Consider the following 87,672-nt stretch of genomic DNA (forward strand, 5'->3'; position numbering starts at 1 on the left):
CTAAACCTAATTTATAAGCAAGATGATTCTTTATTCTTTCTTTAGCGGAATGGGGATTAAACATTGTGTTGGAAGTGCAATACATTAGGGATTCCTTTGAAATTTAATGTGGAATTATAGCAGAAAAAAAAAGGGGGGGGGGGGTAAAATTATCCAGCACAAGCGATTCTTAAAGACCGCTAAAATCTGCAAACTCCAATGCCTTGCCCCGATACAAATCACGACTTGCGCGTTTGCCTATGACTTGTTTTAAATATTTTGGTGCGATTCCATATCCTGGGCGAATAGAACGCACAGACTTTGCGGTAATTCTCTCGCCTTTTTTAATATTTTCTACCACATACAAGGAGCGCATAAACGCTCTGCCCTCTTTAGATTTTTGACTTAATTCATAAGTTGGAATTCCAAGCAACTCCTCTACCTCTCGCACCGCCTTTGCCATTTGCGCAAACTCTTCAGGCTCAAGACTAAACGCGCTATCCACACCTCCAAGCTTGCGATTCAGCATAAAATGCTTTTCAATTACTTTTGCGCCAATCGTTGCAGCAGCAATCGGTGCGGTGATTCCTAAAGTATGGTCGGATAACCCGACTTCCACCCCAAAATCCTTCTTCAAATGTGGAATCAGGCTCAAGTTCGCACTATGCAAAGGAGCGGGATAAGAGCTTGTGCATTGTAAAAGCGTAATATCTGTATTACCCGTTTGTTTGCACGCATTAATAGCATCTTGAATCTCCTCTTTGTTTGCGATTCCTTTAGAGAGAATCATTGGCTTACCCAAACGCGCCATATAGGCAATCAGTTCCAAATCTACAATTTCAAAAGATGCTACCTTGTAAATAGGATTCCCCAAACTTTCCAAAAAATCCACACCCTCTTTACTAAAAGGGCTAGAAAAGCATACAAGCCCGAGATTCTGTGCGTATTCAAATAGCTCCGCGTGCCACTCCCACGGAGTCATTGCCTCTTGATACAAATCATAAAATTTCTTTCCACCCCACAATGTCCCCTTAATCCTAAAATCCTCTAAATCACAATCAATACTCATACAATCTGGCGTATAAGTCTGCAACTTAATTGCATCTGCACCAGAATCTTTCGCCGCTTTAATCGTCTTTAAAGCTAAATTTTTATCTTGATTGTGGTTTGCCGAAAGCTCCGCAACTAAAAAGATTTTATTATTTTGCATATCCATAACCCTCAAAAATCAACAAATTTTGCTAAGATTATATCAGAAAAAATATTTTAAATTAAAGGTTTAATTGAATGAAAAATATTAAAAGTTTTGGAGTCCTTGCTTTAGTTTTGACCCCTATATTTTTCTTACAGGGTTGTGATGAAAAAAATGCGAGAGAGCTTGAGGCAAAAGGAACGCAAACTTTTCAAAATGCACTACAAGATTCAGGCTTGCAAGAAACACTGCAATCGCATAAAGAAAAAATCCAAGAGTTTTTAGATAGCAATCAAACACAACAATTTTTAGATAATCAAACACAAATCTTACAACAAGGCATCAACCAACTTGGCAAAGTGCTAGAATCTAACGAAACAAAAGCCATTCTGCAACAGCAAATGGAAAACTTAAATGAAATCTTGGGTGGCAAGAAAGAATCGGTCCAATGAACATTATTTGATTCAACAAACAATCGTTTAAATTTGTTTTTGCAGTTGTTGCTAGATCTTTTAAGGTTTTGAAAACGCAATACACACAAATAATGCAAAAATGTTGAGGATAAAAAACATTAAAAATTTTTGGAAAATTTAAGAAATGATAAAGTGGCTCCGGATGTAGGATTCGAACCTACGACCAAGCGGTTAACAGCCGCCTACTCTACCGCTGAGCTAATCCGGAATAAAAGCTCATAAAAAATGAGGTAAAATTATATAGCAATTTTATTTTAATGTCAAGAAATTTGCAATATTCTTGCTAAATATCTTGCAACTTTAAACTTAAAAATACTACAATTTACTTTCAAAATATTCTAAAAATATTGAGGTTTTTATGGGACGAGCATTTGAATATCGCAGGGCGAGCAAAGAAAAACGATGGGACAAAATGTCCAAACTTTTTCCCAAATTAGGAAAGGCGATTAGTATTGCTGTTAAGGAGGGTGGCAGCGGAGACCCTGATATGAATTCCAAGCTCCGCACTGCGATTCTAGCAGCAAAAGCGCAAAATATGCCAAAAGACAATATTGAAGCAGCTATTAAGCGAGCTTTAGGAAAAGACGGAATCCAAATCACAGAAGTCAATTACGAAATCAAAGCTCCGCACGGCGCATTATTCTTTGTAGAATGTGCAACAGACAATACCACACGCACTGTGGCAAATCTCAAAAGCTATGTCAATAAACTTGGCGGACAAATGCTAACAAATAATTCTTTGGAATTTATGTTCGCACGCAAGGCACATTTTGAAATCAACAAATCAACTGCTGGGGATTTAGAAGAACTAGAACTCACATTAATTGACGCAGGTTTAGATTCTATGGAAATAGAAGAAGAAATTATCCATATTTATGGAGATTATACAAGTTTTGGCACACTTGCCAATGCACTAGAGGAACTCAAGCTTGAGGTCAAAAAAGCGGCATTAGAGCGAATCGCAACGAATCCTGTGGAGTTTAGCGAAGAGCAATTAATAGATATTGAGAAATTGCTAGATAGGATTGAAGAGGACGATGATGTTCAAGCGGTTTTTACCAACATTGCCTAAAAGATTCTAAAAATGCTTTTCAACCAACATTATAAAGAGAAATGTAACAAAATCACGGACACAATTAATATTTTGTATTTTTTAAGCAAAATTGATTCAAAATTCTTTTCATAAACTTTAACAATAAGGAATTTAAATGTTGGAAAAATTAACAAAAGCTACTTTTGAAAATGCTGTCAAAGAGGGAGTTTGCCTTGTTGCAATTGGAGCTCCTTGGTGTCCAGATTGTCGTAAAATTGAGCCAATTATCGGAATGCTTATGCAAGAATATGGCGCACAAGTTAAGTTTTTTGCTATTATGGCAGATGAAGAAGAGGCACTTAAGGATTCTTTGAATGTGCGTAGAATCCCAACGCTTATTTTTTACAAAAATGGTGCAGAAGTAGGCGAAAGACTCGTTGAACCAAATTCTAAATCACTGATTGAAGAAGCAATTAAATCTGCCATAAATGCTTAACTTAACGCTATTTTGCAAGGATACAAGGGGCGTAGGAATTTGCTTTTTGTCCTTGCAAATAAACCTCAACTTGCATAACAATCTATCTTCATATCATACTTTCAATTTTGCGCTAAAATCACAAAGTTTAAGATAAGATTCTTTTTTGATTGCTTTTAGATAAACTCTCACGATAACCTACAAAATATTTCTTATTCTAAAATCTCTTATTTACTTACAAATTAAGCACTTTTTAGCTAAAATAAAAGATTCTTTCTTAAAGAAATAATTTTTTAAGGAATATTATGCAAAATCCTCACACCAAAAGTGGCTTTATTAAAATTGCCGGACTTATTGCGCTCGTGGTTGTTATTCTGTTGGGAATGTTTATGTTAAGCTCTGATTCTTTTGAAAAAGAATCCCCCACAATTCACCTAAAAAGCACTTCTTGGAATCTCAAAGGCACATTTCCTATTGAAGTTAGCGATAATGCAGGAATCAAAAGCTATCAAGTCTCACTGATAGAAAACGGACAAAAGATTTCACTTGATGCACAAAAACTCACCAAACAAAATGAAATCTGTGCAGCCAAAAGTGCAAATATTGCTCCTTTGACACAAAATATCACTACGCAATCCCCAATTAAGAGTTTCTGTATCGGCATACAAAAGCCTCAAAATCTCAAGAATAATATCCAATCTTTCCTTCTTGAAGTAAGTGTAACCGATACAAGCAAATGGAACTTTTTTAGAGGCAATACAACCACCAAACAATTCCATATTCAAGTAGATACCAAAAAGCCGCAAATCGCTATTGTTGCAAATTCTTATAAAATTACACAAGGCGGAAGTGCTTTAATCATCTTTAAAGCAGAAGACGAAAATCTAAAAAATATAAAAATTAACAATGGTAATTTAGATTTTACTCCACAACCTTTTTATAAAGAGGGATTTTATATTTCCTTGCTTGCGTGGTCTAAACTCCACGAGGATTTTAATGCTAAAATTATCGCCGAAGATAGTGCAGGCAATGTCAGCGTTGCACCCATTAACTATTTCAAACAAAAAAAACAATATCGCGATTCCACGATTCCGCTAACAGAGAATTTTATTGATGGTAAAATTTCTAGCCTTGTGCAAGAAATTGGAGAAAGAAATTTAGAGGATTTTGCAGACAAGATTGCAATCTTTCGCTACATTAATGAAGAAGTGCGCGAAAATACTTTCCAGCGCGTTTTAAATGCCTCTTCTTTTGTGGATACAGAATCTCTAGTAGAAAATTTTTCCATTCAAGCCTTTGCACCCTTAAAAAATGGCGCAGTTATGGCTAGTTTTGGCGACCACCGCACCTTTACTTATCAAGGAGAAAATGTTAGCGAATCCAATCATATGGGATTAGACCTTGCAAGCATCAAACAAGCACCTGTAATTTTAAATAATGCTGGCATTGTTACACTCAACGAATTTGTAGGGATTGACGGCAATGCACTTGTTATTTATCACGGACTTGGACTTTCCACCTTATATGCGCATTTAACAAGCACAAATGTTCAAATTGGGGATTCTTTGGAAAAAGACACGATTATTGCAAATACGGGCAACACGGGACTAGCATTGGGCGACCATTTGCACTTTAGCGTGCTAGTGCAAGGCTATGAAGTATGGAATGCAGAATGGATGGATTCCTCTTGGATAAAGACGAATATTACAAATGTGATTGCACAAGCCAAAGATATTATCAACAAACTTTAAAGGTAGATTATGGTTAAGGCAAGGCAGAAAAACTTTCGCGCTTTTATTTTCACACAAGGAGAGGAGCAAGAAACGATTGCCTATATTGAAAAAAACTTTATCTTACTCAAAGACTTTTTAATGATTTTTACCTATCCTATCAAAACAATAGATTCTACTGCACTTTACGATTATCTCATCTCTAAAAATCTCAATTTCATAGAATCTTTAAATACAAAAAAGGGTGAAACTTGCGGACAAATTCAGCTAAGCTTAGAAAATACAATCCATTCTATGATTCCACCCAATACCGCAAAAAACATAGAATCTGGTGTAAAATCTCAAGAAACAGAAGTCAAAAATGCACCGAAACCTACACTCGTTTTTCATCGCACTATTCGTAGCGGTGAAGAAATCATCACGCAAGGAGATTTAACGATTTTTGGGCGCATTAATAGTGGCGCGCATATCCAAAGCGAGGGAAATGTGCAGATTTTTGGAAAAATTAGCGGAAATATATTTTGCAACGGAGATTATATGATATTAGGCAAGGTAGGAGAGGGAAATGTTCTTTTTCACGGAGAAATTTTAGATAAGGAATTATTACAATACAATCAAAATAAAATTTACAAGAAACAAGATGAAATTATGATAGAGGAACTACGATGAAACAACAAACAATTGCAAAAAAAGTAGAATTAGTTGGAATCGGGCTGCACAAGGGAGTGCCTGTCAAAATGACTCTAGAACCCTTAGATGAAAACTGCGGGATTCATTTCTATCGTAGCGATGTGGGAGTAAGCATTCCATTAAATCCAGAAAATGTAGTAGATACGACAATGGCAACTGTGATTGCAAAAGAGCAATACAAAATCTCCACGATTGAACATTTACTCTCCGCAATTCACGCGTATGGGATTGATAACCTAAAAATCACATTGGACAATGAGGAAGTGCCGATTATGGACGGAAGCAGTATTGGATATTGTATGCTTTTAGAGGAAGCGGGAATCCTCAAACAATCCTCACCTAAAAAAATCTTGAAAATCAAAACCCCTATTGAAGTCAAAGAGGGGGATAAATTTGTGCGTTTTGAGCCAAATGACGCGTGTATTTTTGACTTTTCTATTCATTTTCCTCACCCTGCCATTGGCACACAATCCTACAAATTTAAATTTTCCACCAAAAATTACAAAGAAGAAATTGCGCGCGCTAGGACTTTTGGGTTTTTAAGCGAAGTACAATATTTACGCTCTATCGGGCTTGCACTAGGCGGTTCTTTGGATAATGCCATTGTGCTAGATGATACTACGATTCTAAACAAAGAGGGTTTGCGCTACAAAGAAGAATTTGTCCGACATAAAATCCTTGATGCCATTGGAGATATGTCTTTGCTTGGGATTCCATTGCTCGGCGCGTATGTCTCCTATGCAGGTAGTCATAAACTCAACCATTTGCTGACTAAAAAACTTTTTGAAAACAGCAATGCTTTTGAGATTTTAGAAAGTGAAGAATCCCAAAAGATTTATGAATACGCTTTACAAAATGCATAAAATCTTGATTTTACCCAATCTTGCGGGAGAACCAACACTTGTAGGTATTTATTCTTGTATCCAAAAAATATGGAAACTGACACAATCCCACCTCATCACTCAACCTTTAAGTGAGGGTTTAGTGCCATTGTTTATGGATTTACGCGCACAAGGAATCACATTTGAGAGTTTGTATTTCGTGCGCGGTCCGGGAAGCTTTATGGCTTTGAAACTCATTTATCTGTTTGCAAAAACTTTAGAAATCACACAAAATGTGAAACTCTACGCTACACACGCCTTTCACTTTAATGAAAATTTCCCTATCAAAGCCTATGGAAATTGCTATTTTATTCAAGCAGATTCTACAAATCAAAGCAACACACACGAATCCAAAACTCTAGACAAAGAGGCAAAAGAGCTGAACATTCACTTGCAATCCTTTCATACACCACCCCAAAGGAAGCCCTTTGTTTTGCCTGATATTTTGGACTTAACCCTTTTTAACACACAGCTCAAACCTCTTTATTTGCTCCCTCCCATTTAAGGATTCTAATGTCTGTTTCACAAAATAATATTCCCAATAATTGCGCAGTAGATTTTACAACAAAGCCAAAAATCAGTATCCAACGTCAAGCCACCATTGTTTCAAGCTTAACGGCTTGCATTCTCATTAGTGTAAAATTTATTATCGGGATTCTTAGTGGCTCGGTGGCGATATTAGCAAGCGCAATTGATTCTTTGCTAGATTTATCTGCCTCACTTTTTAACCTCTACGCACTAACCAAAGCCGAAAAACCTGCGAATTTTGAGTTTAATTATGGTATGGGCAAAATAGAATCACTTGCTGCTGTAATTGAAGGAAGCGTAATTTTAGTCTCTGGAATCTTTATTCTCTACCAATCCTTTAAAAAGCTTTTCTTTGGTGGAGAGTTAGTTTATTTGGATTATTCGCTTTATGTAATGCTTTTTTCTCTGATTCTAACCACAATGCTTGTAATTTATCTTAACTATATCGCAAAAAAGAGTAATAATCTTGTCATCAAAGCAGACGCATTGCACTACAAAACCGATATTTTAAGCAATGGCGCAGTGCTAATTGCCCTTGTCCTTGTGCATTGGACACATCTTCATATTATTGATGCGATTTTTGGAATAGGGATTGGAATCTATGTCGCCTATTCTGCCTTTGGAATCTTAAAAGAGGGCGTGCTTATCCTACTTGACAAAGCCCTAGAGGAACAAAAGATTGAATCTATCAAACAAATCATAGCCTCTGCTCCGCAAGTGCAAAGCTACCACGATTTGAAAACACGCCAAAGCGGTGAAACAAACTTTGTAGAAGTTCATCTTGTCTTTGACCCCAATATTTCTTTACTAGACGCGCACAAAGTTGCAGATTCTATTGAATGTGCTATCCAAAACTTAGAAGGAAAATGGGAAATCATCACCCATCTTGACCCTTACGATGATGAAGGAGCTGTATGCAATATTTACTAGATTTTTTGCAAACTAATCCCATTAACAAAACAAAAATTTATCCTTTTTTGAAATGCAATTATGAGGAAGCACTTATTTTGCGTCATTTATGCACCGAAATCCTAAAAGGCAACGATGAGAATGTTTGCTTGGATATTATCAACACTCTTTTTATTCCGCAAGATGAAGTTGCGATTCTTAAGCACTTACCTTACTTCAAAAACCTCTTAGAATTAGGCTGGATTAATCAGCAAAGTTTTCTAAAAAATCTTAGCCAAGAAGTTATTTTACTAGAATTGTTAAATACTTCTTTTAGTCTTAGCTCTAGCTTTTTAAAGCTTCTTGAAGAGGGGGGCATTAATCCTAAACTCCCAAAAGTTGCTCCTTATAATAACCATTTAGAATATCTTAAAGACCAATTTCTATCCATTGAGCTATTGCACAGCTTAAGTCCGCACAAAAAAGACCATTACACCTCCCCTCTTTTAAATAAAGGTATGCAAAAATTCAAGCTCCTACAACAAAGAATTGACGAGCGTTTAGAATTGACAAAAGAAAAATTAAGTTTGGAAATTTTGTTTAAAGAATATAGCCTCAATGCACAAGAAAAAATCATTTTCATTGCTCTTTTACGTGAAGAATATTTGGGCAAAGAAAGTGAGGGGAGAGAGCTAAACACCCTTATTAATCTCATCAGTATGAACGACTACGAAAGAATGAAGAATCGCACATTTTTGGACGATAGAAGTCGTTTGGTAGAAAAAGGATTGGTAGATTATGATGAAATTTTAAGCCCTTTTGGAGGGATTAACCGCACCTTTTTTATCCCCGATGCGATTCTAAAACGAATTACGCACCCACAAAATTACGACAAAAAGGAGCGCATTAGCCTAAAATCACTCGTCTTGGAGCAAGAAATCTTTGAATTTTTACACCCAAAAATTCCATTAAGCGAAGTAGTCTTAAGCCCAAGCACGCAATCTACCCTTGAAACCCTGCTCAAACAAATGGATTCCAAAGTTTTGCAATATCTCAAAGATTGGGGAATCAAAGACAAAAAGCGCGGAATTGACGCAAAGATTATCTTTTATGGTGCAGCAGGCACAGGCAAAACACTGACCGCTTTAGCCCTCGCCAAATCTCTTAAAAAACCTATTTTGAGCTTTGATTGTTCTAAGATTCTTTCTATGTATGTAGGTGAGAGTGAAAAAAATGTGCGCAAAATCTTTGAATCCTATAAAGAACTTTGTTCCAAAAGCAAACAAACACCTATTTTGTTATTAGATGAAGCAGACCAATTCCTAAGCACACGCACGACCAATGGAAGCGGGGCAGACAAAATGCACAATCAAATGCAAAATATTTTCCTAGAACAGATTGAACGATTTGACGGAATCTTAATTGCGACAACCAATCTGCTAGAAACGCTTGATACTGCCTTTTCAAGACGTTTTAATTATAAGATTGAATTTAAAAAACCAAATTTTGAGGAACGTATCAGACTTTGGGAAAAACTACTACCAAAAAATGCTCCCTTTGAAGAGAATTTTAATCTTAAAAAGTTAGCTGAATTTAATCTAAGTGGCGGACAAATTGCGTTGATTGTCAAAAACACCGCTTACAATATCGCAAGCCTCTCTAAACCACAATTTAGCACACAAAGCTTTTTAGATGAAATCAAGAGAGAACTAAACTCCAATTTTGATGGAGGACGCGAAATGGGATTCCACACTTAATTCTTGCTATTGCAAATTAATAAAAATCCGTTTCAATAAGCAAATCAAAGAAAAATCTCTTGATTAATTTTTCAAAAAGTCTTTATTTTAATATTTGATTCTGCTAAGATATATCCAAAGATTAAAAGGGGATTTGATGACAAGATTTTCCAAAACAGGATATATATTATCCACAGCGGGCAGCGCAATTGGACTAGGTGGAATTTGGGGGTTTCCTTATTTGGTAGGACAAAACGGGGGATTTGCTTTTGTTCTTGTGTTTGTGCTAGCTTTTTTGGTTTTTGGAGTCAGTGTTTTTATCGTGGAAATGCTTTTTGGGAGGGCGAGCGGACAAAATAGTGTCAGCACCTTTGAAAATTTCGCCCCAAAACATCTGAAGTTTTTGAAATATGGTGGTTTTATGGTAATTTCTGGTGTTTTGATTTTTGCCTTTTATGTCGTTGTTTTAGGCTGGCTTGTGCATTATATGTTTTTAAGCATTATAGGATTGCCCAAGACTTTAGAAACCACACAAAATTTATGGGGGGGGTTTATAAGCAATCAAATTGGCTGGCAAATGTTGTGGCATTTTACGATAGTAGCACTTTGTGCGTATGTCCTCAATCGTGGTGTAAAAGCAGGAATTGAAAAATTAAATCTTATTCTTATGCCCTTGCTTTTATTCATTTTCTTGGGATTGCTTGCCTATTCTATGACACAAGATGCTTTTGTAGAATCTTTCAAATTTCTCTTCCACCCAAACTTTGAAAAAATCAACGCAGAAGTGATTGTGCGTGCGATTGGACAAGCCTTTTTTTCTCTTTCATTGGGCGTAGGAGTAATTCTAGTTTATTCTAATTCTATGCCAAAACACGGAAATTTCGTTCGTTTTGCTATTGTCATTGCCTTGTTAAACTTTTTCTTTTGTCTTGTGGCGGGCTTGGTTATTTTTACCTTTATTTTTGGTTACGGAGCAGAACCAACAGAAGGCGTTGGATTGGTTTTTATCTCCTTGCCACTTATTTTTGCCAATATGGGTGTGGTAGGACAAGTCATTGCATTTTTATTCTTTGTTTCCCTCATTTTTGCTGGAGTTACCTCTGCTGTTTCTATGCTAGAGCCTCTCAATAGTTATTTAATTGAACGTTTTTCTATGAAGCGACACAAAGCGAATCTCATTAGTATTTTAAGTGCTTATGCTTTAGGTATTATTGCCCTGCTTAGCAACACTGCTACCTTTTCAGCAGATTTAACTTTCTTTGATAAAAATCTTTTTGATTGGTTTGTTTATCTCACTAGCTCTTTTATGCTTCCATTAGCGGGAGTGTTTATGTGTCTTTATATGGGCTGGATTTTACCAAAAGAACAAGTCTATGCTATGCTTGAAGGAAAACTAGGTGGAATCTTTTTCAAAAGCTGGTATTTTGTGATTCGTTTTATCGCACCGCTTGGAATTCTTGCGGCAATGGTGAATCTCATTTAATCCACAATGAGTTAGAATCTAAAATTTGTATTTTAAGTAAAATTTCTTTATAATTCAAAATTGGCTTAAGGATTAAGCAAACAGCTCTTCTACTTTACTCACTTTCTAACAGCTGTCATTTATATTTTTAGGAGTTTTTATGAGATTGGCAATTTGGCCTATTTTAGCGGGCATTGCACTTGGAATTCTCGCGCCTGTTTTGGTGTATTTTGGAAATCCGGGCAATATGGGTATGTGTGCAGCGTGCTTTACACGTGATATTGCAGGGGCATTAAACTTACATCAAGCGGGTATTGTGCAATATATTCGCCCTGAAGTAATTGGATTAATTTTGGGTGCATTGCTTGCTTCTTTCTTATTCCGAGAATTTCGCCCACGCGTCGGGAGCGCACCGATTGTGCGATTTGGGCTTGGAATCTTTGCGATGATTGGCGCACTCGTGTTTTTGGGTTGTCCTTGGAGAATGTGGTTAAGACTTAGTGCAGGGGATTGGACTGCGATTGCGGGTGTTTTTGGATTAATTTTTGGAATCCTTATTGGAATCTTTTTCCTCAAACGCGGTTTTTCACTTGGACGCAATCGTCCTGCAAGCAAGATTGTAGGGTTTGTATTTCCACTTTTTGCCTTAGGATTGCTCGGGCTTCTCTTTTGGGGGCTTACAGGGGAAAATACTCCGATTAAATTTTCTACTAAGGGTCCTGGTTCTATGCACGCACCTCTTATTATTTCACTCGTTGCTGGATTGTTTTTGGGTATTATCTTCCAAAAAAGCCGTTTTTGTATGATTGCTGCGGTGCGTGATACGATTCTAATGCGCGACACGCACATTTTACAAGGCGTCATTGCATTAGTCGTTGCTGCATTTATTACCAATCTTGCATTAGGATTCTTTAATCCCGGATTTAGCGGACAACCCATTGCGCACAATGATACGCTTTGGAATTTTCTTGGTATGGCACTAGCTGGAATCGCATTTACTCTAGCGGGGGGTTGCCCAGGCAGACAAATTATCCTTAGCGGCGAGGGAGATGGCGACGCTGCAGTTTTTGTGCTTGGGCTTCTTGTGGGTGCAGCATTTGCGCACAACTTCGGGCTTGCAAGCTCTCCTGCTGGAATCGGGGCAAATGCACCTATGGCAGTTCTAGTGGGATTTATTTTTTGTCTATTAGTTGCAGTTTTTGCAAGAGAAAAAAGGAGTTAAAATGGTAGAACTTGATGTGCGAGGGCTTAGTTGCCCTGAACCTGTGCTAAACCTCAAACCTCTTTTGGATAGAGGCGAAAGCGAAATCAAAGTGCTTTGTAGTTGTGGTGCAAGCAGTGATAATATCCGCCGTCTTGCTAAAAATAGCGGATACAATGTAGAAAGCGAATCGCAAAATGGTGAGGATTTGGAGTTTATATTAAAAAAAGCTTAAAATCTATTCCCTTGCATTCTTTGCAAGGGGCATTTACTAATTCTTGTAAGATTCTGCATTAATCCAAGCAAATTGCTATCATAATGCATACTCCAACTTCACCCTACAAAGATAAAATCTTAATGCAACAAAGAAAGGAATCTTAATGCAAAATCAAAATATTTCAAAACCCACTCATTTAAACAACTTTATCTACCTAGACAATGCGGCAACAACTTTTCCTAAAGCTCCGGGTGTAAAAGAAGCAGTGAGTGGATTTTTGGAAAATATCGGTGCAAGTGCTGGACGCAGCGGACATTCTCTCTCCATAAAATCAGGTAGAATCCTTTACCAAACACGCAAGGCTCTAGCAAGCCTCATAGGTTTAAAAGATTGCAAACGCATTCTCTTTACCCTTAATGCAACAATGGCAATTAATACCCTTTTGCAAGGCTTTTTAAAAGAAAGAGACATCGTGGTTGTTACACAAATGGAACATAATGCGATTAAACGCCCTCTCAACGCGCTAAAAGAGCGTTTAAACTTAGAAGTGCGTGAGATTCCGTGCAGCTCTATGCACGCAGTGGATTTAAAAAGTGCAGAATCTATGTTAAAAGGTGCGAAACTCTTAGCTTGCGCGCATATCAATAATGTCAGCGGGGCGATGATTCCGCTAGAATATTTAAGCACACTTGCAAAAGCGCACAATGTAGCATTCTTGCTAGATGGCGCGCAAAGTGTTGGCTGTGTGGAAATGAACGAGGTGATGAGCCAAGTAGATTTTCTCGCTCTTAGTGCGCACAAGGGCTTATTGTCTCCTATGGGCGTGGGTGCGCTTATCGTGGCAGATAACTTTGCGATAGAGAGAATAGAGCCGCTTGTTTTTGGAGGCACAGGGAGTTTGAGCGAAGCAGAGATTCAGCCTGAATTTTTGCCCGATAGGTTTGAGAGTGGCACACCCAATATGCACGGAATCGCAGGGCTTCAAGCGGGTTTAGAATGGATTAAAAACAAGGGAGTAAAAAATATCCACAAACACGAATTGCTCCTGCGCGAACAACTCATCAGCGGACTAAGCGGAATCCCAAATATTAAAATCTACAACACACAGGGGCAAAGTGGCGGAACATTGTCCCTTGATGTGCGAAACCATACTCTTTCCAAAGTAGCAGAAATCCTAGATAGAGAGTTTGGAGTCTGCGTGCGGGTAGGATTGCACTGCTCACCCTCAAGCCACAAAAGCCTTGGGAGCTTTGAGCGCGGAGGCACGATTCGCCTAAGTCCGGGTATTTTTAATACAAGCGCGGAAATAGAATCCACAATGGACGCATTACGCAACATTGCCACAAGGTGCGCGCAATGATAAAGGGTTACATTCTTGTATTTACGACTTCAAGTGCATTTGAGAGTGAGACAATCTTGAAAGATTTAGGAATCACGATTAAGCTTGTGCCAACACCACGCGAATTTTCAAGTGATTGCGGAATCGCAGTGTATTTTGAAGTAGAAAACGAAAAATTTGATATAATTTCCAATGCACTTAAGAAACAAAAGATTGAATTTGATATAAAATACATTTAAAATTTAATGTAATGTCGCATTAATAACACAAAAGGACAACCAATAAAAAAATACATTTTTAGCTTTCTTATATTATTGGCTATTGCGCTTTGGATAAAAAGTGATGATTTAACTAAACAAATTAACGACTTTCTTAATAGACAAAGAATTAATGAGTATGAAGCATTCAAACAAAATACTTTATCTTGCACGAAAACACATAATAAAGAATCGTGTAAAAAACTCATAGCAATGGCACAATCCATTAATGATGGAGGGGGAACAGTTGAGGACTTTTGGCTTAAAAATCATTATGCTGGAATAGCAAGTAGGGAGCTTAAGGACTACACCAATGCGATAAAATACTTTCAACAAGCCTGTGAATTTGGATATGCAGCAAGTTGCAACTTATTAGGGAGTATGTATAGCAATGGCAAAGAAACAAAAAAGGACATCAAAAAGGCAAACAAATATTTTCAGTTAGCTTGCGACGGGAAAGATGCCTATGGTTGTTTAAATCTAGGCACTAGCTACTATTATGGCGAAAGCATTGAACAAAGTTACTCTCAAGCGTTTAAACATTTCCAACAAGCAAAAGAGAGCAAGATAGCAGAATCACATTTGTATTTTATGTTAGGGATTATGTATTTAGAAGGACAAGGTTGCCGATTAGACAAAGATAAGGCTCTTGAACACTTTGGAATTGCTTGTGATATGGGCAATGATACAGCTTGTAAAAACTATGCAATCATAAAACAATAACGCTAAGCGACTTTACCTCTTTATCATAGCAAGAGCTTCGTTGGAATCTTACCCTTGTGGAATCCAAACTTTACACAAAATAATAGATTTGCAAATATTAAGCCGTGATTCCACAAATAAAATTCACAATAATGAAGGTAGAATCACAAAGATTTTTGTCGTCATTGCGAGAAAATTTGAAAAATTTTCGTGGCAATCTATAATTCCGCACAAAGAGGATTCTATAATGAAATCGTAAATGAAATACAAAATTAAAGATACATTCTCTTAAGGGGGATGGGCTTAAATTGCGAAGTCGCTCCCTCCCCCTTAAAATTCCCCACCCCGACAACGCTTTTATTAAGGTGGTGCTTACGCACGATTTTGATTTATGGATTGCTTCGGCGTTGCAGTCCTCGCAATAACAGAAAATTTGCTACCTTGTCATTGTAAAATTCTTTACTCCACCGTTACACTTTTTGCCAAATTTCTTGGCATATCCACATCATTTCCCAATCTCACTGCAACTTCTAGCGCAAAAATCTGCAAAACCACCATCATCGCAAAAAACTCCACCATATAATGCGAATATTTCGGAATCGCAATCCAATCATCACAACCCTCATAATATTCCGCACTTAGAGCGCAAATCATCGCATCACGCGCACTTAACTCTTCCACATTGCTTTTGATTTTGTCATACAAAAGATTCTGTGGCATTAGCGCGACACAAAATAGTCCCAAATCCGCTAAAGCAATCGGTCCGTGTTTCATTTCACCGCTTGGATAGCCCTCTGCGTGCAGATAACTAATCTCTTTTAGTTTCAATGCGCCCTCTAATGCAAGGGGATAGAAAATATCCCGCCCAATGAAAAAGAATCCGTGTCCGTGTAAATATCTACGCGAAAGTCGTTTGATGTGTTCGTGCGCTTTTTTATCCACTTCTGTTGCGCGCACTGCCTCTAGCATTGTCTTGATTTCTTGTTTCATTGCTGCCTTGCTTAGGATTCCACATTTTTGTGCTATAAAATTTGCTAAAATCCACAGCACCATTACCTGTGTTGCAAAAGCCTTTGTGCTTGCCACACCTTTTTCAATCCCTGCACGTGTCAGTAGGCTAAAATCACTTTCGCGCACAATAGAGCTATTATCCACATTGCAAATTCCAAGCGTTTTTAGTCCATTTCTTTTTGCCAATTTTAAAGCTTCCAAAGTGTCCGCAGTCTCTCCACTTTGAGAAATCACGACAAACAGCTCATTCGCTTGCAAAATAGGATTCCGATAGCGAAACTCACTCGCAATTTCTACTTTCACCTTAAGTCTCGCAATGCGTTCAATCAAATAACTTCCCGCAATAGCCGCGTGATAGCTCGTGCCACAAGCACAAAGCGTGATAGAATCCACACTGCTTAAATCCAATTCACTTAGTTCCTCTAAGCTAAAATTATCCTCACTCACACGCCCCATCATTGTTTCCAACAAAACCTTATGTTGTTCGTAAATCTCTTTTTCCATAAAGAAAGTAAAGCCGTCTTTTTGCGCAGAAAGCTTATCTCCACTCAAAAGCTTTGGATTTGGCAAAGTGTGGAATCCTCCCGCTTTTATCGCCCCTAGCGTGCCATCTTCTAAGTAACACACTTCACTTGCAAGCCCAATGAGAGGCGCGTCAGAGGAGGCAAAATAAATCGCCTCTGCATCTTTGCTATCCTTTCCTCTGCCAATAATCAAAGGAGAGCCATTTTTGGCATAATAAATCGTATCGGGTGATTTTTGTGTAATTAATAGAATCGCATAAGCACCTTTTAGCTCGGAAATTGTGTGCTTAAAAGCTTCAAATGGATTTTTGAGATTCTCCAAATGCGATTCAAATAGATGCACAATCACTTCGGTGTCCGTCTGCGAGATGAAGCTTCTGCCTTGCTGTTGTAGAGATTCCTTAATACTATGATAATTTTCAATGATTCCATTATGCACGACATTACTAAACTTACCAAAATGCGGGTGCGCATTCACTTCTGTTGGCTTGCCGTGTGTTGCCCAACGCGTATGCCCGATTCCCAAACCAAATCCGCTAGAATGGAATCCCTCACATTTGCGTTCTAAATTTATCAACTTGCCTACCGACTTAAATGTGCTTAACTCACCCTCACTTAACACAGAGATTCCAGAGGAATCATAGCCACGATATTCTAATTCTTTTAAGCCGTTTAATAAAATGGATTTTTTTTCGTCATTGCCAATATAACCGATGATTCCACACATTGTTCGCTCCTAAAATGATTTTTTATTGTGGCATAAAATATGTAAAGAAATAGTAAATGAATCAAATTTTTAGCAACTTAATGATAGAATTTATAAGGTTATTTTTTAAGGTTTATGAATGCAAATTTATTTTTTTACCGGCGCAGCAGGTTATATTGGCTCACATACAGCATATTATTTTTTGAAAAATAGTGATTGCAAAATCGTGATTTTTGATAATTTAAGTAGTGGTTTTAGAGAAAATGTAGAATTTCTAATGCAAACCTTTCCTCAAAGAGTGGAATTTGTACAAGGGGATTTGGGCGATTCTATGGCTTTAGAAAATGTCCTCAAATCTTGCTGCTTTGACGCAATCATTCATTTTGCTGCAAGCCTCATTGTGCAAGAATCTGTGCAAAATCCGCTAAAATATTTTCAAAACAATGTTACTAATACAACCAATCTTTTGCAAATTACACAAAAATTTGCTATCAACAAATTTCTCTTTAGCTCTACCGCCGCAGTCTATGGTGAGCCAAAAGAACACTCTCCAATTCAAGAAAGTGCGATTCCAAATCCCATCAATCCTTATGGAGAATCCAAACTAATGATTGAGAAAATTTTGTATGCTTTACAAGTTGCAAATCCAAATTTCAAAAGCGTGATTCTGCGCTATTTCAATGTCGCAGGTGCATTAATGGACAAACAAGGAGCTTTGGGACAAAGAACAAAAAATGCAACACATCTTATTAAAGTCGCTTGTGAATGTGCAACAAATAAACGCGCAAAAATGCAGATTTTTGGGAGTGATTATGAGACGAGGGACGGCACTTGCATTCGGGATTATATTCATATTGATGACTTGGCAAGCGCACATTTCTTTGCCTTGCAATCTCTGCTAGAATCGCAAACCTCTGAAATTTATAATGTAGGCTATGGAAAAGGCTTTAGCGTAAAAGAAGTGATTGATTGTGTCAAAAAAGTAAGCGGTAAAGATTTTGTTGTAGAATCCGCAAAGAGACGCGAGGGAGACCCTAGTGTGCTCGTAAGCGATAATCACAAGATTTTATCCAAAACCAAATGGCAACCCCAATTCAATCAACTAGAAATGATTTGCAGGAGTGCGTATCTTTGGGAGGAAAAGTTACAAACTTGAAAACTACTTCACAAGTCGTGCGCTACGACTTAATAAACCAAGTCTTGCCATAACATATCAATTTATCCTTTTCAATTCGCTCTTGCAAAGCTTTAGCCAAAGCAATCCATAATCTTGTAAATCTACAATCTAAATTCTATTTTAAATCTTTATAGATTCTATAATAAATTTTATTTATGCAAAATTATAGATTTACACTGAAGCTGGTGAGCTACTGACACAACGCACGCCATGAGGTAAATCTCTTACAATGACGAATTCCGTGCTGTTATTAATTCAAGATTGTTGATTGCCACGATTCCTTTTGGAATCTCGCAATAACAAAAAATCGCCCTCCTCCTTGCGAACACCAATAAGACACCATATCCTCTGATGATAAAAATTATCATACAACAAGATTTGGATTTTTCCACAACATCACTGCAATGTTTGGCTCTCTTGGTTGTCGGATAAATTCAAAGACGACTTCCAAAGGGAGATTAAAAGGCTCACTCCTCAAATCTAAACTTCTATACGCATAAACATCTAGCAAAATATCATTATTTTCACCCGCAAGCCCAATGTCGTTTGCAATAAGAACATATTTGTATTTGGAGAGATTATCAATAAATTGTCTAATGTTATGATTTGGTAAATGCTGTAAAACATCTTTGCAGATTGCCAAATCCGCTTTAGGTAATACGGAAAAATCTCCATTGTAATGGATAAAGTCAATATTAGATTTCTTATATTTTGAGAGATTCCTATCCACAACAAAACTTGCAACATCATAGCCCTTATAAAGAATACCATCAAAGTTGATATTTTTAGAAAATTGCCAATCCCCACAACCAATATCTACAATACTTTTGATATTATTTCTTTGAAAAAATTGTTGCAAAAACTGCACATAACCTTTACAAAGGTTTTCATTAGAACCACTGCCACTACCATAGCCCCAAGCGTTTGTTTCATAGATTGTATTAAAAACTTGTGTGAGTTTATTGTTGCTTTGGTCTAGCAGGATATTTTTCAAAAGGACAATGTCTTTTTCAAGTGTGGTAAATTTTTTATGATTTTTCGCAATCTCGCCTTTGAGTAAGGCAATCTCACGTATTAAATTTTGATTTTGAAATTCTATTGTATCTAGTTTAGAAGAGATTTTATCTAAATAAAAGCCCCCCCCCCCGCAGTCTTTTTTTAGCAATTTTCCAAAATCTTAACAAATTCATTCTTTTCCTTATTGTCGGCTTATCCAACTTTAGAGTTGGAATCACAAGTTTAGCCGTTTCTTTTCTCCATAATTTCTTTGGAAATGTTGTTTGGCACTTCACCATAATGGTCAAACTCCATTGTATAAGTCCCGCGTCCTTGAGTTGCTGAACGCAAATCCGTAGAATAACCAAACATTTCTGCTAGAGGAACGAACGCATTCACGATTTTTAAACCCATTCTATCGTCCATAGAATTAATTTGCCCTCGTCTGCGATTCAAGTCCCCAATCACATCACCCATATATTCTTCAGGTACTTCCACTTCTACTTTCATCATCGGCTCCAACAAAACTGCACCCGCTTTGCGGCAAGCGTCTTTAAAAGCCATAGAACCTGCGATTTTAAATGCCATTTCAGAAGAATCCACATCGTGGTAACTACCATCAAAGAGCGTAACTTTGAAATCTACCACAGGATAACCTGCCAAAACACCATTTTGCATAGATTCCTGAATCCCTTTATCTACCGCTGGGATATATTCTTTTGGAATCACACCCCCACTAATGTTATTGACAAACTCATAACCTTTGCCCGGCTCTTGAGGTTCAAGCTTGATAAAGACATGTCCATATTGTCCGCGCCCACCGGATTGTTTTGCGTATTTGCACTCTTGTTCCACGCTTTGGCGAATTGTTTCGCGGAATGCAACTTGCGGTTGTCCCACTTCTGCTTCTACTTTAAATTCTCTTTTGAGCCTATCCACAATAATTTCTAAGTGCAATTCACCCATTCCCGAAATAATTGTTTGTCCAGATTCCTCATCTGTATGTACTTTAAAGCTTGGGTCTTCTTCAGCAAGTTTTGCAAGAGCCAAAGCCATTTTTTCTTGGTCTGCTTTTGTTTTTGGTTCTACTGCAATAGAAATAACAGGGTCTGGGAATTCCATTCTCTCCAATACAACCGGTTCTTTTTCTGAACAGAGTGTATCTCCTGTCAAGGTTTCTTTCAATCCCACAAAAGCACAAATTTCGCCTGCATAGACTTCTTTGATGTCCTCACGTTTGTTGGAGTGCATTTTGAGCAATCTTCCTACACGTTCTTTTTTGCCTTTAGTAGAGTTTAGAACATAGCTTCCAGATTCTAAACTACCGCGATAAACGCGCACAAATGTTAATTGTCCTACAAAAGGGTCTGTCATAATTTTGAATGCCAAACCTGCAAACTCTCCATCATCTGTGGATTTAACAAACAATTCTTTTTCTTCATCTTTTGGGTCTACGCCACGAATGTCTGCAACTTCTGTTGGGGCAGGTAAATATTCTACGACAGCGTCAAGAAGGGTTTGAACGCCTTTATTTTTGAAGCTTGAGCCACAGAGCATTGGAACGATTTCCATTGCAAGACAACCTTTTTTAATTCCTGCTTTGATTTCCTCCACACTCAAGGTTTCCCCACCTAGATATTTTTCCATTGTTGCTTCGTCTTGTTCTGCGACAGATTCTAGTAATTTTTCGCGGTATTCCTCTGCTTTTGCTACTAATTCTGCTGGAATCTCTTCAATATCATATTTAGCACCCATAGATTCATCATTCCAAACAATAGCTTTCATTGTGATTAAATCTACAACTCCTTTGAAATTATCCTCTGCTCCAATTGGAATCACAAGTGGCACAGGCTTTGCCTTTAATCTTGTTGCAATTTGAGATTCTACATTGTAGAAATTTGCACCAATTCTATCCATTTTATTAACAAAAACAATTCTAGGAACACCATATTTATTTGCTTGACGCCAAACGGTTTCACTTTGAGGTTGCACGCCACCCACAGAACAAAAAACTGCAACTGCACCATCAAGAACGCGCATAGAGCGTTCAACTTCAATCGTAAAATCCACGTGTCCGGGAGTGTCAATTAAGTTGATTTGATAATCTTTCCAAAAACAAGTGGTTGCGGCGGAAGTAATCGTAATTCCACGTTCTCTTTCTTGTTCCATCCAGTCCATTGTCGCTGCACCATCATGCACTTCACCAATTTTGTGGCTTACACCTGTATAGAATAAGATTCTTTCTGAAGTCGTTGTTTTACCCGCATCAATGTGCGCTGCAATTCCAATATTTCTAATTTTATTTAACGGGGTTTTTCTTGCCATTGTTAATCCTTATACAAAGAAAATTTGAGTTTGAGATTTAGTAGAATTTTTAAGGAATCTTGGAAAAACCCCTTAAAAACATAATTTATTTTACCAGCGATAATGCGCAAAAGCTTTGTTCGCTTCAGCCATTTTATGCACATCTTCTTTTTTCTTAAATGCTGCACCGCGCTCATTTGCAGCATCAATAAGTTCATTTGCCAATCTATCAATCATCGTGCGTTCATTTCTTTTTCTAGCAGAATCCAATAACCAGCGAATAGACAAGGATTGTTGCCTTGCAGGACGAACTTCCACAGGTACTTGATAAGTCGCGCCTCCTACGCGTCGGCTTCGCACTTCTACAAGTGGCTTAACTTTTTCTAATGCTTTTTCAAAGGTTTCAATCCCTTTTTCTTTTGTTTTTTCTTCAATCTTTGCAAAGGTTGCATAAATGATTTTTTCTGCAACACTTTTCTTGCCATCATACATCATTTTATTGATGAATTTTGTTACAATAATATTATTATAGATTGGATCTCCCAATACTTCTCGTTGTGGTGCCTTTCTTCTTCTCATTATTTTTTACCTCCTGCATCACCCTTTGCTTTTTTTGCCCCATACTTACTACGCGAAACTGTGCGTTTTGCTACTCCTGCAGTATCCAATGCGCCACGGATAATATGATATTTTACGCCCGGTAAGTCTTTTACCCTACCCCCACGAATCAATACAATGGAGTGTTCTTGCAAATTATGCCCCTCACCGGGAATGTAGCTAATCACTTCAAAGCCACTTGTCAATCTAACTTTTGCAACTTTTCTTAACGCAGAGTTAGGTTTTTTAGGTGTTGTTGTATAAACACGAGTACAAACTCCTCTTCTTTGAGGGCAAACTACCAAAGCTGGAGACTTTGATTTCTTGATAACTTTTTTTCGTTCTTTTCTAATCAACTGATTAATAGTTGGCACTTGTCTTTCCTTCCTAAAATGGTTTTAATAGAGAAAATGAAGCGGATTATAAGCAAATCACACTTTATTCTTACTTAAATTAAGGTTGAAATAACCTTAATTCGCCTTTAGCTTTCTTTAATTTTAACTTTTTTACCTTTGTAAATTCCTGTTCCGACCGGAATCATACGACCCAATACAATATTTTCTTTTAAATCCTCTAAATGGTCAATTTTTGCCGCAATGCTTGCTTCTGTGAGGACTTTTGTTGTTTCTTGGAATGATGCTGCTGAAATCACAGAATCACTACCAATTGCGGCACGCGTGATTCCCAACAACACTGGTTCAGCAATTGCTGGGATTCCTCCCATTCTAATAATGCGAGCATTTTCTTCTCTGAAATGTCGCTTACTTACCAAATCTCCCTCAATGAATTTTGTGTTACCACTATCATAAATCTTGACTTGTCTTAACATTTGAGACACGATAATTTCAATATGTTTATCTGCAATACTAACCCCTTGTCGCCGATAGACTTGCTGCACCTCACTCACAATGTATTTATACAACTCTTTCTCTCCGCCGATACGCAAAATATCCTGACTTGCAACAATTCCCTCTGTTATAGCTTCACCCGCATGGACAAATTCTCCCTCATAAACAAGAATCTGCTTAGATTTATCAATCAAATACTCTGCGATTCTGCCGTCATTTGCTGTGATAATAATTCTTTCTTTACCACGAATAGGCTTACCATAGCTTACGATTCCGTCAATCTCCGCTAATACCGCAGGGTCTTTTGGTTTTCTTGCTTCAAACAATTCAGAAACTCTCGGCAAACCTCCTGTAATATCTTTAGATTTTACAAGGGCTTTTGGCGTTTTAGCTAGAATATCTGCCATTTCTACTTTTGCACCATCAGAAATGAAAATCGCAGTTTTCGGGTCTAAGGCATAACGAATCAACCCACCATTTGCAGTGGATAAAACAAGAGTTGGCTTATGCGCACTTGCAATGTATTCATTTACTACCAATCGTGTTTGACCCGTAAGCTCATCAGTTTGTTCTGACACCGTAAGTCCGGGAATAATATCTTCAAACTTAATCGTTCCCGCTTCCTCTGCAATAATTGGATTAGAATAAGGGTCCCAATCCGCGACAACGATATGTTCATCACTTTTTGGCTTAGCAATTAATGTATTTTTCTCCACACTTTGGTTATCTTGAACTTCAATAATAGAACCCCTTGCAATATAATGACGCGCTGCTTCTTGGTCATACTCATCAGCAATTACAGCAAAAACACCTTTTTCAGTGATTTCTTCACCTTTTTCTAGTGCGCGGTATCTCTCCAAATGGTCGCCCTGCAAATAATAATATTTTACAATTCCTTCTTCCCTTGCATAGATTTTTTGTGTAATAGGTGCATTGTCCTCTACTTTTAAATCACTTGCATAAGAGATTCGGTTGGGAATATTCCAACTATCTTTGATAATATCTACGATACTTCCCTCATCACGCACATAATGCCCGCTGGAATAAGGAATATAGAATTTCCCTTCAATCTTGCCTGTAACCCCTGCTAACTCACTTGGTTTTGCAACATCGGATTTTCTAAGCGTAAATTTTGCAGTTTCTTTCTCACCAATAACTGAAACAATCACCTCATCATGCACAACATCTACTTTTAATTCTCCCTCAAATGGAGCTTTGATTTTCGGCTCTACAAGCAAAATCGCGGCATTTCTTCTATTGGAAACAATCGTTTTACCCTCACGATTCTTATAGGTTTTGACATTATAATAACGAATAAAACCCTCTTTATCCGCAATAACTTGATGTTCTTCTTGGCTTCTGCTTGCTGTTCCACCGATATGGAAAGTTCTTAGCGTCAGCTGCGTTCCGGGCTCACCAATAGATTGTGCAGCAACTACGCCCACCGCCTCGCCGATTTTAGAAATCTTAGATTCTCCAAGATTCAAACCATAGCATTTTGCACACACACCCTTTTCAGCTTTACAAGTAACAGGCGTGCGAATAATTACAGATTTCACTCCTGCTTCTTTAACCTTGCGCGCTTTTTCCTCATCAATCATTGTGCCTTCGCCGATTAATACCTCATTTGTGATAGGGTCAATGATATTTTCTGCGATGACGCGCCCAAAAATTCTTTCCTCTAGCGGTTCAATCAATTCACTACCGACGGTAATATCAGTAATCTCAATCCCCTCATTGGTGCCACAATCATCTGCTACAACTTTAACATTCTGACTTACATCAATGAGTTTTCTCGTCAAATACCCCGCATTTGCAGTTTTCAAAGCGGTATCCGCTAAACCTTTACGCGCCCCGTGTGTAGAAATAAAGTATTCTAGCACATTCAAACCCTCTTTGAAGTTTGAGGTAATGGGCGTTTCAATGATTGTTCCATCGGGTTTTGCCATCAATCCCCGCATTGCAGAAAGCTGTCTAATCTGCCCTGCACTACCTCTCGCACCAGAATCTGCCATCATATAAATAGAGTTAAAGCCTGCTTTATCGTTTTCAATTAGCTTCATCATTTCATTGCCTAGCGCATTATTGGTATCCGTCCAAACATCAATAATTTTATTATAACGTTCTTGTTCGGTTAATAAACCTGCTCCAAATTGCGCTTGAATATCTTTGACTTTTTTCTTCGCCCCCTCTACGACTTTATTCTTATTGTCTGGCACGATAATATCATCTGCCGAAATCGAGATTCCAGCCTTAGTTGCGTATTTGAATCCTAAATTTTTAAGATTATCCAAGAAACTTGCGGTAATCCCTACACCACCCTCTTTATACACATAATCAATCAAAGCTGCAATGTCTTTTTTCTTAAGAACCTTATTCCACAAATGTACAGGCACAAAATCAGGCAAAATAGATTTTAAAATCATTCTACCAATCGTTGTATTAATGATTCTATCCTCTACAAATGCACGTACTTTAGAACCAACTTCCACTACACCTGCTTCTAAAGCAATATGGATTTGGTCAATATTGGAGAACAACTTATGCTCACCTTTGGAATCTTCTTTCGCTAAAGAGAGATAATAAAGCCCTAAAACCATATCTTGGCTAGGCACGGTAACTGCTTTACCGCTTGCAGGTAACAAAATATTCATAGAGCTTAACATCAAAAGCTTACATTCTGTAATTGCCTCTTGAGAAAGTGGCACATGCACTGCCATTTGGTCGCCATCAAAGTCCGCATTAAATGCTGCACACACTAATGGGTGAAGCTGAATCGCCTTTCCATCAATGAGTTTTGGGTGGAATGCTTGAATAGATTGCTTATGCAAGGTTGGCGCACGATTCAACATAATTGGGTAATTCATAACAATTTCTTGCAAGCTTTCCCATACTTCATTGGTTTTTTGTTCAATCATTTTCTTAGCTTGCTTTAAAGTTGTTGCATAACCCTTTTCCTCTAATTTTGCCAAAATATGTGGTTTAAAGAGTTCTAATGCCATATTTTTAGGCAATCCACACTGATCCATTCGTAAATTTGGTCCTACAACAATAACGGAACGTCCGGAGAAATCTACACGTTTTCCAAGTAGATTTTGGCGGAATCGCCCTTGCTTGCCTTTAATAATTTCTGAAAGCGATTTCAATGGGCGTTTATTCGCGCCTTTAACAGCATTTGCATTTCTACCATTATCAAAAAGCGCATCAACAGATTCTTGCAACATTCTTTTTTCGTTGCGCACAATAATTTCTGGTGCGTCTAATTCAATGAGGCGTTTCAACCTCTGATTGCGGTTAATCACGCGACGATAAAGGTCATTAACATCGCTTACTGCAAATTTCCCTCCATCTAACGCAACCAATGGACGCAAATCTGGCGGCAACACAGGCAAAACAGTGAGCATCATCCATTCGGGACGATTCTGTCCACCGGAGACTACGAAACTTTCTACCACTTTGAGACGCTTGATGATTGTTTTCTTTTTCGCTTCGGAATTCGTCGCCTTAATGGCTTCTTTTAATTCGGCAATCAAATCTACCAAATCAATACCCTCAAGCAAATCTTTCACTGCTTCGCCGCCCATTTGTGCAACGAATCCCGTATGCTCAAATCTCTGTGATAAGCTTTGGTATTGTTCCTCGTTTAATACATCGTATTTAGCAACAGGCTTTGTTCCCTCATTGTCATAATAGGCTTCACCTGACTCTTTCACAATATAAGCCTCATAATACAAAACACGTTCTAAGTCTTTCATTTTCACACCAAGTAGAGTTCCGATTCTACTAGGAAGCGAATTAACATACCAAATATGCGCAACAGGCGTTACAAGCTCAATGTGTCCCATTCTTGAGCGGCGCACTTTAGAGCTTGTTACTTCCACGCCACACTTCTCACATACAATTCCTTTATAGCGCATTTTCTTGTATTTTCCACATAAACACTCATAGTCTCTAACAGGTCCAAAGATTTTGGCGCAGAACAATCCATCACGTTCAGGTTTTAAGGTGCGGTAATTAATCGTCTCCGGTTTTTTCACTTCACCATTACTCCAACTACGAATCTTTTCTGGGCTTGCAAGCAAGAGTTGAAAAGCATTAAAATCACTTGGTCGGTTATCCTCTTTGATAGTTACAACTTCATCAATACCCTCTTTATTCTTTGCAAATACATTCACATCTAATGCCAAACTTTGAAGTTCTTTTGTCAAGACATAGAAAGTTTCTGGAATCTCTGATTCTTTGACCGCCTCTCCTCTTGTGATTGCTTTATAGGCTTTCACTCGCCCTTCTACATCATCAGATTTAATCGTAAGCATTTCTTTAAGAGTATGAGCCGCACCATAAGCTTCTAATGCCCAAACTTCCATTTCGCCGAACCTTTGTCCTCCAAAGAGTGCTTTTCCTCCGACTGGTTGTTGCGTTACAAGACTATAAGGTCCTGTGCTTCTTGCATGGACTTTTTCATCTACTAGATGGTGGAGTTTGAGCATATACATATATCCCACATTCACGCGTTCCATCATTTTCTCACCTGTGCGCCCATCGTAAAGCTCTGTTTTGCCATCACTATCAATTTTTGCAAGAGCGAAGAGCTTTTCAAACTCTTGTGCATTTACGCCCTCAAAAACAGGTGTTGCAAACTTCACACCTTTGCTCCAATCTCTCGCGAAACTCAATAACTCCTCATCACTTAATTTTTCCAAAAATGCTTTAGGACTTTTCATATCTGAATTTTCAGCAATTTCTTGCATTTTGGCTCTTAGCTCACTTACCCATTTGCTTTTTTCGCCTTCAAAAACATTTGTGATTTGCTCACCTAGTTGTTTGCCTACTAGTCCCAAATGCACTTCTAGGATTTGTCCGATATTCATACGACTAGGCACACCAAGAGGATTAAGCACGATTTCCACAGGACGACCATCTTTAGTATAGGGCATATCTACTTCTGGAACAATATTAGAAACAATCCCTTTGTTACCATGTCTTCCCGCCATTTTATCACCCACTTTTAATTTGCGTTTGGTTGCGACATAGATTTTTACAAGCTTGACAACTCCACTTGGCAAAATATCATCTTTTTCAATGATAGAAAGTTTTTCTTCATGCTCCTCACTCAAGCTTTTTTTCTGCTCTAAGAAATTGCTTTTGAGTGCATCATATTTGTTTTGAATTTCTTTGGAATAACTTTTAATTAATGTCCCCATAGCAAAACGATTGACATTTTCTAAATCAGCCTTTGGAATCACTCCACCTTTTTTATATTCTTTATCTCCTATTTTCGCTGCACTAATTAATTTTTCTTTTGAAAGAATAGAGCCAATGCGCAAAGATTCCTCTCTATCAAGCATCAATAGCTTATCGTGATGCTCCAAATCTAAACGCGCTTTTTCTTCCTCATAGGCAACGACTGCACGGCGGTCTTTGTCATAGCCTTTTTTTGTGAAAATCTTAACATCAACTACCGTTCCCTCTAAACTTGGGGGACAATAAAGAGATTTATTGACAACATGTCCGGCTTTTTCACCAAAAATTGCCCGCAATAAACGCTCTTCAGGAGTTGGCTTCACTTCGCCTTTAGGAGATGCTTTACCAACTAGAATCATTCCGCCGCTAACATAAGTTCCAATTTTTACGATTCCACTTTCATCTAGGTGTGCAAGCTCTTCTTCGCGAATATTTGGAATATCTCTTGTGATTTCCTCTACCCCGTGCTTTAATTCTCTTGCTTCAATTTCTTTTTCATAAATATGAATAGAAGTAAATGCATCGTTACGAATCAATTTCTCACTTACTACGATTGCATCTTCAAAGTTATATCCATTCCACGGCATAAAGGCAACACGAATATTTTTTCCCAACGCTAACTCACCTTGGTCCATATTTGGACCATCTGCAATGACTTGCCCAACTTCTACACAATCGCCTGCTTTGACGATTGGACGTTGGGAAAAAGAGGTATTTTGGTTTGTGCGCAAGTTTTTTTGCAAGGAATAATGGTCAATAAACGCACCATTTTCGTCCTCGCCTAAAACATAAATATTTTTGGCATCTACTTTTTCTACAATTCCTGCTCTCGTAGCTTTTGTTGCCTCCCAAGAATCTCTTGAGACAATTTTTTCAATCCCTGTGCCAACCACTGGAGCATCTGGGCACAAAAGAGGCACCGCTTGACGTTGCATATTTGAACCCATTAACGCGCGGTTTGCGTCATCGTGTTCTAAGAATGGAATCAAGCTTGCAGCTACCCCAACTACCATTCTAGGACTTAAGTCAATCAAATCCACTTTTTTGGATTCCATTAACACAATTTCGCCATCTTTTCTGACTTCAATCATTTCTTCTTTAATTGTTTGATTATTTGTCAATATTGTGCTTGCAGGCGCAATTACCGCACCCTCTTCTTGTGTAGCAGTAAGATAAACAATCTCATCAGTTACCTTGCCATCTACCACTTTACGATAAGGTGCTTCAATGAATCCTAGCTCATTGACTTTGGCATAGGTTGAAAGTGTATTAATCAAACCGATATTCTGCCCTTCTGGAGTTTCAATTGGGCAGATTCTACCATAATGTGTTGGATGCACATCTCGCACTTCAAATCCTGCTCTTTCTTTTACTAAACCACCCTCACCTAAAGCAGAAAGTCTCCTTTTGTGTGTTACTTCAGAAAGAGGATTAGTTTGATCCATAAATTGTGAAAGTTGTCCTCCGGTGAAAAACTCTAAAATTGTGCTAGTTATCATTTTGGAATTCACTAAATCGTGCGGCATAAGATCTTCCAATCCTGTGCTGATTGTAGAGAGCTTATCACGAATTGCTTTTTGCATTTTAACCAAACCTGTGTGCAATTCATTTGCCAATAATTCACCAATTGCGCGGATTCTACGATTTCCTAAATGGTCCCTATCGTCAATGCGTCCGCGTCCATTTTTGACATGAATCAAATAGCGCACAGTTTTGATAATATCTTCGTGCGTAAGAACCGTTACATAATCTGGCACACCAATGTCTAGTTTATGATTCATTTTCATTCGCCCAACACGCGTCAAATCATAACGTTCAGGGTCAAAAAATAATTGTTGCACAAACTGCTTTGCCGCTTCTTTGGTAACAGGCTCACCCGGACGCATTACTTTGTAGATACGAATCGTAGCTAAGTCGTTTTCATTGTCAATCTTTTCAGTTTGTTTCAAAAGCTTTAAAGATTCCGCATCAGCAATGAATGCGTTAATAATAGAAGCATCTACTCCTGCTGCTAAGTCATTTGCAATCACAAAATCACTAATATTCAATTCCGCTAATTTTTTTAGCTTGCTTTCATCTAGCAATGTCAAAGCGTCAAATAAAATCTCTCCACTCTCTTTGTCAATGATTGGCTCTGCTAGATAACGCTCCATAAGAATCTCTGTTGGATACTCAATCATATTGAGTTTTTCTTCTTTGAGTGCTTTTGCTTTTTTGGCAGTTAATCGCTTGCCCGCTGCAATAATTAAATTGCCTTTAGGGTCTTTAATATCAAATTCTACGCGCCCCACAAATTCCTCTGGGTCAAATGCAATGAGATATTTACCCGCTTTAGATTTGATATTTAAAAGCGGATAAAACATCTTTAAAATATCTTGGCGTGAATATCCCAATGCGCGAAATAGAATAGTAACAGGTACTTTTCTACGCTTATTTACACGCACGAACAATGTGTCTTTTGCATCATATTCAAAATAGAGCCAAGAGCCTCTATCTGGGATAATTTGCCCTGTATAGACTAATTTGTTTGAAGTGCTTGTGGATTCTTCTTCTTTAAAGATAACACCGGGGCTTCTATGCAGCTGATTAACTACTACGCGTTCTACCCCATTAATAATAAAGCTCGTCCTATCCGTCATCAATGGAATCTCACGCACAAAAATGCTTTGCTCTTTAATGTCTTTAACACCTAATTTCTCACCTGTCTTTTCATCTCTCTCCCAAAGCACCAATCGGATTTTTATTTTCAAGGGAATTGAGTAAGTCAAACCTCTCTCCATAGCCTCTCTAACGGTGTAACGTGGCTTACCATATTCACAACCCGCATATTCAAGGCTAATTCTATTTTGTGCATCGTGTATTGGGAAAATAGATTTAAACACCTTTTCAATCCCAGATTCACCATTATCTTGCGCCATTAAAAAAGTGTCATAACTATTCCTTTGTAATTGGAGCAAATTAGGAACCGCAATGTTTTGAGGGATTTTAGTAAAATCAACTCTTAATCTATTTCCGGATTTTAAACTTACTGGCATATTTATTACCTCATATATCAATGTAGAATTTTGGAAGAAAAATGAAAGGGAGATAGAATCTCCCTAAAATTATTTAATTTCGACTTTAGCACCTGCTTCTTCAAATTTAGCTTTGATTGCGTCAGCATCTTCTTTCTTAACGCCTTCTTTAACGGTAAATGGAGTTTTTTCCACTGCGTCTTTTGCTTCTTTAAGTCCAAGACCTGTTACTTCACGGACAACTTTGATAACATTGATTTTTTTATCACCGCTGTCAGTTAAGATGATATCAAATTCAGTTTTTTCTTCAGCAGCAGCTGCTCCACCACCTGCAACTGCACCAGCTACAACGGTTGGTGCGGCAGATACACCAAATTTTTCTTCAAATGCTTTCACAAGTTCTGAAAGCTCCATAACAGAAAGATTTCCGATATAATCTAATACATCTTCTTTTGAAATTGCCATAATTTTCTCCTAAAATTTTATTATGCTTCTTTTTGTTTGCGTAAATTATCCAACCCTGTAACAAAGTAACGAGCAGGAGCAGTCCAAACGGACAACAACATACCAATAAGTTCTTCTTTAGATGGTAGTTTTGAAACGGCTTCAATGTGTTTTGCATCTACGATTTCACCTTCAAAGTAACCTGATTTTACTACAAGCTTACCACCCACAGAATCTGAGAATTTGCAAATTGTTTTGGCTAAAGAAATTTGATCTTCTCCCCAAACAAAAATATTATTCTCTTTTAGCTCTAATCCTTCTACTCCGAAATTTTTAAGCGCAATCAATGCAAGCGTATTTTTGATAACATGAACTTTTACATTTTGTTCTCTTGCATTTGCTCTTAAAACTTCTAATTGCTTAACAGTCAATCCTTTATAATCACAAACTGCAATCGCATTAGATGCTTTAAATTCAGCTGTAAGATTCTCAATTAGAGCAGTTTTTTCTGCTTTTGTCATTTTAACCTCCTTTCAGACGAAAGACTTATATAGGGTTAGATTTTAAGCGTTTGCCCCCATAGTCATTAGTCTAAGATAAAAAACAAGAATAAATTATTTTAAATCCATTAATGCTTGGGCATCTAATGTTAAAGATGGACTCATTGTTAAAGACAATGTTGCATTTTTTATATATTTGCCTTTTGCACTTGCAGGTTTTTGTTTGTTGATGTTTTTTACCAATGCAACAATATTTTCTTCAAGTTTTTTTGCATCAAAACTTGCTTTACCAACAGGAGCATGCACAATACCCTTTTTATCCACACGATAATTCACTTGCCCACTTTTTGCATTGCTAACTGCTTTGGAAATTTCCATAGTAACAGTGCCTGTTTTGGGGTTTGGCATCAAACCTTTTGGTCCTAGGATTCTACCTACTTTACCCACAAGTGCCATCATATCTGGTGTCGCAATGACCATATCAAAATTCAAATCCCCATTTTTGATTTGATCTGCCAAATCCTCATCTCCTACTACATCCGCACCTGCCGCCTTTGCCTCATCTGCTTTAGCACCTTTTGCAAAAACTGCTACACGCACACTTTTACCTGTGCCATTAGGCAAAACAACCGCACCACGAATCATTTGATCTGCGTGTCTTGGATCAACACCTAAACTCAACGCAACCTCAACTGTTTCATCAAATTTAGCCGATGCTAAAGATTTAACTGTTGCAGAAGCGGTTGTAATATCGTATATTTTTTTGCAATCTACTTTATTAATGAGATTTTGCATTCTTTTTGTTAATTTTTTTGCCATATTTTATACTCCAACGCGTCTATTTAATCTACAACTTCAATGCCCATACTGCGAGCACTTCCCTCAACAATTTTAATTGCCGCTTCTTCTGTGTTTGCATTTAAATCGTCCATTTTAGTTTTAACAATATCTAAAACTTGTGCTTTTGTAAGTTTTCCTACTTTGTTTTTCAGAGGATTGTCAGAACCTTTTTGGATTCCTGCTGCTTTTTTAATTAAATCCGTAACAGGAGGTTTTTTTGTGATAAATGTAAAACTTTTATCTTGATAAACCGTGATGATTACAGGAATATTAAAATTTCCCATATCTTTTGTTTTTTCATTAAATGCTTTACAGAATTCCATAATATTCACACCGCGTTGACCTAGAGCTGGACCTACGGGTGGAGATGGATTTGCTTTACCAGCAGGGATTTGAAGCTTAAGTTCGCCAATGATTTTTTTTGCCATAACTTATCCTTGTTTTTTAGTTATTAAACTATTTTTTCCACTTGTGAATAAAGTATTTCAATAGGTGTGCTACGACCAAAGATGGAAACATTGAGTTTTAATTTTCTATGTTCCATATCATATTCTTCCACTGTGCCTGTGAAATTCGCAAAAGGACCTTCAATAATGCGGACAACCTCTCCTGCTTCAAAAATGATTTTTGGTTTGGGAGCTGCGCGATTCTGCACTTTTTCAATAATATGATTAATGTCTGCTTCACTTAAAGGCGTGGGTTTCTTTGCCTCACCGATGAAACGACTAACTTTCGGTAAAGATTGAATGGTATGCCATAAGGCAGTATCAAGATCTACTTTAATAAAAACATATCCCGGATAAAGACTTCGCTCACTAATTTTTTTCTTATTGTTCTTTACTTCAATAATATCTTCCGTAGGGACAACAATATCTGTAAGTCTCTCTTCTAAATGATGTTCTTTAACGAGATTCTCTATTCCGCGTTTTACAGCTTGTTCACTACCAAAATATGTTTGAATCGCATACCAATACAATGCCATAAACAAATCCTAAATAATTATAAAATACTTGAAACAAAACTACCAAGAATGAAATCAACTAATGCCAAAAATAGAGCAATAACCGTTACAACAACAATCACAGAAATAAAAGCATTTCTCACTTGTTCTTTTGTAGGAAAGATGACTTTGGATAGTTCTTCTTTGGATAATCTATAATAGGTAATTAGTTTTTTCATAACTTTATTTGTCTCTCTTTATTCCAAAAATGGCAGGCCAGGAGGGACTCGAACCCCCAACATTCGGTTTTGGAGACCGACGCTCTACCATTGGAGCTACTGACCTATGCTGTTTGAAATAGCCAAGGGAGAAACCCCTTAGCTTTTCAATTTCACTTCTTTGTGAATTGTATGTTTGTTTAATCTTGGGCAGAACTTTTTAAGCTCCAGTTTTTCTGTTGTGGTTTTTGCATTTTTTACAGTGCTGTAATTAATGTCCCCGCATTCAGAGCATTTGAGTCCGATTTTTACACGATTACCTTTAGCCATAATTTAGCCTATTCAATAATTTTTGTAACAACACCTGCACCCACAGTTCTACCACCTTCACGAATCGCAAAACGTGTTCCATCTTCAAGTGCAATCGGATTGATTAACTCAACAGTGATTTTAATGTTATCACCCGGCATTACCATTTCTACACCCTCTGGTAATGCAATAGAACCTGTAATATCTGTTGTTCTCACATAAAATTGTGGTCTATAACCATTAAAGAATGGTGTATGCCTTCCGCCCTCATCTTTAGAGAGAACATAGATTTCACCCTCAAATTTTTTATGTGGAGTAATAGAAGATGGCTTACATAGAACCATACCTCTTTCAACTTCTTCTTTTTTAGTCCCTCTTAACAAGACTCCAACATTATCTCCAGCTTCACCTTGGTCAAGCTCTTTTCTAAACATTTCAACACCGGTTACGGTTGTTTTTTGTGTTGGACGAATCCCTACGATTTCAATTTCATCACCAACTTTTACAATACCTCTTTCGATTCTTCCTGTAACAACAGTTCCACGACCTGCAATAGAGAATACATCTTCAATTGGCATCAAGAAAGTTTTATCTGTTTCACGGACAGGAGTTGGGATATATTCATCTACCGCGTCCATAAGTTTCATAATTTTTTCACTCCATTCACCTAGAGTGCCTGATTTTGCTTCTTCTAGTGCTTTAAGTGCTGAACCTGCTACGATAGGTGTATCATCGCCGGGAAACTCATAACTTGAAAGAAGTTCTCTGATTTCCATTTCTACTAGCTCCAACAACTCTTCATCATCTACCATATCTTGTTTATTCATAAAAACAACAATATAAGGAACACCAACTTGACGAGACAATAAGATATGCTCTCTTGTTTGTGGCATAGGACCATCTGCAGCAGAAACTACTAGAATTGCGCCGTCCATCTGCGCTGCACCTGTAATCATGTTTTTAACATAGTCCGCGTGTCCGGGACAATCTACGTGTGCATAGTGTCTTTTTTCTGTTTCATACTCAATATGTGAAGTTGCAATGGTAATACCGCGCTCTTTTTCCTCTGGAGCGTTATCAATATTATCATAATCTTTCATTTCTGCTAGACCTTTTGTGGATAGAACAGCAGAAATCGCAGCACTTAAAGTTGTTTTGCCGTGGTCAACATGCCCAATTGTTCCAATATTTACATGAGGTTTAGACTTAACGTATTTTTCCTTAGCCATAAGCTTCTCCTAAATTTAAGTTAAATAGCGGTAATTCTACACTATTTTTACCAATTTTAAAATTAAGAATCGTAACATTTTCTACAATTCTATCACTAATGTTTGAAAAACTGGAGCCCATAAGCGGGATTGAACCGCCGACCTCTTCCTTACCAAGGAAGTGCTCTGCCACTGAGCTATATGGGCATAATAATTAAAAAGTGTCTTGCTGATTAAAAAAGATTTCGCAGAATCAGCTCCCAGTATGGAGCGGGAAACGGGGCTCGAACCCGCGACCCTCAGCTTGGAAGGCTGATGCTCTAGCCAACTGAGCTACTCCCGCACGGCTATGGTGGTGAGACGTGGATTCGAACCACGGAAGTCATAAACAGCAGATTTACAGTCTGCCCTCGTTGGCCACTTGAGTATCTCACCCCAATTTTAAATATTCATAAAAACTGGTCAAACACTGAAAAATTATATAAATTTATGGAGCTGGCAAAGGGACTCGAACCCCCGGCCTGCTGCTTACAAGGCAGCTGCTCTACCAACTGAGCTACGCCAGCACTCTACATTTTAAAAATAAAAATGAGATGAGATTCTACTACTTTTTATTTTAATTGTCAATACTTTTGTTTTAAATTTATGTATAATTGCGCCGCTTCAACTTAAGCAAAAATGAAGTTGAAGTTAAGTCTTTTAAAGGAATTTCTACATTTATGAAACTAAAACACAAAAATCTTCACCCAAGAGGGTTTAGAAAGAAGTATTTTTCACTTGCGGCGATTTTAGCACTCAATAGCGCACTACTAGCACAGAGTCAAAATATCGCCCTAGCTGAAAAATCTCAAGAGGCAGAATCTCAAAGCCTTAAGCTTTCTATCACCCACACAGAAGAGTTTGTGGAGAATGAGGATTTTAAAGAAGAATTCAGCGCAGAGGAGATTCAACAATCCAATGCTCAAAATATCTACAACTTTTTAAATCAACATTCTCTACTTAAAATTACAGCAAATTATGGTAATCCCTATACTGCAAACATTGATTTGCGCGGCTTTGGACAGAATGCGCATAAGAATCTTGCTATTATCGTAGATGGAATGCGTTTAAATAATATTGATTCCACTCCTGTGTCCTTGAGTGCTATCCCGCTAGATTCTATCCAAAAAATAGAAATTATTAGAGGCAAAGGCACGACAAAATACGGAAATGGCGCGGTAAGCGGAATCCTAAAAATCACTACCACCCGCAAGGCAGGCGGTGCATTGAATATGGGTTATGCGAGTTATGAGACATTGGGTTCTCAAATTTTTTCACGTTATGTGGGAGATACTTTGAATATTGGAGTGTATGGGCAATACCAACACAACGAGGGTGCAAGAAAAATTACACAAGGGAGCGAAGAAAAAGACGGAAGCTATAATAAAAATGGTGGAATCACAGCCTTTTACTACCCTAATGATTCTACACTTTTAAAATCAAACCTCAATTATTCCAAATATGCTATCAAATACGCAAGCCCTTTGACAAAACAACAATTTGATTCAAATCCTACACAAGCACCGCTTCCAAGTGAGTTGGGTGGAGATACTTTCACGCACCAAAAGCGTTGGGATTTGGGTTATAGTTTAGGCTTCACGCACTTTGGAGATTCTGGAATCATAACTGATATTAATTTCGGAGGAAATAGAAATGAGAGTGAATATGTGAATTATAACAATAACAACGATGGCAAAGGAATCTTTGGAGATTTTAACTTTCAATTTAAAAACTATTCTTTTATGGCAGAAATTGGCGGGGGGCTAAATACCAACGAGCGAGTGCAAAACCGCTCCACAAAGGCGCAAGTAGATGAAATGCTACTTTATTTAAATGGTGAAAAATACTTTAGCAATTCTAGTTTTAATGGAGGAATCTCCGCACAAAGAGTGATTTCCAAACTACAAGAAAGCAATGCAGAAAATCTACTAGGAGGAGAGATTGGAATCACTCATAATCTAACGCCTTTAACCTCGCTTTTTGCCTCTTATTCTCGCAGTTTCATAGTGCCTAATGTGGATTATATATTTGATTGGCAGGGACATATTAATCATCTCATAGACACAGCGACTTTTGACACTTATCAAATCGGCACAAAAAGTGTATTTGGAATCCACGAGTTAAGCGGGAATCTCTTTTATATTTTAGGTAGAGATGAAGCCTACTTTGAGCCGATAACTTATAGCAATCAAACTCTTGATAAGACGCGCAGAATCGGAGGAGAAGCGAAATTTACCACGCATTTTAATGCGCAAATCTATTCTAGCCTAGCCTATGCCTATGTTGATGCGACAATGCGTGGCAATGGGGGGTATAAGGGCAATACGATTCCGGGCGTCTCCAAGCATACGCTAAGCACAAGTCTCAACTACTTACCTATCACGCAATTAAATCTTGGAATCTCTTATAAATATGGCTCTAGGGCGTATGATTACAACGACTTTGATAATGTTTTAACCAAATCCCCTAATTATCAAAGCCTCAATTTAACCGCAAGTTACAAACTCAAAGACTTTGAAATTTATGGCTTTGTGCAGAATCTTACCAACCATAAAAATGCGATTGTTGTGGGTGGTAAATATTACCCTTATGAGTTTGAGCGCACTTTTGGTGGCGGTATAAAATACACTTGGTAAGATGATGATTGCTTTACGACTCTATCTTGCTTATAAGCTTTTAAACTCCATATTCTTGGGGGTTTCTTTGGGGACTATTTTCACAATTTACGCGCCTTTAAACCCCAAAATTTATTCGCTAGGCGGAATCGCACTTGCATTAGGGGCATTTATTTTAAGCCTTTTTTATAGCAAGTTACTCAATCTAAAGCCTTATAAAAAAATTCTTTTAGGGTTAGAGATTCTGCCTTTTTTCTATCTTTTTGCTTATTTGCTTTTTCCTAATACCTTTTTTGGCGCACTGATTGTTTATACGCTCTATCAAATAGGCTTTATTTTTGGGGATTATTTAGGACGCACAGAGACGCTACTACTGCCACGCAAAACGATTCTTTCACATCTAGACAAGCGCAAACAAATTGGCTATCTTTTGGGGCTTGTAATTGCATTTATTTTTTACACTATTTTAGAATTTTTTGGAATCTTGCAAAAGGAATCCCAAATTTATGCGATACATTTTTTACTACTTTTGCTACAATGCGCTGTGTTTTTAACACTTTTTTCCGCCTTTAGGCAAACAAGGACAAACAAATGGAATCCCAAGACTTAAAAGCCACTTATCGCGAGATTTTCAAAACAAATTTAATCCGAATTTGCCATTCAAACCAAGCCTATATTAAGGACTACAAATTACAAAAGAAACTCAAAGTGCAATTAGATTCCACTCTACGATTCCATAAACTCCACTCCAAACGCCCTATAAACTTGCTTTTTTATTCTCCGCTTACCCTAGAGTTTGACATAAGGAAACTTTTAAGATTCTATCGCAAAAAAAGAAATGTAAGGATTTTTTTACCAAAAATGGGTGGAGAGAGCTTTAAGGCGGTGCGATATAGACTTCCTTTGCAAAAACAATCTTTTGGCGTGTATGAACCTAGTGATTCTGCACTTTGGGCTAAAATGGATTGCGCTATCGTTCCTGTGCTTGGCGTGGATAAAGAGTTGCGGCGCATAGGATTTGGCAAAGGAATGTATGATAGATTCTTTGGCAAGAATCCCAAAAAAATTCCAAAGATAATTTTCGTTTCGCGCAATTTCAATTTCGTTCCACAAACCATCACAGAATCCCACGACATTAGAGGAGATTGTTATCTCACCCCACACCAAACGATTTATAAGCGTGGCTTTGCGTCCTTTTGGATTCATCATTTTTCATAGCACAGCAACTTAAGAGAAATTTAAAGAATTTGTAATGTATATTTGTGTGAGTATTCACACCCACTAAAGCACAAATTCAAAATGTTGAATCCAGCGACTCTCAAACCACTTAAACTTTTTATTAACAAAAAAGAGTAAAATTAAACTCTAAAAATTTGGATTATCCAAAGCAAATTGACACAATATCATCAACCACTAGGGCAATAAATTATAAAATTAAATCAAGTTTCTTTAAATCATAATAAAAATTTATTTAAATTCTTGTTTTCCTAGTGAGTTTCAAGGACATAAAATGGTTATATGGGTTATTACAAGTTCCGTTATTTCAGCTTTGCTTGCAGGAGGTGGTAGCTATCTCATCTCTCGCAAACTCTCGCGTGCAGATTCTAAAGTGCTACTAGAACAAGCAAAGGCAAAAGCAAAGGTGATAGAATATGAGGCAGAAAAATTCCTCCAAGAATCTAAAATCAAAGCAAAAGATATTGAGATAGAAGCAAAAGAAAAATGCGACAAAGAGAGTGCAAGAATCCTCAAAGAATATGAGTTAAATTTATTGAATTTTGAGAAAGAAAAACTAAGAGAATCGCAACTTATTGAAAAAGAACTTTGTAAGCTAGACAATGAAAAACAAAATCTTAGCAGAGACCGCAACGCATTTTTTGAGGAACAAAATGCGCTAAAAAAACTCAAAAATACCTATCAGCAAAAGCTAGAAGAACTCACAAAAAATCTATCCAAAGTTGCTTATCTCACCAAAAATGAAGCAAAAAATATGCTCTTAGAACGTATCAAAGAAGAAGCGAAACGCGAATGCGCCAAAATCATTAGAGAAGAGGAACTCCACGCTAAAGAAGAAGCAAAGGCAAAAGCAAACTATATCTTAGCAGTTGCAACTTCACGTTTTGCAGGAGAGTTTGCTGCAGAGCGTCTAATCCATACAATCGTCTTGCCAAGTGATGATATGAAAGCTAGAATTATCGGTAAGGAGGGGCGCAACATCAAATGCCTAGAAATGATTTGTGGGGTGGATATTATCATTGATGACACGCCCAATGTGATTATCGTAAGCTCTCACAACCTCTACCGACGCGCGATTGCAGTAGAGACTATCAATCGCTTAGTAGAAGACGGGCGAATTCAACCTGCAAGGATTGAAGAAATCTATCAAAAATGCTTTAACGATTTTGAAGAAAATGTCTATCAAGAGGGCGAACGCGTTGTGTTGGACTTGGGCTTAAATGGAATCCACCCAGAGATTAAAAGGCTCATTGGTAAGTTGCGCTATCGTGCAAGCTATGGGCAAAATGCTCTTACACATAGCTTGGAAGTTGCGAATCTAGCGGGAATTATTGCAGCGGAATTGGGCGGAGATTGTATGCTTGCCACACGCGCAGGGTTATTGCACGATATTGGCAAAGCCCGCACACACGACTTTAAAGGCACGCATGTGGAATTAGGGGCGGAGATTGCAAGGAGATATAACGAGCATCCTGTGGTGCTTAATACGATTCTTTCTCATCACGGCGACGAGGAGATTAAAAGCATAGAAGCTGCAGCTGTCTGTGCAGCAGACGCTCTCTCTGCTGGGCGTCCGGGAGCTAGACGCGAAGTGCTAGAAAACTATCTAAGGCGTGTCAGCGAGATAGAAAAAATCGCCACTTCCAAAATGGGAGTTTTGCACGCTTATGCAATCAATGCGGGACGCGAAGTGCGCGTGATTGTCAAATCAGACGATATTAGTGATGAGGAATCCTATCTCCTTGCCAAAGAAATCGCCAAAGAAATAGAATCACAAGTGCAGTATCCGGGCGAAGTCAAAGTCAGTGTGATACGCGAAACAAGAGCTTATGCGGTAGCGGGGTAAGAATATCAAGCCAAACAAATGAAGCAATCCAAAAGTTCAGTTCAGCCCTATTCAAAAAATCAATCCTCTATTTTTGCTCTTAAATATCTTTTCTTAATTTACTATACACTCAATATTCCATTCTCGTAATAACCTATCATACTTACGATTTTAATTGCATTTTATCTCCTTAGATTCTATTCTTTAAAGGCATTCACAGCGTCTATCACTATGCCTACTTGCTCATCACTCATCACAGGACTTATAGGCAAGGATAGCACTTCTTTGTGAATACGCTCGGTAATGGGCAGATTCAAATGATTATATTGCTTGTAAGCCTGCTGCTTGTGCGGTGGGATAGGATAATGGATAAGCGTTTGGATTCCACTCTGACTCAAATGCTCTTGCAAACGCGCGCGATTTTTTGTGCGCACGACAAAGAGATGCCACACCGCCCCCTCCTCGCTTTGAACCTGCGGGAGGATAATACGCTCGTTTTGAATCTGCTCTCTATAAACTCTCGCAATCTCTTGTCGCCGCTTATTATCCTCATCAAGGATTTTAAGTTTGAGGCGCAAAAATGCCGCTTGGACTTCATCAAGCCTAGAATTTAGCCCTGCATAGAGGTTTTCATATTTGATATGTGAGCCATAATTCCCTAATGCGCGGATTCTCTGTGCCAAAGCTTCATCATTTGTAACCACACAGCCACCATCGCCTAATGCACCTAAATTCTTACCCGGAAAAAATGAGAATCCACTCACATCGCCCAAACTCCCTACTCTCTTGCCTTGATAGATTGCGCCATGCGCTTGTGCAGAATCTTCTATAATTTTTAAATCATATTTTTGCGCTAAATCCCAAACTTTCTGCATTTCCACCGCCTGTCCATACAAATGCACGACAAGAATTGCTTTAGTTTTTGGTGTGATACGCTCCTCAATCAAATCCACATCAATATTATAAGTCTTTAAGCTTGGTTCTACAAGCACAGGTGTGCAGCCATTATCAGTGATTGCCAAAATGGAAGCGATATAGGTATTTGCAGGGACGATAATCTCATCGCCCACGCCAAATCCAAATGCTTTAATACTAAGTCGCAAAGCGTCCAAACCATTTGCACAACCTACACAATAATTTGTCCCACAATACGCGCTAAACTCACGCTCAAAGGCTTTGCCTTGCTCGCCCAAAACATACCAACCACTCTCTAGCACTTCGCAAAAAGCAGATTCCATCTCTGCACTCAATCTTTGATTTATTGCTTTGACATCAAGAAAGGGAACCATTTGCAAACCTTTTTACCTTAAACTTTTCAAGCACTTGCATTATCTTTCTCCTTATATAAGCGCGAATTAAGCGGTGCATTTCTTTTGAGCTGGGAGACAAGTGGGGGGGGGCAGAATATACTAAAGGTGAGTGTTGCACACTCTCTCCCCAATTCACGCACATTACATTTTCTACCTCTTTAAAAATATTACGATAGCGAGGGGTAATCAAAAGCGGATTGTGAGGGGAAAGAATCTTCGCATATCCTCCCATACCTCCGTGTGAGCCGATGATATTGCGACACCGACTTAAAAGATACAAATCCAAATAGCCCTGACTTGGGTTATTCACATCGCAGATTCTATAAGTTTTGCCCTTAAGCAGTGGGACAATCTGCTCTTTGACAAAAGCTAAATCATCGCTGAAGAGATAAAAGCTACTTTGTGGGTGCAAAAGACATATTAGCTCTATGCTTTTGGCAAAATACTCATTGCTCGTAGGATTGCCATAAGCAATATGAGGCTGGGATAAATCCCCTCGCCTGATATGCACCCCACAAGGAGAGGGAGAAGATTCTATCTCTTGGAGCAATGCGGCAAAAGGTGTATTGCCCTCTTGTAATTCTTGTGGCTTAAAATGCTCCCTTAAAAGCCCAGCATAACGTGTATCAAACACTCTGCCTAAATATCCTCCAACATAAAGCGGGGGCTGACACATAATCACATCATTGTCATCTACAAAATAATGTTTCCTATAATGAGCCACTTCTTCTTTGCTTGCAATTTTTAGAGACAACGCAGGAAAGGCTTTAGGAATATCAAAGCTCACATCATAAACTTTATCATAACTTTTACTTGGATTGAAGAACCCTTTGCCACTTTCCTCAAACCAGCTTAAATCATATTTGACTTTTATGCCTTTTTCCTCAAACGCAAGCCCAAGCGTAATAAAAGCAATTTGACTTGCTATCCCGCCATCTACTCCAATAATCACTAAATTATCTTTCATTATTATCCTTTTATCATCAATGTAATTAAAAGTATGCAAAGCACAAGAGATAGAGCAAAGGTAGCATTAAAGGCTCTTTTGTATTTCTTATATTTACGATAAATTTTAGTATGTGCTTCATCAAGGATTTCAAGAGATTCTATAAGCTTCAAATAATCCTTAAACTCAAAGTTGTAGAGTTCTTTTAACTTCTGCGCACCCTCTTTGCTTGCATAAGATTCCATAATTTGATGATAACCCCACATTCTGTTTAACTCTATGGGCGAGAGAAGTGCGACTCTCCCTAAGAAATACTCCAAAATTGACGCATTGGGGGTAATATTGAGTATTTTAATTTCCCTAGAAAAAACACTTTTGCATAATTCCTCCGCTCCAGCGATATTTTTAAGCTCTAAAAAAGTATCCATTAGTTTAGATTTCTCCATATTTTCGCGTTTAAATGTATTTCCGTTGAGTGCGCTAATATTGTTCGTGCGTTCGTCAAAACGATAAAGCACAAGAATTTCATCAAGAAGCACGACCCCCCCCCGTAGAAGTAATTTTATGTGCATTTGCACATCTTGGTGGTTACACATTGCCCTATCTAATGGATAGAGAATCTCTGCAAAATCTGACTTTCTTAGAGCCATACCCGGTGAAGTCAGAGCATTACCTACCATAAACAAATGATGTAAAAGCTCGTATCTGCTTCTTCGTGCTACCTCAAGGATTTCTAACTTTTGATTATCCTTATCTATTTTCATTAGCTGTGGATAAATCGCTTTTGCATTAGGATTTTGTTCTAAGCTTTGGTGCAAGATTTCTAGCGCATTTGGCTCTAGCATATCATCAGTAGCTAAAAATACGAGATATTCTCCGCTTGCATTTTCAAAGGCAGTATTTAAACTTGCATTAATACCTTGATTATAAGGGTGTTGGACTAGCTTTATACGCGCATCTTTGCACTTTAAAATCTCCTGCACATTTCTATCAGTAGAGCAATCATCTACGATGATACATTCAAAATCACTAAAACTCTGCGCTAGAATGGATTGTATAAAGAATCCAACAAACTTCTCGTGATTAAAACTCGGGGCTAAAATAGAGATTTTAGGAGACATTAAGGCTCTTTCCTTTTAATTTGCAAATAAAGGAGGAATTATACAGAAAATAAGATTATATATCTATTTTTTGTGCGATAATCTTAAAGCCATCAATGCCCGATAGAATAAACTCATTCTCACTTTCCTCAAAGACATTTGCTCCGATAAATTCCTCGCTTAAAATGCTTTTTGCCACCCTCACACCCTTTAAACTCGGGAGCTGATATTCTCTAAAGATAAAGGCTCTTAATTGATTATGGATTTGAAAACTTGTTTTTTTAAGATTTATGTTGATATTTTTCACATCAATCTCTGTGCGTGAAAAATAGCACGATTGCGTAAAATCTTGCTTGGTGCGCTTAAAGCCACCTGTAAGCAAAGAATCCACATTTTCTTTAAGTAATAAAAAGCCTTGCGCCAAATATTTAAAATACAAATCCCGCGCACTCTCTTGCAAGCCTAGTTCAAAAATTCTTTGCGCGATAATATCTCCTGTGTCAATGCCATTATCAATACAATGCAAAGTAACACCGCTTGTGCGCTCACCATTTAAAATCGGTGTGATAGAAGTATAAACGCCCTTATATTTAGGCAAGGCGGAGAAGTGGATATTATAAAGCCTCTTGCTAGCAAATTGCTCTACTTTAAGCAGTCTATCAAATTCTAAAGAGAGGAAAAGCACATTTGGGATTTGCTGCACTTGCTCTAATGTGCAGACAGGGATACTTGTTTGTAAAGCATATTTTAAAAGCGAGGGTTGCCAAGTGTCTATGCCCACATCATCACGATTTGGGATTATACAAATCTCATCGTGAGCAAATTTTGAGCGCAAAAGTTTAAGCGCATTAAGCGCAATCGCATTTTTGCCTGCAATACACACTTTGAGATGATTGAAATTATTTGGGAATCTTACGCGCATAGCTTAAGCTCCCCACGCACAAGATTTGCCCTTTTAAGAGAGCAAATAGAGAAAAATATTACTCTATTATCCCCCCCCCCCCCGATAAGTCGTAGTTTTTTGAATCTCTCACTCATTGCTAAAGATTCTACAATTTCTACTTTTGTAGGGATTTTGAAAGCTGCAAGTTTATCTTTACAATACATTCTAATGATTTTTTTTAATTGGATATTATTTAAAAGAGCATTAGTTTGACTAAGCACTATTTTCACACTCACACTTTGCCCTGTAATCGCATTAGATTCTCCATAAACAAGACAATCTTGAATATAGGGCATTTTTAGCAATATTCCCTCTATTTCTTGAGGCAGCACTTTTTCGCCCCCAACATTTATGACTTCTTTAGCTCGTCCTATAATCTTTATATACTTTTGCCCCTCTTCCTCTCTCACTTCTACTAAATCCCCCGTAGCAAAATATCCTTGCTCATCAAAGACACTATTATCCGCGTTAAGATAGCCAAGTGCTTGTGTGGGGGATTTGATAAAAAGCTCATTATTGACAATCTTATAAGAAGCATTGACAATTTTAAAAAACTCTTGCATATTTTTTGTTTTCATTGCATTGGTTTCGCTTGTGCCAAAGCCTTGTTTAAAGTTCGTATGGGGCAATGCTTGGTGCAAAGATGCTAAGAGTGCTTCACTCATTGGCTCACTACCATAAATAACTAACTTTAAGGAATCTAAATCATACTTGGTTATATCTGATAAAAGCAAAAGCCTAAGCAATGTCGGTGAAGCGGGTAAAATCTCAATCTCATATTGCTTTAGAGCACTTAAAATAAATTGTGGCTGCCTTTGCTTAGGGATTACCAAAGTCCCACCTCCACCTAGAGTATTGCACACCACGTCAATACCTGCAATATGGTCAGGTAAATACACGCTTAGCACCCTTAGAGGGTTTGCTTTTTTTGCACTATATGCTGCAAGGAAAGTATCTAAACTATGCACGATAGCCTTTGGTTTGCCTGTGCTGCCACTTGAAAAGAGAATTAACCCGCTTTGCTTAGAATCTTTCAAAGATTGGAGTAATTCATATTTTTGAGAATCTACGCGCTTAATTGCTCCATTATGGACTTGTAATATAAATTCAATACCAAATTCACCCACATCAAAATCCATATTTCTAGGAAGAATGGGCACAATAATACATTTTTTGCGATAAAGAGCAAAAAAATAAGTGATTTGCGCAAAGCTATAATCTCCCACTATTGCCACAATACTACCTTGTGGTATCTGCAAGGATTGTCTTTTAGATTCTATACTTTGAAGTAAAGCTGCATAGGTATAAGATTTATCATCGCAAATAAAAGCAATATTTTCTTTAAAATAGGATATTCGCTGCAAAAAATCAGGCATTTACCCCTCCTAGATAGATTACCTGCCCTGTAATAAAATGACTTTTTTCATCACAAAAAAATTCAATCACATTTAAAACATCTTCAAAGCTTCCAAATCGCTTGATAGCCTGTTGATTTAAAAGAGAATCCATTTTTGCCTTTGGCACATTTTTGATTAAATCTGTTGGCACAGGCGTAGGACCCACAGCATTAAGCGTAATACCAAACTCGCTTAATTCTTTTGCCACAACTTGCGTGAGATTGACTAAAGCCGCCTTCGAGGCAGCATAAATCGCCTCTCCCTCTAATCTTAGGGGCGTTGCTATGGTAGCAAAATTGACAATCCTATAAGGCATAGTGCGCTTAAAATCTGCATTGTGTTTTTTAGAATCTTGCACCATTACCTTAGCCACTTCGCGTAAAAACAAAAAACTCCCAAAAACATTGGTATTAAAAATATTTTGCATTGTGCTAAAAGGTGTAGTAAGAATATGATTCATAGAGGCAATGCCAGCATTATTAAGCAAAACATCAATTTTTCCAAATTCTTTTTTTACTTCTCTAATCATTGCTACTACTGCCTTTTCATCACTCACATCAAGCTCAAAATGCCTATAATTGTGAGATTCTATACTTCCTTTTCCACGAGAGCAACCGCACACGATATGCCCTTGTTGCAAATAATATTCACTTAAATCCTTACCGATGCCCTTTCTAGTGCCTGTTATAACAATAACTTTATTCATTAACTTGAACTTTTGTGAGGATATAAGAAGTGAGTGTTGCCACATCTTTAAAAGGTGAGTTTCTCGCACTCATCGTTTTTTCATCAGCTAAGACAATATGGATATTTAAAGCACTTAGCATTTCTTCTAAATCTGCGATAAAACTCACAAGTGCCAAAGAATCTAAATGTCCATCTATGCCATAAATTTTTGTTTCTAATGTAGGCGTTTTAAGCTCATCGTGCTGTATTTCATCAGCGAGATTTCTTAAGGCTTCAAAAATCACATTTTGTATTTTTTCTTTCATTTATTCTCCTTTTGATAAATTTGATAAATGTGGGGGCAGAAATGCCACAAATGCCTTAGGTATAGCCTTAAAATCCTCTTTAGAGAGACTAAAGTAAAAATTGAGTGCATCTTGGGCAATAATTGTTGCTCCAAATCGTTTATGAAATGCTACGACTTGCGTATTTGCCTTTCTCACATCAAAACGCGCATTAGCAAATCCAAGTGTATAAAACCCAAAAGCATATAAGCAAAGTGCGGATTCTATGGCAGTGTAGCTTGGTGCGTCATCTTTGATAATCCAACTTCCCCAACAAAAACTATCTTCTTTAAAGTCATAGATTCGTATCGCTCCAAAAGATTGCTCTTCTAAGGATTGGATAATAAAGTAAAACTCTTTGCCTAAAGCCTCACGTTTTTTATACTCTGCTATCCATTGCTCTTGTGATGAGATTCCACCTGTGGTTTGCGTTAAAAATTGTGCCTTTTTATCACTCCGTAGAGAATAAATAAAACCCGCATCACTTAAACAAACTAAGCGCAGGGAAATATGTTTGCCTATGAGCGGAAAGGTATATGTGTTCATCACATCGCCTTCCCATGGTTATTTACTCTGTTATTTATAGCTTGATATGAGTTTTTGGGATTTTTAGATTTTATTTTAATATTTGAAAGAGTAGCAAATAAGGGATTATTTATAACGCCCCCCCCCCGCAAGGTAATTTGAGGGATAATCGTACAGTCATCGCCCACATCTTTAGTTACAACTGCACCTGCGGCAATAGTAGCACGCTCGCCAATGATGATTCCGGGCAATATCACCGCTCCCGCCCCGATACTCGCGCCCTTTTTGATAAGCGTTTTTGCAAAAGTGCTAGGATATTGCTTAGAGCGGGGATATTTATCATTAGTAAAGCTTACATTTGCGCCGATAAAAACATCATCTTCAATTGTGATTCCGTCCCATACCTGCACACCGCATTTTATCGTTACATTATTGCCGATTTTCACATCATTTTCAATGAAGCAATGCGAACAAATATTGCAATTCTCGCCGATTATGGCATTTGGTAGCACTACGCAAAACTGCCAAATTTTTGTATTCTCACCTATATTTTTACTTTGCACATCAGAGAGAGGGTGTATCATTGCTATCCCTTCCAGCAATTTTACTCAATTGTTTTAGCAGAGATTCACTCAATCTACTCCCAATTCCACTTGCCAAAATAATCATATAAGTTTTCATTATCTTTGCCTTATTGCTCCAAACTTTTTAGAATTTGTATTTGAGATATTATCATAAAATTTTAATAATTTAAATATAACTAGAAGTGTTTTGTCTTGTGAGAAAATGCGGATAATTTCATAAAAGTTTTTGTATAATGTGATTTGATAAATGCAAATTAGGAAAAATGATGAATTATGAATTGATAGACTTTGTTGATTTTAGCGATGAAAAAGGTTCTTTGGTTGCGTGTGAGTATCAAAAAAACTGCCCTTTTGATATTAAAAGAGTGTTTTATATCTTTGATGTGAATCCTAATGCGATTAGAGGGCGACACGCCAATAGAGATTCTGAATTTTTATTTGTTGCTCTTAATGGTAGTTGTAAAATAAAAATTGATAATGGCAAGATTCAAGAAACGCTTATACTTAATAACCCAAAACAAGGCTTATATGTAGGTAAAATGCTATGGAAAGAAATGTTTGATTTCTCCAAAGGTTGCGTGTTGCTTGTGATGAGCAATACACCTTATAATAAAGGCGAGTATATTAATGATTATATGATGTATGCTCATAAAGTATCGGGGGGGGGGCATAAGATAAACCTTGTTGTTCCCTTAAGTTTCAATGTGGCTTAAGGTTACAAGATGAATTATAAACTTCTCTCACTCCAAACCATAGGCGATGAAAGAGGCAAATTAGTATCCTTAGAATCTCTTAAAAACTTGCCCTTTGCTATAAAAAGAGTGTATTATATGTTTGATACATCGCCTGATGAGCCGCGAGGATTCCACGCTCACAAAGAACTAGAACAACTTGTCATTGCCATAGATGGCGCGTGTGAGTTTGTGCTTGATGATGGTAAAAGCAAAGAATCTGTATGGCTTAATCGCCCTGATTTTGGGTTGTATATTGGCAAAAATATGTGGCGAGAAATGCGGAACTTCTCTTATGGGTGCAAACTAATGATATTGGCAAGTGATTATTATGATGAGAGTGAGTATATTAGAGATTATGCAGAGTTTTTAGAAATAATAAAAAGGGTATAAGAGCAAATCATAGACATTTTTTGAGATAAACGCTTTGGAGCTTTATTTTCTTTTCTTCATTCTGTCTATGAAGCAAAATCTGCGGTAGGCTCATTTTTAAAATATTATGATATTTTATATAATGTAATGGCAAAAAAATACAGATATAGACTTTATTTTTCGTCCTCACCCATTGCTTTTTGCGCAATTATCTAAAGAAGATTGTTGGGGAGAGACAAAAATACAAGTATATTTTGATAAAGTCTGTGCTTTAAATAATGTTGCTTACTCTACACACAGAGCAATGTTGGACAGAGTTTGGGAAAAAATGTGTCGGGGTGCATTATGGAATCTATAATGCAAAAGATTTAGATACATTTATAGAATCTGTGAGAAATGGACAAGATGCACTCAAAGAGCATAGAATAGCTTTTGCCAAAAATGAAGTGATGATAAACTATCCCCACACCACGCAAAAAATCTATGAAAATTTAGTGCAATCTATTTTTGACAAGAAAGAATAAATAACTACTGCTCAATTCTCCTAACCAATCTCGCGGGATTTCCTGCGATAAGAGAATCTGCCTCAAAAGATTGTGTTACCACACTTCCAGCTGCTACTACACAACCTCTGCCAAGTTTTACGCCTTTAAGAATAATGACATTATTACCAATGAAACAATCATCGCCTATATCAATATCTGCGCTTTTTATCGCATCGTAATTACTTCTCTCTTTTATTCTAATGCCGTGAAAATCAGCATTTAGAGCTTGAAAATTTACTCCAATAAAGCAGTTTTCACCTATTGTAATCTTATGTCTTAAAGCAGTGAGGGCAAAATTATTATTAATATATGTTCGTTTTTTAACAATTATATACCCCCCCCCCGCACATCAATATAATTATGACAAGTATAAAAATAAGCGGAAGGAAAGTATCCTAAATGCACCTCACTATCAATATGAATTTGCCCATCACTTTGATGATTGCCCAAACGATGAAATAAAGTTGGAGAGAGAATCTTAAAATCTCCCTGCACCTTAACATTAGATAAGATATACCTATAATACCAAATCTTTAATCTCTGAATAGGCTTTAGTTGCCTTAATCTCCGTGCCAATTTAGCAATACTCATTTTTTCCCCTTAAACTTTTGTGGCATAAAATTATAGAATCTAAGCTTAAGATTCTATAAAAATTCGCTGTTAATTACTTCAAGCTGGAGTTTATCTAAAGTTTTATTAAAATTATCATTTCGGCATAAAATTGGGCAGTTCTTACAATCAATACTCTCATACACTTCTCTTATCCTGCTTCCTCGCCAAATCTCCTCCAAACTCTGCTCTCTTAAATCTCCGAGCAAATGTGCAGGGCTTTGACGGAAGTGCAAACAAGCCCAAACTTTGAAATCCGCACTGATACAAGTGCTAAAAAACATTCCGTGGCATTTCTCATAGCCACGATTAGCCGCATTGTGCATTTGATTATATTTTTGATAACTTGCTAGGATTTTAAAATCCGCTTCTTCGTATTTATTTTGCAGTTCCAAAAGGATTGGGGCAATATCAAAAGTATCGCCGGTAAATGGGCGAAACTGCACAAAATCAATGCCTTTTTGTCTTTTGGTAATATCTTTTATAAGCTTCACAAAGCTTTCCATATCCTCTCGCGTCTCTTGGCTTGTTAAAAATCCTATCCCAAAGCTAATTTTAGAATCCATTTGTGTTTTTATCCTTGCAAACATCTCAATATTCTCTAAAGTTTTAGCGAAATGATGAGGTTTCATTCCGTGTATTTTCTCATACATTGGCACACTTCCCGCATCAAGGGAGATTCTAAAATACTCCAAATTCTGTGCAATCACACGACACTTTTGCTCATCAAGCAATCCACCATTAGAATTGCACCCGATATTCATTCCTGCGCGTTTTATCTCCTCTATCGCATAACTAAAATGTGGGCTTAGAGTCGGCTCGCCTCCGCCAGATAGAATCACGCCCTTATTCTCAAGACTTTTTAGTCCTGCAATAATCACATCAATTTGCTCCTTGCTTAACTCTGCATTGTTTTCATTATGCCCACAGCAACCCGGACAGCGGTGATTGCATTTATTTGTCAAATCTAACTCGGTAACAACAAGTGTTTTATGCGCATTCATAAAATAATCAATCTTGTCGGTATAACGCAAAATTTTTTCGTGTGAATTGAAGTGATTTACTTTCATCTAAACTCCCTTTTTCGTAAGATAAAGGAGTGCATAAAAAGCAATAAAAGAGGCAAAAAAGTAAGAATTAAGAGTTTATTAACCCCCCCCCCCGCAAGAGGAATTGAAGTATATTTATAAATATAAAAATCTATTGTTTGAGAAAGATTGGTATAAAAATCACTTGGTTTGAACCCAAATAAACGCGTCATTTTACTAGAATCTATCGCATATCGTCTATCGTGTCCTGCTCTATCTTGGACAAATGTAATTTGCTCTTTGTAACTGCGCTCTTTGGGGCATTTTTTATCCAACATCTCACAAATAATTTGTGCAAGCTCTATATTGCTTTGCTCATTTTCTCCACCGATATTAAAACTCTGCCCAAAATAAGAGGAATGAAACACCTTATCAATCGCTTTGCAATGATCTTGCACAAAAAGCCAATCACGGATATTTTGTCCATCACCATAAATAGGAATCTCACTGCCAGCCAAAGCATTACGGATAATCGTAGGAATAAGCTTTTCATCGTGCTGCTTTGGTCCATAGTTGTTAGAACAATTTGTGATAAAAGTTTTCAACCCATAGGTATGATGATAACTCCTAACCAACATATCGCTTGAAGCTTTGGAAGCAGAATAAGGCGAATTGGGTGCATAAGGCGTGGATTCACTAAAATATCCGCTTTCTCCTAATGAGCCAAATACCTCATCAGTGCTAATATGATGAAAAATACAATGCTCTTTGTTTGTCTTAGGGCGACTTGGCGCATCAAACCAGTTTAAATACGCATTATGCAGTAAATTAAAAGTGCCATTGACATTTGTTTCTACAAAGGCACTTGGATTTTTTATAGAATTATCCACGTGAGATTCTGCGGCAAAATGAATCACACCCTCAATATCATAATGCGCAAAAAGTTCCTTAATAAAGTCTTTATCGCAAATATCGCCTTGTCTAAACTCATAATTTGGCGTATTCTCTGCACCTTGGAGATTGCGCAAATCTCCTGCATAAGTTAAAGAATCCACATTGATAAGGCGATACTGCGGGTATTTATGCAAAAAATAGAGAATAAAATTACTCCCGATAAACCCTGCTCCACCTGTGATAAGGAGATTTTTCATTATTTTTCCTCTAAAAGTTGGCGAAGATACTGCCCATAGCCACTTTTACTTAAGCTTTCAGCCCTTTGTAAAAGCTGCCCTTTATCTATCCAGCCATTATGATAAGCAATTTCCTCTAAACACGCGATTTTATAGCCTTGTCTTAATTCAATAGTTTGCACAAAACTTGAAGCTTCCACAAGACTATCGTGTGTGCCCGTATCAAGCCACGCAAAGCCACGCCCTAAACTTTGAGAACGAAGTTTGCCCGCTTTAAAATAAGCAATATTGACATCAGTAATTTCTAATTCCCCTCGTGGGCTTGGTTTAAGCGATTTTGCTATCTCTATGGCAGTATTATCATAAAAATATAATCCTGTGGCAGCAAGATTGCTCTTTGGCTTGCAAGGCTTTTCTTCTAAACTCACAACCGCTCCATTGGCGTCCATTTCTACTACACCAAAACGTTCTGGGTCTTTGACACGATAAGAAAATATAGTTGCTTTGCCTTTGTTAGCTTCCTCTTTTGCCTCTAAAAGCATTAGCGAGAATCCTTGCCCGTAAAAAACATTATCCCCTAAAATCAAAGCAAGATTCTCATCTTTCACAAAATTCTCTGCCAAAATCAACCCTTGAGCCAATCCATCAGGAGAGGGCTGCACACAATATTGAATCTCCATACCTAGCCAATCTCCATTCCCAAAAATCTCTTGGAATCTCGGCGTATCTTTGGGGGTAGAGATAATTAAAACCTCACGAATTTGTGCAAGCATTAACACAGAAAACGGATAATAAATCATTGGTTTGTCATAAATAGGCAAAAGTTGCTTTGAGAGCATCAAAGTAGTAGGATACAATCTTGTTCCACTTCCACCCGCTAATATAATGCCTTTCATAGAAATTCCTTAAATAAATATCACTAAAATAGATTATCAAAAATTTATATTAACATATTATTTATAAATTTTATCAAACACTCAAATTTAACTTGCTATCCCCATATATTATCTATTTACAGTCTCTTAATATATCCTATACATCACCCGAATGCGAATCTTAGTTTTCACACTTGGATAAGGATAGTCCTTATAGGCGATTTTGATTGTATGCACGCTATTATCATCTAGCAGGGTAAAGCCACTTGGCGTAAGGAGTTTAAGGTCAGAAATATCTCCATTAGGATACAAATAAAATTCCACGATATTGTCCCCTTGTTGTCCCATCTTACCCGCGATTGTTGGATATTTCAAATACCTTTGTGTAATGCGTCCGATTCCACTTAAATTATCCTTGATAAACTTCCTTTGCTCCGTATCAAGCGAACCAAACTCCTCGCCATAGAGGTCTTTTACCTCCTGATTGGACATATCTTTGCCAAAATCATAAATAGAGGGGGAATGCGGCGCACCAACCGCACCCGAAGCATTTTGGTGATTCTGGGTGGATTGCGTCTGTGGTCTTGCTAGGCTTTGCGCTAAAGACTCGCTCAAGGCTTTTGAGATTTGCTTCGTTGCAGGCTTAGATTGTGCGGATTTTGATTGATTTGTTTGAGGCTTTGGCTTCTTAGGTTTTTCTACTTTTGCTTTTGGGGATTCTTGCATACGCGGTGTAGATTCCGATCTCGCCTGTGGTGCAGGAGCTTGCTCTCTACTCTGCCCCTCTCCACCTTGTGAAAATCTAAAATGCTTCAAACTCACGCGTTCTCCCTCTTGCGTCCCCAAACGCGGAGGGTGATACAAATCACTTAAGTGCGACTCCCACAAAAAAAGCAAAAGCAACAATGCGTGAATTGCTAAAGATAGAAAAAGTGCGAGAAAATTATTTCGCTTCACTTGGCAACTCTTGCTCTAATAATTCCTTAAATGATTCTTGCGTGGCACTCTCCGATTCTATGGAATAAGAATCCACCAATTTTGCATAACTATTACCCAAAATAACTAAATACCGCTTTTGATAAGCTTCAAACACAATCAACTTGCTATTTAACCCCAAAGTTGTAATAGATTGCACTTGCACGGCACTTGTTGAATTTTTTGCGTCAAACAATGCACCCAATACATTAGGTTTGGTAGCCTTGATTTGTGGGGAATTGAGGCGATTTTTCACATACCATAAAAAAATTAAAAGCCCAACTAAAATTAAAATCACACCAAAATATTGCAACATATTAATGCTTTCAAGCGGAGATTTTCCCATTTCAAAAGCGAATTCTGAAATCTTAGAATCCGACGACATTCCTTGCAATGAAGATTCTGCGTTCGCACTCTCTTCGCGCATTTGGCTTGCGTTTAGAATCACACCAAAAAAACATATTCCACACAAAAGTGCAAGCACTGCTCTCATACCGTGCCGATACTCTCTCGTGTTAGATAATAAACAATCGCATTAGAATCAAGAATTTCATTTACGCGAATCGCGAGGTTTTTTTCATAAACCATTACTTCGCCCTTGCCGATGATTCGCCCATTAATATAAATCTCTACACTCTCTCCAGCAGGTTTTTGCAAGTCAATAATAGAGCCTTTCTCAAAGCGTAAAATATCCAACAGCGGCACTTTGGTAGAACCAAGCTCGGATTTAAAAATCACTCCCATATCCAAAAGCCCGCTATAATTGTTTATAATCCCGTCTAAATACCGCACTAAATCTTCTTGTTTAGGGGCTTGGATTTTGGCTAATGTAAATTCATCTGCTGGCATAACTTCCCTTTATCTATGCAAAAATAATGAGCATGGTGCGCCTTCAAGCGTAAAATCCAAATGATTATATTGTCTGTCTTGAAATTCACCATAACCAAACACGCGCGGAGTTTTGATATTAAAACTTTTTCCCTCTTTAACTGCAAGCACTTTCCCAAGCCCAATCGTCAAGTTTGCCAACTCTTGTGAGAGGTCTTGCAAAGTCAAATCGTCTTTTGCATTTTCTCCAAATAATCCAAAAGATAGAATATTCAAAAACTCTTTAGAACTTACAAAAGTAACCGTTCCTTTGGTATCATCTCCAAAGATAAGATCAATGCTAGAGAGATAACCGCATAAAAGCTTATTATCACAACGTGTGGGGGTTTTCTCAAGCGTATCTTCTATGGCTTGGATAAATGCCTTTTCAATGATTCCTTTCATAAAAATGACCTTAATTTTAAGTTAAACAAAAATTATTAAAAATCATTATAGCTAAATTTTATTTATCTTTGCTGTAATTCTAATGGATTTAATAAGGATTTTTATTTAAAATTTTTTAAGATTATATAGCATATCACAGCCACTTTGGATTTGCGGTGAAACTAACAAGTAGCCAAATCTTATAACTTGGAATCTCTAAAGATTGTTCAATTTTGTTACGAATCACATCTATTTCACCTGCACTCAATTTTGCATTTGCGTCTGTTACCAAAAGATTCACTTCAATCATAAAAAACCTTCCACTTTTTGCGACATGTGTATCATAATCCTCAAATCCATATTCTGCACTTAAATTTTCCATAACTTCTGTAATTTTATCATCTAATTCTTGAGGAGCAATCATCATCAAATCTTTAAGATTTGCAATAAAAATCTTAACAGGTGTGAAAGCCAAAAACACACTTAATAGCACAAGCAAAATCGGGTCAATATAACGCGTCAAAGATTCTTGTTGTTCTGGGTCAAACAGCACAATCGCCCCAAAAGCAAACAACGCTCCAAGATATAAAACACAATCAATTTTCCACTCTACATTATCCACACCAATAAGTTCAGAATCTAGTCGTTTAGCATAAAATCGCGTAAAAACAAAAATAATCAAGCAAAGCACAAAAGCACAAAATGTGTAAATTGCCGCTCCATTAATTTGTAAAGTATATCCCCCACTCAAAATATCCTCTATTCCGCCTATTAGAGCATAAATACAAACGATGATGAGAATCAAACTCTTAAAAAGATTCACCATAGGTTCAAAACGAACATAACCATATTGAAACACATCATCATCTTCACGATAAATAAAGCGTGAGGTAATCACACTCAAAAGTCCCAATCCTACTGAAACAAGCGCGATGATTCCATCAAATACGATTGCCGAGCTTTTAAATCCGAGCCCAAAGGCGATTCCCAAAATTGCCAACAATAAGGCACTATACATAGAAACTTTTAAGACAAATTGTTCTTGTTGATTGTTTGCTAGCAAAGATTGCTGTGTTTGTAAAGGCTGCAAAAATTTTTGACGCACTTTTCTACCATAATTACTCGTTGGGATTCTCAATTTCATCAGCAAAACCTCTGTAAATTTGGCAAAATTATAACGCATTTTAAGATTCTACAACAAAATCCCTCTTTTTAAATTCTAAGGAATGTTTTTGGCTTGTCAAAATTACAGATTTTCAAGTGTAAGCAAATCACTTCGCGGAATGCGCTTTAGCTTCGCCTCGCAAGGACGAGAAATTAAAATTTATTTAACCAAAAATAGTAATCTTTAAAGATAATTTTGCTAGGATTGCGACTTTAAATCTCACAATAAGGAATCAATTATGCTAAAAGTCTCTACACTTTTATCTGCTTCAGTTTTGTTGCTCACATTTGGTGCATTTACCGGTTGTGGGTCTAATTCTAAAGATTCTTCGGAATCTAGCGCGACAAATGCTTCAAGCGAAAGCTTAGCCGTCTTTGCCAAAGAGCAAGGCAAGATAGATATTGCAGGAGGCACTGCGCATATCCCAGTAATGAAAAAGGCGGCAGAAGCAATTATGTCGTTTAACCCTAACATCGCCATTAGCATTACAGGGGGTGGCACAGGTGCTGGAATCACAAAAGTTGGCGAGGGCTTGGTTCAGATTGGTAATACCGGACGCGCACTAAAACCCCAAGAAATTGAAAAATATCAGTTGGTTTCTTTTCCTTTTGCAGTAGATGGAGTTGCCATTGCGGTGCATAAAGAAAACCCTCTCTCTAATCTCACCAAAGAGCAAGTAAGCCGAATTTTCAGCGGGGAAGTCAAAAATTGGAATGAGCTAGGAGGCAATGAGGGCGTAATTAACCTCTATGTGCGTGAAGATGGAAGCGGCACACGCGATACTTTTGAATCCAAAGGCTTAAACAAAGGTATAGAGATTCCACAAACTGCAAATGTCGTCAGCTCCAATGGTGCGATGAAAATTGCTCTTGCACAAGATAAAAATGCGATTGGTTATGTCGGAATCGGACATTTGGATTCAAGCATTAAAGGAATCGCATTTGAAAATATTGAACCCACTCAAGAAAAGACAAAAGAAGGTTCTTATCAAATCAGCCGCCTTCTCTATATGAATACAAAAGGTGAACCACAAGGACTAACTAAGCTTTTTGTGGATTATATTTATTCTAGTGATGGCGCAAAGTTTATTGAACAATCCGGCTATATCCCGCTTCCAAAATGAAACTTGTCGCAATATTTGCGACAATCATAGCATTAAGCGGAATCTGCCTACTTTTTCTTGTGATTGGTGGGTTTGGACTACAAACACTTGCTTCCAATCCTAGCTTGACACTTCACTTTAGTTGGAATCCCAAAGCCAATGAATTTGGGGTTTTGACAATGTTTGTTAATTCACTGATTCTAAGCTTTAGCACATTGCTTGTTGCATTTCCTTGTAGTTTAGCCATCGTCTGCGTTCTCATCTTGCCGATGAAATCCAAAGCAACCAAGCTTTTGCAGAGTATTTTAAACTTTCTTGTGCGTTTTATGGGTTCTATTCCCACCGTGCTTTACGCCTTTGGTGCATTGTTTTTACTCGTTCCACTCTTAAGAGAGGCTTTTAGCGGAAGCGGGAGAAATCTGTTAGCCTGTATTTGTGTCTTGAGTCTCGTGATTCTACCCACAATGGTTTTGCTTTTAGAATCTGGACTTAAAAAACCTTTTTCAAATCAGTATTTAAACGCTCTCTCGCTTGGATTGCACAACTTTGAAACTTTTTATTTTATCGTGATTCCAAAGGCTAAAGGTGTGCTTATAGGTGCATTTTTACTAGGCTTTGGAAGAGCCTTTGGTGATACAATGATTGCGCTAATGCTTTCCTCTAATGCCTTGAATTTTGCCACTTCACTTTTTGACCCTTTGCGTGTTTTGAGTGCGCATATCGCACTTATCACCGCGAATGAGAGTATCGGGGAGGCGTATAATGCACTTTTTGTTTCTGGATTTTTGCTGATTGTTTCCAATGCACTTTTAGCCCTTTTTGCACGTGGCATTTTGCATAAATCCAACTCACTTTAGGATTCTACAATGAAACGTAAAATCGCAAATGTCTTTTATCTCTTAAGTCTCTTGAGTTCTACTTGCGTTGTCTTGGTTGTTTGCTCTCTTTTGCTTTGGGTATTTTGGCGTGGAATCTCTGTGTTAGATTTACAACTCTTTTTTGGCAATACCGCACCTCTTAGTGCGATTTTGGGTAAAGCAGCAGTGTTTAATGGAATCTTTCCTGCAATTCTTGGGACTTTATGGCTTGTGATTTTAAGCCTCTTATTTGCGATTATTCCCGGAATTGGCTGTGGAATCTATCTTGCCTATTATGCCAATGCTTTTGAAAAGTGGTTTTTAAACACAATGGTAGATATTCTTGCAGGGATTCCATCGGTGATTATGGGGCTATTTGGATTCTTAAGCATTTTGTGGCTTAAAAATCACTTGCTACCAGAGGCAAACAGCTGCCTACTCCTTGCAGCTTGTTGTCTTGCTTTGCTTGTTTTGCCTACACTCATTGCTACAACCAAAGAAGCTCTTTTATCTGTGCCGCAAGACTTAATGCTCAATGCTTTGGGCTTAGGTTTGCCTAAAGGCAAGATTCTGTGGTATTTTTTGCTCCCTGAAGCAAGAAATGGAATCCTAAGCGGTGCAATCTTAGCACTTGGTAGAGTAGCAGAAGACACCGCTGTGGTGATGTTTGTCGGTGCAGTGGCAAATGCAGGATTGCCCAATGGGCTTTTAGGCAAATTTGAATCCTTGTCGTTTTATATCTATTACAACTCTCAAAACTATCAGACACAAGGAGAGCTACAAAACGCAATGGGAGCAAGCCTAGTGCTACTTTTCCTATGCGGATTTTTGTTGCTTCTAGGTGGAATCTTAAAAGGAATTGCAAAAAGGAACTCTAATGATTCTTGAAATGAAAAATTTAGGTGTGCGCTTTGGGGAGAAGCAGATTTTCTCTAACCTCAACTTGCAAATCAAACCTTATGGAATTTTTACGCTTTTAGGTGCTTCAGGTTGCGGTAAAAGCACTTTTTTACGCTGCATTAATCGGCTTTGTGAAGAAATGGGTGGGGAGATTATGGGCGAAATTTTACTAGATTTGGATTCTACTTCTATGCAAAACATTCAGAGGATTCCACTAGAGATTTTGCGCAAAAATGTCGGTATGCTTTTTCAAACACCCCAACCTTTTAATCTAAGTATTGAAAAAAACTTGAGTTTGCCCCTCTCCTTATTGACAAACCTAGATAAACACGCAATTCAAGCTAAGATTTGCGAATCTTTGCAACAAGTAGGTCTTTGGAATAATCTGAAAAATCGTTTGCGAGAAAATGCTTTGCGACTTTCTGGGGGTGAACAACAAAGACTACTTTTAGCTAGAGTCCTAAGCCTAGAGCCAAAAATCTTGCTTTTAGATGAACCCACAAGTGCGCTAGATTTATATTCCCAAAATATCATTGAAGAATTATTGATTGAAATTGCTCACACGCATACCTTAATAATGGTTTCACATAATATTGACCAAGCATTAAGAATCGCGGATTCTCTAGCGGTAATGCAAACACAAAAAGGAAATAGCAACTTCTTAAAAGTTCCCAAAGATAAAGCAGCACTAGAAACTGCTTTGAAAATATAAAATTATTTAGAAAATGGTATAGAAACAAAATTTTTGAACTTTATTAAATTTCTAAAATATTTTTGGTATAATTCCAATCTTTCAAAAAACTTAAATATTCAATTCTAAAAGGAGGTTAGGTATATGGATTTTTTCAGAAACCTTAAACTGCAAACTAAGCTTAATAGCGTAATTGCCATAATTTTTATTGTTGGTATCATTATTTTAAGTTTAATTGTTACAAATCGCGTCAGTGAAAATATGCAACGCAATGCAAAAGACATTGTTGAGAAGTCCTCTCAAAGTTATGCCGACCATATCAAGGGAATTTCAGAAGAATTAATTACCATCACGCGGGGGAGTTCTTCAATCCTCAATCACATTTTTGAAACTGCAGAAATTAGAGATTTAAGCTTTCAGAGGATTTATAATGTTGTAGAGGGAGTTTTTGATAGTTCCTCTAATGCAAATTATGGATTTCTCTATCTCAAAAACGCCCCTGCTCACTTCAGAGAGAATCCTTTACACATTACTCCAAGTGGTGAGTTTTTTATGATGCTTTATGACGAAGACACTTCCAAAAAGGGGGGGATTACCTCTAAGCAAGCAAGAGACACTTTCCCACAACTCGCAAGTATTCAAGATGCATTACGAGAGGGTAAATATGGTAGCAATCGGGTATTTTTTGGTAAAACAAGAAAATTCCAAATCGGCGAAGATAATTTTATTGGAACAGGGCTAGTTATGCCCCTATTTGATAGTAGAAAACAAATTATAGGTGCAATAGGCTTTATCTTCAATTTTGAAACAATAGCAGCATATCTAAATGACCCAGACCAAAGCGTATTTGAACAAGATATAAGACTACTCCTAGATAATGATGGGTTAATTATTTCATTTCCGGATTCCAATCAACTCTTAAAACAAATTCAAGATGTGAATCCTACTCCCGGTGCGCAAAGCCTCATTAACGCAATCAAGGATCATCAAGATGGCATCTACGACTACACAGACACTCACGGCAATTCCAGCTTTGCAAGTTTAGAAAACTTCTCCGTTGCAGATAATGAAGCAAGTTTTGCCGTAGTAACAACCGCACCCAAAAATTCCGTATTAGCCCCTCTTTATCATTTGCAATACACGATTGGCATCGCTTCATTAATCTTTATTGTTGTAGCAATGGGATTAATCTATTGGTATATTAAAGTCAATTTGGGGAATCGTCTGCCTATGTTGGTAAAAACTCTTGTTGCTTTCTTCCGATTCATCAACCACGAAAGCAAGGAGACTCAATTCATCAAAATCAATGCGAATGATGAGTTAGGAATTATGGGCAAACTTATCAATGACAACATTAAGAGAACACAAGATTCTTTAAGAATTGACGAAGAAGCAATTGAGCAATCTGCTCAAACCGCTAAAGCCATTGAAAATGGAGATTTAACGGCAAGAATCGTCAAGCAACCTGCCAATCCGCAATTAGTAGAGCTTAAAAATGTGCTAAATAATATGTTAGATGTTTTACAAAACAAAGTGGGAAGTGATATGAATGAAATCCATCGTGTCTTTGAATCCTATAAAACCCTTGATTTTACAACAGAAGTAAAAGATGCAAAAGGTAGTGTAGAAATCACAACTAATACTTTAGGAGAGGAAATCCGCCAAATGCTAACGGCTAGTGCAGGGTTCGCACAAAATCTCTCTGCACAATCTTCCGAGCTAGAGAAATTTATGACCAGACTAACCGAAGGCTCACAAACTCAAGCAAGCTCTCTCCAACAATCTGCTGCAGCCGTAGAAGAGATTAACCAATCTATGGAAAATGTTAGCAACAAGACAAGTGATGCAACAAGACAAGCTGAAGATATTAAAGGAATCGTAGGCGTGATTAAAGACATTGCAGACCAAACCAATCTTTTAGCCCTTAATGCAGCCATTGAAGCAGCAAGAGCAGGAGAACACGGAAGAGGATTTGCTGTTGTCGCCGATGAAGTGCGAAAACTAGCAGAAAGAACAGGAAAATCACTTGGCGAAATTGAAGCAAATGTGAATGTGCTAGTGCAAAATGTAAGCGAAATGAGTGAATCCATTAAAGAGCAAAGTTTAGGGATTTCACAAATCAATGAAGCGATTGTCCAACTAGAGACCGTTACAAATGAAAATGTTGAAGTCGCCAATATGACGAATGATATAACCAAAAATGTTAATGATATTGCACAAAACATCTTAAACGATGTGCATAAAAAGAAATTTTAATCCTCTTAATGAATCTCTGGAATCGCACCCGCGATTCTACGATTCTATTTCGTTATTTTAACCCAAAATAAACAGCAGATTCTATTCCTTTGTCCTTGCGAGAAAATTGCAAGATTTTTGCAACAATGCAAACTTGCTACTTCGTTTTTACCCATAAGAATAAATCCCAAACGACTCATTATTGGCTATAATTGCAAAATTTAAACTTCAAGGAAGAGAATGGAATATGATGTTATCGTAGTGGGCGGGGGACACGCAGGAATTGAATCTAGCTTAATTGCTGCAAAAATGGGTTGTAAAACTTTGCTAATTACTATGCTAGTAGAGCAAATCGGTGCAGCAAGCTGTAATCCAGCCATTGGCGGACTTGGCAAAGGGCATTTAGTTAAAGAAATTGATGCGCTTGGTGGTATAATGGGTTACCTTACGGATAAAAGTGGCATACAATTCCGCACTCTTAACGCTTCTAAAGGTCCAGCGGTGCGCGGAACGCGTGCGCAAATTGATATGGATAGATATAAAATCCTTGCACGAGACATTTGCTACCACGCCCAAAACCTAGAAGTAACTCAACAGCTTGTGGAATCTCTTGTGTTAAATGAAAACAAAAATGCAGTGATTGGACTAAAAACCTCTATTGGCAAAACTTATTATGCAAAAAAGATTATTTTAACCACTGGCACATTTTTACGAGGCAAAATCCACATTGGAGAGAGCACTTCTAGTAATGGACGAGCGGGGGAGCCTCCTGCGTCTGCTTTAGGAGAAGATTTGCGCTCACTTGGACTTGAAGTTGGTAGGTTGAAAACCGGTACTTGTGCAAGGATTAAAGCGAGTAGCATTTGCTTTGATAACCTAGAAAAACATTGCGGAGATACTCCTGCACCCTTTTTTAGCCAAAAAACAAAAAAAGAGCTAGAGAATGACACATTTAATCCCACACAACTTCCCTGCTATGTAACCTATACTAATGCCAAAACCCACGCAATCATTCGTGCAAACTTTCATCGCGCACCCCTATTTACAGGACAAATTGAGGGCATAGGTCCGCGCTATTGCCCAAGCATTGAAGATAAAGTACATCGTTTCAGCGATAAAGAGAGACATCAACTTTTCTTAGAACCTCAAACACTAGAAGCAAATGAATACTATATCAATGGCTTAACTAGCTCCCTACCTTTTGATGTCCAAGAAGCAATGATTCACAGCATTGAAGGCTTAGAAAATGCAGAGATTGTGCGCTATGGCTATGCGATTGAATACGACTATATCAATCCAACCGAATTAAAGCACACATTGGAGACAAAAAAACTTAAGAATCTCTATTGCGCAGGACAAATCAATGGAACAACAGGATATGAGGAAGCTGGCGCACAAGGCATTTTTGCTGGAATCAATGCGGCTTTAAGTGCGCAAGGCAAGGAGGAAATCACTTTAAAACGCAATGAGGCTTATATCGCCGTTATGATAGATGATTTGGTTACTAAAGGCACAAAAGAACCTTATCGTATGTTTAGCTCGCGCGCAGAATATCGCTTACTCTTGCGAGAGGGAAACGCAATTTTCAGGCTTGGGGAGCTAGCCTATTCGCTAGGACTAATGGAATCTCAAGATTTCGCGCAACTAATGCAAGATAAAGCCGATATTCAAGAGGGTCTCCAATGGCTCAACAATACCCCCATTACACCCACCTTAGAGATGTTGCGATTCTTGGATTCTATTGGCGAGGAAAGAATTAGCGACAAGACGACCTTTGGCACAATTGTAAGCCGCCGTAGCTTTGATTTGCACAAGCTACTTAGAATCCAAGAAATCATAGAAGCACCCTTTTTGCGATTCTCTCCACGCGCACTAGAGGAAATTTTGGTAGAGGCAAAATATGCAAGTTATATCCAAAAGCAACAAAACCTTATTAACAATATGGACAAAATGTTAAGCATAACGATTCCTCAAGATTTCATTTTTGATGGGATTCCGGGCTTAAGTTTGGAAGTGATTGAAAAACTGAAAAAGTTTAATCCTAAAAGCCTTTTTGAGGCAAGCGAAATCAGCGGCGTAACACCCGCGAGCTTGGAAGTTTTGCAACTTTATATTCACCTACACAACAAAAGCTAATTTGCGTTCTTGCAAGCAAACACAGACAACAAAATAATCTATAATATGGAATCTCTCATAATTATAGATTACCACGACCTACGAAATCTCGCAAGGACAAAATCTAGCATTTTTATTTTAGTTTTAATGCGAATGTGCTAAAATTGCACACTTAAAACTTTATTTTAGGTTGCTTTATGAAACAATTTGAATTTAAAAGAATTTTTTATGCACTTCTTATGAGCTTATTCCTCGTAATAGGTTTTCAAAATGCAGCATTCGCGGAAGACGAATCACGACTAGACGCTTATAATAAATTGCGTAAAGTCATTGGCACAGTAGAAAAATATTATGTAGATGAATTAAGCCTGAACGAAATCGTAGATAAAGCGATTGATGGGCTTCTTTCAAACCTTGATGCACATTCTGCCTACTTGGACGAAAAGAAATTTGAAGATTTAAAAATCCAAACAGATGGACAATTTGGCGGAATCGGAATCACGATTGGCTTGCGTGATAATGCACTGACAATTATCGCTCCCATTGAAGGCACACCAGGCGACAAAGCGGGCTTAAAAAGCGGAGATATTATCCTAAAAATCAATGAGGAAAGCACATTAAATATGAGCATTGATGATGCAGTCAATAGAATGCGTGGCAAACCAAACACAAAAGTGCAGCTCACTATTGTGCGCAAAAATGAGTCAAAACCCTTGATTTTTGACATTGTGCGTGATAATATCAAAGTGGAATCCGTTTATGCAAAAGGAATTGAGGAAAGCAATTATGTTTATTTGCGCGTAACTTCCTTTGACAAAAATGTTAGCAAACGCGTAGAAGAAGAATTAAAAAAATTCAAGACGATTGATGGAATCGTGCTAGATTTGCGCAACAATCCGGGCGGATTACTCAATCAAGCCGTAGAATTAAGTGATTTGTTTATCAAAAAAGGCATTATCGTTTCCCAAAAAGGCAGAATCAAAGATGAAAACATTGTCTATAATGCAAGCAATCGCACGCCTTATGCAACCACTCCCCTTGTGGTATTAGTCAATAATGGAAGTGCGAGTGCAAGCGAGATTGTCGCGGGAGCGATTCAAGACAATAAACGCGGCGTATTAGTGGGAGAGGGAACATTTGGCAAGGGAAGTGTGCAAGTGATTCTCCCCACAGAAAAAAAGGAGGCTTTACGCCTCACGATTGCGCGTTATTATTTGCCAAGCGGACGCACAATTCAAGCTGTGGGTGTAACACCCGATATTGAAGTAGCTCCCGGAATCGTACCCGATGAAAATAGTGGCTTTAGCATTAAAGAAGCAGATTTGCAAAAACACTTAGAGGGAGAATTAGCAAAAGTAGAATCTAGCAAAGATAAAAAAGCAAAAGACGCCAAAAATTCTATTACACACCAACAAGTATTGCAAGACATTCAACTAAAAAGTGCAATTGATGTGTTGAAAATCTTTAAAGTTCTATAAAGGAGTCAAAATGCAGGCAACACAAAAAGAAATGATGTATGAGGGCAAAGGCAAAAAACTCTACAAAACAGAGGACAATGGATTAATCATCTCACAATTCAAAGACGATTTAACCGCCTTTAATGCCGAAAAAAAGGGTAGCGAGCAAGGCAAAGGGATTCTAAATTGCAAAATCTCAACTGAAATTTTTAAATTACTAGAAAAAAACGGCGTCAAAACACATTATGTAGAAACCATAGGTGAGGATTTAATGCTCTGCAAACTTGTTCAGATTATCCCCATTGAAGTAGTTGTACGCAATGTTGCAACAGGTTCTTTAACGAAGAGATTAGGTATCAAAGAGGGAGAATCTCTTCCTTTTACGCTTGTAGAGTTTTATTACAAAGACGATGCACTAGGCGACCCTCTCATCAATGATGAACACGCACTAATTTTAAAATGCGTTCAATCCATAGAAGCATTAGATGAATTGCGCAAAATTGGGCGAAAAGTCAATGAAGTGTTAAGAGAATTTTTTGACAAAAAGAATCTTATTTTGGTAGATTTTAAACTAGAATTTGGGGTGGATAGCACGGGTGCGATTCTGCTTGCAGATGAAATCACGCCCGATTCTTGCAGATTCTGGGATAAAAATACAAAAGAAAAATTAGATAAAGACCGCTTTAGACAAGATTTAGGCAATGTTAAAATGGCGTATGAAGAGATTTTGAAAAGAATTTTAAGCTAGGGAGATTTATGAAAGTAGAAGTCATTGTAGGACTAAAAGAAGGTGTATTAGACCCACAAGGCAAAGCCATACACCACGCATTAGAATCTTTAGGCTATCAAGGCGTAGAAAATGTCAAAGTTGGCAAAGTGATTACATTAGAAATTGCAGGAGATAAGACAAATATCCAAAAAGAAGTGGAATCTATGTGCGAAACTTTGCTTGCTAACACGGTGATTGAAAACTACGCAATAAAGATATAGCAATGGTTGCGATTCTACAATTCTTAGGAACAAATTGCGAATATGATATGGAATACGCTTTTTCGCTTTTAAATGCACCTACACAAATCGTATGGCACAAAGAAACCTCCTTACCACAAGGCACAAAACTCGTCGTGATTCCCGGAGGATTCAGCTATGGCGACTACTTACGCAGTGGGGCAATTGCGCGTTTTTCTCCTATTATGAAAGCTGTCATAGACTTTGCAAAACAGGGTGGTTATGTACTTGGAGTCTGTAATGGATTCCAAATTTTACTTGAAAGCGGATTGTTGCCCGGGGCAATGAAGCATAATGAAAATTTACATTTTATCTCAAAAGATTCTGACCTGAAAATCATTTGCAATGACAATGTTTTTTTGAGCAAATTCCAACCTAATGAGATTATTAAGATTCCAATTGCACACGCAGACGGCAATTATTATATTGATGAAGCAGAACTAAAAGACCTTAAAGCCAATCATCAAATTTTGTTAGAATATGTCTGTAATCCTAATGGTTCGGTGTGCAACATCGCAGGAATCTGCAACAAAGAAAAAAATGTTTTTGGGCTTATGCCTCACCCTGAACGCGCAATAGAAAAACTGCTAGGACAAGACATTGGCTTAAAAATGCTAGAAGGATTTTTAGAAGCTTTATGAGAATTTTCGCGCGATTATTAGTATTTGTTTTGGGTTTGTGCGTCTATGGAATTGCACAGAACATGGAGATAGGGGACTTCAATGAAAATGGCGAAACAAGAATGTTTCCACAAAGCACTCCTGAAACTTCCGCAGAGACTTCTAATCCGCAAACTTCCTCTAACACACCAAAACAAACCTTACCCAACGCAATCTTAGAGGAAAACCTACAAGAGCAACCTACTCCGATAGAATCCGAAACTTCCCAAAATAGTCCAAATCTTAATGAACATTCTAGCACCAATCCATTCCTTGCTCCGCAAGATTCCTTAGAGCCACAAGAAATTTTGAAATCACAAAATGTAGAATCCCCCAATCTACCAGTAACAGAGGATTCTTACCCTACAAGCCTTGTTGCCAAAAATGTTTATTTAGAAATGCTCAATCCTCCTTTGGATCTTTTATATGTCCATCAAATCATTCCTTTAGAATTAAAACTACTTGTATTATCCGATTATTCCACGATTAAAACGGAATTTATGTTTGAAAACAACATTCAAGCAACAAGCGTAGAGATTCTTAACGCCAATGAAAATTGGACTCTTAATGCAGAGGATTCTAGCTTAAGAAATACCTTTTATCTCAAAATCAAACAGCCAAACTACACAATTCCAGAAATTAGAGTAATCGTCAATACTAGCGAGGGAGAAGCGAATGAGCGCACACAAAGCCTTAGTGGCAAAGCGATTAAACTAGAACGCAAAGGAAATTTTTCTCAAGTACTTGCACAAGATTTAAAAATTTTAGACACCAAAATTACAAACTATGACACAAATCACAATCTTGCCGTACTTCAGCTTCAAAGCCTAATGGGGAATTTATTTGACTTCCATTTAGAAGCTTACACGCAACAAGGCATTGAAAGCAAAAGCGGGGATTATAAGCAGGCAGTTGCATTTTATTATGCAATTGTGCCAAAAGATTTAAATGCGATTCGCTTTGATTATTTCAATACAACAACCTCCAAATACACAGAATTGCACGTAGAAAATATTGCCATTGAAGATAGGGTCAGCACACAAAGTGATATTAGACCCAAGAATAACTATCAATTCTTCAAAATCACTGCAATGGTATTCCTCATCATTGTATTTTTTGGTTTGTATCTTTATAAAAGAAAAAAGATTTTCATTTTGCTCGGCGTGGTTGCACTTGGAATCTTGCTTTATCTCTTGACACTGAAAACCTCCGCTACGCTTAAAGCAAATGTTCCTCTTAGAATCCAGCCAACTTTCAACTCTACAATTATTCTTACAACACAAGAGCCTATGGAAGTTGAAATTTTAGGGCAACGAAGTCATTATTACAAAGTCATCTTACAAGACGATAGCATTGGATGGGTAAAACGCAATGATATCCAAAATTAGAGCTCTTAGCGCAGTCTTTTATACATTGCTTGCAATTCCTTTTGCGATTCTTTTGATGTATCTTTTCAAAAATGTTCAACGCAAAATACGACAAATCACTGCCAAAATTTTCATTATCCTTTTTGGAGTGCGTGCAGAGATTAAAGGCGAATTAGACCCAAGCGCACAGATTCTTCTTATCAATCATCAAAGTTTTATGGACGTCATTTACCTAGAAGCAATCCACCCCAACAATCTTTGTTGGATTGCAAAAAAAGAGCTCGGTAAGCCCTTTTTATATGGACACGCGCTAAAAGCCCCCAAAATGATTCTAATCAATCGCGAAAGCAAAAGGGAAATTGTGTTTTTACTCAAAGAAGCGAAGGATAGATTGGAGCAAGGGCGCACTTTGTGTATTTTTCCAGAGGGCACACGAAGCAAGGGCGAGGAGAAACTTCTACCCTTTAAAAATGGAGCAAAACTTTTAGTGGAGCATTTCAATCTCAAAGTCCAACCCATCGTGATTTGTGGCACACGCAAATGTCTTGATATTGGAGCATTAAAGTTTCCAAACACAACTTTTACCCTCCAATATCTTCCCGCTTTCACACCGCAAGATACACAATGGTTTGAAGCACTCAAAACACAAATGCAAGAGACCTATTCTCAAATGTATTTAGAATCTCAAAATACACAATCCAAAGGTTAGTAATGCACGGAAAAATCGTTCGTTATTTAAGTAGCAATGGCAAAGGAGCTGTGATTAATCTATCAAGGAAGCTTTTTGAATTTACCAAAGAGACTTGGCACGATAAAAAGGTAATTCCAGCCGTAGATATGTTTGTAGAATTTCGTTGCAATGAAGCAGGACAAATTACGGATTGTAAAGCCTCCAAATTTCAAGATTTCAGTGGCAATTCTATGATTTCTGAATCAGAATTTTGGCATCACGAAACAGACGAACAGCTAGAAACCCTCTTAAGCAATAAACGCGATGCAATCGTTCAAAAGATTTACAAAGAAACAAATTATCAAAAAATCAAAGAAATTACTCTTGACATCAAACCAATGGAATCACTTAAAAGATATTTCTATCAAGAGTTTTCCGCCATTGCATTTTTAAACGATTTATATTTGCCAAAAAACAAATATTTATACGACTATACACATCTCAAACGTTTTAGCGCCAAAACATTGGATAATTTACTTTATAGCGACAAAACTATTCCCAAAGATGATTTTATTGAAGAGATTGGCATTATGACGCGTTTAGAATCCGCCTATTCCGATTTTACGCGTTATCAAAAAGTCAATGTTGAAAATGTTTTTAAAGACCATTTTTTGTCCCAACAATGCCATTACCAAGCCCTCATAGTCGCAATCAATAATGCAAAAGACACAAGCAATCTCTGTCAAAAAAGAATCAATGCTTTTAACAGCGATATTCTTTTGCTGGAGCGCAGAATCCAAGCAAAAGTAGATTTGGAAAAAAATCAGCAAAAATTGCAAAAAGTGCGACTAGAGCTTAAAAAAATGATAGAAATGGAAAGCTACAATAGCAATCTTTGCAAGTATCTCTTGCAAATAAAAAAACATTTTGAGGAACATTATTTCAAAATCTTTACAAGCCTTTATGAAAAAACCTATGAGAGAATTTATAAAAAAATCAAAAGCGGCTTAGATATTTGTATCACGCTTTTAAATGACAAAATTTACCACAAAGTTTTGAAATCCGTGGCGTTACAAAAAAACTTTTTTAAAAATGCCAACAATGACCGCGTGCCTACAATGATTTATTTTATTGAACAATATTTGGAGCATTTAAACAAAGACCGACTAAACGAGCTTGACACGCTTCTTTATCATTATGTAGATAAAATTAGAAAAAAACACCGAAAGCATTTTCTCATTGTAACCACTGATGAACAAGAATCCACCAACTTAAAGCTCAAGATTCTACTTCAAAATGAACTATATTCTGTCAAAGTCGCCTATAAACGCACGCTTTATTTTTCGCTGATTAATGAGATTACTTTTGAAAAAATTTATATTGATAGTGCGCATATTTGGGAAAGTCCCGAAGGGCTTATCCAAGAAGCAAAAGCCTTTAAAGCCAATGCCAAAACACCTTTTGAAATCTTTTCAAAAAGTGTTTCAACCAATCGTTTTGGCTTTTAGAGTGAAATTGTGAGTTTATGCTATAATCACAAATTAATTTAACAAAAGTAATACAATGGACAAAACAACAAAACAACAAAAGTCTCCTGCTAAAAAAGCACCTCTGACACAGAATCTCCGCTCAGAAAATAGCTGGGACAACACCTGCGGATTTGAATCCTTTGGATTTAAAAAAAACATTTTAAGGGGCATTCAAGAGGCTGGTTTTAGCGAACCTAGCCCGATTCAACAAGAGGCGATTCCAATTATTTTGGACGGCTTAGATGTTATTGCACAAGCACAAACAGGCACAGGCAAAACGGCTGCTTTTGGGCTGCCCCTTATCAACAATCTAAAGCACAATGGCGAAATTGAAGTTTTAATCGTTACACCCACACGAGAGCTTGCAATGCAAGTAGGAGATGAAATCTTTAAACTAGGAAAATATGGCAAAGTTCGCACCGTCTCTCTTTTTGGTGGGCAACCCATTCGCCGACAACTTGAGTTGTTAGAAAAGCGACCTCAAATCATCATCGCAACACCCGGACGATTGCTAGACCATTTACGCAATGAACGACTTAAAAACTTTTCCCCTAGTGTTGTTGTGCTAGACGAATCAGATGAAATGTTGGATATGGGATTCTTAGACGATATAGAGGAGATTTTCACCTATCTTTCTAATGCGCGTCAAACTCTGCTATTCTCTGCTACTATGCCCACGCCGATTAAGCATTTAGCTCAAAAGATTCTCAACAATCCAAAACTTATCAAGGTTACTCCAGAAGATGCTACGAATCAGGATATTTCTCAAAGATACTACATCATCAATGAAAGCGAACGCGAAGACGCAATCGTGCGCTTAATTGATAGCGAAATACCAAGTAAAGCGATTATTTTTACACGAATGAAAAAAGAAGCGGACATCTTATCTGAACGCTTGCTCTCTCGTGGTTACAAGGCGGGAGCATTGCACGGAGATATGGAGCAAAGAGAGAGAGTGAAATCAATAAATGCCTTTAAGGATTCTAGCATTAATATCCTTGTAGCAACCGACATTGCCGCCCGTGGCTTGGATATTAGCGGAGTAAGCCATGTTTTCAACTTCCATATTCCCTTAAATCCAGAATCCTATGTGCATCGGATTGGACGCACAGGCAGAGCAGGCAAAAAGGGTATTGCAATCACGCTTGCCACGCCTTTGGAATTTAAAGAAATCCGAAGAATCAAAGAGAACACCAAAGCAAGCATTGAACTCTATGAGATTCCAAGCATTCAAGACACAATGGACAAACAAGATTCTAATTTGCTAGACAAAATCTTAAAACACCCCATTAGTGACGACGCTTTGCGAATTTATGAGCAAATCCGCTCCCACACAGATATTACGCAACTTGTCTGTAAGCTTCTTTCTATGGTTTTGCAAGATTCTAAAGTGCTAGGACCAAACAAAATTGGTTTAGATAAAAAAGATTTAAAGAATCTACAAATACAACTTGAAAACGGGGGACGCAAAAAGCCTACAATAAACAATAGAAAGAATGAAAGAAGTGAGAGAAAGAATAAAAATAAAAACGGCTCTAAAGAAAATAAACATCCAAGATTCCAAAAATCCTCCAAAGAAAACGATTGGAATTTTCAAGAATCCCATAAAGAAAGCTCAAAAAAATCCCAAAGTAAAAATCAACGCAATACGCGCAAAACTTCAAATCAAAACTTCAAATCAAAAAACACCAAAAATCCAAGCAGGAAATGACAATGGAGTTTCAGCCTTATCCTTTTGAAAAGTTAAACTCGCTCATTTGCGGAATCCAAACAAGTGGCGAACGCATTTCTTTAACGATTGGTGAGCCACAATTTAACACACCCAAAAACATTTGTGAAATCCTGCGTCAAAAGGTAGAATTTCTTAACAAATACCCAAAAACTGCGGGCGAGGGATTCCTTAAGGATTCTATGCTAAACTTTCTTGCACGTCGCTTCAATGTCGCCTTAAACCCCAATGAACTAATCCCGACTTTTGGCACACGCGAGGTGCTTTTTAACTTCCCGCAATTTTATCTCTTTGACAAAAAGAATCCTATCCTAGCACACCCCAATCCTTTTTATCAGATTTATGAGGGCGCAGCGATTGCCTCAAGAGCAAAAAGTATTTATATGAATCTCACTCCACAAAATGGCTTTAAACCTAGCCTTACAAAAGAACAAATGCAAGATTGCGATTTGGTAATTTTAAATTCTCCCAACAACCCCACAGGCGCAACTTTAAGCCTTGAGGAGCTGAAACAATGGGTAGAATATGCTTTGGAATATGATTTTTTGCTTTTAAATGACGAATGTTATAGCGAGATTTACAGCATTTCCAAGCCCACTTCCATTTTACAAGCCTGCCTAGAAATTGGCAACGAAAGATTTAAAAATGTCCTTGCGCTCAATTCTATCTCCAAACGCTCCTCCGCCCCGGGCTTAAGAAGCGGATTTATTGCGGGAGATTCTAATATTTTAAAACCCTATTTACAATACCGCACTTATGTGGGTTGTGCTTCGCCGCTCCCTTTGCAATATGCTGCCGCATTTGCTTGGAGCGAGGATTCTCACACAGAGTCTTCGCGTGCGCAATATGCCAAAAACCTACAACTAGCCAAAGAAATCTTAGGGGCTAAAATCCCAAATCTTCGTGTTCCAAACGAGACATTTTATGTATGGCTACCCGTGCAAAATGACTTAGAATGGACAAAAAATCTCCTTATGAAAGAAAATATCTTGGTTTTACCGGGTAGCTTCCTCTCAAGGAAAAATAACAAAGGAGAGAATCCTGGTGAGAATTTCGTGCGTCTTGCGCTAGTTTATGAAGAATCTATCCTCAAAGATGCACTTTTAAGGTTGCAAAAGTGGCTCTAAATGGCAAAAAAATCCATTTTATTGGGATTGGTGGAATTGGAATCTCTGCGCTTGCAAAGTTTTTGCGTGCGCAAGGTGCAGAAGTTAGCGGTTCAGACATCACAGAGGGTTGCGTAACCAAAGAATTAAAGCAAATCGGAATCAAAGTCAGCATTCCCCACACAAAAGACGCAATTTGCAAGCAAGACTTAGTAATTCACTCGGCAATTATCAAGCCTGAAAACATAGAGGTGCAAGAAGCACACAAACAAGGAATCCCTGTGCTTTCTCGCAAGGAGTCGTTAAAAATGATTTTGGGCAACAAAGAAGTTTTTGCTGTCGCGGGAGCACACGGCAAAAGCACGACAACAGCAATTTTAAGCGCGATTCTCAAAGACGCAAGCGCACTCATTGGCGCAGAAAGCAAAGAGTTTCACTCCAATACGCGCGCCCTAAAAAGTCATCGTATCATCTTTGAAGCGGACGAATCAGACAAAAGCTTCTTAGAATGTAACCCTTTTTGCGCGATTGTTACCAATGCAGAACCAGAGCATATGGAAACTTACGCACACGACTTAAGACAATTCCACAAAGCCTACAAGGATTTTCTAAAGCTTTCCAAACTCTGCATTATCAACGCAGAGGATTCCTTTTTGGGTTCTTTGGAGGATTTGGGCAATCATTGTATTCGGTTTTATCCAAGTCAGGATTTGCGCTCTATTTCTTACTTTGTAGAAAATGGAATCCCAAAAACACAATTCCACCTTGTATGCGAAGGTAAAGACTATGGTGAGTTTAGCGTGTATGGATTAGGAGAACATATCGCGATTGACGCGTCTTTAGCGGTTTTAGCCGCTGCGCAGATTCTACCACTTGAAGAAATTTCTAAAAATATTCAAAACTATTGCGGAATCAAAAAGCGATTTGATATTCTTACACACAGCCCGTGCGTAATTGTTGATGATTATGCACACCACCCAACTGAAATTGCCACCACAATTAAAGCCTTACAAAAATACCAAGAGCTTACTGACATTCAGCCTCTCACTGCGATTTGGCAACCCCATAAATACTCACGCATTGCAGATAATCTACAAGGCTTTGTGGATTGTTTTGCAGGAGTAGATAAGCTCATCATTTTACCTGTTTATGCAGTAGGAGAGCCTGCGATTCCTATTGACTTTCCAACACTTTTTGCGAAATACCAACCTCTTTTCGTGGATTCTATTGTGCGCAAGGGAGATACACTTTTGCTTATCAAAGACAATCAAACTCTAGAATGCCTAAATAATGGAATCCTTGTAGGCTTCAACGCGGGTAATCTTACTTATGCACTTAGAGGTGGAATCTAATGCGTTTTTGGATTCTTTTTATTATCTTTCTTGCACTTTTGGCATTTCTAGCACAAATTCTTTCTAAATTTCATCTTATTACCCGCAAAATGCGCATATACATCGGTATTTTCTTTCTATTGATTGCAACAAGCATTGGAATCTTTACCTTTTTTCAAGACCAAAAAGAAGATAAAATCAATGAGTTAGCACAACTTTTCTTGCAAGGTAAAAATCTTGTTTGTCAAATTGGTGCGCAAAATATTGAAACCAATCGCACGACTTTTAACTTCATTAGTGGCACTTTAACGCTTATGGGGAAAGAAAACAGCGATTATCACCGCAAAACGATTCCGCTTAAATCTTGTAAGCTTAATAATGCAGAATCTCATTAAACAACTAGATTTGGAGGGCTTTCTAAAAAGCTTTGAGGGCTTTTTGGCTCGCCCAAAAGAATTGTTTTTGCAAGGAGATAGCAAAATCCACTTGCGCTATATTCAAGCCTTAGAAACACTACATTTTACGCCTCCAAAGCCTGTCCAAAACCTAGAATCACAACTTGCGCTTTTAAAAAAATTTGGGTTTTTAAAGCTAGAAGAAATTTTTGAATTTGTGAAAATTATCCGCTATTTTAATTACCTAAAAAACCTCAAATGCGAGGGAATCTTGGGCGAATGGTTTAGTCAAATTCTTATTCCTAATTCTCTCTTAGAAGTTTCTAAGTCCTTTTTGGAAAATGGCAATTTAAAAGAAGGAATTTACCTAGAATTGGATTCTATCAATGCGGCAATTGAATGCATCAAAAGAGAAACTTCGCAAACCCTAAACCAAATCCTTAATCAAAATAAGCTGAATCCCTACCTTGTAGATAGGCAAATCCATTTGATTAATGGGGAAGAATGCCTGCTTTTAAAGGCGGGATTCCATCATATTTTAAAAGGACAGATTCTCAATCGCTCTGCATCTGGGTTTTTCTATGTTCTCCCTCAAAGTATCGCCCATCTCAAAGACAAGCATAATGAGCTAAACAACAAAAAAGAAGAGCAGATTTTCTATCTCTGTCGCGAAATTTCTAGCCTACTTACCAAACATCTCTTGTTTTTAAACTTCATCAACAAAGAATTTGACCGCTTTGATAACTATCAAGCGAGATTGCATTTCGCTCGCGCCAAGAGTTTGGAATTTTTAGCACCCAAGTCGGATTCAACTATTATTTTGAATGAATTTCGCCACCCTGCTTTAAAAAATCCCAAATCCGTAAGCTTAGAATTTAAAGAACAAATCTTGATGATAACAGGCGTCAATGCGGGCGGAAAAACTATGCTTTTAAAATCTATTTTAAGTGCGGCTTTTTTGGCAAAACATTTAATCCCACTTCCTATCAATGCACACAAATCTAGCATTGGCAATTTTAAAGCTTTAAACCTTATTTTAGAAGACCCACAAAATAGCAAAAATGATATTTCAACCTTTGGTGGCAGAATGCTGCAATTTAGCAAAATCCTTAGGGAAAAAGAGGGATTAATCGGCGTAGATGAAATAGAGCTTGGCACGGATAGTGATGAAGCCGCGAGCCTCTTTAAGGTGCTACTAGAAAACCTTATGCAAAAAGGAAGCAAAATCATCATCACGACACATCACAAAAGGCTAGCGGCTCTTATGGCTGGAGATTCTCGCGTGCAACTCCTTGCGGCACTTTTTGATGAAAAGCGCGAAATGCCAACCTTTAGCTTCCTAAGCGGAACAATTGGTAAATCTTACGCCTTTGAAACAGCCTTGCGTTATGGAATCCCAAAATCTCTCGTTAATGAAGCAAAGATTCTCTATGGCGAGGACAAAGAAAAACTCAATGCACTGATTGAAAATTCCTCTAGGTTAGAGATGAAGCTACAAAGTGAAATCGCAAAAGCCAAACAAAAAACCGCAACCTTAGAGCAAAGAATTATCCATCTAAAGGACAAAGAAGAAGCCTTAGAACAAGCATTTTTAAAGCATCAAAAGGAATTAGAATCCTCTTACACAGAAGCAATCAACGCTGCCAAAGCAGCAATCAAAGAGCAATCCCCACAAGCAATCCACCGCCAAATCAGCTTTGCAAACAAGCTTTTAAATGCAGCTAAAAATACAAACTCTAAAGAATCGCAACCCACACAAACAATGCAAGCCTTTAAGGTTGGTGAATCTATCAAATATCGTCATCATCACGGAACAATTTTGAGCTTACACAAGAACAAGGTGCGCATTGAGCTAGAGGACGGAATCAAGATAGAAGTTTCCAAAAGAGAGATTAAACCTTATGGCAATGCACCCAAGCCTCCACAGACCAAAATTCAAGTTCAAGCTCCCCAAAATGCAAGTGTTGTGCTTGATTTGCACGGATTAAGAGCCGATGAAGCAATAGAAAAACTAGAGGAGTTTATCTCCAATAGTCTCATTGCCGGCTTTGACGAAGTTTTGATTTATCACGGAATTGGCACAGGCAGACTCTCGGTAGTTGTGAGGGATTTTCTCAAATCCCACCCAAAAGTGATGGATTTCACAGACGCTCCACCCAAAGCGGGAGGTTTTGGTGCAAAAATCGTCAAACTCTAGGACTCATTGCTATAGGCTGATTTATCGGTGCAATAATTTAGCATACAGAAATCTTAATCGGCTAGGTTTCAAATTGCTTTGTTGTGCGCAGAAATTTCAAAATTTGCAAAACACATTCCAAAGAACCGCTCACCCAAAGCTCCCGGTGAAATCAAAGTGCGGATTTTAGAGCTTTGCGTCATATAATGCTCTAGCCCAAAATGCGCAATATACCATTCGCACATCTTATCCAATCCCATATCCACAAGTGCGCGATTCTGCACACAAAAGAAACATTCCCTCCCACCAATACGCAAAAATGCCTCACGCCAAAGTGCAAAATTCACATCATAAGTCAAATCCGCTTTACCAAACAATCCTAAAAGTGTGGAATCGCAAAGCTTAGAAGCGGGATTTGGAAAGAAATTTTGCGTTTGATGCTGTGCATAAAGTCGTAGCGAAAAGGTATTTCTAGCCATAAGCGCACCATAATCAAACCCCAAAAACAACCATTTGGGTGCAACTTGCGCAAGATTCTCTACAAACTCAAATGCGCCAAGCGGAATCTCTCCAATCTCCACATTGAAAGCCTTTGCAAGCTCTAAAATTTCTGCATTAATTTCCTTAAAAACCAACTCCCCACCCTCTACAAACGCCATTTCTCCTTTGAAAACTAGCTCGCAAGCAAAAGCGTCCAAAAGCTCATTGCTTACAAACAATGCAACCTCTAAGCCACTGAAATCTTCTAATTTTGTTGCGGTTTGCAACTCCATTCTAAGTCTTTGGTGAAAATTCTCCTTTTGGATTCTTTGCAATTCGTTTAAGGGTTCTAAGGTCCAAAATTCTACATTTTCTTCCCCTTTTAAGTGCAAAAACTCTGCAATGTCTGCGATTAAATCACCTTTTTCACTGCCAATTTCTATGATTGCGATTCTACCCTTTTGCGTCTTTAAAATCTCTTGCAAATAAAACCCCAAAGTAAAGCCAAAAAACTTTCCTACACTCACATTGGTATAAAAGTCTCCTGTCTTACCCACACGCACTTTGCGATAATAACCCTCCTCGCCATAAAGCCACATTTGCATAAACTCACCAAAGCTTTGTGATTCCATTGCAATGCCTCCTTGTGTAAATGAGCTTAATTTATGGCTTTTTATACAACGCACTCTCAAGCTTTGTGATTCCATTTTCTCCACAAACGCGACAGTTTGGATTGCGTTTGATAGCAATTTTGCGAAAATCCATTGAACGAACATCGCAGGTAAGTAGCTTGTCAAAAAGCGGCTCTCCGACACCTGCAATAATCTTAATCACCTCCGTAGCTTCCAACACACCAAACAACCCAGCCACAGCTCCTAGAATCCCTACACTTGCCCCTGTAGGCATTTCTCTCTTTGGTGGGGCGTCAAACAAGCAAGCATAACACGCACTCACTCTTGGCTTCACGCTCATCACCTGCCCGCTGAAATGCAGGGCACTTGCGCGAACCAAAACTTTTCCAAACAACACGCACGCATCATTGATAAGAAACTTGGAGCTAAACGCATCTGTGGCTTCAACTACCAAATCATAACCCCTTATCACCTCTTGGATATTTTCTACATTCAGATGCTCTTTGAATACTTGCAGATTCAAACTAGGATTAAGTGCTTTAAGTTTCTCATAGGCAGAATCTGCCTTATTCTTGCCCAAATCCTGTGTATTATGCAAAATCTGTCTTTGCAAATTGCTTAAATCCGCTACATCGCCATCGCAAATGCCAAGATTTCCTACTCCCGCTGCGGCTAGATAATAAAGCACACTAGAACCAAGCCCACCTGCTCCTATGACAAGCACATGGGAATTTTTAAGTTTTGTTTGCCCCTCTACTCCGATTCCGCTTAATAAAATGTTGCGGTTGTATCTCTCTAAGTCTTCTTGATTTAATTCCATTAATTTTCCTTAAATTTTTGATTCCAAATTTCAAGCGCAAACAAACTCCATAGCATTTTTGCGCGTTTTTCTCTAGGATAGTTATAAGACGCATTACAAAGCGATTCTATCCTATTTTTAGGCAAAAATATTTGTGCAATTTGGGGTGCTTGCAAAGTATCCAAAACAAGCTCTTTTAGCTCTCCCTCTATCCACGCACTAAGCGGCACTTCAAAGCCTCTTTTAGGAGCTTGAACGACTTTCTTATCTAAATACTTTTGCGCTAGCTTCCTAAGCAAATATTTTGTCGTCTTACCACGCACCTTTAAATTATCTTCTAAAGTCGGCGCAAATTCCACCAATTCCTTAGACAGAAAAGGTGAACGCGCTTCCAAAGAATGCGCCATTGTCGCAATATCCATTTTGGGCAATAAATCACACAAAAGCAAATTTTTTGCGTCCAAGAGCAACATCTGTGCAAGGGGAGAATATCCACCCTTGAACATTGATTCCACTTCCCTTTGAAAAATATTGAATGTCTCACTCCTAAAAGAATGGAATCCTGCAAAAATATCTGTGGTAGAGCGCAAATAATATTCACCCAAATTTTGCTTATACGCTCCTGCCATTTGCAAAAGACGATAAAAATAATTATAAAGGGATTGTTTCACGCTAGGCTTTGGCAATCTCCTTGCAAGTGCGCTAAAAAGCAGAATCTTTGGCAAAAGCAAATGCCCGACATATCTTCTATAACCGCCAAAGAGCTCATCTGCTCCATCTCCATTTAATACGACACTCAAATGCTCCTTTGCAGCTTTTGCCACATAAAAACTAGGAATTGCTGAACTATCAAAAAAGGGACGTCCATAAGCTTGTAGGATTTTTGGCACATCTTGAATTAAATTTGTGCTAATCGTCAAACTTTGATGCTTTGTGCCAAACTTGTGCGCAGTTCGTTCCGCAAGATACGATTCATCAAACGCAGCATTCTCAAAACGAATCGTAAAGGTGCGTAAATCAGGTTTCATTTGTGAAGCCAAAGCCACAATCAAAGAGCTATCAATCCCGCCACTTAAAAACGCTCCCACTTCCAAATCAGAAGACTCTATGCGTCGCGCAATACTTTGTTTCAATAGGCTTTCACATTGCTCAAGTGCTTCTTGCTCTTTGGTAATTTTGGGCAACTGATAGTAAGACTCTAGTTTAAAATAGGGCTTGATGCTTAATTGAAATGTATTTAAATTCAAGATTCCATAATGCGCATTAGGAATCGCAAAAACCTGTTTATAAGGAGTGCTGTCTTGATAAAAAAACCCGCTTTCTAAATAAAATTTTATCGCCTCCTCCTCTATTTCTAAAGGCATTTTAAAAAATTTCAAGATTCCACAAATCGTGTTCAACTCACTTGCAAAAACCATTTTAGATTCTTGCTTGTAATAAAAAAGCGGTTTTTTGCCCATTCTATCACGCGCAAAATAAAGCTTTTGATTTTTTGCATCATAAAGAACAAAGGCAAACATTCCATCTAGCATACCTAGACGCTCCAAAAATGCTTCCCCAAAATGCGTCCAAAGCCCCAAAAGAGTTTCTGTATCACTATGCGTTTGAAAAGCGAAGTCTAAACCCTCACGCAATTGTAGATGATTATAAATCTCTCCATTAAAGAGGAGACACAAGTCCCCGCGTTGCATTGGCTGACGCGCAAGGGTGCTTAAATCTTGAATACTAAGGCGTGCGTGAAAAAATTGTAAAAATCCTCCTTGCGTCTTAGCTTCAAATACCCCTTTATCATCAGGTCCGCGATGGCGCATTAAGGAATAAACCTCCTCTAAAGGAATCTTGGAAAAATTTAATGCTCCAGCAATTCCACACATTTTCACTCCTTAATGCAACTGCAAAATACGCACAATATCGCCACTTGCAGTTACTTGATTAGGATAATTTGCAAAAAGCAATATTTGAATCATATTACTTTTTAGATAATGAGTGTTTAACAGCAAGGAATTTTTGCCAAAATTTATTTGCGTTAAGGATTCCTCGCCTTGTGAATCTATCCCCTGTGTATAAAAATCCCCATAAAGATAAATGGTTGTCTGTGGAGCAAGAGACATTTTCTGCGTGGAATCCCAAAAAACAAAAATATTTTTTTTATGTGCCTTTCCACTCTCTAAATCCAAATCCACAAACGCATTGATATTTGCCAACAGCGGTAGAATCCGCAAAGGCAAAACCCAATAAACTTTTGCTCCATTTGCTAATGCTCGTGGCTTGGATTCCAACTCCAATTCTTTCAAATAGGCATTTGCACCTTGCTTATGTGAAAGAATTTCAAAGATTTGATTCCATTGTTTTGGAGGAAGAGTTTGCATAGCCTGCGCAATCTCTAGCGAGAAGTTATAAAACAATGTCAAGGAGGGGCTAAGCAAAATTTTAGCGATTGGGAAATTTGCTGCTCCCGAATGTCTCGCGCCATCAAGCAATACTTGCGCCTTTGTAAAATATCTTAGCGCATATCCATAATCCCACCACGACAAAAGAATATCTTGCGAATGGAGTTTAAAATCCAAATCTTTAAAGGCTTGAACCTCGGCATTTTTTAGAATTGGAGGCGGAATTTGATAGTGTAAATTTGCAACCCACAGCGCGATAACTGCACTGCTAGCAAGCAAAATAATAGCAAAAAACTTCCTTAAAAGATTCAAAACAACCAAACCCACAAAAGCAATCCCAAAAGCAATCACAGGTGTCATAAAAAAACTAAACCGCATACCCAGCCAAACAGACGCCACTCCCAAAAATGCAAAGGGCAGAAAAAAAACAAAAATCAACAGGAGGGCTTGAGGGCGCGAAAGATTCGTTAAAGATTTGGATTCTTGAAAATCTTGCGCGCAAGAAGAGCAAGAATATGGGAGCTTAAAAAGAGATTCCAAAAATCCGCTATATTTCAAACTCGCCACCCAAAAGCCAAAAGTCATAACGCCAAAGGCTACAAAGCCAAGAAATGCAAGACAAAAAAGCACAAGACTACCACTGCGTGCAAAGAGCGCGGAAAAGCTTGTGGGCATTGTCTCTAGGATTCCATTCACAACAGACGCATAAACATAGGCATTTGCGTGCTGTGTCGCTCCAAAAATATAGGCATTAATCTGCGCAAAAAGCGGATTTAAAGCTCCAAAAAAAATTGCATACCCCAAACTAAAAATAAGCCAAACAGACATCTTTTGAGGCAATTTTGCGATTCCAAACAAAAGCAAAACTAATGCCAAAAAACAAAAGGACGAGGGCGTAAGAATAATCAAAAAAACCGCAATGAATGCGAGGATTTTGCGAGAAATTACGCGCACCTTTAAGAATTGTATTCCCTCTAGCAGAACAAAAAGTGCGAATCCCAAAAGTAGCAGATTTTGGATTCCATTATGCCACGCAATGGCTAAATAACCAGAGATTCCAAAAAGTGCGAGGGATTTTAAGCATAAATCCCTGCGCGTTAAGAATCGTAATAAAAAAATAAAAGTAAGTAGAGGCAAAGTCAGCAACAACATATCTGTATCAAAATACCCAGCTCCCACACGCTGATAAAAACTAGGCAAAAGAATTGCAATCAAGCTTGCGACAAAAGCCAAAAACTGCAAACATAATGGGAAAGTATTGAATAGTAAAGATTCCGCATTGGGCTGATTTAATCCCCGCAAAATTTGCAAGAGATTCCATACAACTTGCTTAAGAATCTGATAAATCAAAAGATAGAGCATAACTGCTGTGCTTGCGCTCAAAAAAACGCTACTCCAAGTCAGAGCAAACTCTAAACTCGTCCATTTTGCTAAAATTCCACCAAGAAGTGCAAGAAAATGCAAGGAGGATAATGTGTTCAAGATTTCTTTCCATTCCGAACTTCCATCAAGCAAAGCAAGAAAATCCCGCGCGCCTTTTGCGTAATAGTAGGCGTCCATTGAAGTAAGAATCAATGCCCCCTCAAAAAAATTTTGAGGGGATTGCAAACGCAAAAAATCAAGAAAATGGAACCCCAAATGAATGCAACATAATGCCAAAATGAAAAATAGATGAAAAAATAAAACGGCATTCCATTGTGGATTTTGAAAATTCAAAATATACTTGATAGCTTTTAGCATTGAAGTTTCTTTATAAGAAATTCATAAAAACATATTTAGGTCTATGGGTTTTCCTTTTTGGAACACAAACCTTTGCTTTTCTCCACAAAAGAAACACCAAACCAAACTTTGAAGAAATAAAAAGGAAAAACCCTCCAAAAATTCCAAAAAGAATTGTTGGAATGGAATTTTGATTATCTTTTTGAAAATTGCGGGCTTCTTCTTGCTTTGCGCTTTCCGTATTTTTTACGCTCTACTACCCTAGAATCACGCGTCAATAAACCTTTAGGTTTTAAAATAGCTCTAAAATTAACATCATAAAGTGCTAAAGCCTTAGAAATCCCGTGCCTTAGTGCTTCTGCTTGCGCAGAGTAACCGCTACCAAATGCGACCGCAACAATATCCACACTTTTTTCTTGTTTTGTTAAAAGCAAAGGCTGCATTACTTTCATTTTGATTGCTTCATGACCACCCAACCAATCATTAAGATTTGTTTCATTAATGCTTAATTTTCCACTTCCGGGAGTTAGCCATACCTTTGCAATCGCTGTTTTTCTTTTTCCTGTTGCATAAATTTTTGCCATTTGTTAATCCTTATTTTGATTCTTTGGAAACTTGTGCGCTATGAGGATGAGTTGCATCACAATAGACTTTTAACTTTTTAATCATCATACGACCCAATTTCGTTTTAGGAAGCATACCACGAACAGCCAACTTATAGAGTTTCTCTGGGTGTTTCTCTAGCATTTCTTGCAGTGTTTTTGACTTCGTGCTACCAAAATATCCTGAATGCGTAAAATATTCTTTGTCCTCTAGTTTCATTCCGCTAAATTTTACTTTTGGCGCATTGATAACAACAACAAAATCACCGCAATCTACATTTGGTGTATAACTTGGTTTATGTTTGCCTCTTAAAAGTGTGGCAATTTCGGTGATGAGGCGACCAAATGTTTTACCCTCCGCATCTAAAACAATCCAATCACGTTTAATTTCGTTGGCTTTTGCCATTTTGGTAATTTTCATAACTTTACCTTTCATAATAATTTGCTTCTTACAATCCAAAATATTACTTTTGGAATAAATTTGCAATTATAGCGCATTACTATAAATATTTACTTAAATTAAGTTATATTTTATATAAATTGGAGATTTTATTGAATCTTTAAGATTTCAAAATGTAGAGGGGGTAAAGGTTATTTTCTGCAATAATACACAAATGCGGGAGGAAAATTATTCCATACGATTTTGGATTTTTTAATTTCACTAAACATTTTATCTCCATAGATTCTTTTTCGGAATCTCTTTGCACCTAATGTAGGCAGAATATAAGCAAAGGTAGCAAAATATCCCCCTGGACTTAGTGTATTGTAAATGTTTTCTAAAATACATTTTTGTGTCACTTGGCTTAAAAGTGCCCAAGGAATCCCGGACACAATCACATCAACAGAGGACATTTGCCTCTCTTGCATCATTGCTTGCAAGGATTCCGCAGAACCTAATGCAATATCAAGATTTGGAAACCTTTTGTGTAGCTTCTCCGCAATTTTAGGATTGATTTCAACCGCAAACAAATGTGCAGATTCAGACTTTTTACGCAATATAACCTCTGTAAAAGCTCCCATTCCTGGTCCTATTTCAATGATATTAGAAGCCTGCTCAATGCCGATATTTTTTGTAATCATTTCCGCAAGATATTTAGAACTAGAGCATACAGCACCCGTTCGCTTCGGGTGCGCAAGATAATAGGGCAACAACCAATCCTCCTAATTAATAAATTCGTCTTGATTAAAAGACTTTACAAAATTTATTTTACATAAACATGCAAATTTACTTGAATATCTTAATCCCATTTTTGCCCTAATAAATTCCCATTCCTATCAAAAAACAATTCTAAACTATCGTTAATTTCAATCTCATAACCAAAACCTTTATAATCCACATCGGTGATGTGTGAGCTGGGATACATTTGATGCACTTTGGAAAAAATGGTTTGTAGCGAAGCACCATAACCCATTTCATTATTATTCGGATAAAGCATATTCTGAATCGGTTGCGTTGGCGCAGACTGAATGGTATTATTTTCCTGTATATGTGGCTGTGCTGATTGCGTTGGCATTGAATTTGTCGGGGTGGTTGTAACTTGATTTGTTGCTGGGGATTGTGGTAGGTTAGTGGTTTCCTCTATTGGAATATTAGGATTTGCCAACAAAACAGAGCTTAAAATAATATAGATAAAAAGTTTAAATTTCATTTAACTTCCTTATATTTGAAATTTACACAAAAGTATATAGTAATTTTGTCAATTTTTTATGAAGTTTTACCAAAGATTTCATCAAGATTCATTGCAGAATCGTAGAGTTTTATTCTTTTACAAATATTTTATGTAAAATGCACCCCTCTCAATACAAATGCACAATCCACAGGAATTCTGCCAATCTTTACAATTCCATA

82 protein-coding genes, 6 tRNA genes and 2 pseudogenes are annotated in these 87,672 nt (G+C 37.7%); 41 read left to right on the forward strand and 49 right to left on the reverse strand.

Annotation, left to right across the window (positions count from 1 at the left end; genetic code table 11):
• Positions 1-169: 169 nt before the first annotated feature.
• Entirely contained in the window at positions 170-1,189 is a 1,020-nt protein-coding gene (gene pseI / locus CQA43_RS07335) for a pseudaminic acid synthase (protein ID WP_115551962.1), read from the reverse strand.
• A 77-nt stretch (positions 1,190-1,266) separates the two neighbouring features.
• On the opposite strand from pseI, the gene CQA43_RS07340 reads away from it, so the two are divergent.
• Positions 1,267-1,623 (forward strand): hypothetical protein, encoded by a 357-nt coding sequence (locus tag CQA43_RS07340; RefSeq protein ID WP_245944271.1) that lies wholly within the window; start codon positions 1,267-1,269, stop codon positions 1,621-1,623.
• A gap of 154 nt (positions 1,624-1,777) precedes the next feature.
• Here CQA43_RS07340 and CQA43_RS07345 read toward each other — a convergent pair.
• Positions 1,778-1,852, reverse strand: a tRNA-Asn gene (locus CQA43_RS07345).
• 150 nt (positions 1,853-2,002) lie between these two features.
• Between CQA43_RS07345 and CQA43_RS07350 the strand changes: the two genes are divergently transcribed.
• From CQA43_RS07350 to CQA43_RS07415, 14 genes are all read left to right on the forward strand, one after another.
• Positions 2,003-2,716 (forward strand): YebC/PmpR family DNA-binding transcriptional regulator, encoded by a 714-nt coding sequence (locus CQA43_RS07350; protein WP_115551963.1) that lies wholly within the window; start codon positions 2,003-2,005, stop codon positions 2,714-2,716.
• A 136-nt stretch (positions 2,717-2,852) separates the two neighbouring features.
• On the forward strand, positions 2,853-3,173 hold the full coding sequence (locus CQA43_RS07355; RefSeq protein ID WP_181881658.1) for a thioredoxin family protein: 321 nt from the start codon (positions 2,853-2,855) through the stop codon (positions 3,171-3,173).
• Between the two features lie 284 nt (positions 3,174-3,457).
• On the forward strand, positions 3,458-4,903 hold the full coding sequence (locus tag CQA43_RS07360) for a M23 family metallopeptidase (protein ID WP_115551964.1): 1,446 nt from the start codon (positions 3,458-3,460) through the stop codon (positions 4,901-4,903).
• Between the two features lie 9 nt (positions 4,904-4,912).
• Complete coding sequence (locus tag CQA43_RS07365) at positions 4,913-5,551, forward strand: septum site-determining protein MinC (protein ID WP_115551965.1); 639 nt, start codon at positions 4,913-4,915, stop codon at positions 5,549-5,551.
• Positions 5,548-6,435 carry a UDP-3-O-acyl-N-acetylglucosamine deacetylase gene (lpxC, locus tag CQA43_RS07370; RefSeq protein ID WP_115551966.1) on the forward strand — a complete coding sequence of 296 codons (888 nt, stop codon included), beginning with the start codon at positions 5,548-5,550 and terminating at the stop codon, positions 6,433-6,435. Before CQA43_RS07365 ends, lpxC begins: the two co-directional genes overlap by 4 nt.
• The gene (locus CQA43_RS07375) at positions 6,410-6,958 is read left to right on the forward strand and encodes a hypothetical protein (RefSeq protein WP_245944272.1); all 549 of its coding nucleotides are present in this window, start codon (positions 6,410-6,412) and stop codon (positions 6,956-6,958) included. Before lpxC ends, CQA43_RS07375 begins: the two co-directional genes overlap by 26 nt.
• 71 nt (positions 6,959-7,029) lie before the next feature.
• Positions 7,030-7,911 carry a cation diffusion facilitator family transporter gene (locus CQA43_RS07380; RefSeq protein ID WP_115552028.1) on the forward strand — a complete coding sequence of 294 codons (882 nt, stop codon included), beginning with the start codon at positions 7,030-7,032 and terminating at the stop codon, positions 7,909-7,911.
• Positions 7,896-9,626, forward strand: a complete 1,731-nt coding sequence (locus CQA43_RS07385; RefSeq protein ID WP_115551967.1) for an ATP-binding protein — start codon at positions 7,896-7,898, stop codon at positions 9,624-9,626. Before CQA43_RS07380 ends, CQA43_RS07385 begins: the two co-directional genes overlap by 16 nt.
• Before the next feature lie 136 nt (positions 9,627-9,762).
• On the forward strand, positions 9,763-11,088 hold the full coding sequence (locus CQA43_RS07390; RefSeq protein WP_115551968.1) for a sodium-dependent transporter: 1,326 nt from the start codon (positions 9,763-9,765) through the stop codon (positions 11,086-11,088).
• Positions 11,089-11,227: 139 nt separating this feature from the next.
• Complete coding sequence (gene yedE / locus CQA43_RS07395) at positions 11,228-12,289, forward strand: YedE family putative selenium transporter (protein WP_115551969.1); 1,062 nt, start codon at positions 11,228-11,230, stop codon at positions 12,287-12,289.
• 1 nt (position 12,290) lies between these two features.
• On the forward strand, positions 12,291-12,503 hold the full coding sequence (locus tag CQA43_RS07400) for a sulfurtransferase TusA family protein (RefSeq protein ID WP_115551970.1): 213 nt from the start codon (positions 12,291-12,293) through the stop codon (positions 12,501-12,503).
• A 145-nt stretch (positions 12,504-12,648) separates the two neighbouring features.
• Positions 12,649-13,845: an aminotransferase class V-fold PLP-dependent enzyme gene (locus CQA43_RS07405; RefSeq protein ID WP_115551971.1), complete on the forward strand. Its 1,197-nt coding sequence runs from the start codon at positions 12,649-12,651 to the stop codon at positions 13,843-13,845.
• Positions 13,842-14,063, forward strand: a complete 222-nt coding sequence (locus tag CQA43_RS07410) for a DUF3343 domain-containing protein (protein ID WP_115551972.1) — start codon at positions 13,842-13,844, stop codon at positions 14,061-14,063. Before CQA43_RS07405 ends, CQA43_RS07410 begins: the two co-directional genes overlap by 4 nt.
• Positions 14,064-14,138: 75 nt before the next feature.
• Positions 14,139-14,804 (forward strand): tetratricopeptide repeat protein, encoded by a 666-nt coding sequence (locus CQA43_RS07415; protein ID WP_115551973.1) that lies wholly within the window; start codon positions 14,139-14,141, stop codon positions 14,802-14,804.
• Between the two features lie 438 nt (positions 14,805-15,242).
• Here CQA43_RS07415 and glmS read toward each other — a convergent pair whose 3' ends face one another.
• Positions 15,243-17,045, reverse strand: a complete 1,803-nt coding sequence (gene glmS, locus CQA43_RS07425) for a glutamine--fructose-6-phosphate transaminase (isomerizing) (protein WP_115551975.1) — start codon at positions 17,043-17,045, stop codon at positions 15,243-15,245.
• Between the two features lie 118 nt (positions 17,046-17,163).
• Between glmS and galE the strand changes: the two genes are divergently transcribed.
• The gene (galE, locus tag CQA43_RS07430) at positions 17,164-18,180 is read left to right on the forward strand and encodes a UDP-glucose 4-epimerase GalE (RefSeq protein ID WP_115551976.1); all 1,017 of its coding nucleotides are present in this window, start codon (positions 17,164-17,166) and stop codon (positions 18,178-18,180) included.
• 385 nt (positions 18,181-18,565) lie between these two features.
• On the opposite strand, the gene CQA43_RS07435 is transcribed toward galE, so the two are convergent.
• From CQA43_RS07435 to CQA43_RS07520, 19 genes are all read right to left on the reverse strand, one after another.
• Positions 18,566-19,366: a methyltransferase domain-containing protein gene (locus tag CQA43_RS07435; protein ID WP_115551977.1), complete on the reverse strand. Its 801-nt coding sequence runs from the start codon at positions 19,364-19,366 to the stop codon at positions 18,566-18,568.
• Positions 19,367-19,440: 74 nt separating this feature from the next.
• Positions 19,441-21,522 carry an elongation factor G gene (gene fusA / locus CQA43_RS07440; protein WP_115551978.1) on the reverse strand — a complete coding sequence of 694 codons (2,082 nt, stop codon included), beginning with the start codon at positions 21,520-21,522 and terminating at the stop codon, positions 19,441-19,443.
• A gap of 90 nt (positions 21,523-21,612) precedes the next feature.
• Positions 21,613-22,080, reverse strand: a complete 468-nt coding sequence (rpsG, locus tag CQA43_RS07445) for a 30S ribosomal protein S7 (RefSeq protein WP_115551979.1) — start codon at positions 22,078-22,080, stop codon at positions 21,613-21,615.
• Positions 22,080-22,472, reverse strand: a complete 393-nt coding sequence (gene rpsL / locus CQA43_RS07450; protein ID WP_026944116.1) for a 30S ribosomal protein S12 — start codon at positions 22,470-22,472, stop codon at positions 22,080-22,082. Before rpsL ends, rpsG begins: the two co-directional genes overlap by 1 nt.
• A 107-nt stretch (positions 22,473-22,579) precedes the next feature.
• On the reverse strand, positions 22,580-31,225 hold the full coding sequence (locus CQA43_RS07455; RefSeq protein WP_181881659.1) for a DNA-directed RNA polymerase subunit beta/beta': 8,646 nt from the start codon (positions 31,223-31,225) through the stop codon (positions 22,580-22,582).
• A 69-nt stretch (positions 31,226-31,294) separates the two neighbouring features.
• Positions 31,295-31,669, reverse strand: a complete 375-nt coding sequence (rplL, locus tag CQA43_RS07460) for a 50S ribosomal protein L7/L12 (protein ID WP_115551980.1) — start codon at positions 31,667-31,669, stop codon at positions 31,295-31,297.
• 20 nt (positions 31,670-31,689) lie between these two features.
• Positions 31,690-32,169, reverse strand: coding sequence for a 50S ribosomal protein L10 (rplJ, locus tag CQA43_RS07465; RefSeq protein ID WP_115551981.1), 480 nt, complete (start codon positions 32,167-32,169; stop codon positions 31,690-31,692).
• A gap of 93 nt (positions 32,170-32,262) precedes the next feature.
• On the reverse strand, positions 32,263-32,967 hold the full coding sequence (rplA, locus tag CQA43_RS07470; RefSeq protein WP_115551982.1) for a 50S ribosomal protein L1: 705 nt from the start codon (positions 32,965-32,967) through the stop codon (positions 32,263-32,265).
• Positions 32,968-32,990: 23 nt separating this feature from the next.
• A complete protein-coding gene (rplK, locus tag CQA43_RS07475; RefSeq protein ID WP_006802142.1) occupies positions 32,991-33,416 on the reverse strand; it encodes a 50S ribosomal protein L11 in 426 nt (141 codons plus the stop codon).
• 23 nt (positions 33,417-33,439) lie between these two features.
• A complete protein-coding gene (gene nusG, locus CQA43_RS07480; protein ID WP_181881664.1) occupies positions 33,440-33,964 on the reverse strand; it encodes a transcription termination/antitermination protein NusG in 525 nt (174 codons plus the stop codon).
• A 23-nt stretch (positions 33,965-33,987) separates the two neighbouring features.
• Positions 33,988-34,167 (reverse strand): preprotein translocase subunit SecE, encoded by a 180-nt coding sequence (gene secE / locus CQA43_RS07485; protein ID WP_026944110.1) that lies wholly within the window; start codon positions 34,165-34,167, stop codon positions 33,988-33,990.
• 30 nt (positions 34,168-34,197) lie between these two features.
• Positions 34,198-34,273 (reverse strand) — tRNA-Trp (locus tag CQA43_RS07490).
• Positions 34,274-34,305: 32 nt separating this feature from the next.
• Positions 34,306-34,476, reverse strand: coding sequence for a 50S ribosomal protein L33 (rpmG, locus tag CQA43_RS07495; RefSeq protein ID WP_034290214.1), 171 nt, complete (start codon positions 34,474-34,476; stop codon positions 34,306-34,308).
• A gap of 8 nt (positions 34,477-34,484) precedes the next feature.
• The gene (gene tuf / locus CQA43_RS07500; protein ID WP_115551984.1) at positions 34,485-35,684 is read right to left on the reverse strand and encodes an elongation factor Tu; all 1,200 of its coding nucleotides are present in this window, start codon (positions 35,682-35,684) and stop codon (positions 34,485-34,487) included.
• Positions 35,677-35,805, reverse strand: a complete 129-nt coding sequence (locus CQA43_RS09925) for a hypothetical protein (protein ID WP_281270116.1) — start codon at positions 35,803-35,805, stop codon at positions 35,677-35,679. Before CQA43_RS09925 ends, tuf begins: the two co-directional genes overlap by 8 nt.
• Positions 35,796-35,870 (reverse strand) — tRNA-Thr (locus CQA43_RS07505). Before CQA43_RS07505 ends, CQA43_RS09925 begins: the two co-directional genes overlap by 10 nt.
• A 59-nt stretch (positions 35,871-35,929) precedes the next feature.
• Positions 35,930-36,006: transfer RNA gene (locus CQA43_RS07510), tRNA-Gly, on the reverse strand.
• A 7-nt stretch (positions 36,007-36,013) separates the two neighbouring features.
• Positions 36,014-36,098 (reverse strand) — tRNA-Tyr (locus CQA43_RS07515).
• A 55-nt stretch (positions 36,099-36,153) separates the two neighbouring features.
• Positions 36,154-36,229: transfer RNA gene (locus CQA43_RS07520), tRNA-Thr, on the reverse strand.
• Positions 36,230-36,382: 153 nt separating this feature from the next.
• Between CQA43_RS07520 and CQA43_RS07525 the strand changes: the two genes are divergently transcribed.
• From CQA43_RS07525 to rny, 4 genes are all read left to right on the forward strand, one after another.
• On the forward strand, positions 36,383-38,338 hold the full coding sequence (locus CQA43_RS07525) for a TonB-dependent receptor (protein WP_115551985.1): 1,956 nt from the start codon (positions 36,383-36,385) through the stop codon (positions 38,336-38,338).
• Positions 38,339-38,342: 4 nt separating this feature from the next.
• Complete coding sequence (locus tag CQA43_RS07530; protein WP_245944273.1) at positions 38,343-38,927, forward strand: hypothetical protein; 585 nt, start codon at positions 38,343-38,345, stop codon at positions 38,925-38,927.
• The gene (locus tag CQA43_RS07535; protein WP_115551987.1) at positions 38,909-39,535 is read left to right on the forward strand and encodes a 5-formyltetrahydrofolate cyclo-ligase; all 627 of its coding nucleotides are present in this window, start codon (positions 38,909-38,911) and stop codon (positions 39,533-39,535) included. Before CQA43_RS07530 ends, CQA43_RS07535 begins: the two co-directional genes overlap by 19 nt.
• A 292-nt stretch (positions 39,536-39,827) precedes the next feature.
• Positions 39,828-41,399, forward strand: coding sequence for a ribonuclease Y (rny, locus tag CQA43_RS07540; RefSeq protein WP_115551988.1), 1,572 nt, complete (start codon positions 39,828-39,830; stop codon positions 41,397-41,399).
• A gap of 176 nt (positions 41,400-41,575) precedes the next feature.
• Here the strand turns inward: rny and CQA43_RS07545 are convergent, their stop codons facing one another.
• From CQA43_RS07545 to CQA43_RS07585, 9 genes and pseudogenes are all read right to left on the reverse strand, one after another.
• Positions 41,576-42,667 (reverse strand): DegT/DnrJ/EryC1/StrS family aminotransferase, encoded by a 1,092-nt coding sequence (locus tag CQA43_RS07545; RefSeq protein WP_034368123.1) that lies wholly within the window; start codon positions 42,665-42,667, stop codon positions 41,576-41,578.
• Positions 42,651-43,655, reverse strand: a complete 1,005-nt coding sequence (locus CQA43_RS07550) for an alpha-1,2-fucosyltransferase (RefSeq protein WP_115551989.1) — start codon at positions 43,653-43,655, stop codon at positions 42,651-42,653. Before CQA43_RS07550 ends, CQA43_RS07545 begins: the two co-directional genes overlap by 17 nt.
• Positions 43,656-43,657: 2 nt before the next feature.
• A complete protein-coding gene (locus tag CQA43_RS07555) occupies positions 43,658-44,755 on the reverse strand; it encodes a glycosyltransferase family 2 protein (RefSeq protein ID WP_115551990.1) in 1,098 nt (365 codons plus the stop codon).
• Positions 44,756-44,810: 55 nt separating this feature from the next.
• Positions 44,811-45,656 carry a formyltransferase family protein gene (locus CQA43_RS07560; protein WP_115551991.1) on the reverse strand — a complete coding sequence of 282 codons (846 nt, stop codon included), beginning with the start codon at positions 45,654-45,656 and terminating at the stop codon, positions 44,811-44,813.
• Positions 45,647-47,053: an ANL family adenylate-forming protein gene (locus CQA43_RS07565; protein ID WP_245944274.1), complete on the reverse strand. Its 1,407-nt coding sequence runs from the start codon at positions 47,051-47,053 to the stop codon at positions 45,647-45,649. The genes CQA43_RS07560 and CQA43_RS07565 overlap by 10 nt, the downstream gene beginning before the upstream one ends.
• Positions 47,046-47,780: an SDR family NAD(P)-dependent oxidoreductase gene (locus CQA43_RS07570; protein ID WP_011114935.1), complete on the reverse strand. Its 735-nt coding sequence runs from the start codon at positions 47,778-47,780 to the stop codon at positions 47,046-47,048. Before CQA43_RS07570 ends, CQA43_RS07565 begins: the two co-directional genes overlap by 8 nt.
• On the reverse strand, positions 47,773-48,066 hold the full coding sequence (locus CQA43_RS07575; protein ID WP_011114936.1) for a hypothetical protein: 294 nt from the start codon (positions 48,064-48,066) through the stop codon (positions 47,773-47,775). The genes CQA43_RS07570 and CQA43_RS07575 overlap by 8 nt, the downstream gene beginning before the upstream one ends.
• Positions 48,067-48,630, reverse strand: coding sequence for a GNAT family N-acetyltransferase (locus tag CQA43_RS07580; protein ID WP_011114937.1), 564 nt, complete (start codon positions 48,628-48,630; stop codon positions 48,067-48,069).
• 149 nt (positions 48,631-48,779) lie between these two features.
• Positions 48,780-49,193 (reverse strand): annotated as a pseudogene (locus CQA43_RS07585) (DapH/DapD/GlmU-related protein); the annotation flags it as partial.
• A gap of 266 nt (positions 49,194-49,459) precedes the next feature.
• On the opposite strand from CQA43_RS07585, the gene CQA43_RS07590 reads away from it, so the two are divergent.
• The 3 genes from CQA43_RS07590 to CQA43_RS07600 all read left to right on the forward strand — a co-directional run bounded on the left by CQA43_RS07590 (position 49,460) and on the right by CQA43_RS07600 (position 50,820).
• Complete coding sequence (locus CQA43_RS07590) at positions 49,460-49,906, forward strand: sugar 3,4-ketoisomerase (protein WP_115551993.1); 447 nt, start codon at positions 49,460-49,462, stop codon at positions 49,904-49,906.
• A gap of 9 nt (positions 49,907-49,915) precedes the next feature.
• Entirely contained in the window at positions 49,916-50,317 is a 402-nt protein-coding gene (locus CQA43_RS07595) for a sugar 3,4-ketoisomerase (RefSeq protein WP_115551994.1), read from the forward strand.
• A gap of 257 nt (positions 50,318-50,574) precedes the next feature.
• Positions 50,575-50,820 (forward strand): hypothetical protein, encoded by a 246-nt coding sequence (locus CQA43_RS07600; RefSeq protein ID WP_115551995.1) that lies wholly within the window; start codon positions 50,575-50,577, stop codon positions 50,818-50,820.
• Between the two features lie 4 nt (positions 50,821-50,824).
• Here CQA43_RS07600 and CQA43_RS10040 read toward each other — a convergent pair whose 3' ends face one another.
• The 10 genes from CQA43_RS10040 to CQA43_RS07645 all read right to left on the reverse strand — a co-directional run bounded on the left by CQA43_RS10040 (position 50,825) and on the right by CQA43_RS07645 (position 57,892).
• The gene (locus CQA43_RS10040; RefSeq protein WP_181881665.1) at positions 50,825-51,172 is read right to left on the reverse strand and encodes an acyltransferase; all 348 of its coding nucleotides are present in this window, start codon (positions 51,170-51,172) and stop codon (positions 50,825-50,827) included.
• Positions 51,169-51,432: a hypothetical protein gene (locus CQA43_RS09545; RefSeq protein WP_181881660.1), complete on the reverse strand. Its 264-nt coding sequence runs from the start codon at positions 51,430-51,432 to the stop codon at positions 51,169-51,171. The genes CQA43_RS10040 and CQA43_RS09545 overlap by 4 nt, the downstream gene beginning before the upstream one ends.
• A 53-nt stretch (positions 51,433-51,485) precedes the next feature.
• A complete protein-coding gene (locus CQA43_RS07610) occupies positions 51,486-52,520 on the reverse strand; it encodes a radical SAM protein (protein ID WP_011114941.1) in 1,035 nt (344 codons plus the stop codon).
• Positions 52,517-53,629, reverse strand: a complete 1,113-nt coding sequence (rfbB, locus tag CQA43_RS07615; protein WP_181881661.1) for a dTDP-glucose 4,6-dehydratase — start codon at positions 53,627-53,629, stop codon at positions 52,517-52,519. The genes CQA43_RS07610 and rfbB overlap by 4 nt, the downstream gene beginning before the upstream one ends.
• Positions 53,629-54,504 (reverse strand): glucose-1-phosphate thymidylyltransferase RfbA, encoded by an 876-nt coding sequence (rfbA, locus tag CQA43_RS07620; RefSeq protein WP_115551997.1) that lies wholly within the window; start codon positions 54,502-54,504, stop codon positions 53,629-53,631. Before rfbA ends, rfbB begins: the two co-directional genes overlap by 1 nt.
• A gap of 126 nt (positions 54,505-54,630) precedes the next feature.
• Positions 54,631-55,440 carry an energy transducer TonB gene (locus tag CQA43_RS07625; protein WP_115551998.1) on the reverse strand — a complete coding sequence of 270 codons (810 nt, stop codon included), beginning with the start codon at positions 55,438-55,440 and terminating at the stop codon, positions 54,631-54,633.
• Positions 55,427-55,951 (reverse strand): hypothetical protein, encoded by a 525-nt coding sequence (locus tag CQA43_RS07630; RefSeq protein WP_115551999.1) that lies wholly within the window; start codon positions 55,949-55,951, stop codon positions 55,427-55,429. The genes CQA43_RS07625 and CQA43_RS07630 overlap by 14 nt, the downstream gene beginning before the upstream one ends.
• Complete coding sequence (gene fliN, locus CQA43_RS07635) at positions 55,948-56,307, reverse strand: flagellar motor switch protein FliN (RefSeq protein WP_115552000.1); 360 nt, start codon at positions 56,305-56,307, stop codon at positions 55,948-55,950. Before fliN ends, CQA43_RS07630 begins: the two co-directional genes overlap by 4 nt.
• Positions 56,308-56,316: 9 nt before the next feature.
• Complete coding sequence (locus CQA43_RS07640; RefSeq protein WP_115552001.1) at positions 56,317-56,730, reverse strand: hypothetical protein; 414 nt, start codon at positions 56,728-56,730, stop codon at positions 56,317-56,319.
• A 133-nt stretch (positions 56,731-56,863) separates the two neighbouring features.
• Positions 56,864-57,892, reverse strand: coding sequence for a cation diffusion facilitator family transporter (locus CQA43_RS07645; RefSeq protein WP_245944275.1), 1,029 nt, complete (start codon positions 57,890-57,892; stop codon positions 56,864-56,866).
• A gap of 220 nt (positions 57,893-58,112) precedes the next feature.
• Here CQA43_RS07645 and CQA43_RS07650 point away from each other — a divergent pair, with 220 nt between their 5' ends.
• The 18 genes and pseudogenes from CQA43_RS07650 (at position 58,113) to CQA43_RS07735 (ending at position 79,222) form a co-directional block, all read left to right on the forward strand.
• Positions 58,113-58,997, forward strand: coding sequence for a phosphate ABC transporter substrate-binding protein (locus tag CQA43_RS07650; RefSeq protein WP_115552002.1), 885 nt, complete (start codon positions 58,113-58,115; stop codon positions 58,995-58,997).
• Entirely contained in the window at positions 58,994-59,833 is an 840-nt protein-coding gene (locus tag CQA43_RS07655) for a PstC family ABC transporter permease (protein WP_115552003.1), read from the forward strand. Before CQA43_RS07650 ends, CQA43_RS07655 begins: the two co-directional genes overlap by 4 nt.
• Before the next feature lie 9 nt (positions 59,834-59,842).
• Positions 59,843-60,721, forward strand: a complete 879-nt coding sequence (locus CQA43_RS07660; protein WP_115552004.1) for a PstA family ABC transporter permease — start codon at positions 59,843-59,845, stop codon at positions 60,719-60,721.
• Positions 60,711-61,445 (forward strand): phosphate ABC transporter ATP-binding protein, encoded by a 735-nt coding sequence (locus CQA43_RS07665; RefSeq protein ID WP_115552005.1) that lies wholly within the window; start codon positions 60,711-60,713, stop codon positions 61,443-61,445. Before CQA43_RS07660 ends, CQA43_RS07665 begins: the two co-directional genes overlap by 11 nt.
• Positions 61,446-61,568: 123 nt before the next feature.
• Positions 61,569-63,680, forward strand: a complete 2,112-nt coding sequence (locus CQA43_RS09930) for a methyl-accepting chemotaxis protein (RefSeq protein ID WP_115552006.1) — start codon at positions 61,569-61,571, stop codon at positions 63,678-63,680.
• A 219-nt stretch (positions 63,681-63,899) separates the two neighbouring features.
• Positions 63,900-65,795 (forward strand): tRNA uridine-5-carboxymethylaminomethyl(34) synthesis enzyme MnmG, encoded by a 1,896-nt coding sequence (mnmG, locus tag CQA43_RS07675; protein WP_115552007.1) that lies wholly within the window; start codon positions 63,900-63,902, stop codon positions 65,793-65,795.
• 218 nt (positions 65,796-66,013) lie between these two features.
• Entirely contained in the window at positions 66,014-67,252 is a 1,239-nt protein-coding gene (locus CQA43_RS07680) for a S41 family peptidase (RefSeq protein WP_407918778.1), read from the forward strand.
• Positions 67,253-67,262: 10 nt separating this feature from the next.
• Complete coding sequence (gene purC, locus CQA43_RS07685) at positions 67,263-67,979, forward strand: phosphoribosylaminoimidazolesuccinocarboxamide synthase (RefSeq protein ID WP_115552009.1); 717 nt, start codon at positions 67,263-67,265, stop codon at positions 67,977-67,979.
• An 8-nt stretch (positions 67,980-67,987) separates the two neighbouring features.
• Entirely contained in the window at positions 67,988-68,221 is a 234-nt protein-coding gene (gene purS / locus CQA43_RS07690; RefSeq protein ID WP_115552010.1) for a phosphoribosylformylglycinamidine synthase subunit PurS, read from the forward strand.
• A 2-nt stretch (positions 68,222-68,223) separates the two neighbouring features.
• Positions 68,224-68,880: a phosphoribosylformylglycinamidine synthase subunit PurQ gene (gene purQ / locus CQA43_RS07695; protein WP_115552011.1), complete on the forward strand. Its 657-nt coding sequence runs from the start codon at positions 68,224-68,226 to the stop codon at positions 68,878-68,880.
• A complete protein-coding gene (locus CQA43_RS07700) occupies positions 68,877-70,286 on the forward strand; it encodes an SH3 domain-containing protein (RefSeq protein ID WP_245944276.1) in 1,410 nt (469 codons plus the stop codon). The genes purQ and CQA43_RS07700 overlap by 4 nt, the downstream gene beginning before the upstream one ends.
• The gene (locus tag CQA43_RS07705; RefSeq protein ID WP_115552012.1) at positions 70,270-70,974 is read left to right on the forward strand and encodes a lysophospholipid acyltransferase family protein; all 705 of its coding nucleotides are present in this window, start codon (positions 70,270-70,272) and stop codon (positions 70,972-70,974) included. The genes CQA43_RS07700 and CQA43_RS07705 overlap by 17 nt, the downstream gene beginning before the upstream one ends.
• Positions 70,975-70,976: 2 nt before the next feature.
• Positions 70,977-72,443, forward strand: coding sequence for a hypothetical protein (locus CQA43_RS07710; RefSeq protein WP_115552013.1), 1,467 nt, complete (start codon positions 70,977-70,979; stop codon positions 72,441-72,443).
• Between the two features lie 55 nt (positions 72,444-72,498).
• Positions 72,499-73,788 (forward strand): annotated as a pseudogene (locus CQA43_RS07715) (DEAD/DEAH box helicase); the annotation flags it as partial.
• Between the two features lie 389 nt (positions 73,789-74,177).
• Complete coding sequence (locus tag CQA43_RS07720; RefSeq protein ID WP_115552015.1) at positions 74,178-75,320, forward strand: succinyldiaminopimelate transaminase; 1,143 nt, start codon at positions 74,178-74,180, stop codon at positions 75,318-75,320.
• The gene (murC, locus tag CQA43_RS07725; RefSeq protein ID WP_115552016.1) at positions 75,311-76,651 is read left to right on the forward strand and encodes a UDP-N-acetylmuramate--L-alanine ligase; all 1,341 of its coding nucleotides are present in this window, start codon (positions 75,311-75,313) and stop codon (positions 76,649-76,651) included. Before CQA43_RS07720 ends, murC begins: the two co-directional genes overlap by 10 nt.
• The gene (locus CQA43_RS07730; protein WP_115552017.1) at positions 76,651-77,025 is read left to right on the forward strand and encodes a hypothetical protein; all 375 of its coding nucleotides are present in this window, start codon (positions 76,651-76,653) and stop codon (positions 77,023-77,025) included. Before murC ends, CQA43_RS07730 begins: the two co-directional genes overlap by 1 nt.
• Positions 77,009-79,222, forward strand: a complete 2,214-nt coding sequence (locus CQA43_RS07735) for an endonuclease MutS2 (RefSeq protein ID WP_115552018.1) — start codon at positions 77,009-77,011, stop codon at positions 79,220-79,222. Before CQA43_RS07730 ends, CQA43_RS07735 begins: the two co-directional genes overlap by 17 nt.
• Positions 79,223-79,290: 68 nt before the next feature.
• Here CQA43_RS07735 and CQA43_RS07740 read toward each other — a convergent pair whose 3' ends face one another.
• From CQA43_RS07740 to CQA43_RS07775, 8 genes are all read right to left on the reverse strand, one after another.
• Positions 79,291-80,313 (reverse strand): SAM-dependent methyltransferase, encoded by a 1,023-nt coding sequence (locus CQA43_RS07740; protein ID WP_181881662.1) that lies wholly within the window; start codon positions 80,311-80,313, stop codon positions 79,291-79,293.
• Positions 80,314-80,344: 31 nt separating this feature from the next.
• A complete protein-coding gene (locus CQA43_RS07745; protein WP_115552020.1) occupies positions 80,345-81,133 on the reverse strand; it encodes a HesA/MoeB/ThiF family protein in 789 nt (262 codons plus the stop codon).
• Entirely contained in the window at positions 81,133-82,986 is a 1,854-nt protein-coding gene (gene asnB / locus CQA43_RS07750; RefSeq protein ID WP_115552021.1) for an asparagine synthase (glutamine-hydrolyzing), read from the reverse strand. The genes CQA43_RS07745 and asnB overlap by 1 nt, the downstream gene beginning before the upstream one ends.
• A gap of 9 nt (positions 82,987-82,995) precedes the next feature.
• Positions 82,996-85,242: an STT3 domain-containing protein gene (locus tag CQA43_RS07755; protein ID WP_115552022.1), complete on the reverse strand. Its 2,247-nt coding sequence runs from the start codon at positions 85,240-85,242 to the stop codon at positions 82,996-82,998.
• A 173-nt stretch (positions 85,243-85,415) separates the two neighbouring features.
• Positions 85,416-85,805: a 30S ribosomal protein S9 gene (gene rpsI, locus CQA43_RS07760; RefSeq protein ID WP_115552023.1), complete on the reverse strand. Its 390-nt coding sequence runs from the start codon at positions 85,803-85,805 to the stop codon at positions 85,416-85,418.
• Positions 85,806-85,815: 10 nt separating this feature from the next.
• Positions 85,816-86,244, reverse strand: a complete 429-nt coding sequence (gene rplM / locus CQA43_RS07765) for a 50S ribosomal protein L13 (RefSeq protein WP_115552024.1) — start codon at positions 86,242-86,244, stop codon at positions 85,816-85,818.
• A 170-nt stretch (positions 86,245-86,414) separates the two neighbouring features.
• Entirely contained in the window at positions 86,415-86,975 is a 561-nt protein-coding gene (locus CQA43_RS07770) for a class I SAM-dependent methyltransferase (protein ID WP_245944277.1), read from the reverse strand.
• Between the two features lie 86 nt (positions 86,976-87,061).
• Entirely contained in the window at positions 87,062-87,472 is a 411-nt protein-coding gene (locus CQA43_RS07775) for a PepSY-like domain-containing protein (RefSeq protein WP_220271602.1), read from the reverse strand.
• Positions 87,473-87,672: the final 200 nt, after the last annotated feature.

This window comes from Helicobacter ganmani (assembly GCF_003364315.1).
GTDB classification, from domain to species: domain Bacteria; phylum Campylobacterota; class Campylobacteria; order Campylobacterales; family Helicobacteraceae; genus Helicobacter_D; species Helicobacter_D ganmani.

Bases quoted from the DNA above. Each gene is read 5' to 3' on its own strand.
- CQA43_RS07400 (WP_115551970.1), top strand. From the start codon at position 12,291: ATGGTAGAACTTGATGTGCGAGGGCTTAGTTGCCCTGAACCTGTGCTA.
- CQA43_RS07570 (WP_011114935.1), bottom strand. From the start codon at position 47,780: ATGAATAAAGTTATTGTTATAACAGGCACTAGAAAGGGCATCGGTAAG.
- CQA43_RS07560 (WP_115551991.1), bottom strand. From the start codon at position 45,656: ATGCGCGTAAGATTCCCAAATAATTTCAATCATCTCAAAGTGTGTATT.
- CQA43_RS09545 (WP_181881660.1), bottom strand. From the start codon at position 51,432: ATGAGTATTGCTAAATTGGCACGGAGATTAAGGCAACTAAAGCCTATT.
- CQA43_RS07355 (WP_181881658.1), top strand. From the start codon at position 2,853: ATGTTGGAAAAATTAACAAAAGCTACTTTTGAAAATGCTGTCAAAGAG.
- galE (WP_115551976.1), top strand. From the start codon at position 17,164: ATGCAAATTTATTTTTTTACCGGCGCAGCAGGTTATATTGGCTCACAT.
- CQA43_RS09925 (WP_281270116.1), bottom strand. From the start codon at position 35,805: ATGGGCTCCAGTTTTTCAAACATTAGTGATAGAATTGTAGAAAATGTT.
- CQA43_RS07340 (WP_245944271.1), top strand. From the start codon at position 1,267: ATGAAAAATATTAAAAGTTTTGGAGTCCTTGCTTTAGTTTTGACCCCT.
- CQA43_RS07375 (WP_245944272.1), top strand. From the start codon at position 6,410: ATGAATACGCTTTACAAAATGCATAAAATCTTGATTTTACCCAATCTT.
- rfbB (WP_181881661.1), bottom strand. From the start codon at position 53,629: ATGAAAAATCTCCTTATCACAGGTGGAGCAGGGTTTATCGGGAGTAAT.
- CQA43_RS07550 (WP_115551989.1), bottom strand. From the start codon at position 43,655: ATGAAAGATAATTTAGTGATTATTGGAGTAGATGGCGGGATAGCAAGT.
- CQA43_RS07775 (WP_220271602.1), bottom strand. From the start codon at position 87,472: ATGAAATTTAAACTTTTTATCTATATTATTTTAAGCTCTGTTTTGTTG.
- CQA43_RS07385 (WP_115551967.1), top strand. From the start codon at position 7,896: ATGCAATATTTACTAGATTTTTTGCAAACTAATCCCATTAACAAAACA.
- CQA43_RS07590 (WP_115551993.1), top strand. From the start codon at position 49,460: ATGAATTATGAATTGATAGACTTTGTTGATTTTAGCGATGAAAAAGGT.
- CQA43_RS07640 (WP_115552001.1), bottom strand. From the start codon at position 56,730: ATGAAAGGAATCATTGAAAAGGCATTTATCCAAGCCATAGAAGATACG.
- rpsI (WP_115552023.1), bottom strand. From the start codon at position 85,805: ATGGCAAAAATTTATGCAACAGGAAAAAGAAAAACAGCGATTGCAAAG.
- CQA43_RS07610 (WP_011114941.1), bottom strand. From the start codon at position 52,520: ATGAAAGTAAATCACTTCAATTCACACGAAAAAATTTTGCGTTATACC.
- fliN (WP_115552000.1), bottom strand. From the start codon at position 56,307: ATGCCAGCAGATGAATTTACATTAGCCAAAATCCAAGCCCCTAAACAA.
- rny (WP_115551988.1), top strand. From the start codon at position 39,828: ATGGTTATATGGGTTATTACAAGTTCCGTTATTTCAGCTTTGCTTGCA.
- CQA43_RS07665 (WP_115552005.1), top strand. From the start codon at position 60,711: ATGATTCTTGAAATGAAAAATTTAGGTGTGCGCTTTGGGGAGAAGCAG.
- CQA43_RS07390 (WP_115551968.1), top strand. From the start codon at position 9,763: ATGACAAGATTTTCCAAAACAGGATATATATTATCCACAGCGGGCAGC.
- CQA43_RS07660 (WP_115552004.1), top strand. From the start codon at position 59,843: ATGAAACGTAAAATCGCAAATGTCTTTTATCTCTTAAGTCTCTTGAGT.
- CQA43_RS07740 (WP_181881662.1), bottom strand. From the start codon at position 80,313: ATGGAATCACAAAGCTTTGGTGAGTTTATGCAAATGTGGCTTTATGGC.
- rpsG (WP_115551979.1), bottom strand. From the start codon at position 22,080: ATGAGAAGAAGAAAGGCACCACAACGAGAAGTATTGGGAGATCCAATC.
- CQA43_RS09930 (WP_115552006.1), top strand. From the start codon at position 61,569: ATGGATTTTTTCAGAAACCTTAAACTGCAAACTAAGCTTAATAGCGTA.
- CQA43_RS07755 (WP_115552022.1), bottom strand. From the start codon at position 85,242: ATGCTAAAAGCTATCAAGTATATTTTGAATTTTCAAAATCCACAATGG.
- CQA43_RS07555 (WP_115551990.1), bottom strand. From the start codon at position 44,755: ATGTCTCCTAAAATCTCTATTTTAGCCCCGAGTTTTAATCACGAGAAG.
- rplK (WP_006802142.1), bottom strand. From the start codon at position 33,416: ATGGCAAAAAAAATCATTGGCGAACTTAAGCTTCAAATCCCTGCTGGT.
- CQA43_RS07545 (WP_034368123.1), bottom strand. From the start codon at position 42,667: ATGGTTCCCTTTCTTGATGTCAAAGCAATAAATCAAAGATTGAGTGCA.
- CQA43_RS07645 (WP_245944275.1), bottom strand. From the start codon at position 57,892: ATGCGTTATAATTTTGCCAAATTTACAGAGGTTTTGCTGATGAAATTG.
- CQA43_RS07365 (WP_115551965.1), top strand. From the start codon at position 4,913: ATGGTTAAGGCAAGGCAGAAAAACTTTCGCGCTTTTATTTTCACACAA.
- CQA43_RS07735 (WP_115552018.1), top strand. From the start codon at position 77,009: ATGCAGAATCTCATTAAACAACTAGATTTGGAGGGCTTTCTAAAAAGC.
- CQA43_RS07530 (WP_245944273.1), top strand. From the start codon at position 38,343: ATGATTGCTTTACGACTCTATCTTGCTTATAAGCTTTTAAACTCCATA.
- fusA (WP_115551978.1), bottom strand. From the start codon at position 21,522: ATGGCAAGAAAAACCCCGTTAAATAAAATTAGAAATATTGGAATTGCA.
- asnB (WP_115552021.1), bottom strand. From the start codon at position 82,986: ATGTGTGGAATTGCTGGAGCATTAAATTTTTCCAAGATTCCTTTAGAG.
- CQA43_RS07745 (WP_115552020.1), bottom strand. From the start codon at position 81,133: ATGGAATTAAATCAAGAAGACTTAGAGAGATACAACCGCAACATTTTA.
- CQA43_RS07705 (WP_115552012.1), top strand. From the start codon at position 70,270: ATGATATCCAAAATTAGAGCTCTTAGCGCAGTCTTTTATACATTGCTT.
- CQA43_RS07350 (WP_115551963.1), top strand. From the start codon at position 2,003: ATGGGACGAGCATTTGAATATCGCAGGGCGAGCAAAGAAAAACGATGG.
- lpxC (WP_115551966.1), top strand. From the start codon at position 5,548: ATGAAACAACAAACAATTGCAAAAAAAGTAGAATTAGTTGGAATCGGG.
- CQA43_RS07535 (WP_115551987.1), top strand. From the start codon at position 38,909: ATGGAATCCCAAGACTTAAAAGCCACTTATCGCGAGATTTTCAAAACA.
- rplA (WP_115551982.1), bottom strand. From the start codon at position 32,967: ATGGCAAAAAAATTAACAAAAAGAATGCAAAATCTCATTAATAAAGTA.
- CQA43_RS07655 (WP_115552003.1), top strand. From the start codon at position 58,994: ATGAAACTTGTCGCAATATTTGCGACAATCATAGCATTAAGCGGAATC.
- CQA43_RS07595 (WP_115551994.1), top strand. From the start codon at position 49,916: ATGAATTATAAACTTCTCTCACTCCAAACCATAGGCGATGAAAGAGGC.
- rplJ (WP_115551981.1), bottom strand. From the start codon at position 32,169: ATGACAAAAGCAGAAAAAACTGCTCTAATTGAGAATCTTACAGCTGAA.
- pseI (WP_115551962.1), bottom strand. From the start codon at position 1,189: ATGCAAAATAATAAAATCTTTTTAGTTGCGGAGCTTTCGGCAAACCAC.
- glmS (WP_115551975.1), bottom strand. From the start codon at position 17,045: ATGTGTGGAATCATCGGTTATATTGGCAATGACGAAAAAAAATCCATT.
- CQA43_RS07600 (WP_115551995.1), top strand. From the start codon at position 50,575: ATGTTGCTTACTCTACACACAGAGCAATGTTGGACAGAGTTTGGGAAA.
- rplM (WP_115552024.1), bottom strand. From the start codon at position 86,244: ATGAAAATTACCAAAATGGCAAAAGCCAACGAAATTAAACGTGATTGG.
- CQA43_RS07405 (WP_115551971.1), top strand. From the start codon at position 12,649: ATGCAAAATCAAAATATTTCAAAACCCACTCATTTAAACAACTTTATC.
- rpmG (WP_034290214.1), bottom strand. From the start codon at position 34,476: ATGGCTAAAGGTAATCGTGTAAAAATCGGACTCAAATGCTCTGAATGC.
- CQA43_RS07455 (WP_181881659.1), bottom strand. From the start codon at position 31,225: ATGCCAGTAAGTTTAAAATCCGGAAATAGATTAAGAGTTGATTTTACT.
- CQA43_RS07565 (WP_245944274.1), bottom strand. From the start codon at position 47,053: ATGCCTGATTTTTTGCAGCGAATATCCTATTTTAAAGAAAATATTGCT.
- CQA43_RS07360 (WP_115551964.1), top strand. From the start codon at position 3,458: ATGCAAAATCCTCACACCAAAAGTGGCTTTATTAAAATTGCCGGACTT.
- CQA43_RS07575 (WP_011114936.1), bottom strand. From the start codon at position 48,066: ATGAAAGAAAAAATACAAAATGTGATTTTTGAAGCCTTAAGAAATCTC.
- purS (WP_115552010.1), top strand. From the start codon at position 67,988: ATGAAAGTAGAAGTCATTGTAGGACTAAAAGAAGGTGTATTAGACCCA.
- CQA43_RS07710 (WP_115552013.1), top strand. From the start codon at position 70,977: ATGCACGGAAAAATCGTTCGTTATTTAAGTAGCAATGGCAAAGGAGCT.
- CQA43_RS07525 (WP_115551985.1), top strand. From the start codon at position 36,383: ATGAAACTAAAACACAAAAATCTTCACCCAAGAGGGTTTAGAAAGAAG.
- CQA43_RS07630 (WP_115551999.1), bottom strand. From the start codon at position 55,951: ATGAGAGCAGTGCTTGCACTTTTGTGTGGAATATGTTTTTTTGGTGTG.
- CQA43_RS07650 (WP_115552002.1), top strand. From the start codon at position 58,113: ATGCTAAAAGTCTCTACACTTTTATCTGCTTCAGTTTTGTTGCTCACA.
- mnmG (WP_115552007.1), top strand. From the start codon at position 63,900: ATGGAATATGATGTTATCGTAGTGGGCGGGGGACACGCAGGAATTGAA.
- CQA43_RS07680 (WP_407918778.1), top strand. From the start codon at position 66,014: ATGAGCTTATTCCTCGTAATAGGTTTTCAAAATGCAGCATTCGCGGAA.
- CQA43_RS07580 (WP_011114937.1), bottom strand. From the start codon at position 48,630: ATGAACACATATACCTTTCCGCTCATAGGCAAACATATTTCCCTGCGC.
- purC (WP_115552009.1), top strand. From the start codon at position 67,263: ATGCAGGCAACACAAAAAGAAATGATGTATGAGGGCAAAGGCAAAAAA.
- tuf (WP_115551984.1), bottom strand. From the start codon at position 35,684: ATGGCTAAGGAAAAATACGTTAAGTCTAAACCTCATGTAAATATTGGA.
- CQA43_RS07700 (WP_245944276.1), top strand. From the start codon at position 68,877: ATGAGAATTTTCGCGCGATTATTAGTATTTGTTTTGGGTTTGTGCGTC.
- purQ (WP_115552011.1), top strand. From the start codon at position 68,224: ATGGTTGCGATTCTACAATTCTTAGGAACAAATTGCGAATATGATATG.
- CQA43_RS07720 (WP_115552015.1), top strand. From the start codon at position 74,178: ATGGAGTTTCAGCCTTATCCTTTTGAAAAGTTAAACTCGCTCATTTGC.
- CQA43_RS07730 (WP_115552017.1), top strand. From the start codon at position 76,651: ATGCGTTTTTGGATTCTTTTTATTATCTTTCTTGCACTTTTGGCATTT.
- secE (WP_026944110.1), bottom strand. From the start codon at position 34,167: ATGAAAAAACTAATTACCTATTATAGATTATCCAAAGAAGAACTATCC.
- CQA43_RS07410 (WP_115551972.1), top strand. From the start codon at position 13,842: ATGATAAAGGGTTACATTCTTGTATTTACGACTTCAAGTGCATTTGAG.
- yedE (WP_115551969.1), top strand. From the start codon at position 11,228: ATGAGATTGGCAATTTGGCCTATTTTAGCGGGCATTGCACTTGGAATT.
- rplL (WP_115551980.1), bottom strand. From the start codon at position 31,669: ATGGCAATTTCAAAAGAAGATGTATTAGATTATATCGGAAATCTTTCT.
- rfbA (WP_115551997.1), bottom strand. From the start codon at position 54,504: ATGAAAGGCATTATATTAGCGGGTGGAAGTGGAACAAGATTGTATCCT.